The following is a 114,292-nucleotide window of genomic DNA, read 5'->3' on the forward strand; positions in this document are numbered from 1 at the left end:
TCAAAACACACGCCCCCCCCCCACCCCCCCACCCCCCCCCCCCCCGCGGCCCGCGGCCCCCCCCCCCCCCCCCGGGCGGGGGGGGGGGCCCCCGGGGCCCCGGGGGCGGGGGCGTCAGTCCGATGCGCCCGCGGCCGTCTTACGGCCGGTCGCGTCCGACGCCGGGACCGCCCGCGCGGCACCCGCCGAACCCGGACCGTCGTCGTCCGTGTTGAGCGAGGCGAGGATGGCGTCGCGCTCGGGGGTGTCCTCCGGCTTGAGGTAGCCGATGGCGATGAAGAGCACGAGCGAGACCGCGAGCGGGACGGCGACCTGGTACTCCAGGTTGACGCCGCCCTCGACCGCGTCGTTGATCGGGTAGTTGACCAGGTAGAAGGCGATCAGGCCCAGGCCCCAGCTGGTGAGCGCCGCCGTCGGCCCGGACTTGCGGAAGGCCCGCAGCATGCCGAGCATCAGCGGGATCGCGATCGGCCCCATCAGACCGGCGACCCATTTGATGACGACGGTGATGATGTCCCCGAAGAAGTCCGAGTTCACCTGGGTGGCGATGCCCATGGACAGGGCGAGGAAGAGCAGTGTGGTGTAGCGGGCGGCGAGCAGCCCGGTGCGGGTGCTCCACTGCCGTACGGACTTGAAGATCGCGGGCATGATGTCGCGCGTCACCACCGCGGCGATCGCGTTGGCGTCCGAGGAGCACATGGCCATGGTGTGGGAGAAGAAGCCGACGATGACCAGCCCCAGCAGACCGTGCGGCAGCAGGTGTTCGGCCATCTCGGCGTACGAGTCGGCGGGTTTGTCCGTCTTGATGATCAGCGGCGCGACCCACATCGGGAAGAACAGCACCAGCGGCCAGACGAACCACAGGACGGCCGACAGCCGGGCCGAGCGCTTGGCGGAGTGGGCGCTGTCGGTGGCCATGTACCGCTGCGCCTGGTTCCACATGCCGCCGTTGTACTCGAAGGTCTTGATGAAGAGATAGGAGAGCAGGAAGATCAGCGTGTACGGGCCGACGGTCGGCTCGGTGTGGCTGTCGGGCAGGTCGTCCCAGACGGTCCAGAGGCTGCTGACGCCGCCCAGTTCGTTGAGCACGGCGATCAGCATCGCGATACCGGCCACGAACTGGATGACGAACTGGCCGAGTTCGGTGAGCGCGTCGGCCCACAGCCCGCCGACGGTGCAGTAGACGGCGGTGACCGCGCCCGTGATCAGGATGCCCTGGTTGAGCGAGACTCCGGTGAAGATGGAGAGCAGGGTGGCGATGGCCGCCCACTTGGCGCCCACGTCGACGATCTTCAGTAACACCCCGGACCAGGCCAGCGCCTGCTGAGTGGGCAGGTTGTAGCGGTTCTTGAGGTATTCGAGGGGCGAGGCGACGCGCAGTTTGCTGCGCACCCGGTTCAGGCGCGGCGCGAAGAGGCTCGAGCCGATCGCGATGCCGATGGCGATGGGGAAGGACCAGGTGACATACGAGGTGATGCCGTATTGGTAGGCGATGGCCGCGTAACCGGTGAACATCACCGCGCTGTAGCCGGACATGTGGTGCGAGATGCCCGAAAGCCACCAGGGCATCTTGCCGCCCGCGGTGAAGAAGTCGCTGACGTTGTCCACACGTTTGTGGGACCAGACGCCGATGCCGACCATGACGCCGAAATAGCAGATGAGCACAGCCCAGTCGAGACTGTTCATGTCCCCTCCCAGGGGTCCGCCTTGTGAACGGGAGCGCACTTCGCCGCGACGTTCTCTGGGGCGATTCCCCCGAGCGGGAGCGGGGTACTTCCGGGATTGAACCGCTTGTCCGGGTGGCCGGTCAAGGGTTCGAGAGGTCACGAATATGAACGCAAGTCAGAAAGAAGAACGACTTTACGTTTTCTTGACCTGACGGGGCGTTGTCGTGCACGCGTTCGCGAATCCATCCTGAGCGGGCACTTCGTCAGACGCACACCCACGCATCGATGGGTCGGACGGGAGCGGGAGCCCGGAGGCCGGACAGGAGTCGCGCTAACGCATCAGTTCACCGGCGTTCACCAGCAGCGACTGTCCGGTGATCGCCCGGGCCCGGTCGGAGGCCAGGAACACCGCGGCCTCCGCCACATCGCCGTCCGTCGCCAGGTCGGGCAGCGCCATCCGGCCCGCGAGCCGCTGTTCGATCTCGGCCTCGGGTACGCCTTCGGTGTGCGCGGCGAACTGGACGTACGCCTGCACCGGCGGCCCCCACATCCAGCCGGGCTGCACGGTGTTGACCCGGATGCGGTGCGGGCCCAGCTCGCGCGCGAGCGAGTACATCGCCGAGGTGAGCGCCCCCTTGGACGCCGCGTACGCGGCCTGCCGCACCTCGCTGGGGGCGGCGACCGACGACTGGGTGCCGATGAGCACCACCGCGCCGCCGTTCCGCTTGAGGGCGGGGAGGCAGGCCCGGGTCATCCGCAGCGTCCCGAACAGGTTGACGTCCACCACGCGCTGCCAGGACGTGAAGTCGGCGTCCTCAAGGCCGCCGAAGTGGCTGTCCAGGGCTGCCACGTTGACGACGGCGTCGATCCGGCCGAAGCGGTCCCGGGCGAGCGCGGCGAGCGCCTCGCACTGGGCCTCGTCCGTGATGTCGGTGGCCCGGTGGGCGGTGCGGGTGCCGCCCGGGTCGATCTCCTTCGCGATCCCGGCCAGCCGCTCCCCGGTGCGCGCCCCGAGGACCACATCGGCGCCCTCGCGCAGGCACGCGGCGGCGACGCGGTGGCCGAGGCCGGGGCCGACACCGGAGACGATAACGGTTCTGCCGCTCAGCATGGGTCCTCCCTGGGGGCTGACGCCGCGTCAGGTTAGGCGCCCCGCCGAGAGAAGGCCATACGCTCGCGGCCACGATGCCGCGCGATACCGCCGCGCTATGTCCGCGCCGGGCTCATGGACTCCTCGGCCGCTGCTCTCGGGCCGTCCTGCGGGACGGCGCCCTGGAGTCCTAGCTCGGACACCAGCCGCAAAGTAGCCGGATGATCACGTGCTCGCCGCTGGGGCGGCCTGCTAGTCATGCTCGCGGAGCATCCGCATGACGGTGGCGGGCGGTCGAGGCGCGGGTGTACCCGAGGCGGACGTGCCCGACCCCGTCATTTCGTGGCAGCTCCGCGAGCAGAGGGCCGTGTCGCCGGTGATCGCCTGCCTGCGATCACCGGCGAAGTCGAGAACGGTACTCGCCCGGGGGCATGCCTCGGGCACGTCGGAAGGCCCGGCTGAAAGCGTGCGGAGAGGCGTAGCCGACCGCGCCGGAGATCGACTCGACCGGCTCGTCGGTGTCGCGGAGCCGGACGGACGCCAGGTCCATGCGCCACTGCGTCACGTACGCGCCGGGCGTCTGTCCGAGCGCGGACCGGAAGTGCCTGGACAGCGTCGTCCGGGAGACCGCCGTCGCGGCCGCCAGGGACTCGGTGGTCCAGGGGTGTTCCGGTCGGGCGTGGACACATACCAGGGCGTCGCGCACGACCGGATCACGCATCGCGCCCAGCCATGAGCCGGACTGCTCCTCCGGGTGGCGGGCCAGCCAGACGCGTACGAACTGGATGAGCAGAAGGTCGACGATGCTGTTGACGGCGGCGGTGGTGCCGATCTGCGGCTGCGCGAGCTCCGCCGTGAGAAGCTCGACGGTCTTTCTGAGCTGTGCGTTCTCCCGGCTCGTGACGTGCATCGGCCGGACGAGGGAGGTGAGCACCGGCGTGCTCACCTCCGGGTCCTGCTCATAGCGCAGGACGAGCACTTCCGTCTGCGCCGGCGTCGAGCCCAGGTGCAGGGCGCTGCCGTCGGTGAGGGCCTGGTTCGTCGCCTTCCGGTCACAGGGACCCATCGTCGTACTGGACCCGCCGGCTATCCCGTGGGCGGTGCCCGGCGACAACAGGACGGCGTCTCCTGCCCGCACCTCCAGGGGTTTCCCGCCCAGGACGTGGAGCCACATCGTGCCACGGGACACCACGTGCAGTGCCGCTCCCGGGGAGGAGTCCAGCCACAGGCCCCAGGTTCCTCCGGCCTTCAGTACGACCCCGAGCGCCCCTCGCGCACCCGATACACGCAAGGCCTCCGCGAGTACGTCCATCGTTCCATTCTCGTCGTCGGGCGTCAGACCACGTCAAGAACGATCTTTCCGTGCACCGTCCGCGCGAACAGTGCCTGGACGGCGTCGTCCACGTCCTGCCAGCCGCCTCGCAGTCCGACCGGTGCCGAGAGCCTCCCGGCGGCCATGAGGCCCAGCAGGTCCGTCAGCTCCCCGCTGGTCGGCGTCATGTCGCCGTAGGTGGCGATGGAGCGGGGTTCGCCGAAACCGAACAAGACTCCTGACGGAAACGTGGTGTCCTGCCCCGAGGAGTAACCGACCACGTGGATGGTGCCGCCCTCGGCGAGGAAACTCCACGCCTGGGCCACCAGCGGCCCACCGACCGTGTCCAGGACGAGGTCGAACCGGCACTCGGTCTCGGCCAGGTCGGTCAGGACCTTGTCGGCCCCGAGTTCGCGGAGCCCGGCGGCCCGGTCCGGCGAACCCACGAGTGCCGTCACCCGGGCGCCCGCCAGCGCCGCCAACTGGACGGCGAAGTGCCCCACGCCCCCGCTGGCGCCGGTGACCAGCACGTCGCGCGCCAGCAGGGAACGCTTGCGCAGCACCCGCAGCGCGGTGACTCCCGCGATCCCCAGCGCGGCACCGTCGGCCAGATCCACGCCCTCGGGGACGGTGCCGAGCGAGGCGGGGCTGACTGCCACCCGCTCCGCCCACGCGTGGGCGGACATCCCCAGCGCGACGCGCGTACCTTCGGGTGGCCCCGAGCCGTCGGATGCGGCGCGCACCACGACGCCGGCCGCGTCGTGGCCGTGCACAGCGCCGGCCGGCCACTGGTGCACGTAATTCAGCTCTCCGAAGTTGAGACCGATATGCCGTATCTCGACCAACGCCTCGTCGCCGGACGGCACGGGCTCATCGACATCGGCGAACCGGACGGGTCCGGCCTCGCCGTGATCGACCACAAGGGCGCGCATGGGTGTGTTTCCTTCTCTGGTGGATGCGCCTGAACACTCGGCGCGGCAGCGGACGGAGTGCGCGAATGCCGCACTGCCGCCTCCTTGAAACCCTACGCAGGACCAGCGCAGCGACCAGTCCCGTGAGAACCGATCAGTTGACGATCTGTATCAGGCGGCTGGTGTCCGGGCTGGGACTCCAGGGCATACCGGGCATGCCGCACCCCTCCCCAGCTGACGCTTTGTCAGCTACACCTGATGGGTATGACGAGCGACGCGAGCGAGGACACCCGTGCCGAGCAGTACGGCGAACTGGCCTCCGTCGGGCCCTACGGGGTGCGCCCGGGGCACGCCCTGATCACCATGGTCGAACCGCATCCCGGCCATGAGTACGCGTACAACCGCTGGTACGAGGACGACCACTTCATCGCGGGCGCGATGGCCATGCCCTGGATCTACGCCGGCCGCCGCTGGGTCGCCACCCGCGATCTCCAGCGTCTGCGCTACCCGGAGAAGTCGGCGGTGGCCCAGCCCGTCACCGCGGGCTGCTACCTCACCGTCTACTGGCTCACCGAGGACCGCTACGCGGAGCACATGCGGTGGACGGTCGGCATCAACAAGCGGCTGAACCGGGACGGCCGGGTGTTCCAGGAGCGCACCCACGTCCTGACGGCCTTCCACGACCGGGAGGCGACCGTCTACCGGGACGGGGCGGCCGGGCCGCGCGACCACCATGCCCTCGACCACCCCTACGCCGGGCTGGTCCTGGAGGTCGTCGAGTGCGGGAGTCCCGAGCGGCGCGGGGAGCTGCTCGACTGGCTCACGGCCCGCCATCTGCCCCGGCGCCTGGCCGGTTCGCCCGCCGCGCTGGTGACCGTCTTCCGCCCGACCCCGCTGCCGTCGGACCGGATGGCGTACGTCAAGCAGGTGGAGGGCGTCGACACCAGGCTGACCCTGCTGTGGTTCCTGCAGTGCGATCCGCGCGAATGCTGGGAGGAATTTCTGACGGGTCTCGACACCGAGGTGGAACGGTCGGGTCTGGGCCGGGTGGAATTCGTCGCGCCGTTCATTCCGACGATTCCCGGTACGGACCAATACGTCGCGGAGCTTCGATGAAGGCAATGGAAACCGAAATGCGACGAGCCCTCTCGGCAGGGACGGCGGCCGGTCGAGAGGGCTCGGTTGCTGAGATGCGAAACTGCGGTTCTACGGAGCCGGACCGCGCTGCCGCGGCCGGTCGAACAGCAGGATCAGCCGAGGTCGAAGGCTCCGCCGTGGACGTCGGCGACAAAGGCCGACCAGGAGGCGGGGGCGAAGCTGAGCGTCGGACCGTGCGGGTCCTTGGAGTCGCGCACGGCGATCTCATCGACGACCGGGGAGGCGACCTCTACGCAAGCGCCGTTTCCTGCGGAGTACGAGGATTTCACCCACGCACTCGTCTTTCCCTGCTGAATGGACACAATTGCTCCGATGCGTCTTGTTGAGGAGATGCACCCCCGTTTGGAGGCGAGGCCGACGTTACTCGTCAACATCGTCAGGAAAGGTGGCCATTCACTCGACCGGATGGCATATTCCACCGTCCCCTTCCGCGGTGGGGTGCGGAGGTGTACCCTCCGCGCCCGCTCCCGACCGGCGTCGTCAGCCCTCCCCGTGCCGACGCGCGTGGTCCTGCGCCACCTCGGTGATGAACTGGCGGCTCTGGTCCACGTTCAGCGCCTGGGCCCGCAGATGCTCGTACATCATGCTGTAGCTCTGCACATCGGTGAGCTTCTCCAGGTAGAGGTCGCTCGTCACACCCTCCAGATAGACGACGCTCGTATCCGACTCGTCCGAGAACTCCAGGATGGTGAACTGCCCGCTCATGCCCGGGTGCGAGCCCATGCCGAACGGCAGCGCCTGCACCGTCACATGGGGCTCGTGGCTCATGCGGACCAGATACTCCAGCTGATCGCTCATGGTCTTGTGGTCGCCGACCACGCGCCGCATCGCCGCCTCGTCCACCACGGCCCACAGCCGCAGCGGGCCCAGCGGATCGGTGATCCGTTCCTGCCGCCGCAGCCGCACCTGCACCCGCTGGGCGATCTGGTCCGGGGCGACCTCGGGCAGCGCCCCGCTGATGACCGCCTCGGCGTACTCCGGGGTCTGCAACAGCCCCGGCATCACCTGTGGTTCGTAGACCCGCAGCGATGCCGCGTCCGTCTCGAAGCCGATGTAGACGCTGTAGGGGACGTCGCCGAAGGCGTTCCACCACCCCTGCTGACGGGACTCCTTCGCCATTTGCATCAGGGAATCGACCAGCGCTTTGTCCTCGACCTTGTAAGTCCGGCAGAGGTCGCGCACATCGCGCTGGCTGATGCTGCGACGGCCGTTCTCCAGTCTGCTGATCTTCGACTGGGAGACCATCAACTCCTCCGCCACCTCCTCCGCCGTCATTCCCTTCTCCTGGCGGAGCCTGCGCAGTTCCTGGCCCAACCGGCGTCGCCGGACAGTGGGGCCGACGTTCGATGTCACAGGACGTGCACCTCCGGCTTCGTACTGCTGATACATGCTGTTCAGCAGCCTGCCACTACCGGACCCGGCCGCGCTGGGAAATGGCCCGACAAAGACCGTACAAAGGGTGATCGCACACATGCGCGGGGCGGCGGGACGGCCGGTCGTCCGGAACGGCCGTCCCACCACCCCGCGCTTCAGCGGCTCCCGGACCGGGTCGGTGAGGACTGCGGTGCGGTCGGTGGAGCGGAATGGTGCTCGGTGGTGCTGTATCGGTTCTGCGGGCTCTGGCGAGCCTGGTTGGTGCCCTGTGTTGCCCTGTAGACGCCCCGTGGTGCCCTGTGGTGCCTCTTCAGTTCGCCGAGTTGCCTCGGGGTGGGGACCCGGCGCTCATGAGTGCCGTACGGCCTCCTGAGGCTCCCTGGGGGCCTCCTGAGGACGGGTCGGCGCGCTCAGCGCGCTCCGACGCGGTCCATGCTCCCGTGGCGGGACGGCTGGGCCGGAACCCCCGCCGCGGGCTCCGCCACGGCGCGTGCTCCCGGCGGTCGGCCTCCGGCCGGTGCGCGCCGTGGCTGCGCCGCGACACCGTTCTGCACGTCCATCACGGCGTGCGCCACCAGACCGCCCATCGGGTCGTGCCTGATCAGGTCCCGGAGCCTGGAGCGCGAGGAGCGCCCCTCGTTCCCGGGATACAAGTGCTTGCCGAGCCCGACCGCATGGGCCAGGGCGGCGAGCGCGGCGGTCCGCGGGTCCGGCGGTACGCCGGTGCGGATCGCACTGTCCAGCCGGGCCCTGATCTCCCGGCTGATCACCGACTCCGTCGCCTGATAGCGCGTCGTCGGCAGTACCCCGCACATCTGGCCCGCCACGGCATGCACCATGCCGCACCGCTCCAGGTGCGTGAGATACGTCTGGCGCAGCCCCAGGCGGGGCCCGCCGATCCAGTGGACAGCCCGAACCGGACTGCCGCGACGGCGCAGCAGTTCCAGTGCGGAGTCCAGAGTTGGATCTCCTGTCGGCCGTGGCATCACCACGGCGATACGATCCCCGTCAGGGGCTATCCGTCCAGCCAGAGCCAGCTCTACTAGCTGTGCCCCGGCAAGACCGAGGTCGAGCGACTGCGGCTGCGCCGTGGTACCCGTGGTCGGGTCCAGGGCGAGCAACAGAAGCTCCTCCGGAATTGTTCTGCGGCTCCTGCCCATCCATGCCTCCCCGCGTGGATGAATGACAGGGTGACCCCTGCCACATTGGTCTGTCGAGAGTGCCTGGTGGATTTGAGTGGGAACCGGTAGGTATGTCTTTCTCGTCTAGCGGGTGAGCGATCACCCTGAGGCGCTCTCCGGCGGTGGCGTTGCGCGTCCGCACGTCGGGCACACAGGACACTGGTTGATGGTTTGTAATGCGGGACGCGGCGCCAGGAGGCGCCCGGCGCCCCGTGTGACGTATCGAGGAGGCATCGGTGGCGGGCGAGTCCCCCGGCAAGTCGGATCAGCAGAAGTCGTCGGGGGAGACGGCTCGGGGAGCACGCGATCCGCGGCTCACGGCCTTCCGTGAGGGGGAGGCCGACGGCGTGCGCTCGGCGGTCGCCGTCGCCGAGGACGCGTCCGAGTCGGCTCCCGAGGAGTCCAGTGCGGCGTCGGCGGAACCGGAATCGGAGCGTCCGGAAGCTGCGGGCGACGACAGTGCGTCTGATGTTCGCGAAAGCGAAGACAGTGAATCGGTTGAAGCGGAAGCCGCGCCCGAGACGGCGTCCGGGGATTCCGAAGCGGACCCGCCGGAAGGCGGCGACTCCCGGCTGCGGGAGGCCGTCGCGGCCTGGGTCGCGTCCGACGAACCGGATGCGGGCGACGGCAAGCCGTCGGATGAGCCGGTCGACCAGGGGACGACGTCGCCCCCTGCGACGGACACGTCCTCCGGTGCCGAGGGCGCCGGGGGCGCCGAGGGCGACGACGCCGAGCAGGCCGCGTCCGGTGTGAAGGGTGACGCGGGCGCGTCCGGCAGCGAGGGTTCGGCGAAGCCGGGCTCGGGCGACGCGGACGCGTCCGGCGACCCGGGTAACGCCGAGGCGTCCGGCAGCCGGGGTTCGGCGGAGTCCCGTCCGGCGAAGGCGGGCTCGGGCGCCGAGGGCGCTTCGGGCGCCAAGGGTGATGACGCCGAGCAGGCCGTGTCCGGCGGCCAGGGCTCGGGGAAGTCTCGTACGGCGAAGGCAGGCTCGGGCGACGAGGGCGTCTCGGGCTCGTCCGGCGCCGAGGGCGACGATGCCGAGAAGGTCGCGTCCGGTGTGAAGGGTGACGTGGGCGTGTCCGGCAGCGGGGGTTCGGCGAAGGCGGGCTCGGGCACGTCGGGCGCCAAGGGCGACGGCGACGACAAGGCCGTGTCCGGCGGCCAGGGCTCGGGGACGTCTCGTACCGCGAGGGCGGGCTCGGACGCCGAGGGCGGCTCGGGCGCGTCCCGCACCAAGGACGGCGACGCCGAGCAGGCCGTGTCCGGCGACGAAGGTTCGGCGAAGACGGGCTCCGGCGACGAGGCCGACGCCGATGGCGGCGACGACAAGACCGTGTCCGGCGGTGAGGGCTCGGGGAAGTCTCGTACGGCGAAGGCGGGCTCCGACGCCGAGTTCGGCGCGGGCGCGTCCCGCACCAAGGGTGACGACGCCGAGCAGGTCGCGTCCGGCGTGAAGAGTGACGCCGACGCGTCCGGCGGCGAGGATTCGGCGGCGTCTCGTACGGCGACGGCGGGCTCCGGCGGCGAGGGTGACGACGACTCCGGCGATGCCGCGTCGGAGCGGTCGGTCGATCAGAAGACCGCGGCGTTCCGCACGCCCAAGTCGGCGGCCGACTCCAAGGGCGCCAAGGCCGACGCGGACGCGTCCGGTGGGCGGCGTCCGGCGTGGGCGGGCTCCGACGACGACGGCGACGACAAGGGCGACAAGGCCGCGTCCGGCGACGAGGACGACAAGCCGTCCGGGCGCCCGTCCATCGATCAGAAGACCGCCGTCTTCCGCGCGCCCAAGGTGGACGACAAGGGCGGCAAGCCCCTCGACCGGCCCACCGCCGCGTTCGGCGTGCTCCCGGAGAAGAAGAAGGGCGTCGACCAGCCGACCACCGCCATCAAGGCGCTCTCCGGCGATGAGGCCAAGAGCGGCAAGAGCGGCAAGAGCGGCAAGGACGGCAAGGGCGCCAAGGACGGCAAGCGCTCCGAGGGCGAGAACGAGCGCACCAGCAAGTTCGTACCGCTGCGCTCCACCGACGCCCCCGCCCCGGCGAAGGCGGCCGCGAAGGCTCCCGCGAAGGCCCCCGAAAAGGCGGCGAAGCCGGACACCGCTCCGGCGAAACCGGCCGACCTGCCGGAGACGGAGCGGACCAGGCAGCAGCCGCTGCCGCCGCAGACGCCGGACGGGAAGCAGCCCGCGCCGCTCGATCTGCTGGCGCAGCTGACGAACAAGCCGCCCAAGCCGGAGACGCCGGTTCGGACGGCGGTGCGGCGGGTCAAGATCTGGACGCCGCTGGCCATCCTGCTCGTGGTGCTCCTGGGGGTCGCCCAGGCGGTGCGGCCGCTGCCGGAGCCCGAGCTGAAGCTGACCGGCGACGAGTCGTACGCGTTCAAGGGCGAGAAGCTGGCCATGCCGTGGTCCGGTGAGGGCCAGTCCGCGGCCGAGGTCCAGGGCGTGGGCAGCCTGGGCACGTCGGGGGCGCAGAAGCCGGTGCCGATCGCCAGTGTCACCAAGGTGATGACGGCCTATGTGGTGCTCAAGAGCCATCCGCTGAAGGCCGGTGCCGAGGGCCCGCGCATCAAGATCGACGCGACGGCGGCCCAGGAGTCGGGGTCCGCCGACGAGTCGCGGGCGTCGGTCAAGGAGGGGCAGAGCTTCACCCAGCACCAGCTGCTCCAACTGCTGCTGATCAATTCCAGCAACAACATCGCCCGGCTGCTGGCCCGCTGGGACGCCGGGTCGCTGGACGCGTTCACCAAGAAGATGAACGACGCGGCCAAGAGCCTGGGCATGAAGAACAGCACCTACACCGACCCCAGTGGGCTCAAGGAGTCGACCAAGTCGACCGCGGCCGATCAGCTCAAGCTGGCGAAGGCGGCGATGGAGTCGGACGCGTTCCGTGAGGTCGTGGCGACGCCCAACACCGAGATCCCCGGTCTCGACGGCAAGATCTACAACAACAACAATCTGCTGGTGAAGCCCGGTGTGATCGGTATCAAGACCGGGTCGTCCACTCCGGCGGGCGGTGCGCTGATGTGGGGCGCGGTGCGGACGATCGAGGGCAAGAAGCAGCGGATTCTCGGGGTCGTGCTGGAGCAGCGCGCGCCCACCACGCTGGACGCCAGCCTCCAGTTGGCGCAGACGGAGAGCTACAAGCTGATCACCGCCGCGCAGGACGCCCTCACTTCGGCGACCGTCATCAAGAAGGGCGACGTCGTCGGCCAGGTGGACGACGGCCTCGGCGGTACGACGCCGGTCGTCGCCACCAAGGACCTGAAGGCGGTCGGCTGGGCGGGGCTGGACGTCGACATCAAGATCGGTGACGGCGGCAAAACCATTCCGCACTCGGCGAAGGCGGGCACCGTCGTCGGCGAGGTGACCGTGGGGACCGGGCCCGGTCAGGTCAAGGCGCCGGTGGCGCTGCAAAACGACTTGTCCGAACCGTCCTTCGGGTCGAAGCTGATCCGTGTTTCCTGACGTCCTCTGACGTCGCCGGGGCGTCTCCGGGTGTCCCCGGGGGCGTCTCCGGGTGTCCCCGGGGGCGTCTCCGGGGCGTCCCAGAGGCGTCCCCGGGACGTCTTCCGACCCGGGCGGGGGCGCCGGCGCGAGAAGCCGCGCCGGTGCCCGTAGCCGCCTGGCGAACCGCCTTGCGTGCTAGCGTCGCATGATGTCCCCCGACCCTGACTCGCCCCGACCAAGGCGAACCGTGGGGAACCGGTACAGGGTTGAAAAGATGAACAGGGGCAGATTTCGGGGGAGACGGGGAGAGCCGCAGTGACCACCGTGGAGCCGACACGGGCCGATAAAAACGGGAACTCGGAAGAGAGCACCGCGGCGCGAATACGCCTGCCCGCGCAGCGCTGGCCCACCGAGCCGGACGAGCGCGCTGAGGCGGCCCGCGGAGGTGAGGCGGTCGGCCGGGCGGGGGTTTTCCGGCGCGGCTGGGCCGCCCTGGGCCGTCCGGTGCCCGCCGCGCTGGCCGCCGCCGCGGTGCTGCACCTGCTGTGGGTGGCGCTGCTCGCGAACAGCGGCGGCGACCTGGCCGCGCAGGACGCCTGGGCGGAGTTCGCGCTTCAGCATCCGGACTCGGCGTACAACCTGGCCTGGTACGGCGGCATGCATCCGGTGTCGTACAGCGTCATCTCGCCGTATCTGATGGCGGTCCTCGGCGTGCGGTCGACCATGGTGATCGCCGGGACGCTCTCCGCCGGGCTGCTCGCCCTGCTGCTGGTGCGCAGCCGCTCGGTGGCGCGGCCGATGTGGCCCGCCCTGTATGGCGCGTTCGCGTTGGTCTGCAACGCGATCTCGGGCCGGGTGACGTTCGGGCTCGGCGCGATGTTCGGCCTCGCCGCGGTGGCGGTGATCTTCGCGTGGCCGGTGCGGTGGCGGTCCCGGCACTGGCACCACCGGACCGGGCGGTTCCTGCTGGCCGCCCTGCTGTCGGCGGTGGCGACCATGGCCAGCCCGGTGGCGGGCCTGTTCGTGGGCATCGTCGCGGCCGCGCTGTGGCTGACCAAGCGGCGCCCGGCCGCGTACGCGCTCGGTGTGACGCCGGTGCTGGTGGTCGCGCTGTCCGCGTGGCTGTTCCCGTTCTCTGGTGAGCAGCCGATGTCCATCGGCTCGGTGGTGCTGCCGCTGACCGCCGGGCTCGCCGGGTGGCTGCTGTCCCCGGTCGAGTGGCGCACGGTGCGGGTCGGCGCGGCGCTGTACTCGCTCGGGGTGGTGCTCACCTGGGTGATCCCGTCCCAGATCGGCACCAACATCTCCCGGCTGGGCATGATCTTCGGCGGTGTGGTGGTGATCGCCGCGCTGACCGGGCGCCCCGCCCGGCCCGCCCGCGCCGAGCTGCGCACCACGCGGGCCGGACAGCGCTGGCTCGCGCTGGTGCTGGCGCTCGCGACGGTCACGGTGTGGCAGATCGCCAAGACCACCGACGACGTCATCCACACCACCCCCTCGGCGTCCTGGGCCCGTGAGCTGGCGCCGCTGGTCGACCGGCTGAAGCGGGTGGATGCCGACCGGGGCCGGGTCGAGGTGGTGCCGGTGCGCAGCCACCGCGAGTCCTCCGCGCTCGCCCCGTACGTCAACCTGGCGCGCGGCTGGAACCGGCAGCGGGACCTGGACCGCAACCCGATCTTCTACGGCGAGAACACCCTCACCCCCGCGACCTACCACGAGTGGCTCAAGCGCTGGGCGGTGCATTTCGTGGTGCTGCCCGCCGACAATCCGGACAAGGGCGCCGAGAAGGAGTCCCGGCTGCTGGAGGACACCAAGCTGCCGTATCTGCAGAAGGTGTGGTCGGACGCCAACTGGAGGCTGTACGAGGTCGAGGACCCGACGCAGCTCGCCGACCCGCCGGCCACCGTGGAGCGGGCGGGCGCAGATCAGCTGGTGCTGAGGGTGAAGAAGCGCGGGCCGGTCCTGATCCGCATCCCGTACTCGCCGTGGCTGGGCCTGGTCGACTCCAAGGGGCGCAGCGTCCACGCGCCGAAGGCCGACCCGGGCGAGGAGCTTCCGGTCAACCGCCAGGGCTGTCTGACCACGCAGGTCGAGGACGCCGTGGACGGCCAGCCGGAGGACGAGTGGACCGTGCTGCACGCCCCGCGCCCCGGCACCTACCGGATAGCGGGCAAGTACCAGCTGCCGCGCGGCACGCCCTGCCCGAAGGAGATGGCCCGTTAACGACGTATGGCCCGGCAACGAGGTGACGACGTGACGACCGGCCGGGCCCCGGCCGGTCACCCGCAGACGGTCGACAGCCAGGTCCGTCCGGGCTCCCGGCGCAGATCCGTACGGACCTTCTCCAGGCTGGTCAGCAGCGCGTCCGGGCCCTTGCCGACGTCGCTGAGGTAGGCCAGGGCGGCGCGCTGGAAGGCCAGCCGCATCCGGATGGGCATGGCGTCGGACGCGTCCAGGCACAGCGAGCCGGAGTCCCCCAGCGCCTCGGCGATCGGCCGGGCCACGCCGTCGTCGCGCTGCACCTCGACCGGGACCTCGCTGTTGGCGAAGAAGGGGCGGGTGCGGCCGCGCGGGGTGCTCTGCGCCCAGGCCGTCTGCGCCCCGGCCGAGGCGAGGTACGCCAGGAGGCGGCGCGACTGCCGGGTCTGGTGGAACATCGCGGCGAAGTCCGCGGACACCTCCCGGGCGGTGGAGCCCCGGTCGGCGCCGGGGATCAGCCCGGTGGAGAAGGCGAACGAGGCACGGGCGCGGTCTTTTGGCGGGTAGCCGCCGCGTATGAACGAGCCCTGGTGCTCCAGCGCGCACGGGGGCCGCGCGGCGAACAGCTTCCGGCCCGCGTCCCGGAAGTCCGTGAGCAGCGCGGTGCGCGCCGCGCCCTTCCCGAACAGGGCGCCCCAGGTCCGCCACGCCTGCCCGATCCGGCGGTCCGTCCACTTCAGGCGGCCGGTCGCCCACGCCCCGTAGACGGCCTTGCCCTGCTGCTGGAGCAGGATGTCCTCGATCCAGTCGGTGCCCGGCCAGCCGGAGGTCGCGTCGCCGCCCATCCCGGCGCACCACTGGCCGTCCCGGGCGGCGAGCGCGGGCAGTTCGCGCCGGTGGTGGCGGCTCTTGTCGTACCAGACGATGCTCTTCAGGTCGGCCTTGACCGCGATGCCGTAGACCGCGCCGTCGCCGCGTGGCGCGGGCTTCCACAGCGGGCCGTAGGCGGCGAGGGTGGCCGGGGGAAGCACCTTCTCCAGGGGCACCAGGGCGTGCGCGTAGGTGGCCAGTTCGCCCGGGCTGGGCAGGACGGCGATGTCGGGCGGGGTACCCGCCTTCACCTCCGAGGACAGCACCTCGCGCAGCGCGGTGGTGCCCTGGTAGTCGACCCGGATGCCGGACTCGTCGGTGAACGACTTGAGCAGCTCGCGGAAGGCCGCGCCCTCGTCGCCGGTCCAGGTGGCCAGCACGCTGACGCTGCCGCGCGACCCCTGCCCGCCGGTGTCGCCCGCGCCGACCGCGGACAGCACCACCAGCCACAGCCCGAGGACGGCCGCGGTCACATGGAAGGAACGGGTCCGGGCGCTCATCGCGGCTGGAACCGGTACTCGTCGATGCGCGGCTGGAGCCCGATGAGGATCAGCGCCGCGAGAACCGCGCCGCCCAGCGGAATCCAGCCGACGGCCCCGGCCCGCCAGTGGGTGCCCCGCAGGTTCGCCGCCACCTCGTCGGCGGTCTCGCGGCCGTTGGAGCCGATGTCCGCGCGGTGCAGGGTGCTCCCCGCCGCGGCCAGCCGGTCCTGGGTCTGGGCGGTGAGGAGGCCCAGCGGTACCACCGCGATCAGCAGCACGGTCGCCGCGGCCAGCCAGGGGTTGACCAGCCTGCGGAAGCGGTGCCGCAGAGAGCGCTGGGTGCGCCACAGCAGCACCGCGAGGGTGCCGAACAGCGCGGGCACCAGCACCCACCAGGCGCACGCCAGCAGCCAGCCGAACGAGGTCTGCCCCCGCAGCACCTGCCGCTGCCCTTCCTGCACGGTGCCCAGCCGGGCCAGGATGCCGTCGTGGTCCCGGGTGAGCATGGCGGTGGCGTAGCTCAGATAGGCGTCGCGAAGATCGTCGTTGCCGCGGTTCACATAGGCCTGCTCGATGATGTCGCTGTAGGAGGAGACCAGCCCGGCGATGGTGAGCAGCGACTGCCGGGCCGCCTTGCCGCCGGTGGTGCTCTTCACGGCCTGGGCCAGGCTCTGGTTGGCCGTGGACAGTTCGTCGCGGTAGTCCTCGCCGAGCCCCTCGACGTCCGCGGTGGGGCCGGTGAGGCTCCCCTCGGCCTTGGAGTTGGAGGTGTGGAGGGCGTCGATCGCGGCGGCCACCTGGAGGATCGCGGGGGTCGACCGCTCGCTGACCGCCGTGGAGTTGCGGCTGACGCCGTAGTACGCGGCGAACAGCGCGGTCGCCGCCGCCGCCGTGACGACGAGCAGTGCGGTCAGCCGCCGGACCAGAAACGCGCGGGTACCTCTCATGAGACGGCCTCCGGGCGCAGCGGGGTGTCGCATTTCTGGCAGTACGCGGCGGTGGCGGGCGCGCTGCGGCGGCAGGACGGGTTGGGGCAGATCCGGTCCGGACCGGCGGGCGCGGTGGGGACGCCGGGAACGCCGGGGACATCGACGCCGGTGAAGCGGACGCTCTCCTCGGTCACGATCATCGCCGAGTTGAGGTCCAGCGGCCGGATCGGCTCCCTGATCCGCACCGCGCCGGTGGCCGCGTCGATGATGTGGACCAGCCCGCGCAGCCGCGCCAGCATCTTGGCGCTGCCCAGCCCGTGCGCGAGCCGGACGGCCCGCCCCCACTGCCGCCGGGCCTCCTCGCGGTCGCCCGCCTCGTACGCGTCGCAGCCCGCGGTGATGGCGTGGCCGAGGTCGGAGTCGGCGCCGTAGTGCGCCAGCCGGGGGTCGACGCGGGAGGACAGCAGTACGTCGTCGCTCCACTGGACGAGCACGGACCGGGCGGGCGGCGGCGGAAGTTCCGTATCGCCGACCGGTACGAGGTCGACGGCGGCCAGTTCGACGTCCTCGCCCACCGGATCGCCCTCGGGGTCGGCGAGGACGCACAGATGGAACTCGCGGGATTCGTCGCCCCAGGCGTCGGTGCGGCACTCCCAGGTGCGCGCGTCGGGCCGGGTGCCCTCGCCGGTGAGGTCGGCGCGGGTGGGGTGGACCTGCTTGACGAAGCCGATCCGGCCGCCCGCCCGGGTACGGACCCGGATGCGCATCCCGGAAAGGGCCTTGGCCATGGATGCGCGCGTCATCTCCTCGAACTCGGCGGCCAGCGCCGAGTCGTCCAGCACCGCGTCGGCGCGGCCGTGCAGCCGGCGCGTGATCTCCTTCAGCTCGGTGGCGTCCCAGCCGTCGCCGATGCCGCGCGCGTCGCAGGTGAAGTGCGGGGCGCAGGTGTCCAGCACCTTGTCCAGATACCCGGCGGCGTCGTGCTCGTTGCGGCCGTCGGTGAGCAGCAGGGTGTGCCGGATCGCGGCGGGGCGGCTGAGGTGGAGCCGCCGGGCGAGGTCCAGCCAGGCGCCGATGGCCGTACCGCCGATGGCGGGCAGCCGGGCCGCGACACGGGCGGCGGCGGCCCGGGTGTCGGGGCCCGCGACGGCCATGCCGCCCGGATACGGATATACGACCTGGGCCTGTTCGGTGCCCTCGATGATCGCGAAGTGGGTGCCGTCGCGCAGGACGCCGACGGCGGTCGCGGTCGCCCGGCGGGCGGCCGCGATCTTCGTCGGGGGCCAGCTCATCGACCCGGAGCAGTCGATGACGATGACCTCGGAGGCGGCGGTGCGGGCCGCGGCCGGGCCGAGCCCCCGGGTCTCGACGCTGATGACGGCGTGCATCTCGGTGCGGCCCGCGGCGGCCGGGAGGTACTTGTTCTGGTGCACGCGCAGCGTGATGGCGGGGCCGTCGCCCCCGGTGTCGCCGTCGCCCCCGGTGTCGCCGTCGCTCTCGGTGTCGGCGGGGCGGTCGCCCTCGGGCTCGTCGTCCCGCCGTGGATGGTCCTGGCTCATATGCTCCCCCTGTCAGACCCTTGTCGGACCGCTGTCGGACCCCCGTCAGACCCCGGTGATGGGCCGGACGGCGTTGGCGCGGTCGACCAGCGCCTCCAGCGCCTCCGGGCTGTCCGCCTGCCGGGCCAGTCGGCGCAGCAGCGCTTCCAGCCACGACCGCACCGAGAGCTCGTCGTCCCCTTCGCCGAACAGCAGCCCGGGGTCCGCCGGTTCGCCCCGGGCCGCCGGACGCGGCATCCGGTCGAGCGCGGCCTCCAGCACCTCCGCGGTGAGCCGGTCCCGGGCCTGCCCTTCGGCGCGTCCGTCGTCCAGGTACAGCCGCGGCAGCCGGGTCAGCACCTCCACCAGGTCCTCATCGGTGGGCCGGTCGTGCGGGTGCTTGCCGAGCCGCCCCGCGAGCACCCGTACGGTCGCGATCCGGGCGGCGTCGTAGTGGCGCGAGACCTTCGGGACCCGGTCGAGAACGGCCGCCGCCCCGTCCCGGTCGCCCGCCGCCAGCCGCAGCCGGGCCAGGCCGAAGGCGGCGCTGCCCTGGGAGCGGTTGCGCTCCCACACCGCCTCGTAGAACCGCCTGGCGGCCTCGTGGTCGCCCAGGTGCTCGGCGCAGTAGCCCAGCGCCAGCTTGGGCGCGTACTCGCCGGGCAGCGCGCTGTACACCTCGTCGAACGCCTGCCGCGCCCGGTCCACCGCGCCGCCCGCGAGCCGCAGCAGGGCGTGGTGCCAGGCGGGCCGCCAGTCGTACGGGGCGTCACTGCCGATGATCTCCTCGGCGGCCGTCAGTTCGGCGCCTGCCCGGTCCAGCGTCCCCAGGTCCAGATAGGCGCGGCAGATACGGAAGCGGATCTCGGCCGACGGGTACGGGAAGGCGCCCAGCTGCTCGATCAGCCGCCGCGGGCTGCTGTCGGTCGGGGTGTTGAGCAGGGCGGCGCCCGGGTCCGCCGCGTCCGGGAACGGCACCGGCAGCCCCGGCGGCACCTGGCGCGGAACGGGCAGCCCGTGCGCGAGGGCGCGGCGCGGATCGCCGTCCAGCCAGTGTTCGAGCCCCGGTATCCGGCCGAGCCCGGCGTCCAGCAGGGCGGCGGTGGGGGCGAACAGTGTGGACGGCGCGGGCTGCTCCTCCCGCAGCCGCAGTGCGTGGATCTCCCGCAGCACGCCCCACAGCTGCTCGGACATCTCGCCCGCCGACCCGAACCGCCGCCGCGGATCGCGGGCGGTGGCGCGGGCCAGCACCCGCCGGTACGACTCGGCGCCCAGCCCCGGCGGCGCCTGGGCGGGCCGCCGCGCCTTGTCGGACAGCGACCGCAGCGTCGCGCCGACGCCGTACAGGTCGTGGCGCTCGGTGAGGGCGCCGCCCCGCAGCGCCTCGGGGGAGGCGAACCCCTCGGTGATGACGGGCGGATCGCCGCCCCGCTGCCCGACCCGGCGGACCGCGCCCAGGTCGATCACCTTGACCCGGCTCTCGTAATGCATCACGTTGCTCGGCTTGAGGTCGCAGTACAGCAGCCGCTCGCCGTGCAGATAGCCGACCGCGCGCAGCACCAGACAGCCGTACGCCAGGATGTACTCGTACAGCCGCGGCCCGTCGTACGGCGGCACCGCGTCCGCGACGCAGTCCCGTATCTGGGCGAGCGTCATACCGCCGACGAACTCCATCACGATGTAGCCGGTGAGCCGGTCGCTGCCGGGCTCTTCGGGCTGGGTGACGTAGTTGATGATGCGGACGATGCCGGGGTGGTCGAGCATCGTCAGATAGCGGCGCTCCTCGACCGCCGCCCGCAGCGCCGCCTCGTCCTCGTTGTTGATCAGCCCCTTGATGGCGACGGGCTGCCGGTCGAGCTGGGTGTCCTCGGCGAGATAGACCCAGCCGAGGCCGCCGTACGCGACGCAGCCGATCACCTTGTACTGGTCGCCCAGCAGATCGCCGGGGCGCAGCCGCGGGGTGAAGTCGAACGGGTGGCGGCAGCGGGGGCAGACCCCCGACGACAGCGCGGGCTCCCCGTTGTAGGGCGCGCCCACGGTCTCCTCGCAGCCGGGGCGGCCGCAGATCTGGCCGCGGGAGGGGGGACGCGGATCGTCGAGCACGAGGTCGGTGAGGGAGGCCAGTTCGACCCGCGGCAGATCCAGCAGCCCGTCCCCGGCGTCCCCCAGCGAGAACCTCCGCGCCGCGTCCCGCCGCCGCACCCGCCTGGTGGCTGTGGTCCCCTCGGACCGGAGACTGGCGGTGGCGGTGTCGGGCCCGGCCGCTGCCGGGGGCGGAGTGGCCGGGGGCGGGGGAGCCGGGGCGGGTCTGCGGCCGCATTCCGGGCAGAAGCCGCGGGCGTTGACGCGGGCTTGGCCGGTGCCGGGGCAGTCGGGGCGGGAGCACGTCGCGGTGGCCGTCATGGAGCGTCCCCCTCCGGGGCGGAGCCCGGCGGTGTGTGCACGGCGCGGACGAAGCGGTCGACGGCGTGCCGCGCGGCCGCCACGTCGCACGGCACCGCGGTCAGTTCGCGGTGGGCGGCGCGCTGGAGCGGGAACAGCTCCCGGCGCTCCGAGGCGGCCTTCGCCCCGAGCAGCGCCGCGTACGCGTTGAGCAGGCCCTTCAGCTCCTCGACCTCGTCGCGCCGGGCGTCGGCCGTGCGCAGCGCCGCCTCCGCCCGCTCCCGTACCGCCCGTACCGCGTGCTCGAACGCGGCGAGCTTGGCGACGATGTGATGGGACCGCAGCTCGGGGTCGCCGCGCAGCCGGGTCAGGTTGATGCGCAGTGCCGGGGCCTGTGCCGGGTCGGACGCGGCGCGGGCGCCGGATGCGGTGGCCTCCCGCTCACGGCCGGTGGCCTCGGCGACCTGGGCGGCCAGTTCGTCCAGCCAGGCGTCGATCCGCTCCGGGGCGGGGCGGAACAGCCGCTCGGCCAGCCGCAGTCCGGGCGCGTGCGGATCGCGGAAGACGAGCATCAGCCGGGCGCCCTGGTCGGCGAGGAGCTTCATGAAGCGGATCAGCGCTTCCGGATCGCTCGCCCGGTCCAGCCCGACGGCCACCACGGTCAGCGGGACGGCGTTGGCCCGGATGCGGCTGAGCGGGGAGGTGTCGCCGGGGGCGCGCAGATCCATCCGGTCGGCGACCCGGCGGGCCACCTCGGTGTCGGTGCGGCCGGTGACGTCGATGGCCAGGTCGACGCTGCCCAGCGGCGGCACGGTGCCGTGCGGTGCGGCGGACACCGCCTCGTCGTCGCCGCCCCCGGACAGCTCGCGGTCGGCGAGGGTCACGGCGCGGCTGAGCGCCTCGTAGCGGCCGCTGTCGTCGTGCGCGATGACGACGGTCTCCACGTCGGCTACGCCTCCGGCCCGCCCGGCCAGGGGCGCGCGGCGCAGCCACAGGGCGAGCCGCTGCGCGAACGGGATGTCCAGCACACCGCCTTCGCCGGAGGTGAGCCGGGAGACGAGCCGGGCGTCGACCACCCGGTCGCCGCCGGTGAAGCGGTGGACGAGCGGGAGGTGGCGCAGGATCGTCTCGACGTGGATCATGTTCGACCGCAGACGGCGCTCGTCGGCGGGGACGCCGGGGGCGTCGTCGTAGCGGTTGACGATCATCCCGATGACATGGCCGGTCTTCACGTCCTCCACCCCGGCGCCGCTGCAGCCGAGGCGCACCACGTCCCCGGGGGAGTCCGGGATCAGCTCCAGCCACTCCGCGCGCGGGCCGACGGCACCGGCGATCTTCGCGTAGAACCAGGTGCCGTCGTCGTTGTGGAGAGGGAAGCCCAGGTTGCGGACCTGGCCCAGCGGCTCGGGCGACAGCCGGTACAGCGGCGCGGCGTGCTCGGCGGGCTGCGGCCGGTCCAGCGTCAGCAGCGCGATGTCACCGCATCCGTCGGAGCGCCGGGGCACCCAGCAGCCCGCGGCGACCCGCGCGGTCACGGGGGCGGCGTCGGGCACCTGCACCAGGTCGACGAGGACCCGTGAGGCGGGCACCGGGCGTCCGTCGTCCGGGATGACATGGGCGCACGTCAGCACGGTGTCGCCGCCCAGAAGGATTCCGGCGCCCAGGATCTCGCCGGTCATGCCGCGGATACGTACCCGCCAACACCCCCCGGCCAAGGACCCCTTGACGGGAATGCCCATCTCCGCCCCCATGCGGCAGAAGGATACGCCCGCGGAGGGCGGAAGTGACCCCTTCGTCCGATGGGTCACGGGATCGGGTGAGCGGACGCGGAACGACCGCGGAGCGGGCCCGGCCGTGCAGTACCGCCGTGCACTCCCGCGCGGTCACCGCGGCCCGGCGCGGGGGCCGTGACGACCCGCTGCGGCCGCGCGCCCCGCCATTCGAGTGATGCGGCGTCACACTTCTTGTGGACGGAGTCATTCCGGTGGATTACTGAAAATGTGCGGTATGGCCTCCGCCGGTATCCCCGGCGGACCGGCCCCCGCACCCTCGCCGGTCCCGGGCGCCAGGCGTACCGCGCGAGGGGGCTGGGCGGGCGTCCCCAACGACCCGGCCGGCGCACATCGCATTCTCCTGCGAGCGCGAGCGGGTCCGACCCGCCCGGCCCGTCCCTCCTCCATCCCTTCCCTTTCCGTCCCCTGAGCGGTCTCGGGCTTCCGGGCCCTCTCGGACTTCCGAGCCCTCTCGGTCTTCAGCAGGGAGACAACGCCATGCCCATCTCTCCGAACCAGGGATCGACCGGCGGCGGTACCACGGTCACCATCACCGGTACGAACCTCGCCAACGCGTCCGCGGTGAAGTTCGGCACCAAGAACGCCACCATCACCGCCAACACGCCCACCTCGGTCACCGTCACCTCGCCGTCGGGCACCGGTGCGGTCCCGGTGACGGTGACCACGCCGGGCGGCACCAGCAACCCGCTGACGTTCTTCTACGTCGGCGCGCCCTTCAAGTCCGGCCTGAGCGTGTCCTCCGGGCCGCTCGCGGGCGGCAACACCATCACCATCAGCGGCACCGGGCTGTCGACCGCCACCAGCGTGCACTTCGGCGCCAACACGGCCACGCCCACCGTCGCCTCGGACAGCAGCATCAGTGTCGCCGTTCCCGCGGGCGCCGCGGCCGGGTCGGTCGGGGTCAGCGTCACCACCGCGGGCGGCTCCAACAACGGGCTGTCGTACACCTACATCGACGTGCCCACCATCACCAGCTTCACCCCCACCTCCGGTCCGGCCTCCGGCGGTACCGCGGTGACCATCACCGGCACCAACCTCGACTCCACCCAGTCCGTCACCTTCGGCGGCATCGCGGCGCCGTTCAGCGTCGTCAACGCCACCACCGTCTCCGCGGTCTCGCCGGCCACGGCGGACGGACAGCCCGGCCCGGCCGACATCACCGTCACCAACCCGGCGGGCAGCGCGACCGGCGCGACGCCGTTCCAGTACCTCGCGTCGCCCGGCATCTGATCACCCCTGGGACGTTCCGCCGGAAGGAGCAGCACGTTGAGCATCCCTCATGCCGCAGGCCAGGAGACAGGTTCCACGGCCACCGCCGCGCCCGCGGCCACGGCGGCGTCCCCTCCGGTGATCAGCTCCGTCAGTCCCGCCTCCGGAAGCCCCGGAGGTGGGACTGTCGTGACCATCACCGGCAGCAACTTCACCCAGACGACGGCGGTCCGCTTCGGCACCACCCTCGCCCCGGCCTTCACCGTCCTGTCCGCCAACCAGATCACCGCCACCTCCCCGGCGGGCTCCGGCAACGTCCTGGTGACGGTGACCACCCCGGGCGGCACCAGCAACGGCGTGGCCTTCGGCTACTCGTCCACCCCGGTCCCCGTGCTGAGCGGGGTCTCGCCCACGCAGGGCCCCACCGCCGGGGGCACGACGGTCACGCTGACCGGCAGCGGCCTGTCCGGGGCGACGGCGGTGCGGTTCGGTTCCGTGCTCGCGTCGTCGTTCACGGTGGTCTCGCCGTCGCAGATCACGGCGGTGGCGCCGCCGGGTGCCGCCGGTGCGGTGCAGGTGACGGTGGTCGGGCCGGGCGGGACGAGCAACGGCCTCACGTACACGTATACGAGCGCCCCGGCCCCGGTGCTGAGCGGGGTCTCCCCGGGGCAGGGGCCGGTGAGCGGCGGCACTACGGTCACGCTGACCGGGAGCGGCTTCACGGGGGCCACGGGCGTGTTCTTCGGTGCGGCGCCCGCCGTGTCGTTCACCGTCGGCTCCGCCACTCAGATCACGGCCGTCGCGCCGCCCGGGGCCGCCGGGCCGGTGCAGATCACGGTGGTCGGGCCGACCGGCACCAGCAACGGCGTCACCTACTTCTACGTCGGCATCCCCACCCTCGGTGCCATCGTCCCCGCCCAGGGGCCGGTCTCCGGCGGTACGGCCGTCACGCTCACCGGTACGAACCTGCTCGGCGCGACCGCCGTCACCTTCGGCGGCGTCAACGCCACGTCGTTCACGGTGGTGTCGTCGACGCAGATCACCGCGGTGGCGCCGCCGGGTGCCGCCGGGCCGGTGCAGGTGACGGCGACCACGCCGGGCGGCACCAGCAACGGCGTCACCTACGTCTACGCCCCCGTCCCCGTCCTCACCAGCGCGTCCCCGACCCAGGGTCCGCTGGAGGGCGGCACCACGGTCACCCTGTTCGGCAGCGGCCTGACCACGACGAACGCGGTCCATTTCGGTTCCACGCTCGCCGCGTTCACGGTCGTGTCGGACGGCTGGGTGACGGCGACCGCCCCGGCTGGGTCGGCCGGGGCGGTCAACGTCACCGTCACGACGAACGGCGGTACGAGCAACGCCGTGAGCTACACCCGGGTCACCGGGCCGGGAATCTAGGGGCAGTCCGTCCCGCCCGCCACCGGCCGGTCGCCGGACGGGCGGGACAGCCACACCCCCTCGCCCCGCGACAGCCCCGGCAGCGCGTGCTCGAACTCGTGCACCGACCGCACCGGGATCTCCCCCGTGAGCAGCCACCCCGACACACCGCCCGCGCTCTCCGCGAGGTCCGCCCCGACCGCGGCGAGCCGGGCGGTGACGGGTGTCAGGACATCGGACGGAATCTCCAGCTCGAAGGCGTGATACGGCTCGTACACCCGCCACCCCGCCCGCTCCAGGGCCTGCCACAGCACCCCCGGGGTGACGCCCCGGAAGTCGGCGGCGGTGCTGACCGGGGCGTCGAAGCCCGAACGGATCAGGGTGACCCGGCAGTCCGTGACGGCGCGCCCGCGCGGACCCCGGCGCAGCGTGTCGTGCACGGTCTGCTCGATCGCGGTGTGGAACGCCCGTGGCAGGGCGCCCAGTTCGGTCTCGTAGCCGAAGCCGGTCCCGGAGCCGGTCGCGGCGGGCTCGACGCGCAGCCCCACCGTCGCCCACGGCCCCGGATGGCCGCGCCGGGCCATCTCGTAGCACGCCTCGCCGACCCCCACCGGCCGCTCCACCAGGACCGGGCGGCTCGGCTCGAAGTCGGCCTCGATGCCGTAGTCCCGCGCGAGCGTGGCCGCGATGATCTGCTTCTGGACCTCGCCGTACAGCAGCACCGAGGTGGCGCCGCCGGGCAGCGCGCGGGCGTGGATCAGCGGGTCCTGGTCGGCGAGGGCGAGCAGCGCGGTGTGCAGCCGGATGGCGGCCGCGGGGCCGGGTTCGCGGGCGTGGACGAGGGTGTGGAGGGTGGGCGCGGCGAACTGCGCCCGGCTGTCCCCGGGCGTGAAGTCGCCGAGCCGGTCGCCGACGCGGACCTCGGGAAACCCCTTGATCCACGCGATGTTCCCGGCGGTCAGCACCCGCGTCCCGGACCCGCCCACGACGTCCAGCGAGGTGATCTGCCCGCTGTGCCGGGCGCCCGGCCGGTGCAGGGTGAGGTGCTGACGTACCGCCAGCTCGCCGGAGAAGAGCCGCAGACAGGCGGTCTTCGTGGCGGAGCCCGCCGCCCGTTCGACGGCGAAGACGGCTCCCCGGGGCGCCGCGTCGCCGTCTTCGGCACGGCTGGGCGGGACGAGCCGTACGACGCCCTCGACGAGGGCCGCGACCCCCTCCCCGCTCAGCGCCGAACCGAAGTACACCGGGTACGCCCGCCCCCGCGCCGTCCCCGCCGCCAGCGCCGCGTACACCTCGGCGGGGGAGGGGAGCGGGCCGTCCACGAGCCGGGCGAGCAGCGCGTCGTCGGTCTCCGCCAGCGCCTCGGCGACCTCGGTGCGCACGCCGGTGTCGTCGAGCGGCCGCGGCCGGGTGCGCGCGGCCCGGGTGCTCAGGTCCCGTACGTCCGTCAGGGGCACGATGTGCGGCGTCAGCAGCCGCCGGATGTCCGCCAGCAGCTCCGCGTGCCGGGCGCCCGCCCGGTCGATCTTGTTGACGAAGAGCAGCACCGGCAGCCGCAGCTGCCGCAGCGTCTTCATCAGCACCCGGGTCCGCGCCTGCACGCCCTCGACGGCGGACAGCACGAGCACGGCCCCGTCCAGCACGCCGAGCGCCCGCTCCACCTCGGCGACGAAGTCGGAGTGGCCGGGGGTGTCGATCAGATTGACCTGGGTGTCACCGGCGCGGAAGGACGCGACGGCCGACCGCACGGTGATCCCGCGCTCCCGCTCGATGGCGCCCGTATCGGTCTGGGTGTCCCCGGCGTCGACGCTGCCGAGGCGGTCGATGACGCCCGCGTCGAACAGCAGCCGCTCGGTGAGGCTGGTCTTACCGGCGTCGACATGGGCGAGTACGCCGATGTTGATGGTCTGGTGCATGCGTGGTGATGTCCTCGAAGACGGTCGTCCGGTGGGGGCGCTGAGTCGTTCCGAGGCATCGGCGCATCGCGTGCTCCTGTCGTATGGGCTGCTGTGAGCTGCCGTGAGGGGAATGTCGCGGACATCCTGAGCGCACCGGCGGGCCGGGAGCAACCGATTTACGTGCCCTCGGCGGCGCCGGTAGAAAGCGCTGTCACACCTCTCGACAACTCCCCCCGCGCGCCCGACGCTTCACACCACGGGGCCCCAAGCGGCGAAAGGGACACATGGTGCGACGAAGAACGCTCCTCACCGCGGCAAGCGCAACCCTGCTCGGCACCGCACTGACCACCGGTACGGCCCACGCCGACGAAGCCGTCGGCGTCGACCCGGGCACCGACTACGGCGGCTGGGAGGGCTGGGGCACCTCGCTCGCCTGGTGGGCCAACCTCTTCGGCGGGCGGGACGACTTCGCCGACCTCTTCTTCACCACCAAGAACACCTCGTACGCCGGTGCCACCCTCCCCGGCCTCGGCCTGAACATCGCCCGCTACAACCTCGGCGGCTGCGCCTGGACCGGCGTGGGCGGCCAGTCCATGGCCGCCTCGCCCAACATCCCCCGCTTCAAGCAGATCGAGGGCTACTGGCACGACTGGTCCAGCGAGGACCCGGCCTCCTCCGCCTGGCGCTGGACGTCCGACGCGACCCAGCGCGCGGCGCTCACCAAGGCCGTCCAGCGCGGCGCCGTCACCGAGCTGTTCTCCAATTCACCCATGTGGTGGATGTGCCTCAACCACAACCCCTCCGGCGCCGCGGACGGCGGCAACAACCTCCAGTCGTGGAACTACCGGCAGTTCGCCGTCTACCTCGCCACCACCGCCCGCTACGCCCAGGACCACTGGGGAGTGCGCTTCGCCACCGTCGAGCCGTTCAACGAACCGTCCTCCGCCTGGTGGAAGGCGGACGGTACCCAGGAGGGCTGCCACGTCGACGCGGCGGTGCAGCGCGCCGTCCTCGGCCAGCTGCGCACCGAACTGGACGGCCGCGGCCTGACCTCGGCCCGCATCTCGGCCTCGGACGAGACCAGCTACGACCTGGCCCGCACCACCTGGGGCTCCTTCGACGCACCCACCCGCGCCCTCGTCGACCAGGTCAACGTGCACGGCTACCAGGGCTCCGGCGGCCGCCGCGACCTGCTGTACGCCGACGTGCGCGCCGCGGGCAAGAAGCTGTGGAACTCCGAGACCGGCGACAAGGACGGCACAGGCCTCACCCTCGCCACCAACCTCTGCCTGGACTTCAACTGGCTGCACCCCACCGCGTGGTGTTACTGGCAGGTCATGGACCCCAGTGCGGGCTGGGCGCTCATCCACTACGACCCGAACACCGCGCAGCCCGGCGCCGTGCAGACCAAGTACTACGTCCTCGCCCAGTTCACCCGCCACATCCGTCCCGGCATGCGCATCCTGGCCACCGGCTCGGACCACGCGGTCGCGGCGTACGACCCGGCCGCCCGCCGCCTCGTGCTCGTCGCCGTCAACCCCGGCGCCGCGCAGACCCTCACCTTCGACCTGTCGCGGTTCGGCCAGGTCAGCGGCGGTACGGGCGGGCTCGTACCGCGCTGGTCGACGCAGACGGCGGGCGGCGGCGACCTCTATACTGCGCGCCGGGACACCGTGCTCGACGGCAAACGGCTGAGCGTTCCGTTCGCCGCGCAGTCGGTGCAGACGTTCCAGATCGACGGCGTGACGGAGTAGCGGGACGTGGTGGGCGCCGCTGCCCCATAGGGCTGCAAGTCTGCCCCCGCGCCTCTGGGAAGGCGCCCACCACTCCTGCCAGCGTGAGGCGATTGGTTCGCCTTTGACCGTCGGAGGAAGACACATGGGACAGGCCCGTGACGAGAACGCCATGTGGGGGAACGGGCGGGCACCTCGCGCACCGCAGCGGCCGCGGGCGACTCCCCCCTTCGCCGGAACGGCCGTGCAGCGGATGCTTGCCCAGCAGAGCCGAGCCGGGAACCAGGCGGTCGTCGAGATGCTGCGGCGGTCCGGGCACCCGGGAGCGCAGGACCGGCATGAGCACGGTGCCGGTTGCGGGCACCAGCCGCAGGAATCTCCGGTGCAGCGTTCCGCGGTTGACGGCTCCTCGGCTCAGGGCTCCTCGGTGCAGCGCTCTTCGGGCGGCGGCGCCACCGTCGCGCGGGCCGAGGAGGAGGACGGACACGTCCACGAGGGGGTGCGGGACGCCAGCCCGGAAGGGCAGAGTGCCCTGGTGGCCGCCGCCATGAACTCGTCGGGCGAGTCGCTGCCGTCGTCGGTCGTGGCGAAGGCCGGGGCGTTCTACCAGAACGACGGGCTCTCCTCGACCCGCCTCCACCGTGACGCGGTGGCCCAGCGCGCCACGGCCGCGATGGGGGCCCAGGCCATGACCATCGGCAACCACATCTTCCTCTCGGCCGCGACCGCGAACGAGAAGCTGATCGGCCACGAGCTCAGCCACGTCGACAAGAACCTCAAGGGCATCCCCGAGACGGGCCACAGCAACGGCGCCGGAGTCACCGTCACCAACCCGAGGCAGGACTCCGAGCAGGCGGCCGAGAAGGACGGCGACGCCTACGCCGCGGGCCGGGCGACCGCCCCCTCCGCCGACGCCCAGCGCGCGGCGCCTTGAGCCGGATCAGGCGGTGAGCGAGTGCCGGGTCGCCGAGCCGCGTTCACCGATGAGCGGCCAGCACTGCCGCGATGCCCTCTCGCAGGTCTTTGACGAAATACTCGGGAACTTCCAGCGACGGGAAATGTCCCCCGTTTTCGGGCGACGCCCATCGGACGATCTGTCGGTACCGCTCCTGTGCCCAGGGGCGCGGACACTTCTCGACGTCGCGGGGATACGCAGTGATTGCTGACGGGACGTCGACCCGAAGTTCGGGGTCCAGCGAGTTGTGGCTTTCGTAGTAAATGCGGGCCGACGACGCGCCGGTCCGCGTCAGCCAATACAAGGTGACGTTGTCGAGAACGCGGTCTATGGAAATCGTCTCGAACGGGCTGTCTTCGGTGTCTGTCCACTCGGCGAACTTGTCGAGAATCCAGGCAAGAAGCCCGACCGGTGAGTCGACGAGCGAGTAGCCGATGGTCTGCGGCCGGGTCGCCTGCTGCTTCGCGTACGCCGCGCGGTGGCGCCAGAAATCGCGGGTCTCCTCGGTCCACTCGCGCTCGACCGCCGTCAGCCCGTCCGTCGTCAAACCGGGCGGTCCCTCCGCGAACGTGGTGTGGATGCCGAGAACGTGCGCCGGGAACCTGCCGCCGAGAACCGTGGTGATATTGCCTCCCCAGTCGCCGCCGTGGGCTGCGAACTTGCCGTAGCCGAGCCTTCCCATCAGTTCCACCCACGCGGCCGCGATCTTTTCGGTTCCCCACCCGGTGGTGGCCGGCTTGTCGCTGTAACCGAAGCCCGGTAGCGACGGGACCACGACATGGAACGCCGGCGCGTCCGCGTCTTTCGGATCTGCCAGCTCGTCCACTACATCGATGAACCGGGCAATGCTGTCCGGCCAGCCGTGCGTCAAGATCAGAGGAGTGGCATCCGCGCGCGCGGATCGGCGGTGCAGGAAGTGGATTCCCAGACCATCAATGGTCGTGCGGAACTGGCCGATGCCGTTGAGGCGCTCTTCGAACGACCGCCACTTGTATCCGGTGCGCCAGTAGTTCACGACATCGACGAGGTCGGCGAGAGGGACGCCCTGCTCCCACCGGCGAGGGTCGGGCCCGGCGCGATAGACCGTCTCGGCCTCCGGTAGCCGCGCCGCGGCCAATCGCGCGCGCAGATCGTCGAGGTCGGCGTCGGTCGCGTGGGCTTCAAACGCTTGCACGTCGCTGGTTGGACGGGGCATGAGACCTCCTGGCCATTGCGGAACCATCTAAGCCGGTTCTAGCAGTTCTCCGAGCCACGCCGCAACCCTCTAAGGTGGTTCCATGCGTGCAGCGTTTCCTGACTTCCGCCTCGGTAGCGTGCTGGCGACCAGCTTCACGGGGACTCTCTCGGAGCGGCGTGGCGACGCCGTGGAGCGCATTCCCGTGCCGCGGCGACTCGTCGACTGGCTGGCGGTGTACGGCCTCGCCGTGGACTCCTGCACCACTGCCCAGCTCGACCTCGCCCGGGAGCTGAGGGAGTCGATTCACGCCGCCGCGACAGCGGCCGCGATCCAGGACGCTCTCCCCGCGTCCGCTGTCCAGGTCATCAATGACCGCAGCGCTCAGGGTCGGGCCGCGGCGTTCCTGACGCCCGAGGGCACGCGGCGATGGCGGCTCGGCTCGGCTTCCTGCGTGGAAGATGCCCTCGGCGTGATCGCCGCCGACGCGATCAGCATCCTCGCGGGCGAACGAGACGGAAAACTGGCCTTGTGCGCGTCACCGACCTGCCAGGCCGCCTTCTTCGACACCAGCCAGAGCCGCACCCGCAAATGGTGTGACATGGGCACGTGCGGGAATCGTCAGAAGAAGGCGCGCTTCAACGCCAACCAGCGCAAAAACCCCAGTTCGGCGGAGTGATCACGTCGCCAGGTGGCGGACGACCCTCCGCAGCTGCTCCGCGTAGTGCTCGCGGAACTCCGGCGACTCCGGGTCGGCGTCGAAGAGCCTGCGCACCGCGTGCGGAAGCGCGATCGGTGCCGTCACCAGGCTGATGTACAGCAGCATCGCCATGGCGGGGTCGATGTCCTCCGCGATCTCGCCCTCCGCCTGGCGGCGCCGCAGATCGGACAGGTCCTCGGGCCCCTGCTCCGGCGCGGCGTCGTCGAGGCCGCACCAGGCGTTGAACCGGGTCGCCCGGGGGTCGGCGAAGGCCTCCCGGAGGTAGCGGATCGCCAGCTCGTCGAGGGGGATCGCGGGGTCGTTGAAGCTCTCCTCGCGCTTGAGCCACTCACGGCCCAGCTCCCGGTACAGCCCCTCCTTGCCGCCGAAGTGGTACGTGATCAGCTGCTTGTTGACGCCCGCCCGGTCCGCGATGTCCTGCACCCGGGCGCCCGCGAACCCCTTCTGCGCGAACTCGTCCCGGGCGGCCTCCATCAGCAGCCGCCGGGAACGCTCCGGGCACAGCTTGCGTTCCTCGGGCGCGGGGGCGCGGCGGGGCCTCTTCGGCGTCCCCTCCATGTCCGACAACGTCCGTCAACTCCTCGTGTGACGCCTCATGCTCGACCGGACCAGGTTACCGCCCCCGTTCACCTATATGTTTGACAACTTCATCCGCTTGGATGAACCTGGTGGAGACCGCACAGGACAGTCAGGGGAGATTCGTCATGATCGTGGTAACCGGAGCCACCGGAAACGTCGGCGCGTATGTGGTGAAGGAGCTGGCCGAGGCGGGGGCGGAGGTCCGTGCGCTCACCCGCGACCCCGGGACCGCACGGTTCCCCGACGGCGTCCACGCGGCGCGGACCGAGGACCTGCCGCTCGACGGCGCCACCGCGCTGTTCCTCAACCCGGCCGTGGTGTGGCAGATGGGCGCGGAGAAGCTGCTGGAGCGGACCAAGGAGAGCGGGGTGCGGCGCATCGTGATGCTCTCCTCGTCCTCCGTCCTCGACGACACCGACCCGCAGGACAACCCGATCGGCGCCCTCCACCGTGAGCTGGAGGAGCAGATCCGGCAGACGGGTCTGGAGTGGACCCACATCCGCCCGGGCGCCTTCGCCGTGAACGCCCTGGGCTGGGCGGACCAGCTCAAGGCCGGGGACGTGGTGTACGGCGCGCACGCCCGCGCGCACATGGCGCCCATCCACGAGGCCGACATGGGCGCGGTCGCCGCCCGCGCCCTCCTCACCGACGACCTGGTCGGCCGGACGCCCGAGCTGACCGGCCCGGAGTCGCTGACCTTCGCCGACCAGGCGCGCATCATCGGCGAGGTCATCGGACGCCCTGTGCGGTACGAGGAGGTTCCGCCGGAGGTGGCGCGCGAGAAGATGGTCGGCGGGTTCATGACGCCGGAGGTCGCGGACTCGCTGCTGCGGGTCTTCGAGGGGTGCGTGGACCGGCCGCAGCCGATCTCCCCGGAGGTCGAGCGCATCACGGGCCGCCCGGCCCGGACGTTCGCCGAGTGGGTCTCGGACCACGCGGGCGCCTTCAGCTGATCGGCGGGTGATCGGCGGGGCGCCTGGGGTTCGCTTCCGGGGGCGGAGCCCCCGGCTCAGGCGCCGCGCTTGCCGGGCTGCTTCTTGGCCGTCGTCTTCTTCGCGGCGGCGGTCTTCTTGCCCGCCGCCTTCTTCTCCGTCTTCTTCCCGGCCGTCTTCTTCGCGGTGGCCGTCTTCGCCGCGGCCTTCTTGGCGGGGGCCTTCTTGCGGCCGCTCAGCTCCGTGACCGTGGCCTTCTCGTCGGCCTCCCCTGAAGCCGCGGAGGCCGACTCGCCGCGGGCCTCCTTCGCGCTGCGGACGCTGTCCTTCAGGGCAGCCATCAGGTCCACGACCTGCGCGCCGGTCGGACGCTCGCCCGGCTCGGCGGTCGGGGGCGCGCCGGAGACCTTCGCCGCCACCAGGGACTCCAGGGCCTCGTGGTACTCGTCGTGCAGTTCGCTCAGGTTCACCTCACCGAGCGTGGCCATCAGGGTGTCGGCGAGATCCAGTTCGGCGGGCTTCACCGTGACCTTCTCCTTGGGCGCCACGCCCGCCGGTTCACGTACCTCGTCCGGCCACAGCAGCCGGTGCATGGCGATGGCGTCGCCGACGACGCGCAGCATCCCGAGCCGCTCGCGCCCGCGGTGGGCGTACTTCGTGATGGCGACCTTCTCGCTGCGCTTGAGCGCCTCGCGGAGCAGCGCGTACGGCTTGGCGGCGGCCGTGCCGTTGGCGCCGAGGTAGTAGGCGTCGCCCATCTGCAGCGGATCGATGTCCGAGGCGTTCACGAACGCCTCGATCTCCAGCGCGCGAGTGGTCGGCAGGGGGAGGGCGGCCAGGTCCTCGTCGGTGATCGGGATCAGGGCACCGTCGGCATCCTCGTACGCCTTGCCGATCTCGTCCGCGTCGACAGGCTGGTCCTCCAGCTCGCAGACCTTGCGGTACCGGATGCGGCCGCCGTTCTACGGGGGTTCCAGATGTGTTGCGTGGCGTCGCAGTGCGTTTCGTCGTTGAAGGTGCTGCGATGGTTCTCCGGGGGTGTTGCTCTGCGGCGGACCGTTGCGGTCTGTCCGTGGAGTGAGGGGATCAACGGGTGCGTGCTTTTCCGGTCCGGATGCCGTCCGGTACCGCGTACTGGACAGTGGTCGACGCTGACATGCAGGTGGTGAACGAAGCCGACCGGTACCTACGGGGTCTCAGGTTGAGCAAGGACCGCGCGGAGTCGACGACAAAGGCGTACGCCGGGGCGATCGGGCTGTTTCTGCGCTGGTGTGCGGCGACGGGGCGAGACTGGCGCACAGCCGCCCGCGATTTGAGCTCCTTCATCCTCTGGCTGAAATGGCAGCCGGCTGGGGCAGAGGGGCAGGCGACGGTCGTACCAGGGCCCGGCGGGAGGCCCGCCCGGGAGGCACGCCGGATCAATGGCGTGCTCACAGCGGTTCGCGGCTTCCTGGCTCACGCGGTGACGGAGCGGGAAGTCCCGGGCTGGGTGCTGGAGCAGCTCTACCAGCTCGGGGACAGTACGGACCTCCCACTTCAGGCTCAGTCGGAAGACGGCAGGCTCCGCTACCGTCTCCAGGCCCAGCACCGCTTGCCGGAAACGGAGAGGGCAGTGGATCGGGCCACTGATGCGGAGATCGTGGCGATGTTCAGGGCCTGCCGCTCGGCGCGCGACAGGTTGCTGATCCTGCTGCTGTCCAGGGTGGGGCTTCGCCGTGGGCAGGCGGCGGGCCTGCGTCGCAGTGACGCCCATCTACTCGTGGACTCGACCGTCCTGGGATGCCGCTTGGAAGGCGCCCATCTGCACGTCGTGCGGCGGCAGAACCCGAATAATGCCTGGTCGAAGTCGCGGCGCCCGGTGGCGCTGCCCGTGGACTTCCTGGTGGTGCAGGCATTCGACCAGTACGTGCTGGAGCGACACGAACGGCTCGGGTGGGCGGGCAGTGATTTCCTGCTGGTGAACCTCTTCCGTGAGCCCTTGGGATCGCCGATCACACCGGATGCGATCGGCGAGACAGTGGAGGCCCTGGCCTGTCGTGCCGGGCTGGACCGCAAGATCACCCCGCACATGATGCGGCACGCTTTCGCCAGCAATGTCGCGGACTCCGGCGGTTCGTTGGACGAGATCCAGTCTCTCCTGGGCCATAAGCACCCGGACTCGGCTCGTCCTTACCTGCATCCCGCGCAGTCCCGGCTGCGCGAGGCGATCAGCCGCGTTCCCTCGCCGAGGGATCTGGGCGAGGAGTCAGGTCGATGACGCTCAGCGTTGTCCGCACCCAGCCCCTCGGCCAGGAGGCGGAAGAGGACAGTGCCGCGGCCTTGTGGGCGGCGGTCGATCTGGAGTCTCCCCGTGGATCACCCGCTGCTGGGCACGCCGCTGTGCCGAGTGAAGGGCTGCGTGCAGACCAGTGTCACCAGGCAATTGTGTTCCGGCTGCCGATCGCGATGGAAACAGGCCGGGGAGCCTCCACTGGAGGAGTTCGCCGAGATGGACCGCGGCAATTGGTGGCAGGTCGGGGTCCAGGACTGCGCGGTGTCGGGATGCCAGCGGCCGTTCTCGTCCTGGCGGCGGCCGTTGTGCTCTTCTCACCTCGCGCAACTCAAGCGCCGGGACGTGACGCTTGAGGAGTTCCTCTCCCTCGACGATGTGGTCGCGCTGCCCGCGTTCGGCCCCTGCGAAGTCGCGGCCTGCCCCCGCTACAGGGACGGCGTATCTCCCTACTGTCACGCCCACCGGGAGCGCTGGCGCAACGCGGTCGCCCGAGGGCTGAGCAAGGACGACGAGGAGCGATGGCGGCGCACGACCGAAAGCGTGCTGCTGGGGATGCCTCGGGTCCGCCGGCCTCTCCCCGATCTGCGGCCAGAAAGGTCACTGTGACCAGCAAGAACAATCTCCCCATGGCCGAAGGGCGACAGAGGGACTCAGCACGTCGACGGCAGCGAGTCGAGAAAGCCATCAGCGCCGCGGTCAAGGAGGGCGGAGAGATCACCGTATCCAGCATCGCCCGAGCCGCCGGAGTCGACCGATCCTTTCTCTACCGCCACCGCGACCTGCTGCAACTCATCCACACCGCGGCAACGGCGCCGCCGTCCGGCGAAGGACACCCCCAGGTCAGCAGGGCGTCCCTGCAAGCTGACCTGGTGAACGCCCTGGAGCGCAACGCCCGGCTCACCGCCCGCGTCCGGCAACTGGAGAACCGGCTTTCCCAACAGCTCGGTGAACAAGCCTGGCGCGACTCCGGTCTGGGAGCCTCCGCCGACATTGACCAGCTTCAGCGGCAGGTCACAGCCCTCGGACAGCACATCGTGGACCTCAAAGGCCAGCTTGAGGACCGCACCGAAGAGCTCCAGGCCGCACGGGCCGCGAACCGGGAGCTGACCCGGTCGCTGAATCAGATCCGCCACTGATGCCGGCCGCCCCACCCTATTGGCGTCAGCCGCGGGACCTCGGGATGCGATCACCGGCCTGTGGGGGTGCGATGGGGATGAACAGGGAGGTGAAGGGGCCATGGCGAGGGCGATCTGGAGCGGTGCTCTGTCATTCGGGCTGGTCGCCATGCCGGTGCAGCTGTTCACCGCCACGGAGAGCCACACCATCCGCTTCAACCAGATCCAGCGCGGAACTTCCGACCGTGTGCGCAACAAGCGGGTCAACGAACGCACCGGCGAAGAAGTCCCCATGGATGAGATCGTCAAGGGCTTCGACATGGGGGACGAGTACGTGGTGGTCGAGCCCGGTGAGCTGGACGAGATCGCACCTGGTCGGTCCAAGGGGCTGGAAATCACGGGATTCGTCGACGCGGAAAAGGTGAAGCCGATCTTCTTCGACAAGGCCTACTACGTGGCACCGAAGGGCAAGGAGTATGCGAAGGTCTATTCCCTGCTGCGCGAGGCCCTGGCCCGATCCAACAAGGCAGGGATCGCCACCGTTGTCATGCGTAACCGCGAGTATTTGGTCGCTGTGAAACCAGAAGGAGACGTTCTGGCGCTTCACACTCTGCACTGGGCTGACGAGGTGCGCGATCCCCGCCGCGAAATCGGGAATCTCCCGGAAGACGCGCAGGTCGCCGATAAGGAGCTGCAGGCAGCGGTCCAGCTGGTTGAGGCCCTGAGCACCGAATGGGAGCCCGAGGAGTATCACGACACCTATCAGGAGCGCGTGATGCAACTTGTCGAGGCGAAACGCGCTGGTGAGACGATCGAGAAGAGCGAGCCTCCGCCACGCTCCACCAACGTCATCGACCTCATGGACGTCCTGCAAGCCAGCGTCGACAAAGCCAAAGGTAAGAGAGAGGCCGGCACAGAAGAGGCCCAGGCCGCTCGGAAGCCGACGCAGCTGAAAGAAGCGGCCGAAAAGAGCCGGGCCAGCCGCAAGGCGAAGCAGGCCACGAAGAAGCCTTCGAAGGCATCCGACCTTGAGGGGCTGAGCAAGGCGGAGCTCTACCAACGCGCATCAGATGCCGGAATCCCTGGCCGATCCTCGATGAGCCGCGAAGAGCTGATTAATGCCCTCACCGGCAAGACTGGTCGCCGCAAAGCAACGGCATCCTGACGCCGCAGAGGGGCCGTAGCCTGAATGTCACATCGCTATCCGGATCCTAGGCTTCTTCCTTGGCGGCGGAGCCGGGCGCACGCTGTGTGGGCTCGTTGTGCGTTTGCGCGGCGGCCTCGAGGATGGCACCGATCTCTTCAGGTCTCATTGCCGACAGGCGCTCGAAGCTGGGGCTCGTGCGCAGGGCGATGACGCCGATCAAGCAGGAGATCAGGACCTCGGCCCGGCCGACGGGATCGTCGGCACCCTCGGCCGCGAGTCGGTTGGCGAGCGGAGATATCAGGCGGGTGCGTGCTTCGTCTGCCGCGGTGGTACGCGCTTCGGCGACGTCGCTCCGGGAGAGGAGAGCCTGGACGACAGGGCCCGGCGCGCCTCTACGGTCGGCTCGGTGCAGCGCCTCCACGGTGAAGGCCCCCAGGTCGAGCGTCTCGGGCGACACATTCACGTTCCGACTGTCCTCGTCCACCGCCGCCCGGTACAAGGCAGCCTTGCTGCCGAAATACCGCGCGATCAGGGAGGCGTCGACGCCGGCATGCTCTCCTATGTCCCGAACGGTCACAGCATCATATCCGTGGCGGGCGATCAGGTCGCGGGCAGCGCCGAGCAGCGCGGCCCGCGTGGCATCCGCATCACGTTGCCTGCCGCGCGTACGTTCCGTCTTCGAGCCCATGAGTCGTCCTCTCCGGCTCAGGTCCGTCATCGGCCGGAGCCGCGGCGGACGATACCCCACCCGGGCGCGGCGGCCATCCACCGAACCGAAAACCTCAGTAGCACCGCCGCTATCCCGCCATGGGGTACATCGCCCCGCGCCGCCCCTCCGGCGACGCCAGCCATTCCAGCTTGCCCGCGGTATCCGCCTCGTTCAGCGGCGTGTGCAGCACGATCGACAGATCCGGTCGCGCCGGCAGCCTCATCACGCTGGACTCGAAGCACAGCAGCCCCAGCACCGGGTGGTCCATCTCTTTGCGGATTTGCCCGGCCTCCTCGATGTCCCGCCGCTCCCACAGCTCGGTGAACTCCGCGCTCGCCGCCTTCAGTTCGGCCGCCACCGCCTGGAACCCCTCGTCGTCCGGGCTGGCCAAGCAGGCGGCCCGGAACTGCGCGACGACCGTGCGCGCGTTCTGCTCCCAACTTCTTGTGCGGGAGCGGTACATCGGGTCGGTGAAGAAGTCGACGAGGCAGTTCTGCGTGATGCCGGGCCGCATCCCGAGGACCGTCGCTGCCGCGTCGTTGAACAGCACGGTGTTGTAGTACAGGTCCATGATGTGCGCCGGGTACGGCATCCACGTGTCGATCAGCCGCTGCAGCCCCTCGCAGATGTCTCGCTGCCTGTCCGGCTCGATCTCGGGCACGGGCGGGTTCATCCCGGCGAGGACGTAGAGATGGCGCCGCTCGGCGTTGCTCAGCCGCAGGACGCGGGCGACGGAGTCGAGGACCTGCGGGGAGACCGAAATGTTCCGGCCCTGTTCCAGCCACTGGTACCAGGAGGCGCCGACACCCGCGAGCACGGCGACCTCTTCGCGGCGCAGCCCTGGGGTGCGGCGGCGGGCGCCACCGTCCGGGAGTCCGGCGTCGGCCGGGGTGACCCGGGCCCTCCTGCTCATCAGGAACTCGCGCAGCTCGCTACGCCGCCGGGTCTTGGGCGCGTCCCCGGGCATGATCCGGTCCTCCTCGTGTCTGGTGGTGCTACCACCAGGAGAACCTGGCGCTCCCCACGGCTATTCCGCTGGCCACAGGCTCTTGCCCATGGCGATCGATACCAATCCCGCACCCTCACCGCTCGACACCCCACGGCTGTCGACGCGCGACAGACTCGTGCTGTTCGTCCTGTGCGCCGCTCAGTTCATGGTGGCCCTCGACTTCTCCGTGCTGAACGTGGCGCTGCCCGTCCTCGGCGCCGACCTCGGCATGAGCCAGTGGGCGTTGCAGTGGGCGGTCACCGCGTTCGCGCTGCCGTCCGGCGGCTTCCTGCTCCTCTTCGGCCGCATCGGCGACCTGTACGGCCGCCGACGGCTGTTCCTGACCGGACTCGCCCTGTTCGGGGCGGCCTCGCTGCTGGCGACCTTCGCCTGGGACCCGGCGTCGTTCCTCACCGGGCGGGTCCTGCAGGGGATCGGCGCGGCGGCCATCGTCCCGACCGGGATGTCCCTGCTCACCACGACGTTCGCGGAGGGACCGGCCCGCGACCGCGCCCTCGGTATCTCGGGCACGCTGCTCTCGCTCGGCTTCACCGTCGGCATGGTGGCCGGTGGTGTCCTGACCGACGTGCTGGGCTGGCGCTCCACCATGGGCGTGCTCGCCCTCTTCGCGCTGATCGTCCTGCCCCTGGCTCCGGGTCTGCTGCCGGAGTCCCGCACCCCTGAGCGCCCGCGCCTGGACGTGCCCGGCGCGGTCACCGTCACCGGCGGTCTGCTGTCGGTGATCTACGCCCTGTCGACGGCCGCCGACCGCGGTTTCGGGCACGTCGACGTCATCGCGACCTTGGTCGCGGGCCTGGTGCTGCTCATCGTGTTCGTGCTCGTCGAGTCCCGCACCGAGGCGCCGCTGGTCTCCCTGCCGATGCTGCGCCGCCGCACCGTGGCGTGGGGCAACGTGGGCGGTCTGGTCACCTTCTCGATGATGTCGACGCTGGTGTTCGTGCTGACCCTGTACTTCGAGGAGACCCTGGGCCTGTCCGCCTTCCGGACGGGGCTGGTCTTCGGCGTGGCGGGCGTGCTGTCGGCGGTCGCCGGGGCTTACGCCCCCAAGGTCATCGGCCGCTTCGGCGCCCGCCGCACGCTCGTCGGCTCGCTCGCCGGGCAGGGGGTGCTGACCGGGGCGCTGCTGGGTCTGGGCACCCACGTCTGGTCGGTGTGGCTCGCCACGGCCGCCGTCTCTCTGGCGTGCGTGTGCCACCTCGGTGTGATCGTCGCCTACGGCCTGACGGTCACGTCCGGTGTACCGGACGCGGAGCAGGGCCTGGCGACCGGTCTGGTCACCTCCACCCAGCAGGTCGGCATCACCATCGGCATCCCGCTGCTGGGCGTCCTCGCCACCACCACGTCGGACCTGCTGACGGGCCTCCATACGGTCCTTGCGGTGGAAACAACGATCGTACTGGCGGCGGCCGTCCTCGTCGCCCTCGGACTCCGGTGCCGTGGGACGGACGCGGAGGCGGTCCCAGGAGCGGCCGAGGTGGAGGCGCTCGACGCGCGGTAGGCCGGCCACGGCGGTCGTATGAGTCCTCGATCAGCTCGAGCTGTGAGGGCTTCAACGCCCTCGCGGTGCTGTCTGTCCTCGCGATCCCGAACTGCTGCTGCCGTGTCCTCGGGTGACCACTCCCGGCGAATGAACGTCCCCGCCCCTCCGTCGAGTACTCGTTCGGCCTAGCGAAGAGGCCGGGCGGGAAGCAACGGGGGGAGGGGCAGAGGGCCGACGGTTACTTGGCACCGTGGGTCAGATATAGGAGACCAGGGCCGGTTCATCTGATCCGCTGATCCCGCAACGGATGTTGCACTGGACGTCTTTCACGCAACCGGCTGTGAGCTGCATCGATGCGGAGAATGGCGCCAGGGAACACCTCACACCCCCAGAGAACCGCCGTCGGAGGTGTGGATCTGCCGGAAGGACACCGAGTGGTCCTCGGTCGCCGGATACATCTTGATCGGGATGCTCACCAGCCCGAACGAAATGTTCCCATTCCAGATAGATCGCATGCTTGATCCCTTTCGTGAGATTCTTATCGTATGTCCCCGATCGCGGAGGTGGAGGGGCGACGGATCGCGCTCAGGAACCTCGACAAGGTGATCCATCCGGCCACCGGCACCACCAAGGGCGAGCTGCTGCACTACCTGGCGTCCGCCGCGGACGCCCTGCTCGGCCATCTGCGGGGGCGGCCGCTCGCGTTCCTGCGCTATCCGGACGGCCCGGACGGCCAGATGTTCTTCACCAAGAACCCGCCGCCCGGCACCCCCTCCTGGGTGACGACCGCCGAAGTCAGCCGCCATGCGGGGGAAACCGCGCGCCAGGTGCTGGTCCAGGACCTGGCCTCGCTGATGTGGGCGGCGAACCTGGTGGTCGAGTTCCATGCGCCCATGTGGCGGATCGACGACGGCACGGGCGTCGCCGACCGGCTGGTCTTCGACCTCGACCCCGGTCCGCCCGCCACGATCGTGGACTGCTGTGCCGTCGCCGTCTGGCTGCGGACGCGGCTGCGCGCGGACGGGCTGGCCGCGTACGCCAAGACCAGCGGCTCCAAGGGGCTGCATCTGCTGACCCCGCTGGAACCGGCCCCGTCCCGGCAGGTCACCCACTACGCCCGGCGGCTCGCGGCGGAGGCCGCCGTCGCGCTCCCGGGGCTGGCGATCCAGAAGATGACGCGCTCCCTGCGGCCCGGGAAGGTGTTCGTCGACTTCAGCCAGAACGCCGCCGCCAAGACCACCGCCGCCCCCTACACGCCCCGGGCCCGCCCGGAGCCGACCGTCTCCACGCCCGTCACCTGGGACGAAGTGGAGGCGTGCGACGACCCCGGGCGGCTGGTCTTCCGGATCGACGACCTCCCCGCCCGCCTCGCCCGCCACGGCGACCTGCTCGCCCCGCTCCTCGACCCGGCACGGGCCCATCCGCTGCCCGTCACCCCATGACCGCCCTGCTGCCGCCCCTGCCGGTGGCGCTGGCCCGGCCCATCCAGACCCTCCCGACCGCCGCACCGGGACGACAGCTGGCCTACGAGCCGAAGTTCGACGGCCACCGGCTGCTGATCTTCCGGCTGGCGGACGAGGTCCAGCTGCAGGCCCGCTCGGGCCGCATCGTCACCCGCGCCTTCCCCGACCTCGCGGCCGCCGCGCGACAGCTCCCGGTCGGCACGGTCCTGGACGGCGAGGTGGTGGTGTGGTCCGGCGGCCGCACCGACTTCTCCGCCGTCCAGAAGCGCGCCACCGCCGCGACCGAGGCCCGCGCCGCGCGCCTCGCCCGCCAACTCCCCGCCTCCTACGCCGCCTTCGACCTCCTCGCGACCGGCACGGAGGACCTGCGCCCACGCCCGTACGCCGAACGCCGCGCCCTCCTCACCACGCTTCTCGAACCGCACGGCCCGCCCCTGCAGGCCGTCCCCATGACCACGGACCGCGAAGTGGCCGCCACCTGGTACGAGGCGCTCCCGGCCATCGGCGTCGAGGGGCTGGTCATCAAGAGCCCCGACCAGCCGTACCGGCCCGGACGGCACTGGCGGAAACTGCGGCACTCGGAGACCCGGGACGCCCTGGTCGTAGGCGTGGTGGGCCCCCGCCTCCGCCCCCGCGCCCTGGCCCTCGTCCTCCCGGGCGACGACACCCCGGTCGTCTCCGGCCCCCTCTCCCCGGCGGTCCAGGCCCAGCTGGCCAAGGCCCTGCGGGAACTGCCCCCCGAGCCTGTGCCCCCCGACCCACCCACGGCGATCGACACGGTCGGCGCGTGGATCGCCTACCAGCCGATCCCCCCGGACCTGACGGTGGAGGTCCGCCAGGAAAGTACGGTCCGCCACGCGGCAACGGCAGTCATCCGCCTACGCCTCCCGGAGTGACCCGCCCGCCCGCGCCGGGGATGCGAACGGCGGGCATCCGGGCGTCCGGGCATCCGGGCATCCGGCGGTTTTCCGGGGTCCGGGGTTCGGGGGTTCGGGGCCCGGCACGGGGCCCGACGCGGGGCCCGGCACGGCGCCCGGCACGGCGCCCGACGCGGCGCCCGACGCGGCGCCCGACGCGGCGCCCGGCACGGGGTCCGACACGGGGTCCGGGGCGGAGCCCCGGCGGGGTCTGGGGCGCAGCCCCAGTTTCGGGAAGGGGCGGGGTGGGGGGAAGAGCCCCTACCCGGCGTCCGCCGGGTCCGGCGGGCCCGTCACCACCGCCGTCACCCGCCCGCCGTGCGGGAACGCCCCGGCCTCGGCGAGCCCGTACACACCCCGCAGCATCTTCGCCACGTACCGCCGCTCCACCCGCACCCCGTGCCGCTCCTCGAATCCCGCCGCGAACGCCTCCAGCTCGGCCGGGACCCGCCCATAGCCGCCGCCGTGCCAGTCGTGGTCGATACGCCAGTTGGTGAACGCCCGCCCCCACCCGCGCCGGTGCAGCTCCGCCACCTCACGCTCCAGGTAGCCGGACGCCCCCTTCAGGGCGGCGAAACCAAGGGCCCGCGCGCCCTCCGGCAGCGCGGCGGCGATACCGGCCAGCGTGCCGCCCGTGCCGACGGCGCAGCACACCACATCGCGCGCGCCCAGGTCGGGCAGCTCGGCGACGAGACCCGCCGTCCCCTGCGCGGCGAGCGCGTTCGTGCCGCCCTCGGGCAGGACGTAAGCCCGCCCCCACCGCGCCTCCAGCTCCCGCAGCGTCCCCGGGTCGTCCAGGGAGCGCAGGGTCTCCCGGTAGCCGGACCGGGTGAGGAAGGACAGCTCCATGCCGTACGACTCGGCGAGGGCGAGGGACCAGTTGCGCGGGGCGTCGGCGAGCTCGTCGCCCCGGATGATCCCGACCGTGGACAGCCCCCAGGCGGCCCCGGCCGCGGCGACAGCCCGGATGTGATGGGAGTAGGCCCCGCCGAAGGTGAGCAGCCGGGTGTGGTCCTGTTCGGCGGCGGCCCGCAGGTTGGGCGTGAGCTTGCGCCACTTGTTGCCGGGGATGGTGGGGTGGATGAGATCGTCCCGCTTCAGCCGCAGCTCCAGGCCTCGCTCGGCAAGCCGCTCGTCGTGCAGGTCCTGCACGGGCGACGGCGCCCGGCGCAACGGGTCGGGGTGGTCTGTCGGGGGTCTCACCCGTCCATTCTGACCGCTGTCCCGATAACTCCGATGTCCAGGGGTCGAGTTGTCGGGTTGCGAAAACTCATGGCGGGGAAAGGGTGATGATCAGAGCAGGGGGGATTCGGCGCGGAATTGATAACGCGCCGAGGACATTGCTGTGAAGTGAATGTGAAGGTAGTTTTGGGGGAGTCGGCTCGGCTAAGAGACGCCCATGAGCAACCCCCATGACCGTATGGTGGACAACGGTCCGTACAACCACCACGTAAATCCATCCCGCCGTCTCGGGACGGAGCGGACAGCGCTGATCATTCATGGCCTCGCGGACATCGCCGCGATTTTTCTGGGGCTGTGGATCTTGCTGTACCTGCTCGGCGCGAACGAGGCGAATGTCTTTGTCGGTTTTGTGCACGGGGTGGCGGATTGGCTCGCGGGCTGGTCGCAGGACATCTTCACCATGGAGCCCGAAGGGGCGCGGGTCTTCCTCAACTATGCGCTGCCCGCGCTGATTTACCTCGGTATCGGTCATGGCGTCGCCTCTTGGGTGCGGCGGCTCTGACCTCGCGCTTCCCGCCTCCGGGGCACCCCCTGTCGGTCGGGGGTGCCCCGTCGTGGTGTTCAGGGGCCGGTGGCCCGCGTAACACTTTCCGGTCTGCGGGCGCTGAGGGGGATGCGGCCGGATTCGGGTGACGAAGGGAACGGAGCGAACGGGCGAGAACTGTCGCGGTGGTGTGGGTCTCGCCATGCGGCAATGGCGTACGCGTCGCTGCCCGAAAGCGTGCGGCTTTCTTTGATGTGTTGCTTCGGTGAAGGATCGGGGCGGTTCTTCGGAACCGTCAACTCGATTTGCTTTCACGCCCCTTGGGGAATGCAGAATGCCGGGCATGAATTCATGGACGGACAGCAGAAACCCCGATTTCCAGAACCCCGCGCAGGGACCGCCGCACAACGGGCATCCCGGCGTCCCGCCTCAGCAGGGAGGCGGCGGGTACGCCGACGTGCCGCCCCGGCGGCGGCGGGGCCGGACGGTGCTGCGGGTGCTGGTCGGCGTGGTTGTCGTTCTGCTGGTCGCCTCGGTCGCCACGTACTTCTGGGCCGACTCCAAGCTGCGCAAGGATGTCGACCTCAGCCAGGTGATCGACCGTCCCGAGGCGGGGGACGGCACCAACTATCTGATCGTCGGGTCCGACAGCCGCGAGGGCATGTCGGACCAGCAGAAGAAGGACCTGCACACGGGCTCCGCCGACGGCAAGCGCACGGACTCGATGATGATCCTGCACGACGGCGCCTCCGGTCCGACGCTCATATCCCTGCCGCGCGACTCGAACGTGACCATCCCGAAGTTCCGCGGATCGGAGTCCGGGGACGTCAAGGGGCCCCTGGGCGACAACAAGCTCAACGCCGCGTACGCCATCGACGGCCCGCAGCTGCTCGTCCGCACCGTCGAGTCCAACACCGGTCTGCACATCGACCACTACGCCGAGATCGGGTTCTCCGGCTTCGCGGACATCGTGGACGCCATCGGCGGCGTCGACATGACCCTCGACAAGGGGTTCAAGGACAAGCAGGCGGGTGCCGACTTCGAGGCGGGCCAGCAGACCATGAACGGGCAGCAGGCGCTCGCGTTCGTCCGCAGCCGGCACGCGTTCGCCGCCAGCGACCTGGACCGGACGAAGAACCAGCAGAAGTTCCTGTCCGCCCTGGCCAGTCAGACCGCGACGCCCAGCACGCTGCTGAACCCCTTCACGCTCTACCCCACCATGGGGGCCGGGCTGGACACCCTGATCGTCGACAAGGACATGAACCCGTACCTGCTGGCCAAGATGTTCTTCGCGATGAAGGACGTCACCGGCACCGGCAGCGGCGGCAAGTCGATGAACATGCCGACCTCGGGCAGCGTCGGCGGCAACCTCCAGTGGGACCAGGGCAAGCTCAAGCAGCTCGTGGAGCAGCTCAACAACGACGAGCCGGTCACCGTCTCCGACACGCCGTGAGCACGGCCTGACGCGTCGAGGGGGTCACCGGACGGCCATCGCGGCCCGGTGACCCCCTCGTCTCTGCGTGCGCCGCGCCTAGGCGGCCTTGGGCACCGGCCCGATGGAGCGGCCCGCCCAGTCGGGTGCCTTCTCGACCAGGGAGGTGAGCCGCTCGCGGATCTCCTCGGGGAACGGTGCCGTGCCGCCCGCCTTCTGGTCGATGTGGAGGGCGAGCAGTTCGGTGGTGGCCACGGGCTCGCCGCCCTCCGGCTCGCCCACGTACATCTCGTGGGAGAACCGCACCTTCTTCTCGTCCACGCCCAGCACCCGGGTGCGGATGGCCAGCTCGGCGCCCTCCTGGACTTCGTGGAGATAGCGGATGTGCGTCTCGACGGTGTAGAGGGAGCAGCCGGTCTTCACCCGGTATCCGGAATCGAGACCGGTCTCGACCATCATCTCGTCCGTGCTGTGTCCGAAGACGAGGACGTAGAACGCCTCGCTCATATGACCGTTGTAATCGATCCATTCCGGTCGCACGGTCTGGTGGTAGTGGGGGAGCTGGTCGCTCACTTGTCGCCTCCCTCGTTGCGCTGCTCGGGCAACCGGCCGGTCGCCCGCAGGACGTTGATCACGCCCTGGTCCCTTTCCGCGACGAGCTGGGCGATACTCCGCCCGGCCGCCGCCTCGTCACATCCGTCGACCATGGCCGTACGCAACGAGTCGTCCAGCTCAGGGGCTTCGAGACGCGTCCATGGCGATTTCAGTGACGGTCCGAAGTGATCGAGCATATGCCCCATGCCGCCTTCGCCTCCCGCGAGGGCGAACGTGAGGCACGGTCCCATGAAGGCCCAGCGCAGACCGGGTCCTTCGGTGATGGAGTCGTCGATGTCCTTCACCGTGGCTTCACCGTTCGCGACCATGTGCAGGGCCTCGCGCCACAGGGCTTCCTGGAGGCGGTTGGCGATGAAGCCGGGCAGCTCGCGGTCCATGGTGATGACGGATTTCCCCGCCGCCTTGTAGAAGGCGGAGGCCCATTCCACGGCGGCCGGGTCGGTTTTCTCGCCGCCGGCGACCTCGACCAGGGGGATCAGGTACGGCGGGTTGAACGGGTGGCCGACGAGGAGGCGGCCGGGGTCGGTGGCCTCGGTCTGCATGTCGGTCATCGGATAGCCGGAGGTGGAGGACGCGATGACGGCGCCCGCCGGGGCCGCCGCGTCCAGCTGGGCCAGCAGGCTCCGCTTCAGCTCCAGCTTCTCGGGGGCGCTCTCCTGGACGAACTCCGCCTCGGCGACGGCCTCTTCGAGGGTCGCGGTCAGGGTGAGACGGTCCGGTGAGGCGCCCTCGGCGAGGCCGAGCTGCTCCAGCGCGGGCCAGGCGGCGTCGACGAGGCGGCGCAGCTTGGTCTCCGCGTCCGGCGCCGGGTCCCAGGCGGTGACGTCGTAGCCGCGGGCGAGGAAGTGGGCGACCCAGCCGCCGCCGATGACGCCCGCGCCGATACAGGCGACGCGGCGGACACGGTCGGGTGCGCACAGGGGTGAGGGCATGGGGGTCCTAAGGAGTCGCGAGGGGAGGGAGGAGGAGAGGCGTTACGCGCGGGGCTTGAGGCCGAGGCGCTGCCGGGCCTCGTCCGGCGTGGCGACGGTGGCGCCCAGCAGCTCGGTGATCTGGACGGCGCGTTCGACGAGCTGGCCGTTGGTGGCCTTGACGCCCCGGCTGAGGTAGAGGTTGTCCTCCAGGCCGACGCGTACGTTGCCGCCGAGCAGGATGGACTGGGCGACCCACGGCATCTGCATGCGTCCCAGCGCGAAGCTGGCCCACTGCGCGCCCTCGGGCAGGATGTCGACCATGGCCTTGAGGACGCCCGGCTCGGCGGGGGCGCCCCACGGGATGCCCATGCACAGCTGGAAGACGGTCGGGTCGTCGAGCAGCCCCTCGGCCAGCAGCTGTTTGGCGAACCACAGCTGCCCGGTGTCGAAGATCTCCAGCTCGGGGCGGACGCCCAGGTCCTGGACGCGCTTGGCGCCGGTGCGCAGCATGTCGGGGGTGGAGACGTAGAGGTTGCTGCCGTCGCCGAAGTTGAGCGAGCCGCAGTCCAGGGTGCAGATGTCGGGCAGCAGGTCCTCGACGTGCGGGAGCCGGTCCAGGCCGCTCACCAGGTCGGTGCCGGGGAGCTGGGTGAGCGGTGCCTCGGGGTCGATGACGAGGTCGCCGCCCATGCCCGCGGTGAGGTTGATGACGACGTCGGTGCCGGTCTCCTTCACCCGCTCCACGACCTCGCGGTAGAGCCGCGGATCGCGGGAGGGGGCGCCGGTCTCGGGGTCGCGTACGTGGATGTGGACCACGGCCGCCCCGGCCTCCGCGGCCTCGACGGCGGAGTGGGCTATCTGCTCGGGGGTGACGGGGACGTGGGGGCTGCGGCCCACGGTGTCACCGGCCCCGGTGAGGGCGCAGGTGATGATGACGCTGTCGTTCATGGGCATGGCGTTTCTCCGTCTTCTGCGACTGCCCCGTAGCTACGGGAACGGGGATGAACGGGTTTCGTCGGGACGGTGAGGGGGCTGTGCGGACAGCTCCGTGTCGACGTGGGCGAGGCAGACGGCGCGCATGAGCTCCGCGCTCGTACCGCCCTCGCCGGGCGCGGTGGCCACCACCTGGGTGGCGAACCCGTCGATCAGCGCGGTCAGGCGCAGCGCGCCGAACTCCGGGTCGACGTCGCGGAAGACGCCCTGGGCGATGCCGCGGCGGATCACCTCGGCGATCGTCCGCCGCCACTCCCGGTAGAACTCGGCGTGCAGCCGCCCGATGGCGGTCGAGCGGGCGGCCTCGGCCCACAGGTCCATCCACACCAGCCACTGGTCGCGCTGCTGGATGCTGTCCGGGACCTGGAGGTCGATGAGCTGGCGCAGCTCCTCCAGGGGGTCGTCGGCCTCGGCGAGGCGGGTGGCGCGGCGGACGGTGTCCTCGTCCATGCACCAGCGCACGGCGGCTTCCAGTAATTCGGCGCGGCCGGGGAAGTGGTAGTGGATGGCGGCGGTGCTGGTGTCGCAGGCGGCGGCGATGTCGGCGACGCGTACGGAGTGGAAGCCGTGCTCGGCGATGAGCCGCACCGTCTCCCGCATGATCTGGAGAGGCCGCCCGCCCTCGGGGGGCGAGGGACGGGCGGCCGGTTCAGGGGCGTCGGCGGCGGGTTCGCCGGGGCCGGTGGTGCCGAGCAGCCACCCGGCGTCGACCCGGCCCGCGTCGGCGATACGGGCCAGTTCGGCGACGGTGAAACGGCGGGTGCCGCCGAGCGAGCGGGACAGTTTGGAGGGGTCCATCACCACACGCCGCGCGAATTCCCGCTGGCTGCAGCCCGCTTCGTCGATCACCTGACGGACACGCGCCGCGACGTCGAACTTTTGCCGCATGGCCGACACCGTACGGAGGTGTTGAGATAAGCGCAACGGATGCGGGTGTGGCTTGCCCTCATATCGGCTGTTACGTACCGAGATCTCATCCGGGTGATGCGCTGTGAACTGACTCGGTGATCAGTCGGTCACTCAGCCGAAGTGTGCGATCGCGGTCATCGTGGGCCGCAGATTCCGTACGCCGGGCAGCCGCCGCAGCACCGGCACCAGCGCCCCGTGGTACAGCCCCCGGCCGCGCGGCGGCGGCAGCTCCCGCACCTCGCGGACGCGCGGATGGGCGGTACGGACCTGGGCCAGCTCACCCGCGTCCATCCCCCAGGGCATGGGCGGTGGCCGGTAGCCCCGCGCGGTGCGCATCTCGCCGCGCATGGTGCGCGCGCTGAACCAGCGGGGCACCGCGTCGAAGACCAGCGCCCCGCCCGGGAACCCTTCCGCGCATCCGGCGATCAGGTCCCGTACCTCGGTGGGCCGCAGATACATCAGCAGCCCCTGCGCGGTGATCAGCACCCCGCGGGAGGTGTCGACCTCCTCTCGCCACGACAGGTCGAGCGCCGACCGGGCGAGGGTGCGCCGCCGCTCGCCGTCGGGCAGCAGGGAGCGCCGCACCGCGGCGGTCTCCGGCAGCTCGACGCACAGCCAGCGGGCCCGCCCGTTGTCCACCCGCCAGTACTGGGTCTCCAGCCCCTCGGCGAGCGCGACGACGGTGCCGTCCGGGTGGGCGGCGAGGAAGTCCCGCACGGCGTCGTCGAAGGTCCGCACGCGCAGCGCCTGCCCCTGCGCGAGCAGCGGGCTGGGCGGGCCGAAGGTCTCCTCGAAGGGGTAGTCGACGCGGTCGACCAGCTCGACGGCCTTGGGGTCAGCCAGCACCGGCCGCGGGCCGCGCGCCTCGTACGCGCGCATGTACAGGTTCCACAGCAGGGTCTCGGGGACCCCGCTCAGCTCGATGCCCGATACGTTCCCGTCCGCCATGACGCCCATTGAACACCCGAAAGTCAACAGCACGGGTCCGACAACGGTCCGGGCTATGCTCGCCCGCATCGTCCCCGAGCGTTCGGCCGGGGCCGGGGGGAGAGAACAGGGGAGACCGAGTGAGATCCGCCGAAGAAGGACGGCTGATCGCTGAACGCTATCTGCTGCTGGACCGGCTCGGCCGGGGCGGGATGGGCACGGTCTGGCGTGCCCGGGACCGGGTGCTGGAGCGCGAGGTCGCCGTCAAGGAGTTGCATGTCACCAGCGATGGCGACGAGCACCACAGACGGCTGCGCCGGGCGGTGCGGGAGGCCCGTACCGTCGCCCGGGTGCACCACCCCCATGTGGTCGGCGTCCATGATCTGATCGAGTACGACGACCGGTTGTGGATCACGATGGAGCTGGTCGACGGCCCCTCCCTCGACCGCCACCTCGCGGCCGCCGGGCCGCTGTCGCCGCACCACACCGCCGCCCTCGGCCTCCAGCTCCTGAGCGCCCTGGAGGCCGTGCACGCCGTCGGGGCGCTGCACCGCGACATCAAGCCCGCCAATGTGCTGCTGCGCGGGGACGGCAGTGCCGTCCTCACCGACTTCGGCATCGCCGCCCTGGAGGGCGACGACTCGCTGACCACGGCCGGTGAACTCCTCGGCTCCATCGGCTACATGGCGCCCGAGCGGCTGACCGCCGACGAGATCGGCCCGCCGTCCGACCTGTGGGCGCTGGGCGCGACCCTGTCCGCCGTCGCCTCCGGGGTGGCGCCGTTCCACCGCACCACCCAGGCCGCCGCGCTGCACGCCGTCACCTTCGCGGACCCGAACATCCCGGACCGGGTCGGCCCGCTGCGGCCCGTCGTCGAGGCCCTGCTGCACAAGTCGCCGGACCAGCGCCCCTCGGCGGCCGCTGTGCGCGACGCCCTGCGGCACGTCGCGGACGGTGCCACCGTCCCGGCCCCCGGCTCCCTGACGCCCGCCGCGAGCGCGTCCTCGGGCGGTGGCGCTTCCTCGGGCGGTGCGGAGACCCACGCCGCCGCGACGATGACGGGCATACGCACCCCGGGCGCCGAGCCGACCCTCGTCGTCCCGCCGTCGGCGGTCGGCGCGGAGCCGACCGTTGTGGACCGCATGGCCGCCCCGCCGCCCCGGCGCCGCCCGGTGCGGTGGTGGTGGCCGGTGGCGGCCGGGGTCGCGTCCGCCCTGGTCACCGGCGTCTTCCTGCTCCTGACGGACGCGCCCCCGTTCGCCGGGGACGACGCACCGGAGGCCGCCCCGACTGCCCCGGCCGATCCCGTCACCATGACCACGAAGGTGGACGTCCAGTCGGCCGAGGGCTGGCAGCGCGCGACGCGGACCCCGCTCCGTCAGGGCGACCGGGTGACGGTGCGCTACTCCACCGGCACCTGGACGGTGGACTCCACCGCCCTGCCGGGGGCCGGGCCCTCCGGCCACAGCGCCGCCGACGACGCGTCACGGCGCTTCGCCTGGGACTGCAAGGTCGACTCCACGGCCCGCTTCGGCGCCCTCCTGGGCCGCTTCTCCGGGAACCCCAGGAGCCTGCCGAGCCATCGCGTCGGGCACGAGTGGACGTTCCGGGCCGCCCGCGCGGGCACCCTGGACCTGCGCATCAACGACGGCGACACCTGCCTGGACGACAACAAGGGCGCCCTGACGGTGAGCGTGCGGGTCACCCGCTGAGCTCACCCGCTGAGGGCCATGTCTCAGCGGTGCCAGAGCAGTTCGCAGACCCGGGCCAGGCCGCGGGTGAGGTGACGGCGGTACGTACTGAACGGCACGCCCAGCCGTTCCGCCGCGGCCTCCTGGGTCGGGGCGCCCTCGAAGAACGTCATCGCGACCGCCTGGTGGAGCTTTTCGCCCAGCCGGTCCGCGCGCAGTTTCCCGGCCGCCTCGGCCAGGGCGTCCCGCAGCGCCTCCACCGGGTCGGCCGCGTCGGCGGGCACCAGCCCGGTGCGCAGAAGGGGGCTGGTCGCCAGCGCGTCGGGCCGGTGCCAGGAGCGCAGCGCGCTCCGCACCGCCGCGTCGAACTCCGCCCGGGGCAGCGCCTCCCGGGCGGGGGCCGGGGCGGCGCGTGCGGCGGCGGGCACGGGCGCGTCCCCGTGGCCGGGGTCCAGCTGCATCGTCTGCTGGAGGAAGACATCGGGCGGCACCCTCCGCCGGTCGTGGCCGAAGAGCGCGTAGACCCGGTCGCCGACCCGGACCAGGGGCGGGTCCTCCCAGCGGGCGATGTACTCGGAGCGCCGGTACGTCTCGAAGTCGTGCATCACCACGATCGCCCAGGCCAGGCTGTCATCGGTGAGGATCTCGGCCATGATCCGAGCGCTCATGAGGTCCCCGGCGGGGGAGGGGTTGGGGTCCACGCGCACCATGAACCGGGCGATTCCCAGGTGTTCCCCGGGCGCCGGCGGGTCCGTCCGGCGCACATGTGCCCAGGCCGCCGCGACGACGGGATCGGCGCCCAGGTCCGCCGTCCGGGCCTCGGAGAGCCGCAGCCAGGACATGAAGCCGACCGCCTCGTCCGTGACCGAGCGCCGGTAGACGTGGAAGGACTCGGGCTGCCGGTCGAGCCAGTGGTGGACGATGGCCACGTCCTCCTCGGGGCCGTCCTTGGCGGCCAGTTCGAGCACCGCGGCGCGGTCGCCGGGGCGCAGGGTGTCCTCGTACACCTCATGCGGCCGGGGGGCGCCGAACCAGTTGCTGCCGAACCCGTCGCGCTGGAGGTAGAGCACGGCGGCCGACAGACCGCGCAGGGCCGAAGCGGAACCGGAAACGGAACCGCCGCGGGCCTGCCGCACCTGTGCGACGAGATGGCCGAGGATGCGGCCGTGCATGTCCCGGTAGCGCCGCGGGTCACGCCAGCGTAGATCGGCGTCCAGGGTCTCGCGCACCACATCGTGCGGAAAGATCCCGCACGGGCCCGTCTCGATGAACGGCAGTCCGCGCAGCCAGCCGAACAGTTCCGCCGCGTCGGCCCCGGGAGCTTCGGGCGCCCCGGGTGTCCCGGGCAGGGCCGCCCGCAGCAACTCCTCGGTGGTCATGTGCGCATGGGCGCATATCTCCAGCGCGTGCCGGTGGATCGCCGACGGCACCTCGCCGACCAGCCGGGACACCAGCGTGCCGATCACGTCCTGGGCCGGTGTCCAGGCGCCGCCGCCGATCCCGCTGTCCGTCCCGCTGTCGGTCCCGTCGATCCCGTCGTCCCCGTCGTCGTGGCCGCGTGCCACCTCGGCGGCCAGCGACAGGGCCAGGGGGTTGCCGCCCGCGAAGGCGAGGACACCGGACTGCCGCTCCGGCGGCACGCCGCGCGCCGCGAGCAGGGCGACCGCCTCGCCGCGTGGCAGCTCCGGCAGGCTGACGACCCGCAGGATTCCGGCCCAGCCGGGGTCGGTCCGCCAGCGGTCCGAGGGCGGCTGCCGTCCGGCGAGGACCACCAGCGACCCCAGCGGCAGCCGGGGGAGGAAGCGGTCCCGTAACCAGCCTTCGAGCGACCGGTATTCCTCGAACGTGTCGACCAGCAGCACCGGCCGCTCGGTGGCGAACACCCCGGCCGCGTCCGCCTCGAACGCCGCCGGGCTGCACTCACCGCCGCGCCCGTCCAGCTCGACCACTGTCAGCCCGGCAGCGTGCCCCTCGTCGGCGAACCGCCGCAGCAGCGACGACTTGCCGATGCCGCCGGGGCCGGTGAGGAAAAGCACAGTGAAGGTGTCCGCCGCGCCGTCCAGCGCCGAGCGGAAACGGGCCAGTTCGCGGTCGCGCCCGACGAAGGCGCGCTGTCGTGCCGCGCGTAAGTGCTCACCCAGGCTCCCGGGTGAGTGGCTGTCACGGTGAGTCATGGCGCTCCCTTGCCGACCTGCTCCTGCGCTCACAAGCGCTTGCTGAGGGAGGAGGGTAGCGGCGGTCCCCGGGTTGCCGCCCCGGGTGTCCACCCGGCGTTGAGCATCAAGTGAGCAATAAAGCGGGCATTTTTCAGAGCACTTTTCTGGACACTTTTCGGGGCGTGTCAGGGACGGGGACGGCCAATATCGAGGTGGTAGAAAGGATTCCGCCTGTGTGGCTGTTATCGGGGGCTGACGTACCATCACGGCGGCAGGGGAGGAAAATTGCGCGGAACTCTACATTCTGTGATCGCGAAACCCGAGAAAAAGATTCCGGTCGTGGTCCACGCGCCCGATCCGATCTCACGGGAAGGAACGATCAGCCAGCTGCGGCAGCACCCGGAAGTCGACCTCGTCGACGAGGCGGCCGCGGGCGGCGAGGGCGTGGCCGTGCTGCTCGCCGAATCCCCCGACCAGGCCCTCCTCTCCCAGCTGCGCAGGATCGTCCGCAGCGAGGGGCTGCACCCCGTCCTGGTGGTGAGCCTGATCCGCGAGGCGGAGCTGCTGGACGTCATCGAATGCGGCGTCGGCGCCATCGTCTGGCGGCACGAGGCCACCGGCGGCCGGCTGCTGCGGGCCGTGACCGCGGCCTTCCACGGCGACGGGGACCTGCCCTCCGACCTGCTCGGGCGGCTGATCAGCCAGGTCGGCAGCTTACGGCCGGGCACCTCCGCCCACCCCGCGGTCCAGCCCTCCGGCCTCACCCCGCGCGAGATCGACGTCCTGCGGCTGGTCGCGGAGGGAATGGGCACTGGGGAAATCGCTAGTAAGCTGTCCTATTCGGAACGGACCGTCAAGAACATCATGCAAGGTCTGACCACCCGGCTGGATCTGCGCAATCGCGCACACGCCGTGGCCTATGCTCTGCGCGAGGGGTACATCTCGTGATTCATGAAGTCGACGCGCTGCTGCGGTCGCTGCTGCAGGGCGGCGCACTCGCCGGAAGTGATATCGAGATCGCCTTCGACGCCCCGACCAAGGAATGGTCGGCCCGCCGCAACGCCCCCGTCCTGGACTGCTATCTGTACGACATCCGGGAGGACGTCAAACGGCGCGAACGCGGCGCCGCCGTCGTCCGCGACGGGCAGGGGATCGTGGTGCGCCGCCGCCGTCCGCCACGCTGGTTCCGGCTGTCGTACCTGCTCACGGCGTGGACCAAGCGGCCCGAGGACGAACACCGGCTGCTGTCCGCCGCGCTGGCCACCCTGATGCACCAGGAACTGCTGCCACCGCGCAGCCTTCCGGAACCGCTCGCGGAACTTGGCCTGAGTGTGCCGCTCACGGTCGCCGGGGTGCAGACCGAGGCCCGCTCCCTGGCCGAGATCTGGTCCGCGCTCGGCGGCACGCTCAAGCCGTCGATCGATCTCGTGGTCACCGTGCCGTTCCCGGCCTACCCCGACTACGACGCGGGGCCGCCCGTCACCGAGGGCACGCTGGTGCGTACCCGCGAGATCGACGGACCCGAGGACGGCGAGCGGATGACCCAGCCACGCCACCTCAACGCGACGACCACGGGAGCACGCACCCGGTGACCGGCATCGCCACCCCCTCTCACCACGCCCCGCCCGACACCCCGTCCGACGCCCTGCCCGGGGAACCGTCCGGGGAACCGGCGGGCGCGCTGCTCACCCGGCTCGCCCGGCTGCGGGAGCGGATCGCCGACCTGGTGGAGCGGCGCAGCGCGGGCGACCCCACCGCGACCGACCCGCTGCGCGGGCTCTACCTGTCCGACGACGCCGTACGCCGCCATCTGCTGCGCTCCGCCGACGAGCCGGAGAACGGCCCCGCGTCGGGGCCCGTCGACGGCTCCGGCGACGAGCCGCCGGGGGACGGCGACCGGCTGCACCGGCTCGCCCTCCACCAGGGCCTGACCGAGCTGGACACCGCGGCCCTGCTCATCGCCCTCGCCCCCGACCTCGACCGCGGCTTCGAGCCGCTGTACGGGTACCTCAACGACGACGTCAGCCGTCGGCGGGCCACCGTCGGGCTGGTGCTCGACGTGTGCGGGCTGCCCGCGGCCCATCCCGGGGCCCGGGCCCGCTTCCACCCCACGGCGCCGCTGGCCGAACTCGGTCTGCTGGTCGTCGAGGAGCCCGAACGGCCCTTCCTCGGACGCTCGTTGCGCGTCCCGGACCGGCTGATCGCCCATCTGCTGGGCGATGAGACCCCGGACCCCGCGCTCGACGGACACCTCCGCCCCCTTCCGTCCCCATCCGACGGCGATGGCGGTGGCGACGGCGGGCCGCTGGCCCGGCGGCTCGCCGAGCACCTCGGCGCCGCACCGCTCACCGTCTATCTGCGCGAACAGCGCGAGGGCGACGGGCTGTCGTGCGCGGCCACCGCGCTGCTGACCGCCGGATACGGCGCGCTGCACTACGCCCCGGCCCGCGCGGGGCACGCGGACGGACCCGCTCCGGGCGCCGAGGCCGGGCCGGACGACCACGCCGCCGAGCGGTATCGCACCGCCCCGCGGGGCCCGGTGCGGGAGCTGCTGCGCGAGGCGCGGCTGCGCGGCTGCGGGATCGTCGTCTCCGAACTGCCCGACCGGCCGGGCCCGCTGATCCGCGCGCTGTCGGTGCGCGACGTACCGGTGCTGTTCACCGGGGCGCGGCCCTACGACCCGCAGTGGTGCGAGCGCGATCCGCTGCTGCTGGAGGTGGACCGGCTGCCCTCGGGCGGGGTGGACGCCTGGGCGGCCGCGCTCGGCCTCGACGCGGCGGACGACCCCGGGTTCGACCTGGCGGCGACGGTCGCCCCGTACCGGTTCGGCGGTGAGCGCATCCGCCGGTCCGCGCGGTCCGCGCGGACGCTGGCCGCCTTCGAGGGCGCCCCGCTGACCCCCGACCACCTGCGACTCGCGGCCCGTCAGCACTCCGCGTCCGGGCTGGAGAACCACGCCCGCCGCATCCGGCCCGAGGTCGGCTGGGACGATCTGGTGCTGCCCGGCGAACCGCTCGGCCAGCTGCGCGAGCTGTCCCTGCGCGCCCGCTTCCGCGAGCGGGTGCTCGGCGACTGGCGGCTGAGCGCGGGCGGCGGGCGGGGCCATGGCGTCCTGGCGCTGTTCGCCGGGGAGTCCGGCACCGGCAAGACGATGTCCGCCGAGGTGGTCGCCGCCGATCTGGGCCTGGATCTGTACGTCGTCCAGCTGTCCTCGGTCGTCGACAAGTACGTGGGCGAGACCGAGAAGAACCTGGAGCGCATCTTCACCGAGGCCGACCGCACCGACGCGGTCCTGCTCTTCGACGAGGCGGACGCGGTCTTCGGCAAGCGCTCCGAGGTGAACGACTCCCACGACCGCTACGCCAACCTGGAGAGCGCCTATCTCCTCCAGCGGCTGGAGGCGTTCGACGGCATCGCCCTGCTCACCACCAACCTGCGGGCGAACATCGACGACGCCTTCACCCGGCGGCTGGACACGGTGGTCGACTTCCCGTTCCCCGACGCCGGGCAGCGGCTCGCCCTGTGGCGGCACAGCCTGGCCCATGTGCCGTGCGAGGACGGCATCGACCCGGGCCGGTGCGCCCGCGACTTCGAGCTGGCGGGCGGCTCCATCCGCAGCGCCGTGGTGACCGCGGCGTACGCGGCGGCGGGCCGCGGCGAGCCGGTGACCGGCGCCGATCTGCTGGCCGGGGCGCGGCGGGAGTACCGGAAGGCGGGCCGCCTGGTGCTGGACGAGGTCAGCTGGTGAGCGGCCCGCGACTTCCTGGAGTTCCTAGGGCTGGGCGTCGGGCTTGACGATGAACCACGTCTGGTCGTCGTCGTCCGAGCAGTTGAAGAGGGTGAGACCGGTGCCGTCCGCCTTGTCCTCACCCTTGGAGGCGTAACCGGCGACGTCCAGGCAGAGGTTGCTGCTGGCGTAGTTGCGGATCCAGTGGAGCCCGTTGGTGTTCGGCCGCTTCTCCAGCCACCACAGCTGGTTGTCGTCCATCTTGCGGGTGCAGGGCCACTGCGATACCGGCGAGGTGGCGGGGGCCGCGCCCGACTCGGGCAGGTCCAGGCAGAGTCCGTCCCTGGTGTTGCGGATCTGGACGAGGTCGGCGTTGTTCGGACCGGCGCCCTTGGCGACCGTTTCGAGGTTCCACAACTGCCCCTCGTTGGCGCCGTCGCAGGGGAACTGGGCGGCTCTTCCACCCGCCTTGCCGTCCTTCTCCTTCGGGGTGACGCACTTCTGCGTGGTCCCGTTCCGCAGCAGAACGCGGGCGAGCGGGTCTTCCGGCTTCGGCTTGGGCTTCTCGTTCCCGCCTCCGCCTCCGCCGCCGCCCCCGGCGCCGTTCCCGTTTCCGTCCCCGTCCCCGCCGGGCTGCTGCGTCGGATCGTCGGCCGGTTTCGACGCGGGCGCGGAACTCGGGGCCGAGGGCTCCGGGGTCGGCACCGAGGAGGCTGCGGCCTCCTGGGTCCGGTCCTGGGCGCGGGTGCCCACCGGCGGCTTGTACGCGAACCAGATCATGACGAACGCGATGGTCAGCGCGACCAGCAGGCTGAAGAACACGCCCACCCAGCGCGGCATCAGCCCCGGCTGCTCATAGGTGCCCTGTACCGGGAGCGGTTCGGCGGCGGAGCGCTGCACGGAGAGCGTGAACGGCCGGGACTCCTTCGACCCGGCCCAGATGATCTGCCGCGGCTTCAGGGTGGTCTTGATGAACGCGGCCCGGCCGGGCTCGATCTGGACGTTCGCCGGGTGGATGTCGTACGAGATCTGGTCGCCGGTGTCGCTGCCGCTGATGGACGCGGTGAGCTTGACGTTGCCGAGGTTGTCCACGGCGAGCTTGGGGCGCCCCCGGAACCGGCCCTTCACCGTCTGCGGTACGAGTTCGGCCCGTACCTCGCTGAACGGGGTGACGGTGACGTTGCCCTCGGGGACGGTGGTGGCCTCCGGGTGTTCGGTCGGGATGATCTGCACCCCGTACGCGTTCGGCCCGGCCGTCGCGTCCGGCGTGCGCGGCGGGGCGAACGTCAGTTCCACCGTGCCGGTCGTCCCCGGATACAGCCGGAGCGTCTGCGGCTCCACCGTCGTCCACGGGGAAAGGGTGCCGACCGGTACGAAGCGGTACTCGTCGACGACGTCGCCCGTGTTGCGCAACCGCAGCCGCACGGTGGCCGAGCCGCCGGGGTCCACGGTGGTCGAGGCGGGTTCCAGAGAGGTCCAAAGGCTCACCTCACGACGCTATGGCGGGTGCCCGTCCGCTGTCCCAGGCGTCGGGGCAGCTTCCGTTGCCTCAAGGCACGTGGGGGTTGCCCTGCCGGGCTGCCACCGGTCACCGGGCGGCCCGGAATGCCCCCGTGGTCCGGGAAGGCTGCCCAAGCGCCTCTACCGCCACGCGTACGCCTCGCGTACGAGAGAGGGAGCGGACGTACCGGATCAAGGAGAGAGGTGGCGGCGCCGATGCGCGCGCAACGAAAGCCGGATCACGACCAGTCCTCCGCCCCGTCGAGGACCCTCGCCCGCCCCGCACCGGCCCGTGCCACGGCGCTGCCGGACGCGCACGCCGGGCCCGGCGGCGCCATGACGCCGGGGCGGGCCCTCGCCCTCCAGGGCTCGGTGGGCAACGCCGTGGCGAGCCGGATGATCGAGCGGGAGCGGCACGTCCACGGCGCGGGGTGCGGCCATGAGACGCCGGTTCAGCGGGCGGCCGTCCAGCAGGCGGCCGTCCAGCGAGCGGTCGTCCAGCGGGTGGGGGAGTCGAGCGCGAGCGGGGCCGTCGCCGAGCAGCCCGCCGAGCCCGCCCAGGATGCCCAGGAGGCCAAGGAGCCCAAGGGCAAGGAGGTGATCAAGCGGCTGAGCCGGTCGATCGAGGGTCACACCATCGAGAAGAAGCCGGTCGTGAGCCCTTGGGCGCCGGGCACGTGGTATCCGGAGCAGTGGATGCCGCAGGGCAAGACGCGCCTGAGGCGCACCCTGGACCGGCGGGTGCTCGCCGGTGAGGTGTTCGGCGCGCAGGACTTGGCGGACATCGAGGAGCTGACGACGGTCAACCCCGACTGGCTGAAGGACGTGGGCATCGGCACCACCTCCGAAGCCCAGGCGTACACCAGGAAGGGCGACTACAAGGACTGGCTGAAGCTCCCCGCGGGCAAGCGCGTCCTCACCGCGACCCTGGCCTACAACAACCATCTGAAGGGCGCGCCCATCCCGGACACCCCGGACTACACGCTCGCCCGCTTCTTCAACACCAAGGGCCGCAATCTCACGGAGGACCAGAAGCAGCCCCTGAAGGACGAGCGCGACCAGCAGATACGCGACACCGCCGTCCGCACGCTGCACCCGGCCGCGATTCCGCCCCAGAACATGCACGCCGACGCGGACAAGTCGCACGTCACCCAGCACCAGGAGAAGGCCGACAAGGCCCGCGATGTCTTCACCAACGTCCTTCTCGTTCTCCAGCACGGGCTGAAGATCTACGACAAGAAGCAGAAGAAGCACCTCGACTTCCGCGAGGGCGACGTCGTCCGGGCCCTCGCGCACGGCGGCCGGGTCAACATCCGCATCCCGGCCGTGAGCGAAGGGGAGCCGACCTCGTCCCTGACGGATTTCCTGGGCGTCACCGAGGGGGGCGGGCTCGCGGCGCACGTCGAACCGCGGGACTACGCCACGCACGGCAATGACATCGGGAAGAACAAGGGCGACAAGCGGGGCAAGTTCAAGGAGACGGGCGGGACCCTCGTCGCCGTCGGGAACAAGATCCTGCCGGGCGGTCCGGTCCTGGCGGGTCTGGACATCCCCGGTGGCGGCTTCGGTTCGAAGGACTGGAACGGCGATGTGGTGCTGCCGACCGGGTCGCACGGCCACATGCTCCTGGTCTTCACCGCGCCGACCAGGGAGAAGGACGGTGCCCTTCAGGTCGGCATCGAGACGACCGGCCCCGGCAAGCCCAGCACGGTCGGCTACAAGCACGACTTCCGGTCCACCGAGGCGACGGCCAACCCCGAGTCGGTTCTGCACGGCCACAAGCGGGACAAGTTCGACGAACGCTATGTGGATCTGAAGGAGCTGGGGAAGGCGCAGGGCGGCGGGGACTGGCGCGCGTTCCTGGACGACATCAAGCAGGGCTGGTACGCCGAGCTGAACAAGACCACGGACGGCTCCGACGAGCGGCAGGCGCTGTACCAGCAGCTCGTGGGGAGGCGGCAGAACTTCTACCCTCCGGCCAACTGAACCGACCCGGGCCGTACGGCGTGCCCCGGGAGCCGTCCGGGCCCGACAAGGCCCGGGCGGCGGTCCGTTCGCCTGCCGCCGCCCATACCTTCGGGCACGCGCTGTGCCCCCTAGCAGGCCCCGAGGGACCTATCCGGGCTGTCGCCGCCCGGTCAAGGGTGTGAAGGTCCTACGTACTTCCTCACCCTTACCCCCGAGGAGCACAGCGCATGCCGTCGTATTTGTCGCCGGGCGTCTACGTCGAGGAGGTCGCCAGCGGCTCCCGTCCGATCGAGGGGGTGGGCACCTCGGTGGCCGCCTTCGTCGGACTTGCTCCCACCGGGCCGCTGAACACTCCGACGCTGGTGACCAACTGGTCCCAGTACGTCGCCGCCTTCGGCGAGTTCACCGACGGGTACTACCTCGCGCACTCCGTCTACGGGTTCTTCAACAACGGCGGCTCCGCCGCGTACGTCGTACGGGTCGGCGGGACGAACGGCGAGGACGCAACGGCCGCCGGTGCCCCGGCCGCCGTGGCGGGTTCCGCCACCGCTCCGGCCGAACTGCCCGCGGGCGCGCCCGCCGAGCTGGGCACGTTCTCCGTCCGGGCCCTGACGCCCGGCGGCTCGCTCAGCGTCGAGGTGGCCGACCCGGAGGGGGAGGGCCCGGCCGAGCGGTTCAAGCTGATCGTCAAGGACGACGGCAGGGTCGCCGAGTCCTTCGACGTGACCGCGAAGAAGGGCAACCGCTCCTACGTCGTCACGCAGGTCAAGGAGCGCTCGAAGCTCATCACCGTCCAGGAGACGGCCCCCGCCGCGCAGCTCGCCCGGCCGGAGAACCAGACCGTCGCCCTGGTCCGCCCCGCCCCCTCCGCTCCCGTCCCCGCCGGTGCCCCGGCCGAGACGTCCGCCGCGCACCCCGGCCCCGCCGAGTACCTCGGCGACTCCGCGGACCGCACCGGCTTCGGCGGCCTGGAGGCGGTCGACGAGATCTCCATGGTCGCCGTCCCCGACCTGATGGCCGCCTACCAGCGCGGCGCGATCGACCTGGAGGCGGTCAAGGCCGTCCAGCTCGGGCTGATCGCGCACTGCGAGCTGATGGGCGACCGCGTCGCCGTCATCGACCCGCCGCCCGGCCTCAACGCCCGGGACATCCGGGTCTGGCGCCAGGACACCGCGGGCTACGACTCCAAGTACGCGGCCGTCTACTACCCCTGGATCAAGATCTTCGACCCGGCCTCCGGGCAGGGGCGCATGGTTCCGCCGAGCGGTCACGTCGCCGGTATCTGGGCGCGCAACGACTTCGAGCGCGGTGTGCACAAGGCCCCCGCCAACGAGGTCGTCCGCGGCGTCGTCGACCTGGAGAACCAGGTCACCCGCGGTGAGCAGGACCTGCTCAACCCGGTCGGCGTCAACTGCATCCGCGCCTTCCCCGGCCGCGGCATCCGCATCTGGGGCGCCCGCACCCTCTCCTCCGACCCGGCCTGGCGCTACATCAACATCCGCCGGTACTTCAACTACCTGGAGGAGTCGATCCTGATCGGCACCCAGTGGGTGGTCTTCGAGCCCAACGACCAGCAGCTGTGGGCCCGCATCCGGCGCAACGTGTCCGCGTTCCTGGTCAACGAGTGGCGCGCCGGCGCCCTGTTCGGCTCCAGCCCGGAGCAGGCCTTCTACGTCAAGTGTGACGAGGAGACCAACCCGGCGGAGTCGGTGGACCTGGGCCGGGTCGTGTGCGAGATCGGGATCGCGCCGGTCAAGCCCGCCGAGTTCGTGATCTTCCGGCTGGCCCAGTTCTCCAGCGGAAGCGGCGAGCTGGAGGAGTAGCGGTGACGCGGCCCGCGGGCCGCGGGCCCGCGCGCCGCGGTGTCGCCACTATCACTTCCGTTCATCAGTAGCAGAAGGACAGACAGCGGTTCATGAGTATCCAGCCCGGTGATTCCTTCACCTCACATAACTTCGGCATCCAGATCGACGGCGTCATGGTCGAGTACCTCCAGGAGGTCAGCGGCCTGAGCTTCGAGCAGGACGTCATCGAGTACCAGCAGGTCTCCGCGCAGGGCAAGCCCAAGGTCAGCAAGATGCCGGGCGTGCAGAAGGCGGGGCAGTGCACGGTCGTGCGCGGCATGACCCCGTCCCCGGCGTTCACGCAGTGGATTCAGCAGTCCATCAAGGGCCAGATGACGACGGCCCGCAAGAACGCCACGATCATGGTGATGGACTACGAGCTGAACCCGGTCAAGCGGTACAACCTGCGCAACGCCTGGTGCAGCAAGATCGACGCCAGCACCGTCAAGGCCGGTGAGGCCTCGGCGCTCACCGAGACCGTCACCATCACCTTCGAAGAACTGGACATCGAGTAATGCGCCGCACGGCCGTCCGCGCGCCGGTCGCGGAAGCCCCTCCTGAGGCGGCCGTCGCGGAAGCGGCCCCGGCCCCTTCTGCTTCCGCCTCCGCCGAACCGCAGCGGCTGCGCACCGAGTTCGAGTTCGAGCTGCCGCGCGGGTACGTCGACGAGTCCGGCACCGTGCACCGCACCGGCATCATGCGGCTGGCGACCGCGCGGGACGAACTCATCCCGCTGCGCGATGTGCGGGTGCAGGAGAACCCGGCCTACCTGTCGGTCGTGCTGCTCGGCCGGGTCATCACCCGGCTCGGCGGGCTGACCTCGGTGCACGACGGCGTGGTGGAGAACATGTTCGCCTCCGACCTCGCCTTCCTCCAGGACTTCTACCGGCAGGTCAACGCCGAGGGCCACACCCGGGCCGGGGTCACCTGCCCGCACTGTGAGCAGCCCTTCGAAGTGGAGCTCGGCGGGAGCCGCCTGGGGGAATCGTGACGTACGCGACCGACCGTCTCCACGAGGAGATCGCGTACATCGCCTACCACTTCCACTGGAGCCTGGAGAACATCCTGGACCTCGAACACGGCGACCGGCGGCGCTACGCGCAGGAAATCGCCTCTCTCGTCACCCGCGCCACGGAGGGGTAGATGGGACTGCTCGACAGACTCCGCGGAACGAAACGGTCCGGCGCGACGACGCCCGGCGGCGTGCCTGGTGCGACGCCCGCCGGGGCGCCCGGTGAGACGGCCGGGCGGGCGCCTGGGGAGGACGCCCGTCCGGCATCCGCGGAGGGGATGCCGGGCGGTCCGCCCCGGGCGGACGCCCCCGCGGACGGCCGTACAGACCGCCGGGCGGCGGCCGCGTGGGCCGGCCTGCCCCCGATCCAGCCCACGGCCGTCGCCCGGCCACCGCGCGGTGTCGCCGATCCCGGGTTCGGCGGTTCGCTGACCACGTGGCAGAACCCGTCCTTCGCCGGGACGCTGTCGCACGCTGTGCTCGACGGCGCGCCGGGCGGCTTGATCCGGGGCGCCCTCAGGGCGTCGGGCACCCCGTCCCCGGACCTCGGCGGGCCGTCGCTGACCCTGCCGATGGCCCGTCCGGAGCCGTCGGCGGAGGCCGCCGTCCCGCTGTCCAGCGGGTCGTCGGGCCCCCGGGTACGCCCGGTCCCCCCGAGCGCCACCCGCCCCACGACGCTGACCAAGGCCCCGGCGGTCCAGCGCCGCGCCCTCCCAACGGCCCGCCCGACGCCACCCGTTGCGACGCCGACGGCTGCACCGAGGGCTGCCTCGGCCCCCGCCCCGACGGCGTCGGCTTCGGCGGGAGCCGCCTCGGCGCCCGCTCAGGTTGCGGCGTCCAGTTCGGCTCCCGCCCCGGGACCGGCTGCGGCTCCAGCTTCAGGGACGGCGGGTCCGGCTCCTGCTTTGGGGGTATCTGCTCCCCAGGCCGCTTCGGCTGCCGTTCCGGGCCAGGGGGCTTCGGCGTCGGCTCAGCCCGCTCCGGGTGCGGCGCCCGTTTCGGCTCCCGCTCCGGGCTCGGCTGCTTCCGGTTCCGCTTCGGCGGCCTCGGCTCCGGGTTCGGCTGCTTCTGCCCCCGCTTCAGCAGTGTCGGCTCAGCAGCCTGTCGGGCGCCCGGTCCAGCGGCGCGAATCGGGGGTTCCTGGCCCGGCGACGAGCGGCGCGCCTGCGGCGGCGACGCCGTCCGCTGCGCGTCCCATCCAACGGCAGGCTGCTGCTCCGCCGTCTTCGGCTTCGGCGCCCGGTTCCGCTTCGGCGCCGTCGGCCCCGGCGCCTGTCGGGCCTGCGGTCCAGCGGCGCGAGTCGGGCGGGTCTGGCCCTGGAGGTGCGGGTCTGGGCGCGCCGACGACCGGTGCGCCTGCTGCGCGTTCCGTCCAGCGGCGGGCCGCTGCCGCTCCGCCGACTTCGGCGGTAGGCCCGGATTCGGCTGCTTCGGCGCCCGGTTCAGCAGCGTCGGCTCAGGCACCCGCCGGGCCCCCGGTCCAGCGGCGCGAGTCCGGCGGCCCTGGCCTTGGAGGTACAGCTCTGGGCGCGCCGACGCCGGGCACGCCTGCGGCGCCGCCGCCTGCTGTGCGTCCCGTACAGCGGCGGGCCGCTGCGTCGGCTTCGGCTTCAGCGGCGGCGTCCGCCCTTGCGGCGGGCCCGGCGTCGGCGGCTGCGCTGGGCAGGGATGCTCAGGCGCCCACCGCGCCCACCGGGCCCCCGGTTCAGCGGCGTGAATCCGGCGGCCCTGGCCCGGCGACGAGCGGCACGCCCGCTGCGCGTCCCGTCCAGCAGCGGGCCGCTGCCGCTCCGCCGACTTCGGCGGCGTCGGCTCCGGGTTCGCTTCCTTCTGCCTCTGCTTCAGCGGGGTCCGCTCAGCCGCCTGCCGGGTCTGCGGTCCAGCGGCGCGCTGCCCCCGGAGGTTCGGGGCTGGGCGCACCCACGACCCGCACGCCTGCGTCTGCCCCGACGTCTGATCCGGCGCCGGAGACGACGCGGGTCAGTGGGCCGGGCAGGGATGCTCAGGCGCCCCTCGCGCCTGAGGTTCAGCGGCGCGAGTCCGGTAGCCCTGCCCCGGCAACGAGCGGCACGCCTGCGACAGCGCTGCCCTCTGCACATCCCGTCCAGCGGCGAGCCGCTGCCGCTCCGCCGACTTCGGTTTCGGCGGCGTCTGCCCCTGCGGCAGGCCCGGATTCGGCTGCTTCGGTGCCCGGTTCAGCAGCGTCGGCTCAGGCGCCCGCCGGGCCCCCGGTCCAACGGCGCGAGTCCGGCGGCCCTGGCCTTGGAGGTACAGCTCTGGGCGCGCCGACGCCGGGCACGCCTGCGTCGACGCCGCCTGCTGCGCGTCCCGTCCAGCGGCGGGCCGGTGCTTCATCGGCTTCGGCTTCGGCTTCAGCGGCGGCGTCCGCCCCTGCGCCGGGCCCGGCTCCGGCTGCTCCGGCGGCGGCGCTGGGCAGAGATGCTCAGGCGCCCGCCGCGCCCGCCGCGCCCGCCGCGCCCGTCGCGCGTCCCGTCCAGCGGCGAGCCGCTGCTTCGTCCGCTTCGGCGGCGGAGACGGCGCAGGGCAGTGGGTCGCGCGCGAGTGCTCAGGCGCCTGCCGCGTCCGGCGGCCTTGGCCCTAGTGGTACGAGTCTGGGCACGCCTGCGGCGGCGCCGCCCGCTGGGCGTCCCGTCCAGCGGCGGGCCGCTGCCCCAGCGCCCGCCCCGCACACGGCCTCCAAGGCACCGCAGCCGCCCGCCACTTCCGCGCAGCGGCCGGTGTCCGGCGGTCCTGGCCCTGGAGATGCGGGTCCGGGTGTGCCGACGACGGGCGCGCCTGCGGCGGCGCCGCCCGCTGCGCGTCCCGTCCAGCGGCGGGCCGCTCAGGCTGCTCCGGCTCCTGCCCCGGCAACGTCCGGCTCCGCTCCGGCGCCCGCTGCACCCGTGGCTCCCAGGGCACCGCAGCCGCCCGCCACTTCCGCTCAGCGGCCTGCGTCCGGCGGCCCCGGCCCCGGAGGTACGGGGCTGGGTGCACCGACGACCGGTGCGCCCGGGGTGCGTCCCGTCCAGCGGCGGGCCGCACAGGTTGCTCCGGCGCCCGCCGCTCCCGCGCAGCGGCCTGCGTCCGGTGGTCCCGGCCCCGGAGGTACGGGGCTCGGCGCGCCGACGACCGGGCAGGCGCGCCCAGTCCCGGACGCCGCCGGTGCGCCGCCCACCGCCGTGCCCCGGCGGCGTCCGGGCCTGGGTGCGCCCCTGGCCTCGCCGCCCGCCCCGTCGGCACCGCCGGTCACGGATGCGACGCCGTCACCGCAGAGCCCCGTACAGCGCGCGGTCGCGCCCTCCGGCTCGGCCCTGCCGGTCGTACGGCCCCAGCAGGCCACGTCGCGCCCGCCCGTACGTCTGGAGACCGCGCCGGCCGTGCAGCGGGCGGCGGTCCCTGCCTCGCTTCCCCTGGCGTCGACGCGCGCCCTGACCTCCGCCGTGCCCACGACGACCCCGCCCGGTGTCGCCGCCGTCCAGCGCGGCGGTGTGCCGACGGCGGTGCCGCTGCGCCGCATCGGTACGGGCGGCGGCGCGACGACCGGGCCGGTGGCCCAGCGTTCGGCGGCGGCCCCGCCGGTGGAGCGCGCGACCGGTGGGACCGCCCCGGCGGATGCCGGAGGCGCGCCCTCGGCCGGGCTGATCGGCCGTGCGGCAGCGCGACCTCAGCCCATGACATCGGCTGGTCCGGCGCGGCACGCGGCCGCGTCGCCTGGCGGTGCGCGGCCGTCCGCGCCGGGGCGGGGGTTCGGCGACGGGCAACCCGGCGGCGCCGACCGGCCCGTGCGGCGCGCCGCCTCCTCGCCGTGGCCGGCCGAGGGCCGTACGCCCGTGGTCGGGCTGCGGGGGACCGGGGCGCCGCAACGGCGGGGCGCGGCGCAGCCGCCGCTCCCGTCCGTGCCGTCCGCGGCGGCGCCCCTGCCGGTGCAGCGGCAGGTCAGCGTCCCCGCGCCCGGCCCAGCGCAGCCCATGCAACCCCCGTACCCCGGAGCCCCGCTGCCGTCCGCGCCGGGCCCGTGGACGGGGATGCCCGCCCACGGCGTACGCCCGGTGCAACGGAGCGCCGCCGCCCCCGCAACGGCTCCGCCACCGCCACCGGCGGCCCCCGCCCCGACCATCCAGCGGGCCCCGGTCATCCGGAGGCCCGCCCCGTCCGGGAAGCGCACGAGCGCCCACCGCTTCGCGCACACCTACCGCCGCAGCCGGACCGCCGAGTTCGACGCGCGGGCGCTGACGGACGGGCAGTTCGACGAGCTGGTGCACCGGCTGATCGGCCCGCTGACCCGACTGCTGAGAACGGAGTTCCGCCTCGACCGCGAACGTATCGGCAAGCTGCGTGATCCACGCCGCTGACCAGCCACCGACGACCAGCACCTGACCCACACCGAAAGGCCGCCCCCGATGCCCAGTGATCTCGACCCGGGATCGACGATCTTCTTCACCCTCACCATCGACGGCGAGAGCCTGGGGTTCTTCAACGGCTGCGAGGGTCTGTCGTCCGAGGTGGAGATCGAGCACCACCAGGAGGGCGGCAACAACGGCTTCGTCTGGCAGCTGCCGACCCGCGTCACCTTCTCCAGCATCACGCTGACCCGCCCCCTCACGCCCGACACGGCGAAGGTGGCGGCCTGGGTCTCGTCGATCACGACGGGCGTGACCCGTCCCACCGGGCAGATCGCCGCCCTGCGCGCGGACGGTTCGGTGGTGGCCCAGTGGGGGCTGCTCGACGTGCTGCCGGTGCGGTGGCAGGGGCCGTCGCTCAGCCCGGACAGCCCGGCGGTCGCCACGGAGGTCCTGGAGATCACCCACCACGGGTTCACGGATGCGGGGGCGGCGTAAATGGCGGCCAAAGGCGGCACAGGCGGCAGGGGCGGCGGCGGCCGGGGCGGCAATCCCGGCGGCGGCAGGGGCGGCGGCCGGGGCGGCGCGGGCAAGAGCCTGGTGCGCGCCTCGCTCGCGATCCACGAGCCGCCGGTCGGGCACAGCACCACACCCGGCGGGCTGATCAAGAACTTCGACTTCGACTTCAACCCCGCCCAGCTGACCATGAGCCGCCGCACGGACTGGAAGTACAGCCCGAGCCCGGCCGTCCGCGACGGCTCGCAGCCGGAGTTCATGGGGCCCGAGCCGCGGACGATGAACATCGACGTCTTCCTCGACCGCTCGGACGACCCGGACAGCAACGATGTGCTGAAGAACGTCGAGGCGCTCTTCTTCTGCTGCGAGGTGACGGCGTCCAGCCTCGCCGCCAAGCAGCCGTCCACCCCCTGGGTGATCTTCCAGTGGGGGTCGTTCTCCACCGCCCGCTTCACGGCCTACGTGGAGTCCGTGGACGTCACGTACTCCCTGTTCGGCACCACGGGCATACCGATCCGGGCCACCTGCCAGGTGCAGCTGCATGAGATACCGAGCAAGACGAAGGGGCAGAACCCGACGTCCGGCGCGCTCACCGCGCGCCGCGTCCACCGCCTGGTGGCGGGCGATTCGCTGCAGTCGCTGGCCTGGCGGGAGTACGGGGACGCCACCGTCTGGCGGGTGATCGCCGAGACCAACGGCATCGACGACCCGGCCCGCCTCGCGCCCGGCACCGAGCTCATCCTGCCCGCCGTCGAGGAGGTGACCGCCTGATGCCGCCGATCTCGTACTCCAGCATCATCCACGTCGAACTGGACGACACCCCGCTGCACCCCACCGACGTCGCGCCGCTGCTGGCCGAGGCCTGGGTGGACTTCGGGGCGGGGGTGCCGGGCGCGTTCCAGCTCACCTTCCGCGACCCGAAGCGGACGGTGCTGGGGCTGGCGGGCATCGACATCGGCTCCAAGGCGGTCCTGGCGCCGGTCGCCGACGGCAAGGGGGCGCAGGACCCGCTGTTCACCGGTGAGGTCACCGGGCTGGAGACGGATTACGACGCCACCGGCGCGTTCACCGTCGTGCGCGGCTACGACCTCGGCCACCGCATGCTGCGCCAGCGCCGGGTGGCCGGATACACCTCCATGCGGGCCTCCGACATCGCCAAGCGGCTGATCGGGAAGAGCGCGGTCCCCGCGGGCCGGATCGAACCGACCAGGACCACCTACGACTTCATCACCCAGGACAACATCACCGACTGGGACTTCCTCGCCCGGCTCGCCGAGGACAACAAGAAGGTGATGTTCCTGGACGCGGACGGCAAGTTCCAGTTCGTCAGCCGCAAGAGCGCCTCCGGGGCGCCCCCGCCGACCATGGACGGCGACAAGAGCCCGTTCGTGCTCCAGGGCGGCGTGGACGTCCTGCGCTGCCGGGCCTCCGTCACCTCGGCCGACCAGGTGCCGCAGGCGCAGGCGCGCGGCTGGAACGTGCAGAGCAAGAAGGCCATGACGGCGCAGGCGCCCACCAAGAACAACCCGGCCCTCGCCAACGGCACCAAGCCGGGTGCGGGGACGGCGAAGTTCAGGGCGACCAAGCTGACCGACACCTCGTTCCCCTACGACCAGCAGGGCGAGGTCGGCCGGGCCGCGCAGGCGCTGGCGGAGGACGTGACGTCGGCCTTCGCCGAGCTGGAGGTGACCGTCCACGGCAACCCCAAGCTGCGCGCCGACATCCCGGTGACGCTGCGGGACGTCGGCAAGCCCTTCGACGGCAAGTACACGATGACCGGCGTCCGCCATGTCTTCGAGATGAGCAAGCCGTACACGACCTGGGTGACCGTCAGCGGCCGCCAGTGGCGGTCCCTGTACGGGCTCGCCTCCGGCGGCGCGGCGGCCACCTCCCGCATGCCGTCCGTGGCCAACGCGATCGTCACCAACGTGAAGGACCCGCTCAAGCAGGGCCGGGTGAAGCTGAAGTTCCCCTGGCTGGACCCGGATTACGTGAGCGACTGGACCCGCACCGTCCAGTGGGCCGGGGTGGGCGGCGGCAGCGTCTTCCCGCTGGACGTCAACGACGAGGTGCTGGTGGCCTTCGACCGCGGCGCGCTGGACCATCCGTACGTCATCGGCGGCCTCTACAACGGCAAGGACAAGCCGAAGCCCGGCGATGTCCCCCTGCACGACGCCCTCAAGGGCAAGGCGACCCGGCACACCGTCGCCGACCGGGAGAACAACCGGCTGGACCTGCTCAGCCAGAAGCTCGGCAAGCGCGGGGTGCGGCTGAGCACGGGCAACGACCGGCTCACCATCAACCTGGACCGCACCAAGTCCGAGATCACCGTGGACAGCAAGGGAACCGTCGTCATCAGGGGAACCGGCGCGGTGTCCGTCCAGGCCGGTGGCAACCTGAGCCTGCGGGCGGGCGGCAGCATGAACCTGAACGCCGGGGGAGCGCTGAGCATGACGGCGGGCGGCGCCCTCTCCGCCACCGCGGGCGCCGCGTTCAACATCAAGGGCGGCACCGGCTCGATCCAGACCGGGACCCTGAGCGTGACGGCCGGGGCGGTCAACGTCCTGCCCGCGACGTTCACGATGATGACCCCCGGTGTCGTCACCATCGGGGGCACGTCGGTCGCCCTGACCGGCCTCGCCACGATCAACGGTCACATCCCGGTGGTGGTCTGATGGCCGGGCAGTTCGTCGGCTCCGGCTGGTCCTTCCCGCTGCGCATCAGCCCCACCGGGGGCATCGCCCTGGTCAGCGGGGAGCGGGAGATCGAGGAGGCCATCCGGCTCGTGCTCGCGACCGCCCCGGGCGAGCGGCCCATGCGCCCCGAATTCGGCTGCGCCATCCACGACCTGGTCTTCGCACCGGTCAACGAGGCCACCGCGGGCCGCATCCAGCACGAGGTGTTCACCACCCTGGACCGCTGGGAGCCCCGTATCGAGGTGCGCGAGGTGGAGGTGACCGCGGGCGACGAGCAGGGGGTGCTCTACATCGACGTCCGCTACGTCATCCGCGGCACCAACAACCCGCGCAACCTCGTCTTCCCGTTCTACGTCATCCCCTCCCACGACGACTCCGATCCGTCCTCCTCCGGTCCCGGCCCCGATGACGGCCCCGGCCCCGGCGACGGCGGCGGACCGGCCACCGAAAGCGATCGCTGATGGCACTGCCCTCCCCGAACCTCGACGACCGGCGCTTCCAGCACTTCGTCGACGACGCCAAGCGCTACATCCAGCGGCGCGCCCCGGAGTGGACCGACCACAACGTGTCCGACCCCGGTGTCACGCTCGTGGAAACCGTCGCCCACATGGCCGACCAGATCGTGTACCGGCTCAACCGGATTCCCGAGAAGAACCACCTGGCCTTCCTCGACCTCGTCGGCATCACCCTCTTCCCGCCGTCCGCCGCGCGCACCGACGTCACGTTCTGGCTCTCCGCGCCGCAGGACGACCCGGTCCGGGTGCCCGTCGGCACCGAGACCGCCACCCTGCGCGCCGACAGCGAGGACGCGGTCGTCTTCGCCACCGAGCGTGAACTCACCGTCGTCCCCAGCGAACTGCGCCACCTCGCCGTCCAGCACAGCGGCGACCAGGTCACCGACCGCACCACGGACCTCGTCGAGGGCACGGACCTGATGTGCTTCGCCGAATCCCCGGCGCCCGGCGACTGCATGCTGCTCGGGCTCAGCGCCGCCGTCCCGCACTGCGCCGTCGCGCTGCGCCTCGACAGCCGCGTCGACGGCGTCGGCGTCGACCCGCGGCAGCCGCCGCTGGTCTGGGAGGCGTGGACCGCCGAGGGCTGGGTGGAGTGCGAGGTCGACCAGGACACCACCGGCGGCCTCAACCGCCCCGGCGACGTCGTCCTGCACATTCCCGGCGGGCACATCCTCTCCCGCACCGGCCGGAAGGAGGCGGGCTGGCTGCGCTGCCGGGTCACCGAACCCGCGTCCGACCAGCCCTTCTACACCACCTCGCCCACCGTGCGCTCCGCCGAGGCGTTCACCATGGGCGGCACCGTGCCCGCCGTCCACGCCGAGAGCGTGTACGACGAGGCGCTGGGCGAGTCCACCGGCCTTCCCGGCCAGCGGCTGCGGCTCGCCCACGCGCCCGTCGTCGGCGACGTGCCCCCGCTCCACCTCCAGGTGGCCGACTACGCCGAGCGGGACGGCTGGACCGACTGGGACGTCGTCCCGCACTTCGCCGCCTCCGGCCCGCACGACCGGCACCTCACCCTCGACGCGGCGACCGGCGAGATCACCTTCGGCCCGGCCGTCCGCGAACCCGACGGCACCCTGCGCCAGTACGGTGCCGTCCCGCCCAAGGGCGCCGTAATCCGCGCCCGCCGCTACCGCACCGGCGGCGGGCGCACCGGCAACGTGGCGCGCGGCGCCATCCGCACCCTCCGCGACTCCGTCCCGTACGTCGCCGAGGTCGTCAACCGGGAGGCCGCGCAGGGCGGGGTCGACGGCGAGACCGTCGAGGAGGCCAAGGCCCGCGCCCCCATCACGCTGCGCGCCCAGGACCGCGCCGTCACCCTGCGGGACTACGAGGAACTCGCCCGCCGCGCCGCCCCCGAGACCGCCCGCATCACCTGCCTGGAAGGCGAGGTGGAGGAGTACGGCTCGTACGCGGTACGCGTCCTCGTCGTCCCCCACGCCGTCCCCGACCCCGGCGGGCGGCTCCGCTTCGAACAGCTCGTCCCCGCCGACGCGCTCCTCCAGCGCATCACCCGCTACCTGGACGAACGGCGGCTCATCGGCACCCGGCTGGCCGTCGGCCCGCCGTACTACCAGGGCGTCACCGTCGTCGCCACCGTGCACGCCTTCCGCGGCACCGACGCCGACCGCGTACGGCGCGACGCCCACGACGCCCTCTACCGCCACCTCGACCCGCTCACCGGCGGCGCCGACGGCACGGGCTGGCCCTTCGGCCGTCCCGTCCAGTCGGGCGAGATCTTCGCGGTGCTCCAGCGGGTCCCCGGGGTGGAACTCGTCGACGAGGTACGGCTGCACGCCGCCGACCCGCTGACCGGCAAGCGCGGCGACCGCACCGACCGCATCGACCTCGACCCGCCGTCCCTGGTCTTCTCCTACGACCACCGCGTCCGCGTGATCGGGGACACGGCATGACGGATTTCGTCCGCATGATCGGAGTCAGAGTATGAGGGGATCGATCGACGGCCTGGCCTCCTCCTCCCCGCTCGGCATGATGCTGCCCGCCGTCTTCGCCGACGACGACCTCGCGCAGCGCTTCATCGGCGGTCTTGACGAGGTGCTGGCCCCCATCCTCAACGTCCTGGACTGCCAGGAGAGTTACTTCAGCCCCGCCCTGGCCCCCGCCGACTTCACCCGCTGGCTCGGCTGGTGGATCGGCGCCGAGACCGACGGCATCGAGGACGACCGCCCCGAGGGCGAGGCCCGGCTGCGCGCCGCGGTCGCCGCCGCCGCGTATCTGCACCGCGTCCGCGGCACCCGCTTCGGCCTGGCCGAGACGGTACGGCTCGCCTTCGGCGTCGAACCCGAGATCACCGAAAGCGGCGGCGCGACGTGGAGTGCCCGCCCCCGCGGCCCCTTCCCCGGCGCGCCGCGCCCCGGGCTCCACGTCACCCTGCGGCTCCCGTCTCCGACCCCGGCCGACGAACACCGCCTCGACGAACTCGTGGCCGCGGCCCGCCCCGCCCACGTCCCGTACACGGTCCAGGTGACCGCAGCCGAAAGGACCACCCAGAGATGAGCCCCAGTCAGGCCCCCGGCAGCCGCGGCCGCGGCACCGAAGAGCCGACCCTGACCTGCGACGAGTGCGGCACACGCAACGAGCCGGGCCAGTCCTTCTGCGACGGCTGCAACGCGGTCCTGCCCGACCCCGCCCCGACCCCCCGCCCCGGCGCCTCCAGCAGGGACCCGTGGGCGGACGGTGAGACGGCGCCCGGTGCGTCCGGCGCCGCCCACGGGCAGGGTGACCACGATCCCCACGCGCACCCGGACGGTGCCCCCGCACCCCGCACGGCCCCGGGGACGGCCCCGGCGCAACGAGCCGACCCCGAGCCGTGGCCGCCCGCCCCGGCGAGCGGCCCCGCGCCGGACCCACGCCGGAACCCCGCACCGGCACCACGCCCCGACGGCGGAACCGCCGCCGCCCCGCCCGCCCCGGCGGCCGCCGAGGACTGGCCGGGCACCGGCGGGGCCGACCGAGGCGACCAGCCCCGCACCGGCCGGACTGGCGCGCCCGCCGGGTTCGGCGCCGCACCGACCGCCGACGACTGGCCGGACGGCGGCGGAGCGCGCGGTGACAACAGGCGCGGCACCGGCACGCCGGGAGCCGCCAACTGGCCCCCCACCGGCGACCCGGTCGGCGACGCCGACCCGACCCGCCCCGTCCCCCGCGCGACAGCGCCCGGGACCAACACCCCCGCGACCAACCCGGCCACGGGCGGGAACTGGAACCAGCACCAGAACCAGAACGCGAACGCCACCCCGCCCCCAACTCCACCCCAAAGCGACGCGGACCGGGCCCGCGCCCTGCTCGTCCCCGTGGCCGACCCACAGGGCGAACCCGAACGCCCCCCTTCCATCTCCCCGGTCCTCCCGGGTCGCCCGGCGCCCGCCCGCCCGGAGGTCCGGGCCCCGGTCGCGCCGGAGAACCACGGCGGCGTCGCGTGCCCCTGGTGCCACGTCGCCAACCGCCCCGACCGCCACTTCTGCGCCCGCTGCGCCATGCCCATGGCCCAGGGCCCGGAGAACCCGGCCCGCCTCCCCTGGTGGCGACGGCTGCTCGACTACCGCAACCGCGAACAGCCCTGGGCGGGCGACCGCCCCCGCCTGCGCCACCAGATCGGCCGCATCCTGCGCTGGGTGGCCCTGGCGGCCGTACTCGCACTCGTGGCCTGGGCCTTGTTCCAGACCCCGCGAGCCGTCAGCGCCGTACGCGACCACTTCGCCAAGCGCGCCCCACTCAACCCGGACTCCTACAAGGCGTCCCGCTCGTTCCCCGAGCACGGCCCGGACAAGGCGTTCGACGTGGTCAGCAACTCCTGGTGGGGACCGGGCATCACCGGGTCCGCCCAGGGGGATTGGCTGGAGGCCCGCTTCCGGGACCCGGTACGCCTGCTGGACATCGGCATCACCCCCGGCGAGTCCGGCCACGGCGACACCCTCACCAAGTCCGCCCTCCCGCACCGCATCGAGGCCCGCATCACCACGGACGACGGCAAGACCACCACCCGCGAACTCAACCTCGACCAGGGCGCGGGCTTCCAGCGCCGCCCGTTCCGCGCCCAGAACGTCACCGCGGTCCGCTTCACCATCCAGTCGGCCTACGGAGCCGACGGCAAGAAGCAGGTGGCCATAGCCGAGATCGAGTTCTTCGGCCCCTCCAAGGCAGGCCGCTCCTAACCCGCGGCGCACCGCCGAACCGGGCCCATCCCCAACGGGGATGGGCCCGAGGTCAGCGGCCACCGAAGGCGCCCAAGTGGCGAGCACCCCGTTACTCACACGGTGCTGGTATCGACCCGGTAGACGATCTTCCCGTCGAACTCGGCGAACCCCAGCGACTTGTAGAAGGAACGCGCCCCCGCATTGTCGCGGTCCGTCATCCACTCGACGCGGCTGCACCCGGGACGCGCGGCGGCGAGGGCGCGGAGCTGGTCCATGAGCTGGGCCCCGACGCCCCGGCGGCGCAGGGTGTCGCGGACGTACAGCTCCTTGAGGAAGAGCGAGTGGGTGGAGCCCGCGGACGGCCAGAGGAACGAGTAGGCCGCGAGCCCGGCGAGGTCGCCCGTCTCGTCCTCGACGACCAGTGCGAAGGCCATCGGCGGCGAGCCGAACAGCGCGTCCTCCACCTGGGCCCGGCGTTCGTCGAGCGGTTGGACCTCGGTCGAACCGTAGAACCGCTCGATCTCCTCGATCAGCTCGGCCAGGGCGAGGACGTCCCGCTTTTCGGCGGGGCGGATCGTCACGGTCATCGGCATCTCCTGTCGTTGCTCAGTTCCTCAGTTGCTCAGTTGCTTCACTCACTCGCTTCAACGCCGACTCCCGGCCCGGCGGTGCGGCCTGCCGCGCGGGTGCTCCAGCCGTGCTCGCGCAGCGAGTCCTGGACATGCCGGATGAGGTACTCCAGGTCCGCGCAGTACACGGAAGGATTCCGGTAGCCGCGGGCGGCGCTGAAGCGATGCGGGAGGTAGCCCCCGCCGCAGACGTCCACCAGCGCGCAGCCCTGGCACTGCTCGGCCAGCGCTGCCTTGCCGCCGTGCCGGTGGCGGAGCTTCGGGTGGCGCATGGTCTGGTCGAAGGACTGGCCGAGGAGGTCGATGCCCAGCCAGGAGGCGCCTTCCTCGACGGAACGAAGGGTGTCCACGCCTTCGACCGTGCCGTTGGACTCGATCACGACACCGGCCGGTGGGGCGAGGCCCAGTGTTTCGACCGAGCCGCGGACGCCGGAGCTGAGGGCCACGATGTCCTCCAGCATCCGGACGCTGTGCCGGTACTGGGGGCGGGCGAGCCAGGCGTCCCACACGCGGCTCATCCACCGCCCGTACTCGGGAAGGCCCGGGTCGTCGCGGTGCGGCGGATCATCGTGTGTTCCGTGCGGAAGGTTGAAATCGATCACCGGGGGCTCGAACGACGCAAGATAGTCGTGCACCTCGACCGGGTCGTTGGCCAGATCGACCACGGCGAGCAGTCCGGCGAACAAGTGCGGCCGGGAGTGGAGGAGTTCGATGCCGCGTACGGCTGAGCGGGCACTCGATCGCCCGGTGTGGGTCAGCCGGTGCCGGTCGTTGGCGGTCGGCGGCCCGTCGAGGCTGACGCCCACGACGACCTCGTACTGTTCGAAGAGGTCCAGCCACGCCCCGCTGAGCAGCGTTCCGTTGGTCTGGAGCTCGAACCGGACGTCCGTCTCCGCCGGGATACCGTCCCGCAGGGCGCCCAGCAGATCACCCATGTGCCGGGGACCGGCGAGCAGCGGTTCACCGCCGTGCAGGACGACGTGGACCTCCCGCAAGCCGTGCGCGGCGGCATGCTCGCCGATGCGGCGGGCGGCGGCCCGGGCCACGTCCAGACTCATCCGGGCGGGCAGGTGCCGCGACGTCTGGTCCTTGGAGTTGAAGACGTAGCAGTAGTCGCAGTCGATGTTGCAGCGGTTGGCGACCTTGAGGATGAAGCTGCGCAGCGGGGCGGCGTCTTCGGGTCGTGTCATCGAGCGGGCGTGCTCACAGCGGCCAGGGCCAGATGAGCGATGCCGCGTGGGCTCCGTCGCCGACGCTGTTCGTCGCGGCTTGCTCAGCCTCCAGACGCTGGCGTACGCGGTCGGCGACGCGATCGAGGACCGGGCTGTCCTGTGCGGACTGCGGGGCGGCGGACGCCGTGACGTGGCGCGCGGGGACAGGCGTGGGCGACGGCATTCAACGCTCCTCGTGGTGGGCCGTGCTGGAAGTCGGCACGGTGGTGCGACGGCGGTTGAAGCGGCAGATCGGCTCAACGTAGCAGTCGGCCACCCGCGGTGGCATACGGAATCCGGTCATGGACCGAACCATGTGCCCGACTCACCCGGACTGGGACGCCAAGAGGCGCTCGACCTCATCGGCCTCGGCGCTCAGGCCCAACCGCCGGTATACAGCGAGAGCGTCCCGCAGCGACGGCTCGCCGCGCGCGGGCCCGTTGAGGTCCACGTCGCAGCGGCCGATGCCTTCCAGCGCCCGTGCCTCCTCCAGGGGAGCGCCGATGCGCCGGGCCAGGCTCAGCGCCTGCTCAAACCGTCCCCGGCCTGCCGTCGGCCGCTCCCCGGTACGCAGCAGTGTTCCCCAGTGGTTGAGGACTTCCGCTTCGCCGCACCGGTCGCCCAGGTCGCGCAGGATCTCCACGCTGCGTTGGAACGCCTCGGCCGCCCCGTCCCGCTCCCGGACAAGCCCGCGGACCGTGCCCAGTTCGCCGAGTGCGGCGGCCTCGCCCCCACGGCTCCCGAGATCGCGGTACGTGCTCAGTGCCTCCCCCAGCAGCCGGGCCGCCTCCGCGAGGCTGCCGGATACGCGGGCCAGGACCCCGAGGTGGCGGATGCTGTTGGCGCGACCGAACAGGTCGCCGAGTTCGGTGTAGTGGTCCAACGCCTGGGAGTGGTCCTCGCGCGCCCCGTCGAGATCGCCGGTGAGCCGCCGTACCAGGCCCAGCTCGTTGAGGGCGTATGCCTGGTGGACCCGGTCGTCGAGGTCACGGTAGAGCGCGAACGCCTCGCGGTGCCGCCGGGCGGCCAGCTCGTACTCGCCCATCAGGCAGTGCACGACGCCCAGATCACGCAGCGAATTCGCTTCGCCGTAGTGGTCGTGCAGTTCGCGGTAGATGGACAGGGCTTCCGTCTGCGCTTCCACGGAGGCGACGAACTGACTCGTCTGCCGACGCACCATGCCGAGATCCGCGAGCGCGTTGGCCTGCCCGAACCGGTCTCCCACCTCGCGGTAGAGGGCAAGGGCCTGGGCCTGGGCCCGGGCCGCTGCCTCGGTGTCGGCAGTCAGATACCAGACGATGCCCGCCTGGTTCAGCGCATCGGCCTTGCCCTGCCGGTCACCGGCAGCCTCGAATTCCGTTACGGCCTCGTTCAGGGCCTCGACCGCCTCGGGGTACGCGGCCATGAAGCGCCGTACGACACCCAGCTCGGCGAGTGCGTGGCCCAGTGACACCTGGTCCCCGGTCCGCCGGGCAGCCTCGGCGGCGGACCGGTGCAGCCCGACGGCCTGGTCCCAGGGCCCGGCCTGTCGCAGGAAGGGAGCCATGGCCGCGGCCAGGCGGATCACGAGCCTGTGCAGGTCGAGGCCGTTCGCCCGCCGGATGGCGGCCAGGATGTTGGGCCGCTCGTTCTCCAGCCACTCCAGAGCGGCGGCGCGCGACTCCATGGGCGGTCGCTCCACCTCTGTCCCGCTCTCCGGAGGAGGCGGTGCGGCCGCCCCGGCGCGCACGATGTGCCTGTTCGCATCAGCGAGAGCGGCCAGATAGTAGGAGCAGACACGCGTGGTGGTCTGAACGTCGTCCATATTGCCTCTCTCCCCGGCGGCGAGACCGCGCGCATAGTCGCGTAACAGGTCGTGCAGCTGATAGCGGCCGCCCGGCTGCTCGTCAACCAGGTGGTCGTCATAGAGCGCGTCGAGGTGACGTTGCGCCACCGCTGACGGAACCGAGCCGAGCGCGGCACCGGCATACGCGTCGAGATCGGCGCCGGGGTAGCGGCCAAGGCTTTGGAAGAAGCGCTGCCGCTCAGGTGGAAGATCCCGGTAGGACAGGTCGAACGTCGCGGTCACCGCACGCTCCCCGGCACGCAGTTCCCCCAGCCGGTCACGCGCCGCCACCAGCCGCCCCCGAAGGCTTTCGGCGGTCCAGGACGGATGATTCCGGAGCCGCGCCGCGAGCAGCGACACCCCCAACGGAAGATATCCGCACATCCGCACCAGCGCCTCGACCACAGCCCGGTCGAGGGAGTCCGCAGGCCGCCTGCTGAGCCGGATGAACAGATCGACCGCATGACCCGGCGGCAGTGCCTCGACCGGCAGTACCACTTCCTCGTTCGCGGCCAGCCGCTTCCTGCTGGTCACCAGCACCAGACAGCCTCTCCCTCCAGGCAGCAGCGGCTCCAACTGCCGGTAGCTCGCCGCGTTGTCGAGGATGAGCAGTGCCCTCTTGTCGGCCAGCCGCCCTCTCCACATGGCGGCCCGAGCCTCCGTAACCGCACCCACGTCGTCCCCCACCGGAATCTGCTGCGTCGGCACCCCGGCCGCCGCCAGCAGCGACGCCAGCGCCTCGGTCGCCTGCACCGGACTCCGGCCCGGCGTGTGCCCGTTCAGGTTCACGAAGAGCTGTCCGTCCGGAAACCGTTCCGAGAGCACATGCCCGGCATGTACCGCGAAGGTCGTCTTCCCGACCCCCGGCATGCCGTCGACGACATGCACCGGCAGCGCTTCACCGCTCTCCTGCCAGTCCCGCACCGAGCGCACCAGCGACTCCAGCTCGGCAGCCCGATCGGTGAACGCCGCGGTGTCGCGCGGCAGCGACCGCAGCACCAGAGCCGCGCCCGGAAGTCCCGTCCCTTCGTCCGGCCGGACCGTCGGCTCTACGACCGGTACGGGTGCCCGAGTCTCGGACAGCGTCGCCAGCAACGCCGTGCCCACGACCATCACCACGCCCAGCAGGATGAACGAGAACCACGCATGCTCCTGGAGCCACCCCAGCCAGCCGGGCCATCGCGACTGATCGGAGACGGCGTTCGTGACCAGTCCGATGAGCATCGTCGTCATGGCGACGGCACCGGCCACCCCGGCGATGGCGATACCCCGCCGCAGCCTCATGGACGCGCCGCCCTGACGGCGCCGGGACCTGCCGTACCCGTTCCACCGCTGTCGACCGACCACAGCACACCCAGAACCGACCTGACCACGACGGCAACCCCCGAGTCCGACACCTCAACCTTCCAAGCCGACCAGCAGTGAACGATGTTGGTCAAGGTCGACTCCGCGCCATCAACTCCCGCTTCCCGGGAAGGGGGCGGTCACATTTCCGCCCATTGCCCACTGCGCGACCGTGATGCCCCCTCTCGCGCCTGGCCCGTCGAATTCCCAACAGCCTTTTGCGCACCGCCCCTTGTCGTCGGCAGTAGCGCATGCTTAAGGTCATGGCCGCAATGCCGACTCGGCATGCGACGCACACGGGGGACGCGAGAGGAATGCCTTTTTGTGGTAAGTCCTGCGCGCCTCCCCTGACACACGGGGAAACACGGGGAATCAATGAGCTTCAAAGCCGGATCGACGGTGGCCGCTGTGGCCGCCGCCGTCGCCACCGCGAGCGTCCTGATGGCGCCGGCCGCTTCCGCGGCCGACTCCGCGGGAAATTCCACCCGGGCTGGTTACGTCTGCACCTCTCAGCACACGCAAACCACGGGATACGCCAAGTGCTCCAACCTGGCCCGGTTCGACCAATATCGGGCGAAGGTCACCTGCATCGACTCCCGCGGTATCAAAGCGGTCTTCTACGGCCCCTGGAAGAAGGGCGCGAGCGGCGACTGGTCGAGCCGTAAGTGCCCCGGCACCCAGGGCGGCCGGGTCGGCGTCTACAAGGCGGGCTACCAGGTCGAACTCATGTGACGCCGGGGGCAGGCCCGGCAAGCCTGCCCGCCGCGAGCACGAGTCATCGGCAACACGGAGAACTACGGGGAACACGCATGAATCGTAAGAAGGCATTCCTCGCCGTCGCGGGAATGGTGATGGGCGCCAGCCTCATCACACCCTCCGCTCTCGCGGAAGACGGCGATATCGGAGTTCGCTCCGCGGACTGCAACACATGGTCCAAGAACGGCACCACCGGCTACGCCTATTGCTCCGGCCTCGGCCAGGTCGCCGCGCATCGGGTGAAGATAGTGTGCGTGGACACTCGCGGCGTGGAGGTCACGTTCTACGGCCCCTGGGTCGGCAACGCCAAGACGTCGAAGCGAAAGTGCCCGGGCACGGACGGCGGCCGGGTGGGAATTCTGCGCGTCGGCTCGGAGATCAAGGACTGAGGGGCCGATAGGGCACATCCCTGATATGCCGGTGGGCGGCCCGACGAGCCGCCCACCGGCGACCTCTGCGCCCGGAATAGGCGGAGGTCAGTGCGTGTAGCGGCGCACGGTCTCCGGGTGGATGACGAGACGGACCAGGTCTGCGGCCAGCATCCCCGCGAGGTCGTCGGCGCGGGTCGGGTCGTCGAGGTCCCAGTAGTGGGCGGCCAGGCGGGTGCACAGGTCGTGCGCTCCGTCGGGTTCCACCGTGGTGCGGCCGGTGACGGACAGCCAGCGCTCGCGTTCGCCCACCGGGGCGGCGACGACGATCGAGGCGCGGGGATCGCGGCGCAGGCGCCGCACCTTGAGCGAGTCCGGGTCCGTGAACAGCTGGATCGTGCCTTCGGCGGTGGCCTCGAACCACACCGGCCGGGGCTGTGGCGGGAGCGGCCCCCCGGCCACGGACAGGAACCCGTGCAGGGGGCGTCGGAGAAATTCGAGGTCGTCGGTGGTCAGCGAACTGGTGTCGGTGCTCATCACAGTCCTTTCAGGTGGGCGGTCATCGTCCCCAGGCTCCCGCCGCCGCGGCCCGTACGGCGTAGTCCTCGAAGGTCCGGGGCGCCCGTCCCAGCAGGGTGGCGAGGTCGTCCGTCGTCGCGGAGAACAGCCCGCGTTCCATCAGGACGAACATCTCGGCGACGTGGTGGGCGTCGTCCTCGCTCAAGCCCTCCTCGACCAGCGTCGCGGCGTACGCGGCGGGGGAGACCTGGCGGTAGGTGAGCGGCCGTCCGGACGCCCGGGAGATCAGCTCGACGGCCTCACCGAAGGTGAGCGCACGCGGTCCGCTCAGCTCGTAGATCCGTCCGGCGTGCCGACCGGTCTCGCTCAGCACGGCGGTCGCGGCGTCGGCGACGTCCTCGGCGTCGATGAACGGTTCGGGGACCGCACCGGCCGGGAGCGCCAGCTCTCCGGCGAGCAGAGGGGCGTGGAAGACGTCCTCGTGGAAGTTCTGGGCGAAGTTCGACGGCCGCAGGACGGTCCACTCCAGCGCCGAGCCGCGCACGGCGTCCTCGGCCGAGCGCATGTCCAGTCCGAAGGCGGAGTCGCCCCAGGTGTCGGCGCCGCGCCCGGAGAGCAGGACCAGCCGCCGCACTCCGGCGGCCTCGGCCCGGGCCACGAACTCGTGCACCGGGCCCGGCACGCCCGGGGGCACCACGTAGACGGCGGCGATACCCCGGAGGGCCGCGTCCCAGCCGCCGGGATCGGACCAGTCGAACCGGGTCGGGCTCGACCGGGAGGCGGTGCGCACCGGCGTGCCGCGGAGCCGCAGCCGGGCGGCGACCCGTCGGCCGGTCTTGCCGGTCGCGCCGAGGACGAGAGTGGTGTCGTTGCTCATGACGTCGATTGAACCCGGCTGACTCGGACGATCCCATGGGTGAGAATCCGGATCGCCTGTGTATGCGTCTAACCTCGGTGAGGTGGATGCGTTCAGTGACCTGATCCGCGGGGTGCGGGCCCACGGATCGTTGTTCAGCAGCTCAACCCTGTCCCCGCCCTGGGCACTTCACTTCGTGGACGGCGCGCCGCTGACCCTGGGCACCGTCCTCAACGGGGCGGGCTGGATCGTGCCGGAGCAGCGGCCGCCCGAGCCGCTTCGCGCCCGCGAGACGATCGTCGTGCGCGGCCCCGCGACGTTCACCTTCGTCGACGAGATCGGCACCCGGGCCGAACCGGTCGCGTGCGGCGAGCACTGCGCGACGCCCGAGGAGGGCGGCACCCGGCACCGGCGCGGCTGGAACGACCACGGCGGGGACGCCGGTGACGGCCACGGTGCGACGACCCTCATCGTCGGCGCGTATCCGGTGCGCGGCGAGATCAGCCGCCGACTGCTGGACGCGCTCCCCGTCGTACTGCGCGTGGACGCCGGGGGCACGGCCGACCCCGTGCTGGACCACCTCGCCGCCGAGGTCGCCGTCGACACGCCGGGCCAGCAGGTCGTACTCGACCGGCTGCTGGACTGGATGCTCGTCTGCACGCTGCGCGAGTGGTTCGACCGGCCCGGCGGCGAACCCCCGGCCTGGTGGGCCGCTCAGCGGGACCCGGTGGCCGGTCACGCGCTGCGCCTGCTGCACGCCGAACCGGCGGCGCCATGGACGGTCGCCTCGCTGGCCGAGCGCACCGGGGTGTCGCGTTCGACGCTGGCCAAGCGGTTCGCCGACCAGGTCGGCGAACCGCCGCTGACCTACCTCACCCGCTGGCGCATGACACTCGCGGCAGACCTCCTGACCGAGCGGGAATCCGCCACCGTCGCGGACATCGCCCGCACCGTGGGCTACTCCGACCCCTTCGGCTTCAGCGCGGCGTTCAAACGGGTCCGAGGCGCCAACCCCAGTGAGTTCCGACGCGGACTGACCGACCGCCGGGTGACGTGACGGTCCCATGTTCTTCCTGGAGCCAGTCGACCAGCTGAACGAACGGCGCTGGGTCCCCGGGCTCAACATGCCGCGTTCAGCTCCTCGCCGGAGGCGGAAGCGGAGGCCGCGGTTCGGCATTCGAGGCAGAGCTTGCCGGGCGCGGCGGGGCGGAGGGCGCGTTCGCAGCCGTCGCAGTTCCGCCAGGGGAGGGCGGGGAGTGGTTTGGGCGCGGCGACCGGCGTCGGCGCGGGGAGGGGCGGTTCGCTCAGGCGCCACGCGAGGATGCGGGCGGGGCGGGTCCGCAGGCGGTCGGGGAGCCCGGAGGTCAGTGCGACGGTGATCTGCGCGGGCCCCACCCCGGCGGCGAGCCACTGCCCGACGGCGGGCGCGAGTTCGGCGACCTCGCGACGGGACAGGATGAGCCGCGGATCGGCGATGCGCAACGAGGCCAGGATGGTGACGGCCCGCTCGTCGGCGTCGGCGAGCGAAGGCGTCTCGGCGGGGACGGCTTCAGAGGCCGCTTCCGGCTCGGGCGCGGGTGCCGGTTTCGCGCTACGTGCGGGGGCGGGCGGGGTAGGCGGGGTGGGCGTTCCGCCGCCCGGTACGTCGTAGAAGTAGGTCCGGGTACGGATCACCCCGCCGGGCCCGCGCTCCCGCCGCCGCACCAGGTATCCGGCGGTTTCCAGCTCCCTCAGCGCCCGCGAGATCAGGATCTCGCCCTCGGTGAAGTGCGCACACAGCGCGGCGATGCTGACGGGAGCGCCGTCGGGGAGGGACAGGATGTAAGCCGCGACGCCGGATGGTGACCGCGCTGCCGCGCCGCTGCGCGAGGGCGTTGGCGATCACGGTGAACTCGGCGGTGAGGCGGGTACGGATGTGGATCACGCCGGAGGTCGGTGCTCCGGCGTCGGCGCGCGCATGCGCGTTAGACTGCGGCTCAGCCATTCGGGAAGCTACTTCTTCCTGATCGGTCAGGCCCTCGATCGGGATTGCCGTCCCGGCGGGGGCCGTCGTTTTGCGGTTGTGTTGCGGCGAACGTAACGACCGCCATGCCGCCCTCGCAAGCCGGTCACCCGTACGAGTGACCGCAGCGGGGAGGGTGGGTGGGCGGGAGTTCTTTCCCCCGGTTCTTAAGGGGAGTTCGCGGCCCACCGGCCCCCGCGCACGAGGCCCCGGCAGACCGCAAAACCCGACACCGACCGACACCCGGCGCCCTCAGAACCGGTCGCGGAACTTCAACTCGCCGACGAAGGAGCCCCAGACGCCCACAGGAAAGACCAGCACCGGCCCGTCAGGGCTCTTGCTGTCACGGACGGGAACGACAGCGGCCACGCCGTCGCCCACCTCGACGCAGTCGCCACCGGCCTGATTGCTATGGCTGCTCTTACGCCAGGAGGCGCTGGCCACCTCGACGCAGTTGCCACCCTCCTGGTTGCTGTAACTGCTCTTGCGCCAGACGGCGGGGTTCACGTCAACTCACCAATGAACGCCGCCCATGACGCCGCCGGGAAGACGAGCGCCGGGCCCTGGGGGTTCTTGCTGTCACGGACGGGGACGACGCCGGGAATGCCGTCGGCCACCTCCACGCAGTCGCCACCCTCCTGGTTGCTGTAGCTGCTCTTGCGCCAGGCGGCGCCGTTCAGATCGGGACGGGACACTCGCTCCACGGTGGTAGCCCTCCATCACGGATCGGATCATGTCGAGCGACATGAGCGGAGGCAGCGATGCTGCCCGCAGCCGATCGTAAGACAGTGCGAAGCGCTCGACGTCGTCTGGTTCTTCGATGAGTTGGCCGTAGTGAGCGCCCTCGGTGTAGGCCACCTCCGAATCGTCAGGCGACGTGAGCACCGTCATGGAACCGCCCATCACGTCGTGCTCACCCTGCTCGAACGGCAGCACCTGCACGGTGATGTGGGGTTCCGCGGCTGCCTCCAGCAGCCGGACCAACTGCTCCTGCATGACGGCTCGGCCACCGACGGGACGTCGCAACACCGCCTCATCCAGGATGATCCACAGCTCCGGGCGCTCGGGCGAAGTGAGCCGTTCCTGGCGATTGAGCCGGGCGGCCACTCGCTCTTCCAACTGCTCGTCACTGGTGAGCGACAGACCGACGCTCAAGACGGCCCGAGCGTAGTCAGGGGTCTGTAAGAGGCCCGGCACGACGTGCGACGCGTACTGCCTGATGGACACGGCCCGCGCCGAACGCTCCATGAACGCCTGCGACCAGTCCGGGAACGCCTCCCGGTGCACGTACGGCCACAGGTCGACCAGCAACTCGTCCGCCCCGAGCGCCGCGTCGAGCGCTCTGCTCAGCGCCTTCGTCGGCTTCGCCCCGGAGGCCCGCTCGATCTGGGTGATCCGGGTGCTCACCACATGCGTCTTCTTGCCCAGCTCGGCCTGGGTCAGCCCGGCGGCCATGCGGAGTCTGGGGACACGCGACCCGAACAGCCCCGCGATCGACCCGCGAGGATCAACTTCTTTGGCCAAAACATCACTTCCGTTCCTTACAGCCTGGAAGGTAGGGTTTCGTGGCCTTTCGAGCGTAGACCTGCCACCCGATCCTTGGGTGCGGAACGTCACGACTCGCACACGCTGCGAGTCGATCGAAAGGCCGACGGACGGAAATGGACAACACCGTGCTGAAGACGACGACCACGCCGGACGAGGAACCGAAGTACCGCGAACTCACCGCGCAGTTCCCCTCGACGCCCCGCGGCGCACGGCTGGCCAGGCGGGGCGCCGTACGGCACGTGGCGGAGTGAGGCTACCCGCCCGCGTCGGACACGTCCTGCACGGTGGGCCTGCTGGTGGCTGAGCTGGCGTCCAATGCCGTACGCCATGGCCGCGTCCCCGGACGGGACTTCCGTCTCCGCCTCACCCTGCGAGCAACAACGCCGACGCAGACGATCCGCATAGAGGTCTCGGACACCCGCGACGAGCGCCTACCGCTCAGGCCGCCGACCACCTCGCCCGATCCCGACCCCGATGCCGAGTCGGGCAGTGGCCTGCTCCTGGTCGAGCTGCTGGCCACCCGCTGGGGTACGGCGCCCCGTGTGCCGGTCGGCAAGACCGTGTGGGCGGAGTGCGCTTTGGGGGAGCCTCCTCACTGACCGCGTTCTCTGCGACGTGCGTCTGCGCCCAAAGCTCCTCAGAATTGAGGTGAGGAGGTGAGGGCCATGTCCACCTACATCATCCTGCTGAACTGGACCGATCAGGGTGTCCGTGCCTACAAGGACACCGCGAACCGCTACGAGGCCTTCACGGCGGCGCTGGACAAGCTCGGGGTGAAGCTCAGGGACTTCCAGTGGACCGTCGGTCCGTACGACATCGTCTGCACCATCGAGGCACCCGACGACGAAACCGCCACCGCGGCATCCTTGCAGGTCAGCGGATTGGGCAACGTCCGCTGCACAACCCTGCGGGCCTTCGATCGAGAGGAGATGGGCGGCATCATCGCCAAGGCGGCGGCCTGAGGGCTCCGGCCTCACCCCGCCGGTCTGCCTGTCGTGAAGTACTCGCTCGGCGTATTCAACGGCCATAGGGGTCGTCCTGTCCCTGCTGAGCAGCGCAGTCCTGGTCGGCGCGGAACGCCTCCGGAGAGATGTCCGGGGCCGGGCGGGACATCGCCGCGAACTCCGCGCGTGGGACGAACCGCCGCCCGACGGCACTCGTGTCGCTCAGGGGGCGGCGCTCATCGATGGCCTGCGCCACGGCCTCCGGGTGCGTCAGCTGGAGATGGTGGCCCGCGCCTTCGACGACCGTCACGGTGGCGCGGGGCAGCGCGTCCAGCAGGGCCCGGCCCTCGGGGGTGAGGGGATCGTGGGAGCCCACGATGACGTGCACCCGCCCCGGGTATCGCCGCAGCGTGGCCCGGAGCGCTTCCCGCGACCGCGGCTTCGCGGCGGCGGCCAGGAGCCGGGAGACGTTCGCCGCGACGGGGCGGCGGCGAAGGTCAGCCACGCTCGACCGGAGCGCGGCCGCGTGCGTCGCGTCGCCGGTGAGGCGCCTGGACAGCGCCTCGGGGGATACGTGGCTCAGGTACCGGCGGGTCGCCGCGGCCCACCGGGTGGTGAGCGCCGGGCGCGCCTGGAGGAAGTACGGCGCTACGAGCGTGAGCCGCTCCACCGCGGCGGGATGGGCGGCCGCGGCCTCGACGGCGGCCGCGGCGCCGATGGAGTGGCCCACCAGGTGGCGGGCGCCGGTCTCGGTCATGAGCGCGGTCAGCCACGACGGCCAGTCGTCGCGGTGCCCGCCGCTCATCCCCAGCCCGGGCAGGTCGACGGCGCGGGCGCGGCCGACCGCCGTGACGACCGGCGCCCAGGTGTCGGCGTTGACCGGCAGGCCCGGCAGCACTACGGCGGGTGCGGTCGGTTCGCCCAGCTCGAACGTCCGTATCCCGCCCGGGGTGGTGAACCGCCTGCCATCCGTGCGGGCCGCCGGGGCGTCGCCGAAACGGTGCGCCGCCAGGTGGTCGGCCCAGCGGCGGATCGTGGTGGCGGCGTCCGGCATGGCCAGGCCGTGGCGGGCGGCGAAGGCATGCGCCGGACCGGTGGGGTAGCGGTCGCTCGACAGGAACGTCAGGGTCTCCGGGTCGGCCCTGGTGAGCCGCCGGGGCAGTCGCTTCACCAGGGACACGGGAATCCGCACGCGGGGCGGCTTCATCCGGTAGTGCCGCGCGATGAGCGTGAGCAGGTCGGGCAGCGGGGGCGTGTCGTCGTCGAGCAGCCAGTACGAGGCGCGCTCGGCGGCCTGGTCCACCGGAAGCAGGGCCATGAACCGGGCGACGTAGTCGATCGCGACCACCGGCACGAACGTGGACGCGTCCCCCGGCAGCGCCATGAGGGAGCCCCGCCAGAGGTCCTTCACGTTCGACGCGAGCCCCACGTACTGGTCGGACTCGCCGGTGACGCTGTCCCCGATCACACTGGCCGGGCTGACGATGGACCAGGGAACGCCCAACTCGTCCGCCGTGGCCTGGAAGACGGCGTCCGCCTCAGCCTTGGACGCCTCGTAGGGCCCGAGGGCCCGGTAGGCCGCCGCCCTCCGTTCGTCGCTCCAGAGGACGGGGTCCTGCCCGCCCACCCGGTACCCGGAGACATGCACCAGGCGCCGCAGGTGCGGCAGCCGCGCCGCGAAGGCGACGACCGCGCGGACGCTGTCGACGTTGGCGCGGCGGGCATCGTCCGCCGACATCCCGAACCGGTAGGCCCCGGCGCAGTTGTAGACCTCGGTGACGTCGTCGCACTCGCCCCGGATCAGCGACGGTGCCGCGAAGTCGACCCGGAGGTCGGCCGGGGCCTCGTCGTGCCCGTGCTCGGCCAGCCACCGGACGAGCCGCCGGTTGGACTCGTCGCTCCGGCAGGCCGCGCTCACCCGGGCGCCTGCCCGGCCGAGCGCGAGGATGAGATGGCGTCCGAGGAAGCCGGTCGCGCCCAGCACCAGTGCGTGCCGCTTCTCGACCGCGCTCATGCTGAGGCCTCCGTACCCTCGTCACCCTTGTCGCCCTCGTCCAGCAGTACGGCGAGGGCCCGGGCGGCGCACCGCAGCGGCTCGGTGGACCGCTGGGCACGCGACACGATCACCGCTCCCTCCACCATGCTGACCACGGCGGTCGCCGTGGCGCGGGCGTCGGGGCGAGGGCGGCCGTGCGCGACGAGATACTCGGCCACCGGCCCGATCCAGGACTCGAAGGCGTTCGCGCAGGCGTCCCGCAGCCGCTCGCTCCGCGCGCCCATCTCCAACGTCACCACCGAGACCGGGCATCCGAGCTGGAAGTCGCTGTCGGTGAGCATCCCGGCCAGTGTGTCGATCACGCGGCGCACCACCTCGCCCGGCGTGGCCGACGCCGACGCCGATCCCGACGCCGATCCCGACTCCAGCGCCGAGTCGGCGACGAGAGAGCCGAACCGCGCGGCCGCGAGCTCGACGGCCTTCTCCCCGAGCGCCTCCTTCCCCTGGGGGAAGTGGAAGTACAGCGACCCCTTGGGGGCGCCCGAGTGCTCCACCACCGTGTTGAGCCCGGTGCCGCTGTAGCCGTTCCGCTGGATCAGTTCGAGCATCGACTCCGCCAGCCGCGCGCTGGTCATGGCTCCCTTGGTTCCCGTCATGGCATCAGACTATAGACCGGTCTACATATTTTCTAGGCATCGGCATCGGGGCGCGGAAAAGATAGGCCCCGCCTATACGGGGCATCGATTTTTGGTCGTGGACCCCCTGAGCTGTGGCCCGGTTCACTGTGGCGCAAGCTGGCGCGGACCGATCGGGCTCGGTATCGCGCGATCAGGGAGGCTGCAATGACGCATACCCCGGACCCAGAAGCGCGAGCCGCAGCGAAACCGTGGTACCGGCAGTTGTACATCCAGGTGCTGGTGGCGATCGTGATCGGCATCGTCCTGGGCTGGCGGTGGCCGGATCTGGCCACGGACATGGAGCCGATCGGCACGACCTTCATCACCGCGATGAAGATGCTGATCGGGCCGATCGTGTTCCTGACCATCATCGGCGGGATCGCCGGAGTCGCCGACCTGAAGAAGGTCGGGCTCACCGGGATCAAGGCGCTGACGTACTTCCAGGTCGGCACGGTCATCGCCCTGCTCACGGGGCTGGTCGCCATCAACGTCTTCCGGCTCGGCGACGGCGTACACGCCGATCCGTCGACGCTCAACGCCTCGGGCGACGCGGGCCAGTACATCGAGCAGGGCGCGCACCAGCACTGGTGGGAGTTCCTGACGGGCATCGTCCCGAGCAGCTTCTTCGGGCCGTTCGTCGAGGGCGACATCCTCCAAGTGATCTTCCTGGCGGTGATTTTCGGGATCGCGGTGAAGTCGGTCGGGCAGGTCGGCGAGCCGGTCATCGCGGGCGTCCACCGGCTGACCGAGGTCGTCTTCAAGGTGCTGTCCTTCGTCATGAAGGCCGCGCCGCTCGGCGCGTTCGGCGCGATGTCGTACGCCATCGGGAAGTTCGGCCTGTCCACGCTGACCAGCCTCGGCTCGCTGATCCTGCTCTTCTACGTCACCTCCGCCCTGTTCGTCGTGGTGGTGCTGGGCGGTGTGCTCGCCGCGTACGTACGGCTGAACATCTTCCAGCTCATCCGCTACTTCAAGGAGGAGTTCTTCCTGATCCTCGGCACGTCCACGGCCGAGCCCGCCCTGCCGGGGCTGATGCGCAAGCTGCAGTTCATGGGCGTCGAGCGGTCCACGGTCGGCCTGGTCGTCCCGACCGGCTACAGCTTCAACCTCGACGGCGCGGCGATCTACCTCTCCCTGGCCACCCTCTACATCGCTCAGGCCACGGACACGCCGCTGTCCATCCCGCAGCAACTCGGGCTGCTCGCCGTGATGTTGCTGACGTCCAAGGGCGCGGCGGGGGTCGCGGGCGGCGGCTTCATCGCGCTCACCGCGACGCTGTCGACGGCGGGACACGTCCCCGCGGCGGGCATCATGCTCATCTTCGGCATCGACAAGTTCATGTCGGAGTGCCGGGCGCTGGTGAACTTCTTCGGCAACGCCGTAGCCACCCTGTTCGTCGCCCGCTGGGAGAACGGCCTGGATGTGGCGCGGGCGCGAACGGTGCTGGCCGGGAAGGGCGGCGAGCCCCCGACGGAGACGCAACCCACGAGGGCGACGCCCGTGGCGCCAGCCCCGCACACCGCCGAGGCGGCGCCCTGAGGGTGCCGTGCTGATCGCCCGGGCAAGCTGATGGCTGCCGCGTGCTCGGGCCGGTTCAGCCCGGGAGACGGTCGCGGCGACCGGCCCGACCGGGCCCGCGCGTCGCGTCGCGCGTCGCGGTGCACGCCGCGGTGCGGGCGCTTGTACCGGCACCCCCGCCTGTACCGGCGCCCGTCCCCGTACGGTCGTCGTCGAAGCCGCAGCTGTCTGCGGGGCTCGGCGTGCTGCCGGACGGCCGTACGGCCGTCCGGCACCGCTCACCGCCACCAGTCGCGGCGACACGGTCGTCCTCGCCCTCGGCGGCGTGGCCACCACCGGCGGCGGCGCGGGGCTGCTGCAGTCCCTCGGCGCCGTGCTGGCCCGCGCGGACGGCACGCCGATCGCCCCGGCGGCCGGGGGCTCGCCGACCTCCGCATCGCCGACCTCGCCGCGGCCCGCGCCGCACTGGCCGGTGTCGGCCTCGTCCTCGCCACCGACGTGGAGAGCCCGCTGCTCGGAGCGACGGGCGTGGCCGCCGCCTACGGCCCCAGCAGGGCTCGACCGCGAGCGACATACGCGAACTGGACAGCGCACTGTCCGCGCGGCTGCCCGCCGACCGCTGGATCGGGTAGCGGCCCCGGGGACGGATAGGTTGACCCGGCAGCCGCAGCCGCAGCCGCAGCCGCACCCGCAGACCACAACCGACGGACCCGGGAGACACCGTGGACGCCCGGCAGCTCGAGTACTTCCTGGCCATCGTCGAGCACGGCGGCTTCAGCAAGGCCGCCGCCGCCCTGCACGTGGCTCAGCCGTCGCTGTCGCAGGCCATGGCGACCCTGGAGGCGGACCTCGGGGTGGCCCTCTTCCACCGGGTCGGCCGGGGCGTCGTCCTCAGCGAGGCGGGCGCGGAGCTGCTGGAGCCCAGCCGCCGCGTGCTGCGGGACCTGGCCGCCGTACGCGACACGGCCGCCGGGCTCGCCGGGCTGCACGGCGGGACGGTCGAGGTCGCCACCATGCCCTCGCCCGGCATCGAACCCCTCACCACCCTCATCCACCGCTTCGCCGAGCTGCACCCGTCCGTGACGGTGAGCACGCAGGCCGCCTTCACCCCGGACGAGGTTCTGTCCCTGGTACGCAGCGGCGCCTGCGAGCTGGGCCTGCTGGGTTCGGCGAGCCCCGTGAACCCGGCCGGGCTGGACGTCCTGCACGTGGAGGACCAGCCGTTCGTCGTCGTCGCCGCGCCCGGCGGGGCGATCGAGGACGGGGTCACGATCCGGCCCGGGGACCTGGCGGGCCAGAAGCTCATCGCGTCCCGCACCGGCAGCCTGATGCGCAGCATCGTCGACGACATCACGGCGACCGCGGGCGGCACCGGCACGCAGATCGTGACCGTCGTCGATCACCGGACGTCGATCCTGCCCCTGGTCCTCACCGGGGTCGGCGCCGCCGTCCTGCCCTCCTCCTGGACCCGGCTGGCCCGGCGCTGCGGCGCGGCGGTGGCGCCCCTCGAACCGACCGCCCACCTGCACGTGGCGATGGTCAGCCTGCCCGCGCACCTCACCCCGGCCGCCCGGGCCCTCCTCGCCCTCACCGGGTCACTGGCCGCCCGGCGGGCGCGCGACATACGCGGAACGGACTGACGCGCGACCCATCGGCCACGCCTATACGTCGCATCGAAAGCAGGTCTTGGACGCGCCACGACCGCCCTGTGTTGACTCGGACCCACCCCACCACAGCGAGTCGGAGGCATCCATGACCGCCGCCCCCCGTACGTTCCGTATCGCCGCCATCCCCGCCGACGGCGTGGGCAAGGAAGTCGTCGCCGCGGGGCGCGCCGTCCTGGACGCGCTGGCCGAGGACTCCCGCGCGTCCGGCAACGCCGACGAGGCCTTCGCCTTCGCGTGGGAGGAGTTCCCCTGGGGCTGCGGGTACTACGAGCGCACCGGCAAGATGATCGACGACGACGGCCTGGACCGCCTCAAGGACTTCGACGCCCTCTACTTCGGCGCCGTCGGCTGGCCGACCGTCCCCGACCACATCAGCCTGTGGGGCCTGCGCCTGAAGATCTGCCAGAGCTTCGACCAGTGGGCCAACGTCCGCCCCGTGCAGTTCCTGCCCGGTGTTCAAAGCCCCCTGCGCAAGGCCGACGACACCGAGCTGGACTGGGTCGTCGTCCGGGAGAACAGCGAGGGCGAGTACGCGGGACTCGGCGGCCGCAACCTCTCCGCCCGTGGCCCGGGCGGCGAAGTCGCCGTCCAGTCGGCCCTGTTCACCGAGGTCGGCTGCGAACGCGTCATGCGCTTCGCCTTCGACCTGGCCCGCACCCGTACCCGCCGCAAGGTCTCGTCCGTCACCAAGAGCAATGCGCAGCAGTACGGCATGGTCCTGTGGGACGACGTCTTCAAGCGCGTCGCCGCCGACTACCCGGACGTGGAGACGGAGAGCGTGCTCGTCGACGCGATGTCCGCGAAGTTCGTCCTCCACCCCGAGGACCTGTCGGTCGTCGTCGCCTCCAACCTCAACGCCGACATCCTCTCCGACCTCGGCAGCGCCCTGGCGGGCAGCCTGGGCCTGGCGGCCAGTGCCAACCTCAACCCCGAGCGCCGCTTCCCCAGCATGTTCGAGCCCGTCCACGGCTCCGCCCCCGACATCGCGGGCCAGGGCCTGGCCAACCCCATCGGCGCGGTCGGCAGCGCGGCCCTCATGCTGGACCACTTCGGCCTGCCCGCCGCCGCGGACCGCCTGCGGAAGGCCATCGAGGCGACGACCGCCGCGGGCATCCTCACCCGCGACCTGGGCGGCACCGCGACGACGGAGGACGTGACGAAGGCCCTGATCGAAGCGCTGCGCCCCTGACCTTTCCCTACGAGGCGAGGCTACGCGCTGGGGGCCACGGCGCGGCCGGTCTGCGGCGAGATCATCCCGGCGCAGAGGCCGCGAGCGGCCAGCCCCTGGGCGATGCGGGGGATCGCGGCGCGCGTGTTGGCGGGCCCGTCGTGCATGAGGATGACCTGCCCGTTGGTGAGTCGGCCCGCGGCCTGCACGATCGCGTCGGTACTGGCGTTGTTCCAGTCCTGGGAGTCGACGTCCCAGATGATCTGGGTCAGGCCGTACTTGGCCGCGACCGACTTCACCGTCGCGTTGGTCTCGCCGTACGGCGGCCGGAACAGCTTCGGGGTGCCGCCGCCCGCGTTCGCGAGGGCCGTTTGCGTCCGGGAGATCTCCGAGTCGATCTGCGCCTGACTCAGCTGGGTCAGATGCGGGTGGGTGTAGCTGTGGTTGGCGACCCACATTCCGGCGTCGGCCTCGGCCCGCACCTGGGCCGGGTTGGCGGCGGCGTTCTGGCCCGTATTGAACATCGTGGCCCGCAGCCCGTTCTGCTTGAGCGCGCCGAGCAGGGCGGGTGTGCTGCCGGTCGGGCCGTCGTCGAAGGTGAGCCCGACGTACCCGGAGCAGGCCCGCCGGGCTCCGGCGACCGAACCGGCGCCGTTCACCGTGATGTTGGAGCTGCCGCTGCTCTGATAGCCCTCGGTCGCGAGGATCATGTAGTAGCTGAAGCTGCCCAGCGGCATCCCGGCGCGCGCCCAGGCGTCGAAGTGGTTGCCGGTGGTGATCGTCCCGCCGGTCCGCTTCGACTGCCGGACGCTCCAGTACTGGTCGAAGGTGCGCGTGCCCTCGACGGACGGGGCGTTGTACCGCGTCGTCTTGTAGATGTCGTACGTACCGCCGTCGCTGGTGACGGTGCCCTTGTACGTACCCGTGGGCCGGTACGTGCCCCAGTTGTCGACGACGTAGTACTCCACGAGCGGGTTCGACGTCCACCCGTAGAGCGCCAGGTAGGCGTTGCCGGACGGGTTGAACGTGCCCGAGTAGGTCACGCTCCGGCGCGCGCCCTTGCTCCAGCCCTTGCCCGCGACGAAGTTCCCGGTGTTGCGCCACGACGTGCTGTAGCTGCCACCGGAGGCCAGGTTCATGGAGACGGTTCCGGGCGCGTCGGTCCAGAACGAGTAGTAGTAGCCGTTGTTGGTCCCGGTCTGGTTCGTGGTGATGACCGTGTCCGCGTGGGCGGTGCCGGGCAGGGCCATCGCGGCCACGGTGACCAGCACCGTCGTACAGGCAGTGCTGATCAGCAGCCTTAAACGGCCCAGCAGCCCTGATCGACCGCGTTTGCGTCCGCGTCTGCGACTCGCCGGTGTCTTCTCCATACGCGGAGTTTTGATCTGCTCACATCAACAGTCAACCGCTTTCCGGAAAGAATCACGAAAGCTTCCGAGGGTTTACCGGTCGGTTCAGGCGAGGTCCGACAGATCCTCCGGGGTGAGGGTGATCGACCCCGCGCCCATGTTCTCCTCCAGGTGGCCGAGGGAGCCGGTGCCGGGAATGGCCAGGGTGACGGGGGAGGAGGCGAGCAGCCAGGCCAGCGCGATCTGCGGAACCGTGGCTCCGTGCCGCGACGCGACCATGGCCATGCGGTCATCGGAGAGGTCGCTCGTACCGCCGCCCAGCGGGAAGAACGGCACGTAGGCGATGCCCGCCTCCTCGCAGGCGGCCAGCAGCTCGGCGTCACCGCGGTTGCCGACGTGGAAGTTGTTCTGCACGGCCGCGACGGGCGCGATCGCACGGGCCTCGGCGAGGTGGCCGGTGTCGACGTTGCTCAGGCTGAGATGCCGGATCAGGCCCTCCTCACGCATCGCGGCCAGCGCCTCGAAGCGTTCGGCGATGGATTCGCCGTGCGGCGTCTCCATGAGGCCGATGCGCAGATTGACCAGGTCGAGGCGGTCCACCCCGAGCGTTTCCAGGTTCTCCTCGACCATCGGCCGCAGCACGGCGGGGTCGGTGGTCGGGGTCAGGCTGCCGTCGGCGTTGTGGACCGGTCCGACCTTGGTGGCGATGACCAGGTCGGCCGGGTAGGGGTGGAGGGCCTCGCGGATCAGGGCGTTGGCCCGAACGGAGCCGTCGCCGCTGGTGTAGTAGGTGGCGGTGTCGATGTGGTTCACACCGAGCTCGACGGCCCGGCGCAGGACGGCACGCCCGGTTTCGGGATCGCGGGGCGGGCCGAAGAAGCTGTTCGTGGCCAGACGCATGGCCCCGAAGCCGATGCGGTTGATCAGCAGGTCGCCGCCGAGGCGGAAGTCATCGCTCATGAACCCAGCTTCCGCGCCGCCGCCTCCGGCCGCGAACCCGTGGCAGCTTGCTGCCAGCGCGGCACAATGGACGCGTGACAGAGATCCTGACGATCCGCGGTGACCTGGAGCTCCTCGCTCGCACCCAGCACATTTTCTCGTCGATCCGCGAGGAGTTCCTCTGCGCCGTCCGCGATCTCACTACCTACGCTCACCTGAGCACTCCCGGGCAGGCCGCCCGCGACCGGGTACGGAACGGCGGCACGCAGCAGGTCCGCAAGCTGTGCAGCCCGGCCGCGCTGGTCGACGAGTACAGCCGCAAGCACCTGAGCGACATCGTCGAGCAGGGCGGCCAGGTGCGGATCGCCGCCACCGCCCTTCCCCACGAGACGATCATCATCGACCGCCGCTTCGCGATCCTCGCGGGCCTGGACGCTCCCGGCGGCCGCGAGTACACCGTGACCACCAGCCCCACCCTGGTCGGAGCGGTCTACGCCCTCTTCGACGCCGCCTGGACGACCGCCACCGATCTCAACGCCTTCCTCCGCGGCGAACAGCCCCACCTCGACGCCGAGAGCCGCACGATCCTCCGCGCCCTGGGCTCGGGCGCCACCGACGAGACAGCCGCCAGGCAGCTCGGCACCTCCGTACGCACCTACCGCCGCCGCGTCGCCGACCTCCTCACCGCCCTCGAAGCGGACTCCCGCTTCCAGGCCGGAATGCGCGCGGGCGAACTGGGCCTCAGCGGCTGAGAGCGCCCCACGCTATGAGGCGCGCGATGCCGGATCAGTCCCTTCCTCGTCCAGCACCAGCCGGGCCACCTCCGCGAAGTCCTTCACCTTGGCGATGAATGCGAAGGGCGGCTCTCTGATGCGGACCGTGGACGGGGCTGCCACTGCTGGAGGGCGACGAGTCCCTCGGGGATGTGCACGCGTTGGATCGGAAGTCGAATGCTTCGGGCGCTTCCGATTGCGGCCTTCAGCCGGTCAGGAGCTTCAGCATCCGCTCCGTATCGGAGAGGTCTTCGACCACCTCTGTGGCCCCGGCCGCCCGGAGTTCATCCGTGCTGGTGCGCCCGGTCGCGACACCCACGACGCGGACGCCCGCCCCCAGCCCTCCCCGTACGTCGGACGGCGTGTCTCCCACGAGCACGGCGGACTCGGCGGGCACCCCCGCGCGCCCGAGGGCGATGCGCACCAGCTCCGGGCGCTCGTCTGCGTCGTCCCCGAAGGCGCCGATCGCCAAGTCGAGGTCGCGGTCGAAGTCGAAGGCGGCGAGCTTGATCTCGGCGGCGGTACGGATGTTGCCCGTCACCACCGTCTGCACGATGCCGTCGCGCGCCGCCAGGGCGGAGAGCAGCGCCGGCGCACCAGGGAGAGCGCGCCCGCGCTCGCGCAACGCGGCGGCACGCCGTACATGCGCCGCACCGAGGGCCTGAGCGAAGAGCTCGAACCGTTCACGACTGTCGGGCAGCCCGTGCAGCCTCAGCGTCTCCCGGAGAATGACGGGTTCGGTCGAGCCGTCGATCTTCGCCTGCTCCCGCATCGGTTGGCCGGTGACCTCCTCGAACGCTTCCGCCCAGAGCTCCCGGCCGACACCGCGGGTATCCACGAGCGTGTGGTCGATGTCCCACAGCACGAGCAGCGACACTGTCCCGCCTTCCGATCGTTGGATACCGGCCCCTGTTGGTGACGGGCACCATACGCTGAGTGGGGATACGTACGGAGGCAGGCATGGTCGCACCCGATCTGCCCATCGGCGACAGGATCAGGCGATTTCGCGGCGAACGGCGGCAAGACGTCGTGGCCGGGCTCGTCGGCATCTCGCCCGACTACCTCTCGCAGATCGAACGCGGTCTGAAGATGCCCTCGTTACCCATCGGATCACCTGCCGCACGGACCCTGCGCAGGCTCGCCGGGCAGACGACCTGAGACGAAGGACGCGCACAGGTCCCTCCAGCAGCCACAGAGTATGAGGGGGAGCACTGTTGTTCGGATATCCCCTTTTCACGTACCACATATGATGCCACCGCCAATCATTTGGCAGGTGAATCGCTCGGGGACTGTCGCGGATTCCCATGGACGCCAGGGGTTCTGCTGGTGGCGGCGAGGTTCTAGCGCATAGAATATCGCGCGCTGCTCGCGATGGTGGTCGGTGAGGTCGGCGGTGGGGGTGAGGGCGCCTTGGTTGAGCTGCGAAAACACACAATCCGAGGCGATGCCGACCGAGGGCCTGAACGCATGTTCGCTTTTCCTGGCCCGCGGCGCTTACGGCGTGCCCGCAATGCCCTCAAACGATCATCGCAAAGCGGTCCACGCAATAGCAGTGGGCCCTTTTCCTTTTCCGCGTCGGGGGTCGTTTTCATGAGAAGAGAAGTGTGGAGTGTGATGCCATGAACCGAGTCGGGAGAGACTCGCGCCGGTCGGCCCGCAGACTCGCGGGGCCGCTGGCGCGCATAGGGTTATCCGTTCTCCTGCTGGCAGGCGGCGTCATGGGAGCGACGGCCGGACCGGCCGCCGCTTCGGCCGCCGACGGCACGCTGACGGTTGAGGTGCTGCGCGACTTCTTCGGCACCGGCGTGATCAACGCGACGATGGACGTGCCGCAGCGGGGCATGAAGGTGGAGATCTCCGACCCCGCCGGGCACGTCGTCACCGGCGTCACGGATGCCACCGGGAAGGTCGTGGTGTCGCAGTCGGCGGTGCTGAGCGGCGGCCAATACCGCGTCGACGTCAGCATCCCGGCGCCGTACAGCGACTATCTGCGGGCGGCGCCCGCGTCGACGGCGGAGAACCACTTCAACAGCTTCACGTCGTTCGTGGATGTGTCGGACGGAAAGAACGCCTCGGTGGTGACAGGGGTGTGGGACCCGGCCGACTACGCGCTGCCGGACTCGCGGTACTTCGTACCGGTCCACAACGGCGCCAACGGGACGGACAACCGGGCGTTGGTGGCGTTCGGGACGAAGGCCCGGGGCACGTGTCCCACCGATGTGGGGTGCCCGGACACGCTGGCCACGCAGGACCAGGTGGGCACGACGTTCGGGCTGGCGTACGACAAGGACCGGACCCAGCTGTTCCAGAGCGCGTTCGCCCGCCGGTACGCCCCGTACGGGCCGCAGGGCGGAGGCGCGGTCTACACGGTGCCGGCCGACGGCTCAGGTGCGCCGGAGCTGTTCGCGCGGGTGCCGGACGCCGCGGTGACGCCGCACGACACCGCCAACATGATCAAGGACCCCGGGTTCACCGACGCACCGGGCAAGGAGAGCATCGGTGGCCTGGCCCTGTCGGAGGACGGCTCCACGCTGTACGCGGTGAACCTGCGGACCCGCAGCCTGGTGAGCTTCGACGCGACAGGGGCCACCGCCGCGGAGCCCGAGGCGACGGTCCCGATCCCGGACCCGGGGTGCGCGAGCCCCGGCGACTGGCGGCCGTTCGGTCTCCAGGTCCACAACAACACGCTGTACGTGGGCGGCGTGTGCAGCGCGGAGAGCACCCAGCAGCGCGCGGACCTGAAAGCCTTCGTCTCCACCTACGACGGCAAGCGGTTCACCACGGTGCTGAGCCACCCGCTCACGGACGGACGCGGCAGCGTCTTCGGTTCCGGCGACAAGGCCACCCACTGGAACCCGTGGAACACCAGCCTGGACACGTGGGACGACCGGAAGGCGGGCGGCGTCTTCATCGATCCGCAGCCGGAGCTGGCCTCTCTCGCCTTCGGCCGCGACGGCTCGATGATCCTGGGTTTCCGTGACCGGTTCATGGACGTGGTCAGCTGGGGAGGGCTGGACCCCCGCCCGGGGAACGACACGGCCGAAAACGGCATGTCCGGTGGTGACATCACCATGGTCTGCGCCACTCCCACCGGTGAATACCAGTGGGAAGGCACCGGGAGCTGCCCCAACCACGCCACCCCCGCCAACAGTGGCGGCCAGCCCGCCGGTGTCGTCGAATACTTCCCGGGCGACACTTACGCCAACGCGCACCAGGAGACCGCGCTGGGATCGGTGGCCTATATCCCGCAGCAGCAGTGGGTCGTCAGCACCGAGTTCGACCCGGTCGTCGACGTCGCGACCTCGGGGACCGGGTACCACGACATCACGACCGGTCAGGGCCCGGGCAACAACCCGAAGGCCAACGGGTTCCAGTTCGTCAGCCGGGAACAAGGCGGGTTCGGCAAGGCCGGCGGGCTCGGTGACATCGCGTACGCGGCGGCGAACGCGCCGATCCAGATCGGCAACGTCGTGTGGTTCGACGGCGACCACAACGGCATTCAGGACCCGGGGCACGTGCTGCTGCCGGGGGCGACGATCGACCTGCTGGACGCGGACGGCAGGCAGGTCGCCACGACCAGGACCGATGCCGCCGGCGAGTACTACTTCGGTGGTGTCGGCGCCGAGTACGAGCTCACGCCGGGCGCGAAGTACACGGTGCGGTTCGACGTGTGTACCGCGGACACCAGCAAGGTGCCCGAGCAGCCCCCGGCGAGCGATCTGCGGTTCACGCTCCCGCGAGCCGGTGCCAACCGTGCGCATGACTCCAATGTGACCCCGCCGACCACGGGGCAGTTGTGCGACGGCTCCGCGCCTGTCACGGCGCCGGACAAGCCGGGCGGGGTCGATCACACGATCGACGCCGGGGTGTACATCCCGAAGGAAACGCCGACCCCGACCCCGACCCCGACCGATACCGCGACCCCGACGCCGACCCCGACCGATTCGGCGAACCCGACCCCAACCCCGACGCCGACCGATACGGCGAACCCGACCCCGAACCCGACCGATACCGCGAACCCGACCTCACCACCGGCCCCGGCCCCGACCTCACCACCGGGCCCGTGGTCGCCGCCGTCGGGCGCGCCGCCTGCCAATGCCAATCCGGCCCCGGCCGGCGGGAGCAGGGGTTCGCTGGCGCACACCGGTATGTCCGGGCTGCCAGAGACCATCGGCCTCGTCGGTCTGCTGGTGGCTGCGGGTCTGGCCATCGCGTTCATGAGCCGGAAGCATCGCGCCCGGAAACACTGAACGAGCCGAGCGACGGTGAACGACCGAGAGTGGCCGCGACCGCACGGCGGCCGAGCGGTGTGGTGAAGGAGAGGGGAATTCAGAAGAGTGTCAGCGTCGAGCCGCGTGCGGAGAGTGAGAAACCGGCAAGCTCTACCAGGCCGTGCGACTGACCGGCGCCGATGGCTGCTGCGGCCACGCTGGGCGGCAGCGGTCATCGGCGTAGCAGCCGTCGGGGTGGTCGTCGCGGTGGCCGGGTTCCTGGCCGCCGACGGCGGCTCCGGCTCCGGCGGTCCGCGCGCGCTGACGCCGGATGAGGTGAACCGGCTGGCGATGACGCGGTTCCGTAACTACGAGGCGCACGGCCGCGCGGTGACGATCACTGTGCCGGGCACCGCCGGTGGGCTGATCGTCACCGGGTCCGTCGACTACCAACGCAAGATCGGTTACGGCGTGGTGCACGGCACCGGGCGCGACACATCCAGCGACGGGCTGATCGAGTGGACGGCCACCTCGGTGTCCGTCCACCCGATGGCGAACGCCCCGGCACACGCACCCGCGTCGCCGCCCCGCTCGGGCTGGTACGACCGTCCGCTCCAGTCGTCCGGCAGCTCGCTTGACAGTGCGCTGGCCATCGCACTCGGTCTCGGCAGCGACCGGCCGGAGAACGCCCAGCTTCTGCCGCAGAACGGGGCCGCCTGGCTGGGACGAGACCGGGTGGCCGGGCATCGGGTGGACGTCATGACCGGGCCGTCCTCCCGGGACCGCTCCGGTACGGCGAACAGGGTGCGCTACTGGGTCGGCTCGGACGGCACCATGTACCGGGTGCGCGTGAGCGTGGGTTCCGTATCGCGGCCTGTGGTCATCGATTTCGACACCCACAAGTACCTTCCGGTCAAGCCGGTCCCCGGAGTCACCCCGACCCGGTAGCCGCTGTTCAGGAGGTCCGCACTCGCGCGTCCGCGGCAAGCAGGGACGCCGACGGCAGCGGGATGTCCGCCAGGTCCGGTGGGGCCGGAACGGCCGGGACGGCGGTGGCGCCCGTAGTGGTGGCGTGGGGGAACTGAGGCTGTGGACCAGGCGCTGCGACCTTGGTGAACGGGATGCCACCGGGTGCCGTCGGCATCGCCCACCGGCCGCCCGGCGAGGGCGACTTGGCGGACAGCGGACAGGACGCGGTTGTCGCGAGCCGGGCGGGCACCGTGGTGCGCAGATCGTTGCCGCGCAGGCAGTTGCCCCGTCCCCGGGTGGCGGTGGGGAACGTCCAGCCGACGTCGACGCCGTTGCCGGTGAACGTGTTGTCCACGATCCGGTTGCCGACCGGAGGGATGTCGGCGGACGCGGTGATCACCAGCCCGGCGTTGCTGTTGCCGGTGACGCGGTTGCGGAGGAACTGGTTGTCGCTGCCACCGTCGACGCCGATGCCGGTGCCCCACCCGCCGTCGGCCTGCTGCGGGGTGGCCCGCTGCTGGTTGGCGGCGATCAGATTGCCCGCGATGACGGCGTCCCGCTGCGGGAGCAGCTTCTCCTGGTGGTCGGAGTTGGTGGTCAGGCCGACCCGGTTGCCGACAAGACGGTTGCGGACCACGTACATGTCGCCGCCGGCGTTGGTGCCTTCGTAGCCGACCGCGTTGAGTTCGGCGACGTTGTCCCGCACCACGATGTGACACGGCTTGCACTGCCCGACATAGATCCCCGAGTCGGCCCCGCCCGAGGCGTACGAATGCTCGATGACACCGTTCTGCGCGGAGAACGCGTAGATGCCGTACAGCCCGTTGCGGGTCGCGGTCACATGCGAGACCAGGAAGGACTTCAGGAAGGTGACGGGCTCATCGCCGGTGTCGTAGCCGCCGCTCTGCCCCGGCAGCCCGGCGGCCGCCGCCGCCGAACCGGTGACCAGGACCCCGTTCTGCGTGTTGTTCTCCACGGTCAGGTTCTCCACGGCCACTCCGGGCGCCGCGACGACGACACCGTTCGGCTGCCGCAGCCGCCCGTCGATGACGACCTTGTCCCGGGACGCGCCGCGAAGAGTGATGCGAGCCGTGTCGATCTTCACCGACTCGTGGTAGACGCCCGGCGCGACCAGCACCAGGTCACCGGGGTGAGCCAAGGACACGGCGGCCGAGATCGTCGGGGCATCGGCAGGCACCCGGATCGTCACCTGCGCACCGGACGGCCGTCGGCCTTTGTCCGATCCGCCATCGCCATCGCCGCTGCAGCCGACCACAAGTGCCAGCGTGCCCAGTACCGCCGCCACCACGCGAAGAGCTAATCGAGGCATGATCCCAGTCTGGCAGAACGCCCAATTGCACGCCATAATCGGCGAGATTGACCGGCGCGCCCGATTCGGATGTGGCACCCTGCACACCATGCATCGAGCCGATCACCATCCGTCGCGGCGCGCGTTCCTCGATGCCACCGGCGCCATGGTGGCCGCCGGTCTGACCGCCGGGTGCACATCGGACTCCGCCCGGCCAGGCCGACACGCCCCGACCGCCGCGGCCGCGCCGACGCCGGTTCCGGTGGCGGGCCGGCATCAGGCAGGCATCACGCTCCCCCAGCCCGCCCAGCGCAACCTGCTGGCCGTGGTGGCCGACCTCGGCGCCACCGTGGCTCCCGGCCCGTTACTGGCGGAACTCGGCCGGGCCATCCGCACGCTCATCGCGGGGACCGACCCGCGGCTGCTGGGCCTGGAGCCGGGCGACCTCACCGTGACCGTCGGCGTGGGCCCCCGGCTGGTGCGCACGGCCGGTGCTTCACTGCCCGGCGCGGCCGACCTCCCGCGGTTCTCCCGCGAGCGGATCGCCCCGCGGGCACGCGGTGGTGACCTGCTGATACAGATCTGCGCCAGTGACGCGCTGCTCCTGCCGGTCGTCGCCGCCGCGCTGCTGGACCAGGCCGGTGGCCGCGTCCACGAACGCTGGCGGCAGTCCGCACGCCGCGGTGCGAACGTGCCCATCGGCAACGGCCTCACCGCGCCACGAAACCCGCTCGGTTTCATCGACGGCATCGTGGGCCCGCACACGACCGCCGAACAACAACGCGATCTATGGCTGGCCGGACCCTCCGCGGTCGCCGGTGGCACCCTTGCCGTACTGCGGCGTATGGAACTCGACCTGCCGCGGTTCGCCGCCCTGTCCTTAGCCGAGCAGGAAGCGGTCTTCGGGCGGCGCCGGGCCAGCGGCGTCCCCCTCTCCGGCGGCCCGGTCGCCTCGGGCCCGCAACTCGGCGCCAAGACACCGGACGGACGCTATCTCGTCCCCGCGGACGCCCACGTGCGCAGGGCGAACCCCTCCGTGGTCGGCGCCGGCCTCATGCTCCGCCGCTCCTACGGCACCGACGAGCCCGCCCCCGGCCTGCTCTTCATCAGCTTCCAGAACGACCTGCGGACCTTCACCGCCACCCTCACCCACATGGACACCGCCGACGCACTGCTGCGATTCACCACCACAACGGCCAGCGCGACCTTCCTGATCCTCCCCGGCTTCGACCGCCAACACCCGCTCGGCTCCCGGCTGTTCGCCTGATCACGCCGTGCCCACCGCCGTCTCGTCAGATCTTCTCGACTCGCACGGAGTGTCCCGCGAGGAGTTGATGCATGTCGTCGGTGTCGGAGGTGAAGATGGTCGCCTGAGCTCCCTGCGCGGCTGCCCGCCCGGCCACAGCCGCCAGAATGGCGTCGATGGCGTACTTGTGCCCATGCAGGCCAGCTGTCTTCAGCATGTCGCGCGCCATGGCGATCACCTGATCGTCCGTGTGCACGACGCGGATCCGGGACAGCGTCCAGTTCCACAGTGCCTGCCTCGACGTTTCGCGCGGGTCCCATGCCTCCAAGGTCGTGAGCGCCGAGGTGACGATCGGGATATCGAGCCGCGGAGCCGTCTTGATCAGCGCAGCCATCTCCCGGTCGCCCTGCACCGCCTTGGAGAGGGCCTCGGAATCGAATACGAAGACGCGCTGTCGCGGCCGGTGCGGCTTCGCTCGGGCGGTGCGGCTCACGCGGCCTCGTCCGAATGTGATCGCTGCTCGTCATGCCAGCCGTCGATGGCGGCGATGCGGTCCAGCGCTGCTTGCTGCTCGTCGTCCGTCACGGCGCCGTGCTCTTCTTCGAGGCGCTCGGCCAACTCGTGCAGTCGGTCCATGGCGTCTTGATGGGCGGCGGCGGCGGCGATATAGCTGGACACTCCACGCGCGTCGACGCGCTCCTTGATCGATTCCACCAGCTCTTCCGGCACGGTAATGGTGATCTTCCGGGTTGCCATACTTCAAGTATGCCATGTTCTGGGTGTCGCGGCCTGCTCTTCTCGGGGAAGCCGCCACCTCGGGCCGGGTAGGGCTGATTCGTTGGGCGATAGTCGGTAGGACTCCCCGCCCGCTCACGCGAACGGCCCCGGGTGAAGAGCCCGAGGCCGGATAGAGCGCTTCCCTGAGGGAGGAACCTCAGGTCAGCGGCGTAATGCATGGTGCCCCCGGCAGGATTCGAACCTGCGACACCCGCTTTAGGAGAGCGGTGCTCTATCCCCTGAGCTACGGAGGCATGGTCGCTGGTATGGCGGCCGAGGGTCAGCCTACCGGGTTCGGGGTCGGGGTGCGGAACGGGTTGCCGACGTCGTGCTGTCCTGGTGGGGGGCGGGGGCGTGGGTGATCAGGCGCTGGTTCCGGGGGTGGAGCCTCGTCGGTTCGGCCCTGGTCGCTGTGGCGCGAAAAATCCGGTGGTCACGATCTTGCTGTCCCGCCAGGCTGGGCTCCGGGACGGGGGATGTGTATGAAGGGGGCCGATCCCAGGACGAGCTTCGGGTATGAGACATCGCGGAGCTATGACGCCGACGCGCGGGGCGATGAGGAGGAGACGGTCAGGTTTCTCGCCGGGGTGGGGGGTGACGCGCTGGAGTTTGCCGTGGGGGCCGGGCGTCTCGCCTTGCCGTTGCAGGCGGCCGGTCTGCGGGTCGATGGCATCGAGTAGTCGCGGCACATGGTGGACCGGATGCGTGAGAAGCCTGGCGGCGGGCGGGTCGCGGTGACCTTGGGGGATATGTCCCGTGTCGCCACCGGGCAGACGTACGGGCTGGTTTACCTGGTGTTCAACACGATCGGCAATCTGCTGACCCAGGACGACCAGGTGCGGTGTTTCGAGAACGCCGCGCGCCACCTGGCCGGCGACGGTGTGTTCGTCCTGGAGTGCCGGGTGCCGACGGCGCCCGCTCGGCCGGGCCACCAGTTCATCGACATCGAGCGCCTTGAGGCCGATCGTGTCGGGCTGTACGTCTGCCGGTATGACCCGGGCACTCAGATTCTCGATGAGAATCACGTCCGTCTTGGCGTCTATGGTCTTGCTTTCAGCCCTATCGGATTGAGGCTGGCTTATCCGTCTGAGTTCGACCTCATGGCTCGCATCGCGGGGCTTCGGCTGCACGGCCGGTGGGGCGGGTGGAACGGTGAGCTGTTCGATGCCGCCAGCTGGTGCCACATCAGCGTCTATGAGGCCATTTCTTTATAGCCGTGCAGCTCAGGGCGGTGAGGTGCTGCTGACAAGACTGCCCTGCGGTGCTGGCGAATCGCTGTTGGTTCACTAACGCCTCGCTAACGAAAATGGGGCGTCTTTAGTGTTGTTGCGCTATACAGAAAACCGGTGCAGGGTTATGTGGCGAGCCATCAGGACGTCGATTGCGAGAGGCCCCATGCCGACAAGTACCATTCCCCGTTCACGCCCACGCGGTCCGGCGTTTCTCATATCGCTCATGGCGGCATGCACCGCTCTTTTCCTCACCTCCTGCAGCGGCGACCCGCAGCAGGACAGTGAGTCCGGCAAGGGCGGGGTGAGCAACAACGCGGCGCCCGGGCAGGCGCCGCCCATGGAGAAGGCCGACGCCAAGCCGCTGGGGGACGGCGGGTCGCTGTATCCGCGGGCGATCCGGCTGCAGCACAGCGGGGACGCGAACGGGCGCGTGCTCGCCTCGTCCGTCACCCACAAGGGTGGCAACGGCGTCGGGGAGATTCAGGAGAGCACCGACGGTGGCAAGAGCTTCCGTCACGCGGGCGCCGTCTCCGCCCCCCAGGCCGCGAACGGCAAGGGGCTGTGCTGCTCGACCCTCTACGAGCTGCCGCAGAAGGTCGGCGACATGCCGGCCGGGACGCTGCTGTGGGCGGCGTCGTTCGGGCAGGACGAGAAGCCGGAGCCCCGGATGTCGATCCGGGTGTTCAAGAGCACCGATCACGGGCGGAACTGGAGCCCTCTGTCCACGATCGCCACCTCGCCGAGCGCCAGGGGGCTGTGGGAGCCGGAGTTCTCCATCGACGCACAGGGCAACCTGGTCGCCCACTACTCCGACGAGACCGATCCGCGCCACAGCCAGAAGCTCGTCGCCGTACGGTCGAAGGACGGCGTCTCGTGGAGCAAGCCCCGCGAAACCGTCACCAGCAAGCTGGAGTCCGACCGCCCCGGGATGCCGGTCGTGCGGAAGCTGCCGAGCGGCACGTACGTCATGACGTACGAGATCTGCGCGGCCGGGGGCAAGTTCTCGTGCGTCGCGCACCTGCGTACCTCGTCCGACGGGTGGGACTGGGGCGACCCCACCGACCTCGGCACCCGGGCGGAGACCGCGGACGGCAAGTACTTCCTGCACGCACCGAACCTGGCCTGGGCGCCGGAGAAGGGGAACCCGCAGGGCAAGCTGCTGCTCATCGGACAGGCGATGTACAACAAGGACGGCAGCCGGGCCGAGGGCAGCGGGCGCACGATCTGGACCAACAGCAAGGGCGGGGAAGGGACGTGGCGCGAGATCCCGGCGCCGGTCGCCGTGAAGTCCGACAAGCTCGACTCCTGCCCCAACTACAGCTCCAGCCTGCTCCCGTCGGAGGACGGCAGCAAGGTGCTGGAGATCGCCACCGACTATGACGGTGGGGTCTGCCGTCCGTATGTCGCCACGGGTGGTTCATAACCGGCGGCACACGAACGGCACCGGGCACCGCTGCGAAGTAGCAGCGGTGCCCGGTGCCGTTGTTGGCGCGTGCTCAGTTGCCGGGACGGAACCGGGCGATCGGGTTCTGGAGTGTGCCGATCAGCTGGAGCGCGCCCGCCGGGTCCTGGAGGTCGACCATCTCGCGGTTGTTGCGCAGCTGGAGCCGGTTGAGGCAGGACAGCGCGAAGTCCTCGGAGTACATGTCGTACTGCGCGAACTTGTCCGCGAGGTGCGGCATCGACTCCTGGTAGCCGCGCACGCACTCGGCGACCGTCCGCCAGAAGGTGTCCTCCTCGACGACCCCGTCGGCGACGAGGATGCCGTTGAGGAAGCGCAGGAAGCAGTCGAAGACGTCGGTGAAGACGGACAGCAGCTTCTTGTCCTCGGGCACGTCCGCGCGGATGCGCTCGACGGCCGGGGGCAGGACCGCTTCCGGGTCCAGGACGGCGATCTCCTCGGCGATGTCCTTGAAGATCACGCGCTGGACGGCGCCGTCCTCGATGACCAGGATGACGTTCTCGCCGTGCGGCATGAACACCAGGTCGTACGCGTAGAAGCTGTGCAGGACCGGGGTGAGGTAGGCGTCGAGGTAGCCGCGGAGCCAGGCCGCCGGGGTGAGGCCGGATTCCTCGATGAGGGCGCTGACGAAGGAGCCGCCGTCGGCGTCGGTGTGGAGGAGGGAGGCCATGGTGGCCAGGCGCTGGCCGGGTTCCAGCGACGCGACGGGGCTCTCGCGCCACAGGGCCGCGAGCATTTTCCGGTACGGGGAGTACCGGTTGGTGGCGGCCTCGTACTGGCGGTGGTGGTAGCCGATGGCGGCCCGCTCGCGGATGATCGAGAAGCGGGCGGCCCGGAAGACGTCGTCGGAGGCGATGACGCCCGCGAGCCAGTCGTTGATGGCCGGGGTGGCCTCCATGTAGGCGGCCGAGAGGCCCCGCATGAAGCCCATGTTGAGGACCGACAGGGCGGTCTTCACATAGTGCTTGGACGGGTGGTCGGCGTTGAAGAAGGTACGGATCGACTGCTGCGCGAGGTACTCGTCCTCGCCGGTGCCGAGCCAGACCAGCCGCTGCTGGGCGACCTCGGCGGCGAAGCTGACGGACAGCTTGTTCCACCACTGCCAGGGGTGCACCGGCAGCAGGTGGTAGTCGGCGATGTCGAGACCCTGGCCGCCGAGGGTGTCCGCGAAGCGGGTCCGGGTCTCCTCGCTCAGCTCGGCGCGGACCAGCGCGTCGTAGTCGAGGTCGGGGGAGGAGGTGAAGGTGGAGTGGTCGCGGTGGGCGGCCAGCCAGACCAGCTGGACGGGGCTCGCGGTCTCCGGGGCGTACGAGAGGTATTCGTGGATGCCGAAGCCGAGGCGTCCGTTGTTGGCGACGAAGCAGGGGTGGCCCTCGGTCATCCCCGTCTCGATCTCCTGGAAGCCGGATTTGGCGAGCTGCGCCGCGCCGACCGGCTCGGCGGCCAGTTTGTAGGCCGTCCCCGAGAGGGTGGAGCTGATCTCTTCGAGGTAGACGGGGAGGATGTCGTCGCTGAGGCCGAGCGCGCCGCGCAGCTCGATGAAGAAGTCGAGGGCGTCGAGCGGGCGCTGTGCGCCGTCCCGGCCGTGGCGGGTGATGCTGTCCGCGTCGACCAGCCAGTGGTCCAGGGTGAGGACGCGGGCGGCGAAGCGGTAGGTCACGGCGCCGTCGTCGCTGGTGACGGCGTAGCGGCCGTCGCCCTCGGGCTCGGGCTTCAGCAGGCGTTCGTGGGTGAACTCGGCGAGGGCTTTACGTATGAGGAGGCGGCCCGCCCGCTCCCACAGGTCGGGGGTGAGGTGGGCGACGGCATCGCGGGGGCTCATCGGAATACTCCTTGGGCGGCGCGCGCGGCGACGAAGCGCTCGCGCGTGCAGGTGCTGAGGTAGGCGTCCTTCTCCGGTTTGACGATCTTCTCGACGATGTCGAAGCCGACCGCCGCGTTCAGCGCGTGCACCGCGTCGTTGCGGACGTCGGGCTCGACGACGACGCGCCGGACGGCGGGGTCGTCGAAGCAGAACTCCATGACGGTGGTGATCACGGCGAGGGTGAAGCCGTGCACCGGGGTGTCGGTCGGCGCGCACAGGAAGTGCATGCCGACGTCACCCTCGCGGGGCTCGTACAGCCCCTTCAGCTCGACCTCGGCCGGGTCGTAGCGCTCGGCGAGGAAGGCGGGTTCGCCCTCGTGCAGGCCGATGAAGGCCTCGTGGTGCGGGTGCTCGGCGATCCTGCGGTACTCGGCCTCGGTGTCGGCCAGGCTCGCGTCCTCCATCATCCAGTAGGACGCCTTGGGGTGGGTCACCCAGCGGTGCAGCAGCGCGGCGTCGGCCTCCGGGTCGAGGGCGCGCAGCTCGAAGCTGCCGAGACGGTCGTCGTGACGCTTGAACAGGGTCATGTCAGCGGTCCCTCCGGCGCGCCGAACTCCTGGAAGGCGATGGACTTCTCGACCGGGTAGTGCTCGCGGCCCAGCAGCTCGCGGATGATCCAGGAGTTGCGGTACGGCCCCATGCCCAGGTCGGGCGAGGTGAGGCTGTGCGCCTGGGTGGAGCCGTTCTGGAGGAAGATGGAGCGGCCGGTGGTGTCGATGCTGTAGTTGCGCGCGACGTCGAAGCGGCCGTGGTCGTCCCAGCGGATGCGGTCGCGCACCGGCTCCAGGAAGGCGGGCGCCTGGTAGCGGTAGCCGGTGGCGAGGACGAGGCCCTCGGTGGTGAGGGAGAAGTCGCGCCCCTGCTCCTCGTGGCGCAGCCCGAGGGTGTACGTACCGGTGGACTCGTCGTACGAGGCGTCGGTCAGCGCGGTGTTGGTGAGCAGCCGGGTCGGTACCGGGCCGTCCAGGCTCTGCTGGTAGAGCAGGTCGTAGATGGAGTTGATCAGGTCCGCGTCGATGCCCTTGAACAGGCCCTTCTGCTCGGACTCCAGCCGGTAGCGGGTGTCCTCGGGGAGGGCGTGGAAGTAGTCCACGTACTCCGGCGAGGTCATCTCCAGCGTCAGCTTGGTGTATTCGAGCGGGAAGAAGCGCGGGGAGCGGGTCACCCAGTTGAGGCGGTAGCGGTGGCTGCCGATGTCGGCCAGCAGGTCCTGGTAGATCTCGGCCGCGCTCTGCCCGCTGCCGACGATCGTGATGGACTCCTTGGCCTGCAGCGCCTCCTTGTGCTCCAGGTAGCGCCCGTTGTGCAGCAGGTCGCCGCCGAGGCCCCGGCAGGTCTCGGGGATGAAGGGCGGGGTGCCGGTGCCGAGCACCAGATGGCGGGCGCGGTGCTCGGTGGTCTCGCCGCCGGGGCGCCGGGAGCGCACGGTGTAGAGGCCGTCGGCGTCGTCGTAGGTGACGGTGGTCACCTCGTGGCCGAAGCGGACGCTGGAGAGCTTGTGGGCCGCCCAGCGGCAGTACTTGTTGTACTCGGCCCGCAGCGGATAGAAGATCTCGCGGATGTAGAACGAGTACAGCCGCCCGGATTCCTTCAGGTAGTTGAGGAAGGAGTACGGGGAGGTGGGGTCGGCCAGGGTGACGAGGTCGGCCATGAACGGGGTCTGGAGGGTGACGCCGTCCAGCAGCATGCCCGGATGCCAGTCGAAGTCGGACTTGCTCTCCAGGAACAGGCCGTCGAGTTCGTCGATCGGTTCGGTGAGGCAGGCGAGGCCCAGGTTATAGGGGCCGAGGCCGACGCCGATGAAGTCATATATGTGCGGGGATGACACGGTGGTTCTCCGGGGTGGGGACGTGCGGTCGGCGACTCAGCTGGCGCGGGAGTGGCTGAGCTCGGGCTCGATGTGCAGGGCCAGGTACTGACCGGCGTGCTCGGCGAGGAGGTCGAGGACGAACGCGATGTCGCTCAGCGACGTCTCCGGGTTGAGCAGCGTGAACTTCAGGTAGTGGCGGCCGTCGACGACGGTCCCGGCCACCACCGCCTCGCCCGAGGCGGCCAGCGCCTCGCGGGCGTGCAGATTGGCGCGGTCGACCAGGTCCGGGTCGGAGTCGTCGCCGGTCGGCGGTACGTAGCGGAAGACGAGCGTGGACAGCTGCGGCTCGGTGACGACCTCGAACCGAGAGTCGGTGTCCAGCAGGTGCCAGCCCTCGGCGGCCCGGTCCACGACCTCGTCGAAGAGCGCCCCGACCGCGTCCGCGCCCATGATGCGCAGCGTCAGCCACAGTTTGAGCGCGTCGAAGCGGCGGGTGGTCTGGATGGACTTGTCGACCTGGTTGGGGATCAGCTTCTCGGCGCTGCGCTCGGGGTTGAGGTAGTCCGCGTGGTACGTGGCGTGGCTGAGCGTGACGCGGTCGCGGACCAGGACGGCGCTGGAGCTGACCGGCTGGAAGAACGACTTGTGGTAGTCCACGGT

At 71.4% G+C, this 114,292-nt stretch carries 96 protein-coding genes, 1 tRNA gene and 6 pseudogenes (1 of these 103 cut by a window edge); 51 read left to right on the forward strand and 52 right to left on the reverse strand.

Annotated elements, in window-relative coordinates:
* Positions 1 to 114: 114 nt before the first annotated feature.
* The 4 genes from ABZ370_RS30450 to ABZ370_RS30465 form a co-directional block, all read right to left on the reverse strand.
* Entirely contained in the window at positions 115 to 1,686 is a 1,572-nt protein-coding gene (locus ABZ370_RS30450) for a sodium:solute symporter family protein (RefSeq protein WP_358626960.1), read from the reverse strand.
* Between the two features lie 312 nt (positions 1,687 to 1,998).
* Positions 1,999 to 2,778: an SDR family oxidoreductase gene (locus tag ABZ370_RS30455; protein WP_358626962.1), complete on the reverse strand. Its 780-nt coding sequence runs from the start codon at positions 2,776 to 2,778 to the stop codon at positions 1,999 to 2,001.
* Positions 2,779 to 3,151: 373 nt separating this feature from the next.
* Positions 3,152 to 4,069: an AraC family transcriptional regulator gene (locus ABZ370_RS30460; RefSeq protein WP_358626964.1), complete on the reverse strand. Its 918-nt coding sequence runs from the start codon at positions 4,067 to 4,069 to the stop codon at positions 3,152 to 3,154.
* A gap of 23 nt (positions 4,070 to 4,092) precedes the next feature.
* Positions 4,093 to 5,001, reverse strand: a complete 909-nt coding sequence (locus ABZ370_RS30465) for a zinc-binding dehydrogenase (RefSeq protein ID WP_358626966.1) — start codon at positions 4,999 to 5,001, stop codon at positions 4,093 to 4,095.
* Between the two features lie 237 nt (positions 5,002 to 5,238).
* Here ABZ370_RS30465 and ABZ370_RS30470 point away from each other — a divergent pair, with 237 nt between their 5' ends.
* Complete coding sequence (locus ABZ370_RS30470) at positions 5,239 to 6,096, forward strand: hypothetical protein (protein WP_358626968.1); 858 nt, start codon at positions 5,239 to 5,241, stop codon at positions 6,094 to 6,096.
* A 134-nt stretch (positions 6,097 to 6,230) separates the two neighbouring features.
* Here ABZ370_RS30470 and ABZ370_RS30475 read toward each other — a convergent pair whose 3' ends face one another.
* The 3 genes from ABZ370_RS30475 to ABZ370_RS30485 form a co-directional block, all read right to left on the reverse strand.
* Entirely contained in the window at positions 6,231 to 6,440 is a 210-nt protein-coding gene (locus ABZ370_RS30475) for a DUF397 domain-containing protein (RefSeq protein WP_358626970.1), read from the reverse strand.
* 178 nt (positions 6,441 to 6,618) lie between these two features.
* On the reverse strand, positions 6,619 to 7,491 hold the full coding sequence (locus tag ABZ370_RS30480) for a helix-turn-helix transcriptional regulator (protein ID WP_358626972.1): 873 nt from the start codon (positions 7,489 to 7,491) through the stop codon (positions 6,619 to 6,621).
* A 431-nt stretch (positions 7,492 to 7,922) separates the two neighbouring features.
* Positions 7,923 to 8,672, reverse strand: coding sequence for a GPP34 family phosphoprotein (locus ABZ370_RS30485; protein ID WP_358626974.1), 750 nt, complete (start codon positions 8,670 to 8,672; stop codon positions 7,923 to 7,925).
* A gap of 257 nt (positions 8,673 to 8,929) precedes the next feature.
* On the opposite strand from ABZ370_RS30485, the gene ABZ370_RS30490 reads away from it, so the two are divergent.
* On the forward strand, positions 8,930 to 12,160 hold the full coding sequence (locus ABZ370_RS30490) for a D-alanyl-D-alanine carboxypeptidase (RefSeq protein WP_358626976.1): 3,231 nt from the start codon (positions 8,930 to 8,932) through the stop codon (positions 12,158 to 12,160).
* A gap of 297 nt (positions 12,161 to 12,457) precedes the next feature.
* Positions 12,458 to 14,365: an MFS transporter gene (locus ABZ370_RS30495; protein WP_358626978.1), complete on the forward strand. Its 1,908-nt coding sequence runs from the start codon at positions 12,458 to 12,460 to the stop codon at positions 14,363 to 14,365.
* A 56-nt stretch (positions 14,366 to 14,421) separates the two neighbouring features.
* Here the strand turns inward: ABZ370_RS30495 and ABZ370_RS30500 are convergent, their stop codons facing one another.
* Genes ABZ370_RS30500 through ABZ370_RS30520 form a run of 5 tightly spaced genes read right to left on the reverse strand, consistent with a single transcriptional unit; the run spans position 14,422 to position 22,221 of the window.
* Positions 14,422 to 15,711: an ABC transporter substrate-binding protein gene (locus ABZ370_RS30500; protein ID WP_358626980.1), complete on the reverse strand. Its 1,290-nt coding sequence runs from the start codon at positions 15,709 to 15,711 to the stop codon at positions 14,422 to 14,424.
* Positions 15,708 to 16,640 carry a hypothetical protein gene (locus ABZ370_RS30505; RefSeq protein WP_358626982.1) on the reverse strand — a complete coding sequence of 311 codons (933 nt, stop codon included), beginning with the start codon at positions 16,638 to 16,640 and terminating at the stop codon, positions 15,708 to 15,710. The genes ABZ370_RS30500 and ABZ370_RS30505 overlap by 4 nt, the downstream gene beginning before the upstream one ends.
* Entirely contained in the window at positions 16,637 to 18,181 is a 1,545-nt protein-coding gene (locus ABZ370_RS30510) for a vWA domain-containing protein (protein ID WP_358626984.1), read from the reverse strand. Before ABZ370_RS30510 ends, ABZ370_RS30505 begins: the two co-directional genes overlap by 4 nt.
* 45 nt (positions 18,182 to 18,226) lie before the next feature.
* On the reverse strand, positions 18,227 to 20,563 hold the full coding sequence (locus tag ABZ370_RS30515) for a tetratricopeptide repeat protein (RefSeq protein ID WP_358626986.1): 2,337 nt from the start codon (positions 20,561 to 20,563) through the stop codon (positions 18,227 to 18,229).
* Complete coding sequence (locus ABZ370_RS30520; RefSeq protein ID WP_358626988.1) at positions 20,560 to 22,221, reverse strand: serine protease; 1,662 nt, start codon at positions 22,219 to 22,221, stop codon at positions 20,560 to 20,562. The genes ABZ370_RS30515 and ABZ370_RS30520 overlap by 4 nt, the downstream gene beginning before the upstream one ends.
* A gap of 591 nt (positions 22,222 to 22,812) precedes the next feature.
* Between ABZ370_RS30520 and ABZ370_RS30525 the strand changes: the two genes are divergently transcribed.
* Positions 22,813 to 23,565: an IPT/TIG domain-containing protein gene (locus ABZ370_RS30525; RefSeq protein WP_358626990.1), complete on the forward strand. Its 753-nt coding sequence runs from the start codon at positions 22,813 to 22,815 to the stop codon at positions 23,563 to 23,565.
* Positions 23,566 to 23,682: 117 nt separating this feature from the next.
* Positions 23,683 to 24,942 (forward strand): IPT/TIG domain-containing protein, encoded by a 1,260-nt coding sequence (locus ABZ370_RS30530; RefSeq protein ID WP_358627281.1) that lies wholly within the window; start codon positions 23,683 to 23,685, stop codon positions 24,940 to 24,942.
* On the opposite strand, the gene otr(A) is transcribed toward ABZ370_RS30530, so the two are convergent.
* Positions 24,939 to 26,837, reverse strand: a complete 1,899-nt coding sequence (otr(A), locus tag ABZ370_RS30535; protein ID WP_358626992.1) for a tetracycline resistance ribosomal protection protein Otr(A) — start codon at positions 26,835 to 26,837, stop codon at positions 24,939 to 24,941. The two genes, ABZ370_RS30530 and otr(A), sit on opposite strands and share 4 nt — an antisense overlap.
* A 266-nt stretch (positions 26,838 to 27,103) precedes the next feature.
* Between otr(A) and ABZ370_RS30540 the strand changes: the two genes are divergently transcribed.
* A complete protein-coding gene (locus tag ABZ370_RS30540) occupies positions 27,104 to 28,573 on the forward strand; it encodes a glycoside hydrolase (RefSeq protein WP_358626994.1) in 1,470 nt (489 codons plus the stop codon).
* Positions 28,574 to 28,697: 124 nt separating this feature from the next.
* Entirely contained in the window at positions 28,698 to 29,486 is a 789-nt protein-coding gene (locus ABZ370_RS30545; protein ID WP_358626996.1) for a DUF4157 domain-containing protein, read from the forward strand.
* Positions 29,487 to 29,529: 43 nt separating this feature from the next.
* Here ABZ370_RS30545 and ABZ370_RS30550 read toward each other — a convergent pair whose 3' ends face one another.
* Entirely contained in the window at positions 29,530 to 30,702 is a 1,173-nt protein-coding gene (locus tag ABZ370_RS30550; RefSeq protein ID WP_358626998.1) for an epoxide hydrolase family protein, read from the reverse strand.
* Between the two features lie 82 nt (positions 30,703 to 30,784).
* Between ABZ370_RS30550 and ABZ370_RS30555 the strand changes: the two genes are divergently transcribed.
* Entirely contained in the window at positions 30,785 to 31,360 is a 576-nt protein-coding gene (locus tag ABZ370_RS30555; RefSeq protein ID WP_358627000.1) for a CGNR zinc finger domain-containing protein, read from the forward strand.
* Here ABZ370_RS30555 and ABZ370_RS30560 read toward each other — a convergent pair whose 3' ends face one another.
* A complete protein-coding gene (locus ABZ370_RS30560; RefSeq protein ID WP_358627284.1) occupies positions 31,361 to 31,960 on the reverse strand; it encodes a TetR family transcriptional regulator in 600 nt (199 codons plus the stop codon).
* A 146-nt stretch (positions 31,961 to 32,106) separates the two neighbouring features.
* Between ABZ370_RS30560 and ABZ370_RS30565 the strand changes: the two genes are divergently transcribed.
* Complete coding sequence (locus ABZ370_RS30565) at positions 32,107 to 32,934, forward strand: NAD(P)H-binding protein (protein ID WP_358627002.1); 828 nt, start codon at positions 32,107 to 32,109, stop codon at positions 32,932 to 32,934.
* A gap of 56 nt (positions 32,935 to 32,990) precedes the next feature.
* Here ABZ370_RS30565 and ABZ370_RS30570 read toward each other — a convergent pair.
* Positions 32,991 to 33,875: pseudogene (locus tag ABZ370_RS30570) on the reverse strand (Ku protein); the annotation flags it as partial.
* Between the two features lie 131 nt (positions 33,876 to 34,006).
* Here ABZ370_RS30570 and ABZ370_RS30575 point away from each other — a divergent pair.
* The 4 genes from ABZ370_RS30575 to ABZ370_RS30590 all read left to right on the forward strand — a co-directional run bounded on the left by ABZ370_RS30575 (position 34,007) and on the right by ABZ370_RS30590 (position 37,465).
* Positions 34,007 to 35,170, forward strand: a complete 1,164-nt coding sequence (locus tag ABZ370_RS30575; protein WP_358627004.1) for a site-specific integrase — start codon at positions 34,007 to 34,009, stop codon at positions 35,168 to 35,170.
* Between the two features lie 93 nt (positions 35,171 to 35,263).
* The gene (locus tag ABZ370_RS30580; RefSeq protein WP_358627006.1) at positions 35,264 to 35,791 is read left to right on the forward strand and encodes a hypothetical protein; all 528 of its coding nucleotides are present in this window, start codon (positions 35,264 to 35,266) and stop codon (positions 35,789 to 35,791) included.
* Positions 35,788 to 36,321, forward strand: coding sequence for a DUF6262 family protein (locus tag ABZ370_RS30585; protein ID WP_358627008.1), 534 nt, complete (start codon positions 35,788 to 35,790; stop codon positions 36,319 to 36,321). The genes ABZ370_RS30580 and ABZ370_RS30585 overlap by 4 nt, the downstream gene beginning before the upstream one ends.
* Positions 36,322 to 36,421: 100 nt before the next feature.
* Positions 36,422 to 37,465 carry a Ku protein gene (locus ABZ370_RS30590; RefSeq protein WP_358627010.1) on the forward strand — a complete coding sequence of 348 codons (1,044 nt, stop codon included), beginning with the start codon at positions 36,422 to 36,424 and terminating at the stop codon, positions 37,463 to 37,465.
* 46 nt (positions 37,466 to 37,511) lie between these two features.
* Here the strand turns inward: ABZ370_RS30590 and ABZ370_RS30595 are convergent, their stop codons facing one another.
* Positions 37,512 to 38,135: a TetR family transcriptional regulator gene (locus ABZ370_RS30595; RefSeq protein WP_358627012.1), complete on the reverse strand. Its 624-nt coding sequence runs from the start codon at positions 38,133 to 38,135 to the stop codon at positions 37,512 to 37,514.
* Positions 38,136 to 38,244: 109 nt separating this feature from the next.
* Positions 38,245 to 39,123 (reverse strand): helix-turn-helix transcriptional regulator, encoded by an 879-nt coding sequence (locus ABZ370_RS30600; RefSeq protein WP_358627014.1) that lies wholly within the window; start codon positions 39,121 to 39,123, stop codon positions 38,245 to 38,247.
* Positions 39,124 to 39,211: 88 nt separating this feature from the next.
* Between ABZ370_RS30600 and ABZ370_RS30605 the strand changes: the two genes are divergently transcribed.
* A complete protein-coding gene (locus tag ABZ370_RS30605) occupies positions 39,212 to 40,663 on the forward strand; it encodes an MFS transporter (RefSeq protein ID WP_358627016.1) in 1,452 nt (483 codons plus the stop codon).
* Between the two features lie 377 nt (positions 40,664 to 41,040).
* On the opposite strand, the pseudogene ABZ370_RS30610 reads toward ABZ370_RS30605, so the two are convergent.
* Positions 41,041 to 41,160: pseudogene (locus tag ABZ370_RS30610) on the reverse strand (Ku protein); the annotation flags it as partial.
* A 30-nt stretch (positions 41,161 to 41,190) separates the two neighbouring features.
* Here ABZ370_RS30610 and ligD point away from each other — a divergent pair.
* Together ligD and ABZ370_RS30620 are read left to right on the forward strand one after the other, a co-directional pair.
* Positions 41,191 to 42,087, forward strand: coding sequence for a non-homologous end-joining DNA ligase (ligD, locus tag ABZ370_RS30615; protein WP_358627018.1), 897 nt, complete (start codon positions 41,191 to 41,193; stop codon positions 42,085 to 42,087).
* On the forward strand, positions 42,084 to 43,004 hold the full coding sequence (locus tag ABZ370_RS30620; RefSeq protein WP_358627020.1) for an ATP-dependent DNA ligase: 921 nt from the start codon (positions 42,084 to 42,086) through the stop codon (positions 43,002 to 43,004). Before ligD ends, ABZ370_RS30620 begins: the two co-directional genes overlap by 4 nt.
* A 282-nt stretch (positions 43,005 to 43,286) precedes the next feature.
* Here ABZ370_RS30620 and ABZ370_RS30625 read toward each other — a convergent pair whose 3' ends face one another.
* A complete protein-coding gene (locus ABZ370_RS30625; protein ID WP_358627022.1) occupies positions 43,287 to 44,228 on the reverse strand; it encodes a pyridoxal-phosphate dependent enzyme in 942 nt (313 codons plus the stop codon).
* A gap of 217 nt (positions 44,229 to 44,445) precedes the next feature.
* Between ABZ370_RS30625 and ABZ370_RS30630 the strand changes: the two genes are divergently transcribed.
* Together ABZ370_RS30630 and ABZ370_RS30635 are read left to right on the forward strand one after the other, a co-directional pair.
* On the forward strand, positions 44,446 to 44,769 hold the full coding sequence (locus ABZ370_RS30630; protein ID WP_358627287.1) for a hypothetical protein: 324 nt from the start codon (positions 44,446 to 44,448) through the stop codon (positions 44,767 to 44,769).
* Positions 44,770 to 45,094: 325 nt separating this feature from the next.
* A complete protein-coding gene (locus ABZ370_RS30635; RefSeq protein WP_358627024.1) occupies positions 45,095 to 46,204 on the forward strand; it encodes an LCP family protein in 1,110 nt (369 codons plus the stop codon).
* 78 nt (positions 46,205 to 46,282) lie between these two features.
* Here the strand turns inward: ABZ370_RS30635 and ABZ370_RS30640 are convergent, their stop codons facing one another.
* From ABZ370_RS30640 to ABZ370_RS30660, 5 genes are all read right to left on the reverse strand, one after another.
* Entirely contained in the window at positions 46,283 to 46,756 is a 474-nt protein-coding gene (locus tag ABZ370_RS30640; protein WP_358627026.1) for a thioesterase family protein, read from the reverse strand.
* Positions 46,753 to 47,730: a 3-hydroxyacyl-CoA dehydrogenase NAD-binding domain-containing protein gene (locus tag ABZ370_RS30645; RefSeq protein WP_358627028.1), complete on the reverse strand. Its 978-nt coding sequence runs from the start codon at positions 47,728 to 47,730 to the stop codon at positions 46,753 to 46,755. Before ABZ370_RS30645 ends, ABZ370_RS30640 begins: the two co-directional genes overlap by 4 nt.
* A 42-nt stretch (positions 47,731 to 47,772) precedes the next feature.
* On the reverse strand, positions 47,773 to 48,666 hold the full coding sequence (locus ABZ370_RS30650) for a 3-keto-5-aminohexanoate cleavage protein (RefSeq protein WP_358627032.1): 894 nt from the start codon (positions 48,664 to 48,666) through the stop codon (positions 47,773 to 47,775).
* A 33-nt stretch (positions 48,667 to 48,699) separates the two neighbouring features.
* Entirely contained in the window at positions 48,700 to 49,593 is an 894-nt protein-coding gene (locus ABZ370_RS30655) for a TetR/AcrR family transcriptional regulator (protein ID WP_358627035.1), read from the reverse strand.
* A gap of 132 nt (positions 49,594 to 49,725) precedes the next feature.
* Complete coding sequence (locus ABZ370_RS30660; protein ID WP_358627038.1) at positions 49,726 to 50,571, reverse strand: class I SAM-dependent methyltransferase; 846 nt, start codon at positions 50,569 to 50,571, stop codon at positions 49,726 to 49,728.
* A gap of 110 nt (positions 50,572 to 50,681) precedes the next feature.
* Between ABZ370_RS30660 and ABZ370_RS30665 the strand changes: the two genes are divergently transcribed.
* Positions 50,682 to 52,253, forward strand: coding sequence for a serine/threonine-protein kinase (locus tag ABZ370_RS30665; RefSeq protein ID WP_358627040.1), 1,572 nt, complete (start codon positions 50,682 to 50,684; stop codon positions 52,251 to 52,253).
* 23 nt (positions 52,254 to 52,276) lie between these two features.
* Here the strand turns inward: ABZ370_RS30665 and ABZ370_RS30670 are convergent, their stop codons facing one another.
* A complete protein-coding gene (locus ABZ370_RS30670; protein WP_358627043.1) occupies positions 52,277 to 54,406 on the reverse strand; it encodes an AAA family ATPase in 2,130 nt (709 codons plus the stop codon).
* Between the two features lie 288 nt (positions 54,407 to 54,694).
* Here ABZ370_RS30670 and ABZ370_RS30675 point away from each other — a divergent pair, with 288 nt between their 5' ends.
* The 3 genes from ABZ370_RS30675 to ABZ370_RS30685 are packed head-to-tail and all read left to right on the forward strand — an operon-like array spanning position 54,695 to position 58,136.
* Positions 54,695 to 55,336, forward strand: coding sequence for a response regulator transcription factor (locus ABZ370_RS30675; RefSeq protein WP_358627045.1), 642 nt, complete (start codon positions 54,695 to 54,697; stop codon positions 55,334 to 55,336).
* Positions 55,333 to 55,980 (forward strand): DUF4255 domain-containing protein, encoded by a 648-nt coding sequence (locus ABZ370_RS30680; RefSeq protein WP_358627048.1) that lies wholly within the window; start codon positions 55,333 to 55,335, stop codon positions 55,978 to 55,980. Before ABZ370_RS30675 ends, ABZ370_RS30680 begins: the two co-directional genes overlap by 4 nt.
* A 53-nt stretch (positions 55,981 to 56,033) precedes the next feature.
* A complete protein-coding gene (locus ABZ370_RS30685) occupies positions 56,034 to 58,136 on the forward strand; it encodes an ATP-binding protein (RefSeq protein ID WP_358627290.1) in 2,103 nt (700 codons plus the stop codon).
* Between the two features lie 24 nt (positions 58,137 to 58,160).
* On the opposite strand, the gene ABZ370_RS30690 is transcribed toward ABZ370_RS30685, so the two are convergent.
* On the reverse strand, positions 58,161 to 59,603 hold the full coding sequence (locus tag ABZ370_RS30690; protein WP_358627051.1) for an RICIN domain-containing protein: 1,443 nt from the start codon (positions 59,601 to 59,603) through the stop codon (positions 58,161 to 58,163).
* Between the two features lie 228 nt (positions 59,604 to 59,831).
* Between ABZ370_RS30690 and ABZ370_RS30695 the strand changes: the two genes are divergently transcribed.
* From ABZ370_RS30695 to ABZ370_RS30755, 13 genes are all read left to right on the forward strand, one after another.
* Entirely contained in the window at positions 59,832 to 61,601 is a 1,770-nt protein-coding gene (locus tag ABZ370_RS30695; RefSeq protein WP_358627054.1) for a PE-PGRS family protein, read from the forward strand.
* 209 nt (positions 61,602 to 61,810) lie between these two features.
* Positions 61,811 to 63,406 carry a phage tail sheath subtilisin-like domain-containing protein gene (locus ABZ370_RS30700; RefSeq protein ID WP_358627057.1) on the forward strand — a complete coding sequence of 532 codons (1,596 nt, stop codon included), beginning with the start codon at positions 61,811 to 61,813 and terminating at the stop codon, positions 63,404 to 63,406.
* Positions 63,407 to 63,498: 92 nt separating this feature from the next.
* Positions 63,499 to 63,942: a phage tail protein gene (locus ABZ370_RS30705; protein WP_358627060.1), complete on the forward strand. Its 444-nt coding sequence runs from the start codon at positions 63,499 to 63,501 to the stop codon at positions 63,940 to 63,942.
* Entirely contained in the window at positions 63,942 to 64,418 is a 477-nt protein-coding gene (locus ABZ370_RS30710; protein ID WP_358627063.1) for a hypothetical protein, read from the forward strand. Before ABZ370_RS30705 ends, ABZ370_RS30710 begins: the two co-directional genes overlap by 1 nt.
* Positions 64,415 to 64,570, forward strand: coding sequence for a DUF6760 family protein (locus ABZ370_RS30715; protein ID WP_358627066.1), 156 nt, complete (start codon positions 64,415 to 64,417; stop codon positions 64,568 to 64,570). Before ABZ370_RS30710 ends, ABZ370_RS30715 begins: the two co-directional genes overlap by 4 nt.
* A 2,883-nt stretch (positions 64,571 to 67,453) precedes the next feature.
* Entirely contained in the window at positions 67,454 to 68,791 is a 1,338-nt protein-coding gene (locus ABZ370_RS30720; RefSeq protein ID WP_358627069.1) for a hypothetical protein, read from the forward strand.
* A gap of 48 nt (positions 68,792 to 68,839) precedes the next feature.
* Complete coding sequence (locus ABZ370_RS30725) at positions 68,840 to 69,277, forward strand: phage tail protein (RefSeq protein ID WP_358627071.1); 438 nt, start codon at positions 68,840 to 68,842, stop codon at positions 69,275 to 69,277.
* Positions 69,278 to 70,066 carry a peptidase M23 gene (locus tag ABZ370_RS30730; RefSeq protein ID WP_358627074.1) on the forward strand — a complete coding sequence of 263 codons (789 nt, stop codon included), beginning with the start codon at positions 69,278 to 69,280 and terminating at the stop codon, positions 70,064 to 70,066.
* On the forward strand, positions 70,066 to 71,970 hold the full coding sequence (locus tag ABZ370_RS30735; RefSeq protein WP_358627077.1) for a VgrG-related protein: 1,905 nt from the start codon (positions 70,066 to 70,068) through the stop codon (positions 71,968 to 71,970). Before ABZ370_RS30730 ends, ABZ370_RS30735 begins: the two co-directional genes overlap by 1 nt.
* Complete coding sequence (locus tag ABZ370_RS30740) at positions 71,970 to 72,452, forward strand: GPW/gp25 family protein (RefSeq protein ID WP_358627080.1); 483 nt, start codon at positions 71,970 to 71,972, stop codon at positions 72,450 to 72,452. The genes ABZ370_RS30735 and ABZ370_RS30740 overlap by 1 nt, the downstream gene beginning before the upstream one ends.
* Complete coding sequence (locus ABZ370_RS30745) at positions 72,452 to 74,419, forward strand: putative baseplate assembly protein (RefSeq protein ID WP_358627083.1); 1,968 nt, start codon at positions 72,452 to 72,454, stop codon at positions 74,417 to 74,419. Before ABZ370_RS30740 ends, ABZ370_RS30745 begins: the two co-directional genes overlap by 1 nt.
* Before the next feature lie 31 nt (positions 74,420 to 74,450).
* A complete protein-coding gene (locus ABZ370_RS30750) occupies positions 74,451 to 75,023 on the forward strand; it encodes a phage tail protein (RefSeq protein ID WP_358627086.1) in 573 nt (190 codons plus the stop codon).
* Positions 75,020 to 76,681, forward strand: a complete 1,662-nt coding sequence (locus ABZ370_RS30755; RefSeq protein WP_358627089.1) for a zinc ribbon domain-containing protein — start codon at positions 75,020 to 75,022, stop codon at positions 76,679 to 76,681. The genes ABZ370_RS30750 and ABZ370_RS30755 overlap by 4 nt, the downstream gene beginning before the upstream one ends.
* 95 nt (positions 76,682 to 76,776) lie before the next feature.
* On the opposite strand, the gene haaN is transcribed toward ABZ370_RS30755, so the two are convergent.
* From haaN to haaT, 4 genes are all read right to left on the reverse strand, one after another.
* Positions 76,777 to 77,250 carry a cyclophane-containing RiPP N-acetyltransferase HaaN gene (gene haaN / locus ABZ370_RS30760; protein WP_358627092.1) on the reverse strand — a complete coding sequence of 158 codons (474 nt, stop codon included), beginning with the start codon at positions 77,248 to 77,250 and terminating at the stop codon, positions 76,777 to 76,779.
* A 44-nt stretch (positions 77,251 to 77,294) separates the two neighbouring features.
* A complete protein-coding gene (locus ABZ370_RS30765) occupies positions 77,295 to 78,482 on the reverse strand; it encodes an FxsB family cyclophane-forming radical SAM/SPASM peptide maturase (RefSeq protein ID WP_358627095.1) in 1,188 nt (395 codons plus the stop codon).
* A gap of 13 nt (positions 78,483 to 78,495) precedes the next feature.
* Positions 78,496 to 78,687 (reverse strand): HaaA family cyclophane-containing RiPP peptide, encoded by a 192-nt coding sequence (gene haaA / locus ABZ370_RS30770; protein ID WP_358627097.1) that lies wholly within the window; start codon positions 78,685 to 78,687, stop codon positions 78,496 to 78,498.
* Between the two features lie 141 nt (positions 78,688 to 78,828).
* Entirely contained in the window at positions 78,829 to 81,612 is a 2,784-nt protein-coding gene (gene haaT / locus ABZ370_RS30775) for a cyclophane-containing RiPP biosynthesis TPR protein HaaT (RefSeq protein ID WP_358627100.1), read from the reverse strand.
* Between the two features lie 435 nt (positions 81,613 to 82,047).
* On the opposite strand from haaT, the gene ABZ370_RS30780 reads away from it, so the two are divergent.
* Together ABZ370_RS30780 and ABZ370_RS30785 are read left to right on the forward strand one after the other, a co-directional pair.
* On the forward strand, positions 82,048 to 82,404 hold the full coding sequence (locus tag ABZ370_RS30780) for a hypothetical protein (protein ID WP_358627103.1): 357 nt from the start codon (positions 82,048 to 82,050) through the stop codon (positions 82,402 to 82,404).
* A gap of 77 nt (positions 82,405 to 82,481) precedes the next feature.
* Positions 82,482 to 82,817: a hypothetical protein gene (locus tag ABZ370_RS30785; RefSeq protein ID WP_358627106.1), complete on the forward strand. Its 336-nt coding sequence runs from the start codon at positions 82,482 to 82,484 to the stop codon at positions 82,815 to 82,817.
* An 87-nt stretch (positions 82,818 to 82,904) separates the two neighbouring features.
* On the opposite strand, the gene ABZ370_RS30790 is transcribed toward ABZ370_RS30785, so the two are convergent.
* Both ABZ370_RS30790 and ABZ370_RS30795 read right to left on the reverse strand, forming a co-directional pair.
* Entirely contained in the window at positions 82,905 to 83,333 is a 429-nt protein-coding gene (locus ABZ370_RS30790) for a pyridoxamine 5'-phosphate oxidase family protein (protein WP_358627108.1), read from the reverse strand.
* 22 nt (positions 83,334 to 83,355) lie between these two features.
* Complete coding sequence (locus tag ABZ370_RS30795; protein ID WP_358627111.1) at positions 83,356 to 84,192, reverse strand: NAD(P)H-binding protein; 837 nt, start codon at positions 84,190 to 84,192, stop codon at positions 83,356 to 83,358.
* An 82-nt stretch (positions 84,193 to 84,274) separates the two neighbouring features.
* Here ABZ370_RS30795 and ABZ370_RS30800 point away from each other — a divergent pair, with 82 nt between their 5' ends.
* Positions 84,275 to 85,228 (forward strand): AraC family transcriptional regulator, encoded by a 954-nt coding sequence (locus ABZ370_RS30800; protein ID WP_358627114.1) that lies wholly within the window; start codon positions 84,275 to 84,277, stop codon positions 85,226 to 85,228.
* A gap of 62 nt (positions 85,229 to 85,290) precedes the next feature.
* Here the strand turns inward: ABZ370_RS30800 and ABZ370_RS30805 are convergent.
* From ABZ370_RS30805 to ABZ370_RS30820, 4 genes and pseudogenes are all read right to left on the reverse strand, one after another.
* Positions 85,291 to 86,155 (reverse strand): annotated as a pseudogene (locus tag ABZ370_RS30805) (hypothetical protein).
* A gap of 270 nt (positions 86,156 to 86,425) precedes the next feature.
* The gene (locus ABZ370_RS30810) at positions 86,426 to 86,680 is read right to left on the reverse strand and encodes a DUF397 domain-containing protein (protein ID WP_358627117.1); all 255 of its coding nucleotides are present in this window, start codon (positions 86,678 to 86,680) and stop codon (positions 86,426 to 86,428) included.
* Positions 86,677 to 86,796: a DUF397 domain-containing protein gene (locus tag ABZ370_RS30815; RefSeq protein WP_358627120.1), complete on the reverse strand. Its 120-nt coding sequence runs from the start codon at positions 86,794 to 86,796 to the stop codon at positions 86,677 to 86,679. The genes ABZ370_RS30810 and ABZ370_RS30815 overlap by 4 nt, the downstream gene beginning before the upstream one ends.
* A complete protein-coding gene (locus tag ABZ370_RS30820; protein ID WP_358627293.1) occupies positions 86,753 to 87,667 on the reverse strand; it encodes a helix-turn-helix transcriptional regulator in 915 nt (304 codons plus the stop codon). The genes ABZ370_RS30815 and ABZ370_RS30820 overlap by 44 nt, the downstream gene beginning before the upstream one ends.
* A gap of 167 nt (positions 87,668 to 87,834) precedes the next feature.
* Here ABZ370_RS30820 and ABZ370_RS30825 point away from each other — a divergent pair.
* Together ABZ370_RS30825 and ABZ370_RS30830 are read left to right on the forward strand one after the other, a co-directional pair.
* A pseudogene (locus ABZ370_RS30825) lies at positions 87,835 to 88,320 on the forward strand (ATP-binding protein).
* Between the two features lie 66 nt (positions 88,321 to 88,386).
* A complete protein-coding gene (locus ABZ370_RS30830) occupies positions 88,387 to 88,683 on the forward strand; it encodes a GYD domain-containing protein (RefSeq protein WP_358627123.1) in 297 nt (98 codons plus the stop codon).
* A 55-nt stretch (positions 88,684 to 88,738) separates the two neighbouring features.
* Here the strand turns inward: ABZ370_RS30830 and ABZ370_RS30835 are convergent.
* From ABZ370_RS30835 to ABZ370_RS30845, 3 genes and pseudogenes are all read right to left on the reverse strand, one after another.
* Positions 88,739 to 88,867, reverse strand: a pseudogene (locus ABZ370_RS30835) (prevent-host-death protein); the annotation flags it as partial.
* A gap of 54 nt (positions 88,868 to 88,921) precedes the next feature.
* Positions 88,922 to 90,679: pseudogene (locus ABZ370_RS30840) on the reverse strand (alpha/beta fold hydrolase); the annotation flags it as partial.
* Complete coding sequence (locus ABZ370_RS30845) at positions 90,676 to 91,317, reverse strand: TetR/AcrR family transcriptional regulator (RefSeq protein WP_358627126.1); 642 nt, start codon at positions 91,315 to 91,317, stop codon at positions 90,676 to 90,678. The pseudogene ABZ370_RS30840 and the gene ABZ370_RS30845, both read right to left, overlap by 4 nt.
* Positions 91,318 to 91,503: 186 nt before the next feature.
* Here ABZ370_RS30845 and dctA point away from each other — a divergent pair, with 186 nt between their 5' ends.
* The 4 genes from dctA to ABZ370_RS30865 all read left to right on the forward strand — a co-directional run bounded on the left by dctA (position 91,504) and on the right by ABZ370_RS30865 (position 95,712).
* Positions 91,504 to 92,877: a C4-dicarboxylate transporter DctA gene (dctA, locus tag ABZ370_RS30850; RefSeq protein ID WP_358627129.1), complete on the forward strand. Its 1,374-nt coding sequence runs from the start codon at positions 91,504 to 91,506 to the stop codon at positions 92,875 to 92,877.
* Positions 92,878 to 92,907: 30 nt separating this feature from the next.
* Positions 92,908 to 93,507 carry a glycerate kinase gene (locus ABZ370_RS30855; protein ID WP_358627132.1) on the forward strand — a complete coding sequence of 200 codons (600 nt, stop codon included), beginning with the start codon at positions 92,908 to 92,910 and terminating at the stop codon, positions 93,505 to 93,507.
* Between the two features lie 71 nt (positions 93,508 to 93,578).
* On the forward strand, positions 93,579 to 94,496 hold the full coding sequence (locus ABZ370_RS30860; RefSeq protein WP_358627135.1) for a LysR family transcriptional regulator: 918 nt from the start codon (positions 93,579 to 93,581) through the stop codon (positions 94,494 to 94,496).
* A 112-nt stretch (positions 94,497 to 94,608) separates the two neighbouring features.
* Positions 94,609 to 95,712, forward strand: coding sequence for a tartrate dehydrogenase (locus ABZ370_RS30865; protein ID WP_358627137.1), 1,104 nt, complete (start codon positions 94,609 to 94,611; stop codon positions 95,710 to 95,712).
* A gap of 20 nt (positions 95,713 to 95,732) precedes the next feature.
* Here the strand turns inward: ABZ370_RS30865 and ABZ370_RS30870 are convergent, their stop codons facing one another.
* Together ABZ370_RS30870 and ABZ370_RS30875 are read right to left on the reverse strand one after the other, a co-directional pair.
* Positions 95,733 to 97,061: a glycoside hydrolase family 11 protein gene (locus tag ABZ370_RS30870; RefSeq protein ID WP_358627140.1), complete on the reverse strand. Its 1,329-nt coding sequence runs from the start codon at positions 97,059 to 97,061 to the stop codon at positions 95,733 to 95,735.
* Positions 97,062 to 97,145: 84 nt separating this feature from the next.
* Entirely contained in the window at positions 97,146 to 98,000 is an 855-nt protein-coding gene (locus ABZ370_RS30875) for an oxidoreductase (RefSeq protein ID WP_358627143.1), read from the reverse strand.
* 74 nt (positions 98,001 to 98,074) lie between these two features.
* Here ABZ370_RS30875 and ABZ370_RS30880 point away from each other — a divergent pair, with 74 nt between their 5' ends.
* Entirely contained in the window at positions 98,075 to 98,731 is a 657-nt protein-coding gene (locus tag ABZ370_RS30880) for a DNA-binding response regulator (RefSeq protein WP_358627146.1), read from the forward strand.
* A 12-nt stretch (positions 98,732 to 98,743) separates the two neighbouring features.
* Here the strand turns inward: ABZ370_RS30880 and ABZ370_RS30885 are convergent, their stop codons facing one another.
* Positions 98,744 to 98,875 (reverse strand): hypothetical protein, encoded by a 132-nt coding sequence (locus ABZ370_RS30885; RefSeq protein ID WP_358627149.1) that lies wholly within the window; start codon positions 98,873 to 98,875, stop codon positions 98,744 to 98,746.
* Between the two features lie 82 nt (positions 98,876 to 98,957).
* On the reverse strand, positions 98,958 to 99,629 hold the full coding sequence (locus ABZ370_RS30890) for an HAD family hydrolase (RefSeq protein WP_358627152.1): 672 nt from the start codon (positions 99,627 to 99,629) through the stop codon (positions 98,958 to 98,960).
* A gap of 83 nt (positions 99,630 to 99,712) precedes the next feature.
* On the opposite strand from ABZ370_RS30890, the gene ABZ370_RS30895 reads away from it, so the two are divergent.
* The 3 genes from ABZ370_RS30895 (at position 99,713) to ABZ370_RS30905 (ending at position 103,911) form a co-directional block, all read left to right on the forward strand.
* On the forward strand, positions 99,713 to 99,910 hold the full coding sequence (locus ABZ370_RS30895) for a helix-turn-helix transcriptional regulator (RefSeq protein WP_358627155.1): 198 nt from the start codon (positions 99,713 to 99,715) through the stop codon (positions 99,908 to 99,910).
* A gap of 560 nt (positions 99,911 to 100,470) precedes the next feature.
* Complete coding sequence (locus tag ABZ370_RS30900) at positions 100,471 to 103,002, forward strand: SdrD B-like domain-containing protein (protein ID WP_358627158.1); 2,532 nt, start codon at positions 100,471 to 100,473, stop codon at positions 103,000 to 103,002.
* A 228-nt stretch (positions 103,003 to 103,230) separates the two neighbouring features.
* Positions 103,231 to 103,911, forward strand: a complete 681-nt coding sequence (locus tag ABZ370_RS30905) for a hypothetical protein (protein WP_358627296.1) — start codon at positions 103,231 to 103,233, stop codon at positions 103,909 to 103,911.
* Between the two features lie 7 nt (positions 103,912 to 103,918).
* On the opposite strand, the gene ABZ370_RS30910 is transcribed toward ABZ370_RS30905, so the two are convergent.
* Positions 103,919 to 105,262 carry a right-handed parallel beta-helix repeat-containing protein gene (locus ABZ370_RS30910; RefSeq protein WP_358627161.1) on the reverse strand — a complete coding sequence of 448 codons (1,344 nt, stop codon included), beginning with the start codon at positions 105,260 to 105,262 and terminating at the stop codon, positions 103,919 to 103,921.
* Positions 105,263 to 105,350: 88 nt separating this feature from the next.
* Between ABZ370_RS30910 and ABZ370_RS30915 the strand changes: the two genes are divergently transcribed.
* Positions 105,351 to 106,508: a Dyp-type peroxidase gene (locus ABZ370_RS30915; RefSeq protein WP_358627164.1), complete on the forward strand. Its 1,158-nt coding sequence runs from the start codon at positions 105,351 to 105,353 to the stop codon at positions 106,506 to 106,508.
* 25 nt (positions 106,509 to 106,533) lie between these two features.
* Here the strand turns inward: ABZ370_RS30915 and ABZ370_RS30920 are convergent, their stop codons facing one another.
* From ABZ370_RS30920 to ABZ370_RS30930, 3 genes are all read right to left on the reverse strand, one after another.
* Positions 106,534 to 106,980, reverse strand: a complete 447-nt coding sequence (locus tag ABZ370_RS30920; protein ID WP_358627166.1) for a hypothetical protein — start codon at positions 106,978 to 106,980, stop codon at positions 106,534 to 106,536.
* Complete coding sequence (locus ABZ370_RS30925) at positions 106,977 to 107,243, reverse strand: hypothetical protein (RefSeq protein ID WP_358627169.1); 267 nt, start codon at positions 107,241 to 107,243, stop codon at positions 106,977 to 106,979. The genes ABZ370_RS30920 and ABZ370_RS30925 overlap by 4 nt, the downstream gene beginning before the upstream one ends.
* 199 nt (positions 107,244 to 107,442) lie before the next feature.
* Positions 107,443 to 107,518, reverse strand: a tRNA-Arg gene (locus tag ABZ370_RS30930).
* A 447-nt stretch (positions 107,519 to 107,965) separates the two neighbouring features.
* Here ABZ370_RS30930 and ABZ370_RS30935 point away from each other — a divergent pair.
* Together ABZ370_RS30935 and ABZ370_RS30940 are read left to right on the forward strand one after the other, a co-directional pair.
* Entirely contained in the window at positions 107,966 to 108,478 is a 513-nt protein-coding gene (locus ABZ370_RS30935) for a hypothetical protein (protein WP_358627171.1), read from the forward strand.
* A 241-nt stretch (positions 108,479 to 108,719) separates the two neighbouring features.
* Positions 108,720 to 109,919, forward strand: a complete 1,200-nt coding sequence (locus tag ABZ370_RS30940; protein ID WP_358627174.1) for an exo-alpha-sialidase — start codon at positions 108,720 to 108,722, stop codon at positions 109,917 to 109,919.
* A gap of 73 nt (positions 109,920 to 109,992) precedes the next feature.
* On the opposite strand, the gene ABZ370_RS30945 is transcribed toward ABZ370_RS30940, so the two are convergent.
* The 4 genes in view from ABZ370_RS30945 to ABZ370_RS30960 are tightly spaced (at most 36 nt apart) and all read right to left on the reverse strand, a layout consistent with a single transcriptional unit that may run on beyond the window.
* On the reverse strand, positions 109,993 to 111,780 hold the full coding sequence (locus ABZ370_RS30945; RefSeq protein WP_358627177.1) for an IucA/IucC family siderophore biosynthesis protein: 1,788 nt from the start codon (positions 111,778 to 111,780) through the stop codon (positions 109,993 to 109,995).
* Complete coding sequence (locus ABZ370_RS30950) at positions 111,777 to 112,349, reverse strand: GNAT family N-acetyltransferase (protein ID WP_358627180.1); 573 nt, start codon at positions 112,347 to 112,349, stop codon at positions 111,777 to 111,779. Before ABZ370_RS30950 ends, ABZ370_RS30945 begins: the two co-directional genes overlap by 4 nt.
* Positions 112,346 to 113,650: a lysine N(6)-hydroxylase/L-ornithine N(5)-oxygenase family protein gene (locus tag ABZ370_RS30955; protein ID WP_358627183.1), complete on the reverse strand. Its 1,305-nt coding sequence runs from the start codon at positions 113,648 to 113,650 to the stop codon at positions 112,346 to 112,348. Before ABZ370_RS30955 ends, ABZ370_RS30950 begins: the two co-directional genes overlap by 4 nt.
* Before the next feature lie 36 nt (positions 113,651 to 113,686).
* Positions 113,687 to 114,292: the end of an aspartate aminotransferase family protein gene (locus ABZ370_RS30960; RefSeq protein WP_358627186.1), read on the reverse strand. It continues 975 nt past the right edge of the window; 606 of the gene's 1,581 nt are visible here — the last part of the coding sequence; its start codon lies off the right edge, out of view — the gene reads right to left on this strand; the stop codon is at positions 113,687 to 113,689.

This window comes from Streptomyces sp. NPDC005962 (assembly GCF_040629205.1).
Lineage (GTDB): Bacteria > Actinomycetota > Actinomycetes > Streptomycetales > Streptomycetaceae > Streptomyces.

Bases quoted from the DNA above. Each gene is read 5' to 3' on its own strand.
- ABZ370_RS30785 (WP_358627106.1), top strand. From the start codon at position 82,482: ATGAATCGTAAGAAGGCATTCCTCGCCGTCGCGGGAATGGTGATGGGC.
- ABZ370_RS30845 (WP_358627126.1), bottom strand. From the start codon at position 91,317: ATGACGGGAACCAAGGGAGCCATGACCAGCGCGCGGCTGGCGGAGTCG.
- ABZ370_RS30595 (WP_358627012.1), bottom strand. From the start codon at position 38,135: ATGGGCTCGAAGACGGAACGTACGCGCGGCAGGCAACGTGATGCGGAT.
- ABZ370_RS30660 (WP_358627038.1), bottom strand. From the start codon at position 50,571: ATGGGCGTCATGGCGGACGGGAACGTATCGGGCATCGAGCTGAGCGGG.
- ABZ370_RS30655 (WP_358627035.1), bottom strand. From the start codon at position 49,593: ATGCGGCAAAAGTTCGACGTCGCGGCGCGTGTCCGTCAGGTGATCGAC.
- ABZ370_RS30630 (WP_358627287.1), top strand. From the start codon at position 44,446: ATGGTGGACAACGGTCCGTACAACCACCACGTAAATCCATCCCGCCGT.
- ABZ370_RS30650 (WP_358627032.1), bottom strand. From the start codon at position 48,666: ATGCCCATGAACGACAGCGTCATCATCACCTGCGCCCTCACCGGGGCC.
- ABZ370_RS30925 (WP_358627169.1), bottom strand. From the start codon at position 107,243: ATGGCAACCCGGAAGATCACCATTACCGTGCCGGAAGAGCTGGTGGAA.
- ABZ370_RS30600 (WP_358627014.1), bottom strand. From the start codon at position 39,123: ATGCCCGGGGACGCGCCCAAGACCCGGCGGCGTAGCGAGCTGCGCGAG.
- ABZ370_RS30645 (WP_358627028.1), bottom strand. From the start codon at position 47,730: ATGCCCTCACCCCTGTGCGCACCCGACCGTGTCCGCCGCGTCGCCTGT.
- ABZ370_RS30560 (WP_358627284.1), bottom strand. From the start codon at position 31,960: ATGGAGGGGACGCCGAAGAGGCCCCGCCGCGCCCCCGCGCCCGAGGAA.
- ABZ370_RS30695 (WP_358627054.1), top strand. From the start codon at position 59,832: ATGCGCGCGCAACGAAAGCCGGATCACGACCAGTCCTCCGCCCCGTCG.
- ABZ370_RS30750 (WP_358627086.1), top strand. From the start codon at position 74,451: ATGAGGGGATCGATCGACGGCCTGGCCTCCTCCTCCCCGCTCGGCATG.
- ABZ370_RS30505 (WP_358626982.1), bottom strand. From the start codon at position 16,640: ATGAGAGGTACCCGCGCGTTTCTGGTCCGGCGGCTGACCGCACTGCTC.
- ABZ370_RS30700 (WP_358627057.1), top strand. From the start codon at position 61,811: ATGCCGTCGTATTTGTCGCCGGGCGTCTACGTCGAGGAGGTCGCCAGC.
- ABZ370_RS30940 (WP_358627174.1), top strand. From the start codon at position 108,720: ATGGCGGCATGCACCGCTCTTTTCCTCACCTCCTGCAGCGGCGACCCG.
- ABZ370_RS30710 (WP_358627063.1), top strand. From the start codon at position 63,942: ATGCGCCGCACGGCCGTCCGCGCGCCGGTCGCGGAAGCCCCTCCTGAG.
- haaN (WP_358627092.1), bottom strand. From the start codon at position 77,250: ATGACCGTGACGATCCGCCCCGCCGAAAAGCGGGACGTCCTCGCCCTG.
- ABZ370_RS30780 (WP_358627103.1), top strand. From the start codon at position 82,048: ATGAGCTTCAAAGCCGGATCGACGGTGGCCGCTGTGGCCGCCGCCGTC.
- ABZ370_RS30735 (WP_358627077.1), top strand. From the start codon at position 70,066: ATGCCGCCGATCTCGTACTCCAGCATCATCCACGTCGAACTGGACGAC.
- ABZ370_RS30635 (WP_358627024.1), top strand. From the start codon at position 45,095: ATGAATTCATGGACGGACAGCAGAAACCCCGATTTCCAGAACCCCGCG.
- ABZ370_RS30875 (WP_358627143.1), bottom strand. From the start codon at position 98,000: ATGAGCGATGACTTCCGCCTCGGCGGCGACCTGCTGATCAACCGCATC.
- ABZ370_RS30855 (WP_358627132.1), top strand. From the start codon at position 92,908: ATGGCTGCCGCGTGCTCGGGCCGGTTCAGCCCGGGAGACGGTCGCGGC.
- ABZ370_RS30740 (WP_358627080.1), top strand. From the start codon at position 71,970: ATGGCCGGGCAGTTCGTCGGCTCCGGCTGGTCCTTCCCGCTGCGCATC.
- ABZ370_RS30590 (WP_358627010.1), top strand. From the start codon at position 36,422: ATGGCGAGGGCGATCTGGAGCGGTGCTCTGTCATTCGGGCTGGTCGCC.
- ABZ370_RS30895 (WP_358627155.1), top strand. From the start codon at position 99,713: ATGGTCGCACCCGATCTGCCCATCGGCGACAGGATCAGGCGATTTCGC.
- ABZ370_RS30465 (WP_358626966.1), bottom strand. From the start codon at position 5,001: ATGCGCGCCCTTGTGGTCGATCACGGCGAGGCCGGACCCGTCCGGTTC.
- ABZ370_RS30515 (WP_358626986.1), bottom strand. From the start codon at position 20,563: ATGACGGCCACCGCGACGTGCTCCCGCCCCGACTGCCCCGGCACCGGC.
- ABZ370_RS30545 (WP_358626996.1), top strand. From the start codon at position 28,698: ATGGGACAGGCCCGTGACGAGAACGCCATGTGGGGGAACGGGCGGGCA.
- ABZ370_RS30510 (WP_358626984.1), bottom strand. From the start codon at position 18,181: ATGAGCCAGGACCATCCACGGCGGGACGACGAGCCCGAGGGCGACCGC.
- ABZ370_RS30450 (WP_358626960.1), bottom strand. From the start codon at position 1,686: ATGAACAGTCTCGACTGGGCTGTGCTCATCTGCTATTTCGGCGTCATG.
- ABZ370_RS30470 (WP_358626968.1), top strand. From the start codon at position 5,239: ATGGGTATGACGAGCGACGCGAGCGAGGACACCCGTGCCGAGCAGTAC.
- ABZ370_RS30915 (WP_358627164.1), top strand. From the start codon at position 105,351: ATGCATCGAGCCGATCACCATCCGTCGCGGCGCGCGTTCCTCGATGCC.
- ABZ370_RS30950 (WP_358627180.1), bottom strand. From the start codon at position 112,349: ATGACCCTGTTCAAGCGTCACGACGACCGTCTCGGCAGCTTCGAGCTG.
- ligD (WP_358627018.1), top strand. From the start codon at position 41,191: ATGTCCCCGATCGCGGAGGTGGAGGGGCGACGGATCGCGCTCAGGAAC.
- ABZ370_RS30605 (WP_358627016.1), top strand. From the start codon at position 39,212: ATGGCGATCGATACCAATCCCGCACCCTCACCGCTCGACACCCCACGG.
- ABZ370_RS30745 (WP_358627083.1), top strand. From the start codon at position 72,452: ATGGCACTGCCCTCCCCGAACCTCGACGACCGGCGCTTCCAGCACTTC.
- ABZ370_RS30705 (WP_358627060.1), top strand. From the start codon at position 63,499: ATGAGTATCCAGCCCGGTGATTCCTTCACCTCACATAACTTCGGCATC.
- ABZ370_RS30945 (WP_358627177.1), bottom strand. From the start codon at position 111,780: ATGAGCCCCCGCGATGCCGTCGCCCACCTCACCCCCGACCTGTGGGAG.
- ABZ370_RS30485 (WP_358626974.1), bottom strand. From the start codon at position 8,672: ATGGGCAGGAGCCGCAGAACAATTCCGGAGGAGCTTCTGTTGCTCGCC.
- ABZ370_RS30830 (WP_358627123.1), top strand. From the start codon at position 88,387: ATGTCCACCTACATCATCCTGCTGAACTGGACCGATCAGGGTGTCCGT.
- ABZ370_RS30790 (WP_358627108.1), bottom strand. From the start codon at position 83,333: ATGAGCACCGACACCAGTTCGCTGACCACCGACGACCTCGAATTTCTC.
- ABZ370_RS30555 (WP_358627000.1), top strand. From the start codon at position 30,785: ATGCGTGCAGCGTTTCCTGACTTCCGCCTCGGTAGCGTGCTGGCGACC.
- dctA (WP_358627129.1), top strand. From the start codon at position 91,504: ATGACGCATACCCCGGACCCAGAAGCGCGAGCCGCAGCGAAACCGTGG.
- ABZ370_RS30540 (WP_358626994.1), top strand. From the start codon at position 27,104: ATGGTGCGACGAAGAACGCTCCTCACCGCGGCAAGCGCAACCCTGCTC.
- ABZ370_RS30525 (WP_358626990.1), top strand. From the start codon at position 22,813: ATGCCCATCTCTCCGAACCAGGGATCGACCGGCGGCGGTACCACGGTC.
- ABZ370_RS30755 (WP_358627089.1), top strand. From the start codon at position 75,020: ATGAGCCCCAGTCAGGCCCCCGGCAGCCGCGGCCGCGGCACCGAAGAG.
- ABZ370_RS30550 (WP_358626998.1), bottom strand. From the start codon at position 30,702: ATGCCCCGTCCAACCAGCGACGTGCAAGCGTTTGAAGCCCACGCGACC.
- ABZ370_RS30565 (WP_358627002.1), top strand. From the start codon at position 32,107: ATGATCGTGGTAACCGGAGCCACCGGAAACGTCGGCGCGTATGTGGTG.
- ABZ370_RS30455 (WP_358626962.1), bottom strand. From the start codon at position 2,778: ATGCTGAGCGGCAGAACCGTTATCGTCTCCGGTGTCGGCCCCGGCCTC.
- ABZ370_RS30460 (WP_358626964.1), bottom strand. From the start codon at position 4,069: ATGGACGTACTCGCGGAGGCCTTGCGTGTATCGGGTGCGCGAGGGGCG.
- ABZ370_RS30725 (WP_358627071.1), top strand. From the start codon at position 68,840: ATGCCCAGTGATCTCGACCCGGGATCGACGATCTTCTTCACCCTCACC.
- ABZ370_RS30935 (WP_358627171.1), top strand. From the start codon at position 107,966: ATGCGTGAGAAGCCTGGCGGCGGGCGGGTCGCGGTGACCTTGGGGGAT.
- ABZ370_RS30620 (WP_358627020.1), top strand. From the start codon at position 42,084: ATGACCGCCCTGCTGCCGCCCCTGCCGGTGGCGCTGGCCCGGCCCATC.
- ABZ370_RS30795 (WP_358627111.1), bottom strand. From the start codon at position 84,192: ATGAGCAACGACACCACTCTCGTCCTCGGCGCGACCGGCAAGACCGGC.
- ABZ370_RS30730 (WP_358627074.1), top strand. From the start codon at position 69,278: ATGGCGGCCAAAGGCGGCACAGGCGGCAGGGGCGGCGGCGGCCGGGGC.
- ABZ370_RS30865 (WP_358627137.1), top strand. From the start codon at position 94,609: ATGACCGCCGCCCCCCGTACGTTCCGTATCGCCGCCATCCCCGCCGAC.
- ABZ370_RS30765 (WP_358627095.1), bottom strand. From the start codon at position 78,482: ATGACACGACCCGAAGACGCCGCCCCGCTGCGCAGCTTCATCCTCAAG.
- ABZ370_RS30910 (WP_358627161.1), bottom strand. From the start codon at position 105,262: ATGCCTCGATTAGCTCTTCGCGTGGTGGCGGCGGTACTGGGCACGCTG.
- ABZ370_RS30870 (WP_358627140.1), bottom strand. From the start codon at position 97,061: ATGGAGAAGACACCGGCGAGTCGCAGACGCGGACGCAAACGCGGTCGA.
- ABZ370_RS30520 (WP_358626988.1), bottom strand. From the start codon at position 22,221: ATGACCGGCGAGATCCTGGGCGCCGGAATCCTTCTGGGCGGCGACACC.
- ABZ370_RS30670 (WP_358627043.1), bottom strand. From the start codon at position 54,406: ATGACTCACCGTGACAGCCACTCACCCGGGAGCCTGGGTGAGCACTTA.
- ABZ370_RS30500 (WP_358626980.1), bottom strand. From the start codon at position 15,711: ATGAGCGCCCGGACCCGTTCCTTCCATGTGACCGCGGCCGTCCTCGGG.
- haaT (WP_358627100.1), bottom strand. From the start codon at position 81,612: ATGAGGCTGCGGCGGGGTATCGCCATCGCCGGGGTGGCCGGTGCCGTC.
- ABZ370_RS30900 (WP_358627158.1), top strand. From the start codon at position 100,471: ATGGGAGCGACGGCCGGACCGGCCGCCGCTTCGGCCGCCGACGGCACG.
- haaA (WP_358627097.1), bottom strand. From the start codon at position 78,687: ATGCCGTCGCCCACGCCTGTCCCCGCGCGCCACGTCACGGCGTCCGCC.